Origin of the sequence: Alkalihalobacterium elongatum (assembly GCF_019024285.1) — a bacterium.
Lineage (GTDB): Bacteria > Bacillota > Bacilli > Bacillales > Bacillaceae_F > Alkalihalobacterium > Alkalihalobacterium elongatum.
The window spans coordinates 1-115,343 of record NZ_WMKZ01000007.1 but is presented as its reverse complement, the minus strand read 5'-3'; the positions used below and the strand labels follow the sequence as shown (position 1 = coordinate 115,343).

Below are 115,343 nucleotides of genomic sequence, written 5' to 3'. Positions count from 1 at the left end.
TAAAATTCAAAAAGTGAGTGGATATATTTTAATCATTCTTGGAATTTTACTTTTCACAGGAAAATTTGCTGCCATTGCAGCTTACTTAACTCGCTTTCAACTGTTCAATCTATAATTCATTTTGAAATAGAGGAATATTTCAATCGTTTCTCGAAGTATTATGTTAAGAAAGCCATTTTCTTAGTTTTGGGGTGATTGTCATGAAAGAACAACTTAACAAAGGGTTAGACGCCATTTATTCAGAAATGGTTGATATTAGAAGATACTTACATCAATATCCTGAGCTTTCATTTCAAGAAGAAAAAACACCAGCATACATTGCTGAATTTCATAAAAAGCTTGGACATGAAGTAAAAACAGGTGTAGGGGAAAGAGGAGTAGTTGCCACCCTCCGTGGCAGTAAGCCAGGAAAAACAATTGCTCTACGCGCTGACTTTGATGGTTTACCGATTCAAGATGAAAAAGATGTCCCTTATAAATCGAAAGTAGAGGGTGCTATGCATGCTTGTGGTCATGATGGACATACGGCAACTTTACTTGGGTTAGCAAAAGTGCTTAATAGTATGAAAGATGAGCTCTCTGGAACGATCGTATTTATACATCAACATGCGGAAGAGTATGCTCCAGGTGGGGCAATTGCAATGATTAAAGATGGTTGCCTAGATGGGGTTGATTATGTATTTGGAACTCATCTATGGGCGACTGAACCTTTAGGAAAAATCCAATATCGTAAGGGCCCGATTATGGCCGCTGCCGACCGCTTTGAAGTTGAAATTCATGGTCAAGGCGGACACGGTGCTATGCCTCATCTAACGAAAGATGCTGTAGTAATTGGTGCTCAACTTGTTACGAACTTACAACAGCTTATCAGTAGAAGAGTTGATCCATTAAAAGCAGCTGTTCTTTCTATCGGTTCGTTTCAAGCCCAAAATGCGTTTAACGTCATAGCAGACTCTGCCAAGCTGATTGGTACGGTACGAACATTTGATGAAGACGTACGTACGAAAATGGAACAAGAGATTAAAAGAATCATAGATGGTACAACTTTAGCCGCCGATGCTTCAGCCACTTATCACTATTTTAGAGGTTACCCAGCAGTCGTTAACCATGCTGTGGAAACCGAAGTTGTTGCAACAGTCGCTAATAAAGTCCCTGGCGTTTATGAGGTAGAAAACATGACTCCGCAAATGGGTGGTGAAGATTTTGCCTACTACCTGCAGCATGTGAAAGGTTCGTTCTTCTTTACAGGTGCTAGAAACCCAGAATGGAATATCGCTTATCCACATCATCATCCTAAATTTGATTTCGATGAGAGAGCGATGTTAATCGCTGCTAAAACACTAGGGCATGTTACATTACACTATCTTAATGAAGAGTAAAGCCTTTAATTAAAAAGCAGATCTATTTATTATTTCTTGAGCGTTTTCACTATTTAGTGAAAACGCTCTTTGACTATTAGTAAGAAAAAAAGCACCAAAACGCTAATATTTAGCGCTTTGGTGTGCTTTATTACCTTTTATAGCTTTAAGAGTCTCATCCGATATCCATTTTTTGCGGTTTCCCCTAGAACATCTAAAAAATGATAATTCGCTGCTGCTCCGACAATGGCCCCAAAGCCAGGAATTAATTGAAGCATTTTCACTAAGTCGATGTGATCACGATATTCGAGTTGAAACTCCTTCCAATTAATATTTTCTAAATACTGCTCTTCCGTTGGTATGGTTTGAGCATAGTCGTCCCAATTTGAAACAATTGCGTAAACTTCTTTTCGCTTTTCTTCACTAGAAAAAGCAAGCTGAAATAAATAGAGTATAAATAGACGTTCCCTAAAATCGTTTACATCGTAACCGTAACAACTTGCCGTTTCAAAAAGAAATTTCATTTTTATTCCTAACAGCAAGGGAAAATCGGCCATTCCTAATAAAATTCCTCCTGCTCCAGTACCTGCACCTTCTACTGCAGCTGCTTTTTTATACCTTTTTATCGCCTCGTCAACCTGAGACTCTCTTTCTTCAAAGCTCTTATTTTGCATTACCTTTACAGAAGTCGTATATTCTGATCCAATTAAGGTAGCATGGACCATGTTCTTAATACTAGTAGTTACGACATAATGAACTTTCTCAGGAATTATCTGGTTCACTTTATTTTGAATTCGTTTCGCTAAACGACCTGTCATCGACTGACGTTTCTCCATTTTCCTTTGCCAACTGCGGAGTTCATCTTTAACTCTAGCATCTGCTATCATTGATTAACCTCCTTTCCATACAAAACCTTTCTCACCTTACTCTCATCTTTCTATGCATCCAATGAAAACTATATGCGTATGAAAAAGCAAATCCGAGCGGTAATAAAATAAGTGATATCATCGTACCTTCTGCAAATATAGCTAACAATACGACAAGCAGCGTTGCTTTAACACATAGAAGAACAAAGATAAGTCTTAAAAAGGATTGTTGTCGATCTCTTGCATGAATTGGATATAAGTCGACCCAGATGGCTTTATAGAAATGTTTCCAAAGTGTAGATAATTGTAGTCCCGACATATAGAGAAATACAAAGTATAAAAGGTACCGGACCATTCCTTCTGGCAAGACTAATAAGACAATGGTACCTACAATTATCAGTCGAACATAAATACCAAAGTAATCGTTTGAACGGAAGAAAGCTCTTGTATACAAATAATCAAAGGTATATTTATGGTTGTATGGAATTCTTGCTAAAATTGATGTAGCCCATGTTCTCTTTTTGACAGAGCTTTTTAAACTAGGAACATCCGTAAACATATTTGCTACTCTGAAAAAATGAGTGAGCATCTTATTTTCAATGGACAGTAATTGCTCCCATTTTATACTATGTTTCGTTTGAAGTTTTCGATAGTAAATCAAATATATACCTATCATAATAACCGCTATTGGTAGTAAAAAGATTAAACCATTATCAATAAATAAGAAAAACGCAAACGTCCCATTAATAACTGCACGTAAGATAATATGAGAAACTCTTTCTTTTGTTGATGCCAGGCGCTGTTCTTCAAAATTACATAATAAGTTCCATACTTTTGCACTAACCAAAATGAGTAATACTAATAAGAAGTCCGAAAATGAACTGTTGATCCGCTCTGCAAATAACGGCGCTAGAATAAAGAATATAACTACGATCGTAAAGCTTTGTATTATACTAGAATAAACGATAGATGACCGAAAATATGGTTGTAAGCGACCTTCCATCGGCAATAGGAAAACTAAATCGCCTTCCTTAACAAATGTTCTTACGGCTCCTCTTGTGAGTAAAAGAACACTTACGATGACAAAAAACAAAACAGCTGGAAAAGTTTCAGGTAGCCAATCTAAAAAATGCCGATAATAATAACTACCTACTATAATTAATAAGTAGATCGTAAATAAAAAGCCACTATTTCCGATAAGACGTATGTACCGTATTGCTATTTCCCAATAACTTTTTAAGCGGCTACTCCATAACTGTTGAACATCGTTCATTGGCTTTCATCCTTTGTCGCCTCAATATAAATGTCATCGAGACTTCCGTTCGGCATGTTTAGCTTGTTTTGTAAATCTCTTAACGTTCCGTATAATATTACTCTTCCACGGTGAAGGATAATAAATCTGTCACAGTATTTCTCTGCTGTTGCTAATATATGTGTAGACATCAGGATACTAGCACCATTATCCTTCATTTCTACCATTAAATCTAAAAATGATTTTATACCAACAGGATCTAATCCTACAATTGGTTCGTCAACAATATAGACACTAGGGTTTACTAGAAATGCACACATAATCATAACTTTTTGTTTCATACCTTTAGAAAAATGAGAAGGGAACCACCGCTTCATTTTATCCATTTTAAATTCTTTTAATAAAGCCTCGCCTCTTTGTTGCAACGTATCTTCATCAACTCCATAAGCCATTGCAGTAAGCTCTAAATGTTCCCATAATGTTAATTCTTCATATAAAATAGGGATCTCTGGTATGTAGGCTAATGAAGCACGGTATTCATTTGGTTTCTCTATAAACGATTGTCCATCAATTGTAACTTTTCCCTTAATTGGTTCCATCAGGCCTAAAATATGCTTAATTGTCGTACTCTTACCAGCTCCATTTAAGCCAATTAACCCGACAATTTCTCCTGGGTGAACCTCGAAGTTCACATCATGTAAAACAGGTTTACTTGCATGGTAACCACCCGTTAAATTTTTTACATCTAATACTTTTCCCACGGCGTCTATCCCTTCCTTTGTTATTCCTGGTTAACAGTTCTAGCTAAATTCAATGTAGTAAAGTCTCCACTGAATGAAGTACCTATTACCTTATTGTACCAGATAATTGATGCTTAAACGATTAACATAATTGAATAAGAGGCTCCCCCCATTGAGTGCCAGTCAAATCGTAGTTTGAATGCGATGAAAAACATACAACATTAACCACTTAATAGACTTAATAGCACCTATGAGAGGTAGCCTCTTAAAATGAATGAGTTCTTAAGAAGTCGGCATTGGTGTATTTGTCGGCTCTGGAAACCCATCTTTATACAATTCATCGATAATATTCCTAATTTCTAACGGTGAAGCCCCTTCATCGTAGAATTTCATCGAATAATATGCAATTTCTAAACATACCCCACATCTTGCTCCATGATCATCCCATTGAACATACCCATTTTCAAAATGCTCATGGACGAAACAATCATAAGTATGACGGTGAGATACATAATCAGAACATCCACAGTAACAAGGAATGTACTCTAGTAGATCCTTATAATGAGGAACACGTTCGTATATATCAATAATATTTGTATGATAATGTTCGAGAAAGTCAGGAAGTTCATTAATAGAAGCTGTTGTTTCCCTTAAATCACCTTTAAAGTGTTCGACATGTCCTGCTTCATGACCTGTGTGCCCTGTAGTTTGTTCTTGTCCACAACCTACTAAAAAAGAAGCCAATAGTAGAAAGGATATTGCTATTATAGTAAAACGTTCCATCTCTTTCACCCCTACTTTCTGTTACAAAAAAATTATAACACAAACATATCAAGAGCAATTTGACAAAATAGTAAACCCAATTTGCAAACATTACCAAAAACTAAAATGAGGCTGACTATGTCAGCCTCATTTTATTAGTTAACTAGACGAGCACGCTCGCCCCAGAACTCTTTGCGAATTTCAACTTTTTGAATTTTACCAGACGCTGTTTTTGGTAAAGCATCAGTAAATGTGATCCCTTTTGGAGCTTTAAAGTTAGCAAGCTTCGTACGAGAAAATGCAATCAGTTCTTCTTCTGTAAGAGATGCTCCTTCACGAAGAACAACGACACCATGTGGCACTTCTCCCCACTTTTCATGCGGAACAGCGATTACTGCAGCTTCAAGTACCGCTGGGTGGTCATAAAGAACTCCTTCAACTTCAATGGAAGAAATATTTTCTCCTCCACTAATAATAACGTCTTTTTTGCGGTCACAGATTTCAATATACCCGTTTTCATCAACAGTTGCCATATCCCCTGTATGAAGCCAACCGTTACGGATCGTTTCTGATGTCGCTTCTGGATTTTTTAAATAACCTTCCATGACACCATTTGTACGTGTCACTATTTCCCCAATCGCCACGCCATCGTGTGGGATTTCATCTCCATTTTCATCTACTACCTTAACTTGTGTACCAATCATCGAGTATCCCGTTTTTGCTTTTAAACGGTACTGCTGATCTTTTGATAAATCACTAAGGTGAGAACGAATTCTAGAAACCGTAATTAGTGGAGAAGTTTCAGTCATACCATATACTTGAATAAATTCCCAACCAAGATCTTCTTCTACACGTCTTACAAATGCTGGCGGTGGTGCCGACCCAGCAATGACAACACGGACGTCATGATCAATCGTTGGCTTAGTCAGGTCATATTCTTCTAAGATCATATTTAACACAGTTGGTGCCATGTGCATAATAGAAATGTTATACTTTTGAACTTTTTCTAGGATCACCTTTGGATCTACTTTACGAAGCATTACTTGAGTTGCTCCATTAGCTGTATAGTAGAACGGAGAACCCCAGCCATTTACATGGAACATAGGTAAAATGTGAAGCAATTTATCTTCATCTGAAACCTTTAAATGGTGCTGAACACTTAAAGCGTGTAGGTAGTTAGCACGATGTGTTTGTAATACACCCTTTGGATTTCCAGTTGTTCCACTAGTATATAATAAGCTAGCAACATCAGTTTCTTCTAACTCAACTCGATCAAACGCTGTTGCTGGATACTGGTTTAACCACTCATCATAGCTTTCAGCATTTTCATAAGCCTTAGTTGCACCATGAATGATAATTTTCTTAACAGTATTCAACTCACTTAAAACTGGTTCAACTAAAGGAAAAAGTTCTTCATCAACAAATAAAACTTGGCTCTCACTATGATTTAAAATGAAGACATAGTCTTCAGGTTTTAATCTAGTATTTAAAGGTGTCATGATACCACCCGCTTGATACACTCCATAAAAACCTTCAAGCATTTCAATTGTATTAGGTGCTAAATATGCAACCTTATCGCCTTTTTCAATATTAAGCGCTTTCAAGCCATGTGAAAGTCGGTTCACTCTTTCATTTAATTGGTTATACGTTAATTCTCTAGTGTCATCAATGATTGCTAGTTTCTCTCCATAAAGACTAACAGCTCTGTCTAGGAATTGAGTTAAAACTAAAGGTACATGCATATCGTATTCCTCCCCTATTTGATGTCTTCTCCACACTTAATTTTTTTATTTTTTTATAATGTTCAAAATAATTATAACAAACCGCTCGGTCTGTGTCTATATTCTGTATGATAATTCTATTAAATTTTATCAACTGTCTTATAACACAGTAATTAACTTTGTTTACTTACTTTTTCGTATCTTCTAATGTTAGTATGTTGCATCGCCATCTATTAAACGTTATCCTTTACTTATAGTAAAAAGTACCAATAAATGAAAGTGGGGATAATAGTGAACAATTTTGATCCAAACTGTATTTTCTGTAAAATTGTACAGGGGGAAATTCCCGCCGCAAAAGTTTATGAAGATGAACACGTTTTAGCCTTTATGGACATTAGTCAAGTTACGAAAGGACACACTCTAGTCATCCCTAAGGTTCACCAAGAAAACATATTTGAACTAGATGAAGAAGTGGCATCACACCTTTTTTCTGTAGTTCCAAAGATTGCGAACTCTATCAAGAAACAATTTAACCCAGTCGGCTTAAACATTGTAAATAACAATGGTGAAGCAGCTGGACAAACTGTTTTCCATTACCATATCCACCTTATTCCTAGATACGGTGAAGGTGATGGCTTTGGCGCTGTATGGAAGGACCACAGTAGCCAGTATTCATTTGAACAACTACAAGAAATGGCTACCTCTATCGCATCAGGAATTAAATAAAGAAAAGCGAAAGGTGCCCGTTTAGCGGCGACAAGCGCTGGAGGGCCAGCAAAAGTGTCCGTTCTTTGGATACGTTGATGGACCGAAGCGACCTCGAGCCGATGGCACCTGCAGCTAGTGTAACCCTTGGTGTTATAACCAGACTAATAAAAAAGCTGGCACTACTGTAAGATGTATTTTATTTAGATTAGACAAACTTCACATGAAAAATAAACTTGGAATTCCACTAAAAAATGAGGCAAAGCTCCTCATTTTTTTGCTTTATATAAACACTTATTAATAAATAAGTACAAATTTATTAATAATTAAAAAAATAATAGAAACAAAAACCTACCCATGATAGTATAGGAGTATTATAATCATTAATGTTTTAAAGAGATAAAGGAGTGGTACTCTTGGAGAGAGCATACAATTTTAATGCAGGACCGTCTGCATTACCATTAGAAGTATTAAATAGAGCGCAGGAAGAACTTGTGAACTTCAAACAAACTGGCATGTCTGTAATGGAATTAAGCCATAGAAGTAAAGAATATGAAGAAGTTCACGAACAGGCTCAATCCCTGTTACGAGAGCTAATGCAAATTCCAAACAACTATGAAATTCTGTTTCTTCAAGGCGGAGCAAGCCTTCAGTTTGCTCAAATACCAATGAACTTCCTTAGGGAGGGGAAAATTGGTAATTATGTATTAACAGGCTCATGGTCGGAGAAAGCATTAAAAGAAGCGAAGTTAATTGGAGAAACCTTTATCGGAGCTTCTACTAAAGAGCAAGGATATAATTCTATACCACACGTTGAAGAAATAGCAATAAACAAAAACGATGCATACCTGCATGTAACATCGAACAATACCATCTACGGTACTCAGTGGCATAAATTCCCACAGTTCGAAAACATATCTTTAATAGCAGATATGTCCAGTGATATCCTATGCCGTCCAATCCAAGTAGAAAACTTTTCGTTAATTTATGCTGGTGCTCAAAAGAATTTAGGTCCATCTGGTGTTACTGTTGTTATTGTAAAAAAAGATTTACTTGAGAATTCTAGACAAGATATACCGACGATCTTACGCTACACTACTCATGCTGAAGCTAATTCACTTTATAATACTCCTCCTACTTTTGCGATCTATATGTTATCTAAAGTATTAGAGTGGGTAAAGGAACAAGGTGGAATTCAAGCAATCGAAAAACGAAACATTGAAAAAGCAAAATTAATATACGATGCTATCGACGAGAGTGAAGGTTTTTATCGTGGACATGCAGAAAAAAACAGCCGATCACTAATGAATATTACGTTTAACCTTCCTAGTGACGAATTAAACAAGAAATTTCTAGCTGAAGCAAAAGCAGCAGGATTTGTTGGTCTTAATGGCCATCGCTCAGTAGGTGGATGCAGGGCTTCAACTTATAATTCAGTCCCACTAGAGGCTTGTATGGCACTAAGACAATTTATGATTGAATTTAAAGATAATCACAATCAGTAATATAGAAAAATCACAAAGCACCTTCCATAAATTTGGAGGTGCTTTGTTAAAAATTTAAAGAAAGTTCATATATAACCATAAGCCTACACTTAAAGATAGAAACGATAGGACACCCATTCTCAAACTATACCGTTCCCACCTTTTCCTTTCGTTTTGATCTTTAGCACGCTTTACATTTGTAAATAGTGTATAGCAAGTACTAAAGAATAATAAAATAGCTAAAACAAAGAAAGCAAAAATTAATCCACTCATTGGGAAGCCTCCTTTTTTATTATCAGGCTCTTCAGAAAGGCTCTGTTAATATAACAGCCTTCGTATAAGTAAAAATTAAATTTTGTATTTTAACTATTATATGTTGGAAGATTGTATAATTTCCTAAATTAATATTTAAATTGGGAGGCATTGTTATGAAACTTAAATCATTATTGTATGGCGTAGTTGCTGGTGGTGCAATTGCAAGTATAACCACACTTCTTTTAACACCAAAGTCTGGAAAAGAGTTACAAAATTCACTTGTAAATACAGCCAATACAATTAAAAATAACTTAAATGAAACAAAAGAACATACCATCTCCCTTAAAAATCAGTTTTCTGATACTGCTAAAATTAGTAAGGAAGCAATTGATACTGTTTCTAAGGATGTAAAGATATCCATAGATGATTGGAAACAAGAGGTGGAACCAGCTTTAAAGCAGCTCCAAAAAGAAATAGATGACCTACAAGAGGCACTTCAAGGTAGCGGTAGAAGTAACTAAATTTACCATAAAAAATCAGTTGATTGAATAATCATTCACTAAATTATCGAAAATTTTGAAAAAAAATAAAATTTCTCTTTATTAATATACAATTTCTTGTCATAATATAAAGAAAATATAGTATAAAAATAATTTTAGTAATGGGGGAGAACAATGGACCATAACGTACCTTACTCTATCAAGCAGTCAATAATGTTTAGCCACAAGGTTGCTCAACTCAGTAAGGCTTTGTGGAAATCTGTTGAAAAGGATTGGCAATCTTGGATTAAACCTTTTGATTTAAACATCAATGAACACCATATCCTATGGATTGCTTATCATTTGGAGGGGGCTTCTATCTCTGATATTGCGAAATTCGGAGTTATGCATGTTTCAACAGCTTTCAACTTTTCTAAGAAACTTGAAGAACGCGGTTTACTAACTTTTTCAAAAAAAGAGAATGATAAAAGGAATACTTATGTATATTTAACACCTGCTGGCGAAGAATTACTTCTTAAGACATTAGAGTGTTACAATCCTGGAACATATAGTATTTATGGTGGGGCATTACCAATAAAAGACTTATACGGAAAATTTCCAGAGTTTTCAGAATTAATGAGTATTGTTCGTCATATTTACGGCCCAGATTTTATTGACATCTTTGAAAAAACACTCGACAAATTTGAAAATGAGTTTACTGATGAAGATGGGACATTAAAGCCTCAACAACCTGCTGAAACAAGATAAATGATCGCTTTTAACTATTATTCTTCTTGTATTCTTTTTTCAGCTTTTTGTAACACCTCAATTAAATCAGTATATAAACTTTGTGCTTTTAAAGCAGATAGTGTTTCAGATATTGGTAACTTTTCTGGTAACATTCCTACAAAATGTACGAGAAGTGGTGTATGATGAACAAAACCTAGTTCACACTGCTCCTCGTATTTTTTTTGCAATTCTTCACATAGAGTTAATACTTGTTCAACTTCCCTTTCTGATAAGTCTTTTTCAAGTGCAAGAGAAAAAAACGGAAACGAATTCTTGTCGATCATCTTTAGTAATAAACTATGTTGAAACTTCAATTTATTTAAATAATCCTCATCATACACCTTCATAACTTTCCCTCCTTTTTTCTTTACTTGTCGTAAAACAAAGAAAATTTATTTTTTTTGTCGTACCTATTGATTTTCTAGCAAAATAATCGTAAATTATTCAAATAGATTAAGGAGGTGCTATTCACCTTGTTTTGCTGGAAATCGGTCAATATAACTCGTGATTTCGGTCGTACACGACTTGCAATTGTTTCCATTACATCTGCAATTTTATTTTTTCTTATTTTCTATTTATTTTTAAGTTCTATCGTTAATACAACATCGGTCAATCAATATGGGGTTGTCCCCTTTATCGTTGGACTTTTCTTGGTCCCCGTCTTCCATAAAATATTACATTGTATACCTATTTGGTTATGCGGAAAAAAAGCAAAACTAATCATAAAGAAAATAGAACGGATACCAATACTTTACTGTTTTATTCCATATACAATTTCAAAAAGATTATGTATTACTTCTTCTTTATTTCCGCTAGTGGTTATAACTTTAGTGATGATTACAGGCTCTGTTCTCTCACCAGAACATCTTCCTTATTTCACTATTTATGCAACGGTTAATTTTGGACTCAGTGTATATGACATGATTTATGTTACTCATTTGATTAAAGCTCCAAAATCATCTCTTATTGAAGATCATTTTGATGGATTTCATATCCTATTAAATAAAGCAAGCTAACGCTGTTACATCTACAAAAGCAGATTATTATTTGAGGCTGACTCGCATATCTGAAAACGAATCAGCCTTTTCGTTATTCAACTTTCATTAACATTTCAATTTCGTTATTATACAGATCAAACCTTTGAAAATAAAACGAGATATTTTCCTCTCCCGTTATTCCAGACATGGATAGATGCACGAGTTGTTCATTTGGATAAACGTTAACGTAAGATGGAAACGAAATATGATCTAAAAGCGTTTGAAGGACTAAATGCTGTGGTAATTTAAAATTCCCCATTGAAATTGATGATATTTCGAGTAATAAATCACCATTAGATGCAACTTCTGGGAGCATATCCACCTGAATCCCAATTTCTCTTGACAATATCGGGATTATCGTTTTAAATTCGATTTGACTTTCTGATAAGTAAACATCATATCTTACAAGTTGATTAGATTGTTCATTTAGTTTAAGATCAATCAGTTGATTTAGCTCATCCCTCGTCGTTTTAATTGTAAAATTTGCTTCTGGCTTTGCTTCAGGAATGTTCGGGACCTCTTGCTTATCAATTGCTGGAAATAGTGTTAAAATAGAAATAAAGACTATTAATAAAATGATGATATTGAAACCAGCCAATACTAAAAAACTTACTTTCCAATTAATCGTCTTCTTCACACTACACCACCTTTAAATAAATGATATATTCTTTTCCTTTGACATAGGAACTTAAAGTGATTAACTATCTTTTTTGCTCATCTTTTGTTAAAGTAATTTTATAAGAATATGCTACGTTACGTCCATCTTATTTTTATTAAATATATTGGAGGCTCATTCATGCTTTTTATATTTGCTATATTTGCCTTATTTATTCTATTCATATTTAATTCTATGACGAATGCTTTATGTTTGCAAAAAGAAATTCCTGAAGAAAGACAACCCGTTGTCTTTCGTACAATAAATGTTCTCATAACGATTTTATTAACGTCTACCTATGTAAAAATTTTATTTACTTAGTATTGCACACATTTCAACGAAAAAAGGATGAGGCTATAAGCCTCATCCTTTTTATTATTTTCTATTAGTAACCATAACCCCAGCTAGCTCCGATAATTACTAACAAGATGAATAATACTACTAGCAACGCAAATCCACCGTGATATCCGTGTGACATAATACATCCTCCTTTAATTTAAGTTTCGAATTTGAATAGGTGTCAAGAAATTACTCATGCACCATTGCTTTTTACAGAAGTAAATGATTGAGGTTGTTAAGAAATGTTATTTCTTAATACCAAGATGCACCAACGATGATTAATAAGATGAACAACACAACAATTAACGCGAAGCCACCGTAATATGCGTGAGACATCTATAACACCTCCTCATTGCTTCGTTACCATATCCTATGCATTATCGACGACAACGTACTGGGCGATTGCACTAATTCCGTCAATTGTTTAGATACACTATTCATTTTTCCTTTTCTTTTTAGATTATGTTATAGTAAAGAGTGCGCAAGGAATAAGGCGAAAATCTTAATTGGTTGAGGAGTGGACAAGCATGATGAAAAAAGGTATTCTCGCACTTAGTTTATCTGGTGCGCTATTATTAGGAGCTTGTGCAAATGATGGAGTGCAAGGTGGAACTGTTGTTGAGGGAACTAATGTTACAGTAACTGAAGAAGAATTCCTCCAAGAATTAAAAGATAGACATGGTGATGAACTCCTTAGGGAACTTGTGGAAAAACAAATCCTAGATCAAGTTATTGCTAATGCTGATATTGATCAAGCAAAAGTTGAAGAAGAGGTTAATACTTTTAAAGCTGAATTCGGTGTAGAAACCGATGAAGAATTACTCGAAATACTCCAAATGCAATTTGGCCTACCTGTTGAGACAATTGACGAATTTAAAAATGAATTTATCATTTCAAGGCTTGCTATTCAAAACTTAATGACTCAAGACATCGACGACGCTAATATGGAAATTATTGATGAAGATCAAATTGAAGTAGAAGCTAGTCATATCTTAGTTGAAGACAAAGAAACTGCTGAAGAAGTTCTTGAAAGAGTTAATGCAGGAGAAGCTTTTCAGGACCTTGCAAAAGAGTATTCGAAAGACCCTGGTTCAGCTGCGAGAGGTGGAGAACTTGGTTTCTTCGGTAAAGGAAGAATGGTTCCAGAGTTTGAAGAAACTGCCTTCAACTTAGAAGTTGGTGAAGTAAGTGATCTCGTTGAAACAGAGTACGGATACCATATTATTAAAGTTACAGATAAACGTGTAATTGTAAAAACATACGATGAAGTAATGGAAGAACTCTACAATGAAGCAAATATTCAAGTGAATGATCCTCAATTTAAAGATCTTTTTTAATGGCTTTTTGCTCGAGTCTAATGTACTAACCTACTGATAATAATACTGACAGGTGAAGTTAAAAAACTTCACCTGTGTTTTTTATATTCGCATATACCTAGAACATCTTCCATTATATTGCATAGGTTATTTGTATAGTTAGGTTAACTACTATACAACGAAAGGATGATAGATATGTCAACATGTCAAACTCCTACTCCAGCATTCGGCGGATTTACTTTAATCGTCGTTTTATTCATTTTATTAATCATTGTCGGTGCAGCATACTGCTAACGCTAAATTATAAAGAAGAGCCATAAGTGGATTTCACTTATGGCTCTTCACTGTAACGCTTACGTTTTTCTCGATCTTCTTGAATACGTTCCATAAAAACTTGTCCTTCTTTTTCAATGAACTCATCGTCAAGTTTCTTATCTTCTAACGAATGCTTTACAAAATAATAAGCACTAATTAATATCCCTAATATAACAAAATACATCCACCACGGGTCAACATTCAGTAAAACCATCGATGAAAAGTCAAGTCCTGAAACAATAAAAAGTAAAAGACCGATACATACGAGGACTATCATTTGCATTTGCTTATTTTTCATTCAAATCTCCCTTCCTTTCACAGCTCTTTCTATTAATCTATGCTTGTCTTTTTTTTGTATGTCAAAATTACTGCATGAAAGGAATTTTTTTTAGAGATTATGAGATTTTAAATATCCAATGGTTTTTCATGAAATGTTGGTTTATATAATGAACGATTTTCTAAAGCTTGAATACGATCAGAGAACTCTCCAGGTTGGACTCGCTCTAATGCTCGATCCATCATATTCATCTTAGCATCGACATTATCAATCAGGTGTAGAATTTCTGCTTCACGAATAAGGGGTGGTTTTGGACTTCCCCACTCACCTTTACCATGATGACTTAGTACAAGGTGTTGAAGAATGAGTACTTCTTCTCCTTCTATCCCTAGTTCTTTTGCGGCTTCTCCTATCTCATTAACCATGATTGTAATATGACCGAGAAGCTTTCCTTCAACTGTGTACTTGGTATCAATTGGTCCTGACAATTCTCTCACCTTACCTAAATCATGCAAGATAATTCCCGCATACAATAAATCCGTATCTAGGCTAGGGTAAAGCGTAGCTATCGATTTCGCTAAATCTAACATGGAAACGACATGATAGGCCAGACCAGAAACAAACTCATGATGATTTTTTGTTGCAGCAGGCGATTCAATAAATGCTTCCTGGTGCTTTTTCAATAGATGTCTCGTTATCCGTTGAATATTAGCATTTCTCATATCAAAAATATATTGTGTAATCTTTTCTAGCATTTCATCAGGAGAGACTGGTGCAGATCGAATAAAATCTGCAACTTTTACGTTATCCATTGCTGTAGTGGGACGAATACTATTAATCTTTAATTGATTTTTTCCACGAAACTCAGAAAGTTCACCAATAATATGAACAATTTCTTTACTAATAAATGTAGCTTCATCTTCAGGAGAACATGACCATAGCTTCGCTTCAATTTCACCAGTGTTATCACTTAGAATTAGTGTTAGAAAAGGCTTACCGTTACTTGCGGTTCCTTTTGTTGCTGTTTTTATTAAAAAGTAACTATCTAAAGAATCCCCAGTTCGATAGTGGACAATTCCTTTACTCATAATTACACCACTTTCAACATTTTTCTTACTTTTAGTATAGCATAGAGTTCATTGACAATAGGTAACGATTTCTCTAGCTAAATAACGGCTTCTCGATTCTTCTTATGGAGCCAATAAATTGTTATCATAAATGCCATAAGCAACGTAACAGCGCCCAAACCATAAGGAAGCTGAATATTTACTTCAAATAGTACACCTGCTATTAAAGCTCCCACTACATTCCCTAGACTCATAAACGAATTATTTAAACCCATAACCATCCCTTGCTGTCCATCAGCTAACCGCGAGAGCGTCGTATTTAAAGCAGGGCGCAAAATAGAGTTCCCTAGAAAGAAGAAACATGTCGTAAGTAGAACTGTTGTAAAATCAAATGCTAGGGACATTAATATAAACCCAACTCCGCCTACTAATAAGGCAGCTAGAACGACTTTATCATCACCAAACTTTCTCGTTAGACGACCAACTAGAACACCTTGAGCAACAGCACCGACAATACCCACAAATACCATAATAGTTCCTACTTGGCTCGGTGAGTAATTAAATTGATGAAGTGCATATATTCCGAATATCGCTTGGAAATTGGCAAGCGCAAAACTCATCACAAAAACGAGGATCAACCAAAATCCAATCGGACTTTTAATTGCTTTACCCATTTCAGCAAATTGATTTTGTTTTGGCTCTTTTTGTTTGATTGTATTTTGTGATCTTTGCTCTGTAGAAAGAGATTCTGGTAATAAAAATAAAGAGAAAAGTCCTGCTAAACTTGCTGCAATTCCTGCAAATAGGAATGGAGTTGCTAAATTAATCTCTGCCAACCATCCTCCTATACCAGGACCAAAAACAAATCCTAATGCCATGGCTGCTCCTAACATTCCCATTCCTTGACCTCTCTTTTTGTCAGAAGTACTATCAGAAACATATGCCATAGCTGAAGGCATTATCGCCGAACCAAATGCTCCTGCAAGCATCCTCGATAGAAAGAGCATCCATAATTGTGTAGCAAAAGCAAAGATAAATTCAGCAATAGCAAATCCAAACATTCCTATTGCAATTAATGGCTTCCTACCTACTCGGTCCGAAAGTCTTCCCCAAAATGGCGCTAATAAAAATTGCATGAAAGAAAAAATAGCAATAAGAATCCCAAGTTCAATACTTGAGGCACCAAATTGCTCAATATAGTAGGGGAGAATTGGAATGACTAACCCAATCCCCATCATAATTACAAACATATTTAACATGAGCATAATTAGTGGCTTCTTACTTGCTCTTTCTTCTGATAATTGCTCCATTAGTAGATGACCTTCCTTCTTTATTCCTCTTTTTTTACTTTTATCTTTTTCTTCTTACTTTCTCCATCTTGCGGTAAAACGACAAAGAAACTTACACCTTCTTCTTTATTTTCAACTCCAGGGTAACCACCATGTAACTCCGCAATACTCTTTACAATGGCTAGCCCAAGTCCAAACTGTCCTTTATTTCCTTTATGGAACGGGGTAAAAATATTATGAATATCATTGGTAGGGATAGGATCACCATCATTTTCGACTGTCAGTCTCACTGATTGCTCACTTTTCTCTGCCTTAATATAAATTTTTTCGTTGGCATATCGAAGGGCATTTTCGATAAAATTCTCTAATAAAACTTGAATTTGTTCTTTGTCTCCTCTGAACTTAATTTCTGCTCCTGTAATAATAAAGGTTACGTCTTCACGCTGAATACGGAAACGTTCTTCTAGATGAAAGGCGATCGCACCAAACGTAATATCCTCTCGTATTGGATCCTCATCTTTCAAAGAATCTAGTTTTGTAAAATATAACATATCTTTTACACGACGTTCCATTCGATCTGCTTCTTCAAGGATTACATCCATTGTACTTTCAATATTTTCTTTTGGCAGAATTCCGTCTTTGACACTATGAGCATAGCTTTTTATAACCATAATTGGTGTTTTTAATTCATGTGAAGCATGTTGTATAAAAGTTTTTTGTGCTCGATCATAGCGCATTAAATTTTGTCTCATTCGTTCAAATTGATAGGATAACTTTTGAAAATCATTATCCCCTTTCCAAATAAACGGCTCCTGCCAATTTCTCTTAGCGATTTGTTCAAAATGATTTCCTAGAACTGTGAGTGGCTGTCTTAAATAATGATTTAAATATATAGCTGGTAATAAGCTCAATGCACTCGTTAGCAATAAAATATAAAGTAGCCTTTCCCAAAGTCTATTAACCATACGGTCACGGTACGTATCCCACATATATGAGATCTGATAGGCTTCCTCATTTGTCGTCTTTATTTTTGTAATAACATAAAATAAAGTGGCTCCATTATACGTTAACTCATACCTACCCCTAGTCGCTTCCTGTGCAAATGCATTTTCCCCCATTTCTTGGAGAACTTCGTGCGGCACAGAATCACCTCGACGTGTTCCATATTGATTAATGACAAATAAATGTCCTACCGACCTTTCAGCTTCTCGGCGTTCTATAAAATCAACTTCCGATTGTGGGGGTGTAAAATATTCACTATATGGATTGGCAAATCTCGCCTGTTCTTGCTCAATAATTCGGTACGTTTCTTCAGTTAATGTCCCTTTTAATGATATTGGATAGATTATAATAATTGAAAGGCCTACGAGAACAATTAATGAAATAAACGACAGCCAAATTCTTTGTGTTAAATTAACTCTGATCATGATGATAAAACTCGATACCCATAACCATATAAAGTTTCTAAATGTACTCGAGGCATCTTTTTACGAACACGCCTTACTACATCATCAACTGCCCGTTCAGATCCATAATAGTTTTCTCCCCATACATGCTCGATAATCTCTTCACGTGAAAATGCTTTTCCAACTTTACCTGTTAGTAGCAAAATTAAATCCATTTCTTTTGTTGTTAAATCCACGGGATCGGTTGGCCCAAGTTTATCAACAACTGTTCGACCAATAGGATCAATCAAGTAATCATTTAACTCTAGCTTTCGTTGTTCCGTTTGCACCGAACCATATACTCGAGCGAGCAATTTTTTAGCACGAATAATTAACTCTTGTGGTAAGAATGGTTTTGCTAAATAATCATCACTCCCCATCTCTAATCCTAAGACGCGATCCAAATCTTGATCACGAGCGGAAATAAAAATGACAGGAGTATCACCATGTTCTTTAATTGCCTTTAAAACTTGATAACCATCCGTTCCAGGTAACATTATATCTAAAATCCATAAATGTGGTTTTTCTTCAATTGCTTCGACTGCAGCGTCACCATTGTCAAATGTTTTTACAACCCAACCTTCTTTTTCAAGGTATGCCTTTAATACTTGTGAAAGGTTTTCTTCATCTTCTACTAAATGTACAATAAATTGACTCATACTCTTTATCCCTCCTAGGATTTTCAAGAAGTCGATTTCATTTCTAGTTACGTTACGATATGAAAAAATCCTACTATACATTCAGCAGGATTTTCTTGTACTAACTTTTTAAAAAGTGTCATCACGTACAAATCATATTTTATCAAATCTATTCCTTTTAATAAAGAAACATGACTATGACAATACCATCGTAGCTTCTTGATGAAATAGGTTTTTGATTTGCTCGTGACATGTAAAGAATAGAACTTGATGCTTTTTAGCTACTTCTTCTATTACATTCTTAGCACAATCCTTCCTTCCATCATCAAAATTGACCATAATATCATCTAGAATAATCGGCATAGGTGATTGTGCTTGGTACGCAAGGGCTAATGCTAGTCGGATAGATAAATATAACTGTTCACCTGTTCCTTGACTTAATTCGTCTGGAGAAAAGCGTACTCCATCAAATCGCTCAACGACAAAAGTATTCTCTGAAACTGGAGCAAATAAATTTACATATTCCCCGTTCGTCATTATGGAAAATAACTCTTTGGCTTTTTGAATAACCACTGGTTGTCTTTCTGTTTCATAAATCGATTTTGCTTTTTTCAAAATCAATTCACCCATTCTAAAAGATGCCCACTCCATAGCTTTAGCTTGAAATTCAGTTTTCTCCAATTCATACGTTTGAAGAAGCTGTGAATGGTTAGTTCCTGCCTCTATTTGTTCAATTTCATGATCCATTCGTCCAATCTGCTTTTGAAGTGCAGATTGTTGTTCTAATTTTTCAGCGAGCTGGATATTTAAGGCCTCTAACTCTTCTAGAATACTAACATTTGCCTTTTCTAATTTTGCTATTACAGCTTCTCTAGTAAAGTTATTAGTCGTTAGTTGAGCTTGCTGTGAACGAAGAAAGGACAATTCTTTTTCAAGTGCTTGTCTCTCAGTTGCCACTTTTGCAAAATAAAAGAATTCTTCTTCATCTTTGGCTGCAGCTTTACTCAACCAAGTCGAACGTTCTTCTCGCAAATACATGATTTTGTTTTTAAGTACATTTATCTCAATATTTAACTTCTTGATGCTTTCCTTTAACTCTATAAATTGTATCCTGACTTTTTCTTCATTTTCAATGACTTCGTTTATTTTATGAGTAAGTAATGCCAAGCTTACTCTTTCTTTAATTAACAACTCTTCGGCGAGATACTTCACTACGTCTTCAATTTGTTCAAGTCTTAGACAAATTTCTTGTTTTCTTTTTTTATAGTATCTTTGATCGTTTATCATTTGTTTTACTTCCACACTAAGGTCGAACAAACTTAATTGATGTTCACAGTTTCCATACCGACCAAATTGATAGGTTCTACACCATTCCAATAATTGATTATCAATGAGCTCAATTTCATTTTCACACGTTTCGAATGCGGCTAAAATTAAGCTATACCCTTTTTCTTCTTGTGACAATTGCTTTTGCCACATTTCTAATTGGTTTAATTTTGCCACATTTTCATTTAAGATACGCTCTATCTGCTCCATTTCTCTCTCTAGCTCATGAATAGATGGTAAATTCTCCAGCTTTTTTTCGTACTCTTGAATATTCTTTTTTACGAAAAGGTTACTCTCTTTTTTATTATTCTTCATATAAAACGTGAAAATAGCTGTTGCAAAGACTAGGATAGCTATTACCCATTGTTGTATGTAAACTAACCAGCCTCCAATTCCTAGTAATAGCAACACAATTAGGATAAAATAGTTCGAGTTTTCATTTTTATTTTCAGATCGCTCTGACTGAAGCTTCACCCATTGCATATTTTGTTCAATTTCTTTCCTTATCGTTCTCGAATCTTTTGCCTGAATTAACTTTTGCTCATAGCCTTCTTTTTCTTCGTTTGAAAGGCATTGACCTTTAATGTCTTTCATTTTTTCTTTTGTTTGCTGAAGTTGTAAAGACTTTGTTTTTAATTCAACTTCTAGCTGCTCTCTCTCATAAAGAGATTTCCTTTCTCTTTGTGCTAGTTGCTTTAACTCTTCCTTTGCTGTCAAACCAGTTTTTGTACGCAGAATAGTTTCAGCATCCCAATCACGACCTAACCTTTCCAATTGGTCTGTGATTAATTGGTTTATTTTACGCAGCTCCAATTCCACAGTCGTTAATTCCTCTTTTAACCTCTCATATTCATAAGAGTTTTCCTGTAGCATGAGTGCTTGTTCTTTAACCTGTTGAAAATTAGTTCTAAAAGATACTGTCTCTACTTGTTGCTGCTTCTCCCTCAAGTTTATTTCTAATTCAATTAATTGTTCTTTTAATGTCTGTTCTTTTGCTAAGCTATCCTTTACTGTGTCGATCGCACCTATTGGGAAATCTGTAATCACTGGGAGTTGATCGAGTTGTAAACTGATCCCTTTCTCTTGTGCATACAGTGGTTCAATCAGCTTAAGCTTCTCCTGTTGTTTAATTCTTTCCTTTAAGGAGTTTATTGTATTATTTACCCTTATGTATTGGTCTTCGAGATCTTTCCTCTGTAATAATAATTCATTATACTGTGTTAGTTGGTTTTCCGAGTGTTTTAGGCTTTTCTTTATGTCCTCTAATTGAAATAGTTTTTCATTAAGAATAGGCCTTTTTCCACTCGGCTTAAATAAATCTTGTTGGTTTTTCTCTAGTCGTTTTTCTAGCTCATTTAGTGAGCCTTTACCTAACATACTAGCTCCATGCAAATATTGATTTAATTCCTCTGTTTTCAATTGTTCAATTTTTTGTAAATCACTTGCACTAAATGAAAAGATACCTGTGAATAGTCGTTTATCCATTCCACCCAATAGGTGTTGTAACACTTCTTCTCCACCGACATTTCCATTTTCAAGAAAGACAATCGCCTTCCCACCATTCTTTCCTTTTTGTCTTTCTATCGTTACTTCCCCTAACTCCTTCACCTCTAAAGTTATTTTTCCGCCATACTTTGTACCATGCTTCGGTTCATAGTGGGCGCCTACTTGAGATTTAGTTGGAAATCCGAAGAGCATCGTTGTAATAAACGATTTTATTGTAGATTTACCTCTTTCATTTTCTCCATAGATTACTTGTAGCTCAGGAGACACGAGGTTAATTTGTGTGTCATAGAATTTTCCATATCCATAAATATGTAATTTTTCAATTCTCATTAACCCGACTCCTTTAATAGTTCTTTTAATAACAGGCTACATCCATCCTGCAGAAGCTTTTCAAACTCCTCCTCACTCAATGGTTCTAAGAACACCCTTGCTTTTCGATGGTTAAAAAGTTCTTTTAACTCTTCTTTTACTTCATCAAGTGGACTGTTAATCAATTGAGCTGTTACTCTCGTAATATCACCTAAAAAGTCTTCCTGTTGTTGTAATTGATGTATATCCCATTTGTTTATCGTATTATTCTCATATGAAGAGATCCAAACGAACGCCCCTTCATATTCCTGATCTTCGTTAATATAAGTAAGCCATTCTTCGACTTGATCCTTTTGTTCTAATAGCTCTCTGACTGGTCCTTCTCCAATAAAGTTCAGGTGTATCATATAGCTCCTGCTTAATGAGCGCTTTTCTTCGATAATCTGCTCACAATATGCTAAGAATTGCTCATCGGTTTGCATATCATTAATGGAAATTTCAAGCGTTTCCCAAATTAACGGAGCCGTACTGTGAAAGTAGACATTAATCCTATTCTCTTCTCCTATTTCTACAAGTAAGCAGCCTTTTTCCCCCGTTTCTTTTCGATGTCTACCTTGAATATTTCCCGGGTAAAAAATTGTTGGTTTTAGTTGAATCATCTGATGGATATGACCTAATGCCCAATAATCAAACTCTTTTTCTTCTAATTCCTTTGTATGAAATGGTGAATATGGATTATGACCAGTTAGCCCCTGTTCTTGACCATGTAGCATACCAATATGAAAGTCTGCTCCATCAATTTTTTCGAATAAATCAACTTTTCTATCAAATAACTCTCGCTCTGGATAACTAAATCCATATATGTGAGCAGAAACCCCTTCCTGGCTAACAAACCGCTTATACTCTAATTCACTTGAAAATAATTTCACATTTTCAGTCCAGTTAATCGAAACCCAGTCCCCACTTAGATGATCATGATTACCGTGAATGATATATACTTGGATGCTTTGTTTATCTAACCGGGCAAATTCCCTTCTTAAAAAAAGTTGCGCCTTTAAGCTTCTTTGATCGTGATCATACAAATCACCAGATATGAGTACAAAATCAACCTGTTGTTCTATAGCTAGATCAACTATTCGTATAAATGACTGGAATGAACTTTCATGTATTTGCTTAAGGATGGGTTCTGGGAGATGAGCTAAGCCTTTAAAAGGGCTGTCCAAATGCAAATCAGCAGTATGAATAAAACGTAACTGTTTCAATGTTTCACCGCCTAAGTAATACTTTTAATAGTTTTATTATAACAAAAAGTGAACGTGTGTTCTATGTTATTGCTAGTAATTCCACATTAATACATACCTATACTTATGTATATTTGGTGATTGTTTTACTCTTTCAAAAAATCCAAAGAAAAGAGGAGGTCTGGCCTCCCCGTTCACTAACTATATTCACCAAACAAATGGTAGTAATGAAATAGCAGTTAAAGCAGCTAAAGGTAACACTAATCGACGGAATGGGCTTGGATAAAATGGGTAAGGGTATGGATATGGAGCATAAGGATATCCAAATCCCCATTGCCTTTCATCATTCCTCATAAAGCCGTGACCATGATGTTGCGTGTCAGTCATTGGTACCGCTAAGTATACATGATCATTATCTACATGTTCAATAATGCCGTGATAGGTTTGATGATCGTTTGTTTGCACCATAACATGCTGATTCATGTATTGTTGACACAGCGATTGCATGTACTGTTTGTTATACATGTTTACGCCCCCCTCATGATTAATCCCTCTCATCATATTCAAAGTTGGGCTAATGGTTACAAAAAGATAGAGGATGACTACGAAAGGTCATCCTCTAAGGTTGTGTTATGCATTTAATTCAATATCTTTGGTTCTTCCATAAAGAAAATAGCTTTGTATGATCATAAATACATTACCAATTACCCAATAAAGCGCCAGCGCTGATGGCATTGCTAATGCTGCCATTAAAATCATCGCAGGCATAATATATATCGTAACTTGCATGTTTGCGGGTAATGTACGCATCGTGATTTTCCCTTGTATGAAAGTAGTGACAGCAGCAACAATCGGTAATATATAGAGAGGATCTGGACTTCCTAAGTTGAACCACAAAAAAGAGTGTCTTGCTATTTCTTCGGTTCTTATAATCGCAAAATAGAATGCCATTAAAATCGGCATTTGAATGAAGAGTGGTAAGCAGCCAGCCATAGGGTTTACCCCATGTTTTTGATAGATACTTAACATTTCCTTTTGAAATTTTTGTTGCTCCTTAGGGTCTTTCATGTCATACCGACTTTTTAATTCTTCCATTTCAGGTTTTATTGCTTGCATTGCTTTACTACTTCGGTTTTGTTTTAACGTAAGGGGTAAAATGACTAATCGAATGAAGATCGTAACTAAAATAATCGATAACCCGAAACTGCCATTAAATAATTGAGCTACAAAAGTTATTAGCCATGACAAGGGATACACAAAATAATGATTCCAAACCCCTGTAGATTCTGCTGTAATTGGTTGTGTTGATGCCCCACAACTAGTCAGTATTAGCATACAACCTATCAATAACAGAATAAGCATAAATTTATAAGTATTCTTTTGCATGAACATCCTCCTTATTATTGATTATTTGCTCAATAATAAGAAGGGAGTTACTTCATCGTCATTTTTGGAATTTCCGTCATGTAAGCTTGGTATCTTTCTCTTCAAGATTAAAAACGAAGGGACGATGAGTAATGGTGAAGTAACCTCTTGTACTTGGCTATCTATGTCATCACTTCGGACAAAATTCTTTTGTTGAAATTGCCAGCGTACAGCCTTGTGAGATAATGCAGCCGTAATGTACACCATTGAAACACCGAGTAAAAGCCAAATAACAGGAATATCAAACGTTATTTCAAACATCCTCATCGCCTCCTTTCATTTCTATTATTTTGCTAAATTATAACATCTAAAGAAGGAAACTCAAAATAACCATCAGAGGCAGAGTTTATTTGTTTGTTTCCTTTTTTGATAACTGTAATGCTCGTTTGAAATCTTTTAGTGATGAAGACTTTCCGTACATTAAAACACCCCCGCGGTAAACCCTTGCACCAATCCAAGCTAGAAGGACAATCGTTGCGAGGAGGACCCCAACCCCAAGTAATACTTCCCATAATGGTAGCGACAACATCCCTACTCGCAAAAACATGATCATTGGCGCAAAAAACGGAATAAATGAAGTTACTGTAACAATTTTAGCCTCTGGGTTGGCTAATCCAAACATGGCGATAAAGAACGCAGCTACAATTAAGAAAATCATAGGTGTAACCATCTGGTTTACGTCCTCAATACGACTTACTAAAGAGCCAAGCATAGCGGAAATTGTTGCATATAAGAAATAACCGAGTATGAAAAATAAAAATGCGTAACCGATCAAATGAAGCGGAATTCCTTGACCAACAATAAGCTCCCCTAGCTCTGGACCAAACGATTCAGTTGCCAAACGCTGTCGAAGAGAAAGGACACCCACTAAAAAAATAAGTACATATTGTGTTAGCCCAAGAAGTGCAATCCCAAATATTTTCCCAAACATTTGTTGAACAGGTGATGAACTTGAGATTAAAATTTCCATTACTCTTGAAGACTTTTCAATTGCAATTTCCGTAGCAATCATATTACCAAACATAAGCACCGAAAAATATATAATAAACAATAATATATAGACAAAAATTCTAGCTTGATTGAGTTCCATTTCTGTTTTTGCGGTTTCTGCGATGGCTATGCGTTCGAATTGAATGGGGGCATAAATACTAGCTACTTCCTCTGGGTTTAAATTTAAGCTCGATGTTACGATCTCTTCCTTTACTTGCTGAAGTGCTTGTTCTAATTGCCAAGGCAAAATTTGCTCAACGACAGTCAGTGCAAAATATCTCCCTTGTGGTAAACCTGTTTCTCCTATACCTAGTTCAATCAAACCCTCTACTTCCTCATCTATCACTAGAGTTTCTGCTTCAGCATAGGAACCACCAAAATCATTTAATTCTATAGTTGGATTTATTTGATTGACAGTTTGTTTGAATGAATCAAATAGTTGACCTGTCTCGTCTAATACAAGTACAACACTACCTTTGTCTTCGTCTTTATCAAAAACGGTAATAATTCGATCAAAATTCATAAAACCTAGGATAAAAACAAGTGTAATTGCTGTTGAAATAAGAAAAGACTTTGACTTAAGCTTCGAAAGGTACGTATGTAATAAGACGATAAAAAACTTATTCATAATGTGCACCTACTTTCTCAAGGAAAATATCATGTAACGACGGGTCTTCAATTTCAAACTTACGAACAAACCCTTTGGTTGCTAATAACTGAAATAGTTTATGTGCTGTTTCTTCAGATGATATTTGTACTAACGCTCCTTCTTTATTCTGTTTAACTTTAAGAACACCCTCAATACTTTCTAGAAAATCAAGGGCAAAATCAGCCCGTATAACGATATTCATCTTACCAAATGACCGCTTAACATCTCGTAAATTCCCACTGACTACAGGTGTTCCATTATGTAAAATAACTAGGTGTTCACATAATTCTTCAACATGCTCCATTCGATGACTGGAGAAAACAATCGTTGTTCCCAACTTGTTAAGATCGATTACAGCTTCTTTTAATAACTCAACATTAACAGGGTCAAGACCACTAAAGGGTTCATCTAAAATCAGTAATTGTGGTTTATGAATGACTGAAGCGATAAACTGAATTTTTTGCTGATTTCCTTTTGACAATTCTTCAACTTTTTTATTTTTATATTCAGGAACCTTGAACAGTTCTAACCACCTATTCATCTCTTTTAAAATCTCTGTTTTTTCCATTCCCCTTAGTCTACCTAAATAGATTAGTTGTTCTGACACTTTAAGCTTTGGATATAAACCTCTCTCTTCTGGTAAATAGCCGATTAATCCACTAGAATTATGGCTAATCTTTTGATTATTCCACGAAATAGTCCCTTCCGTTGGTTCTAATAGATTTAATATCATTCGAAAAGTGGTCGTCTTTCCAGCACCGTTCGCTCCTAACATACCAAACATTTGACCTTTTTCTATTGTTAAATTTAACTGATTAACCGCTGTAGCTTTACCAAACCTTTTAGTTAAATCCTTTATAACTAAACTCATTTTATACCTCCAATACTTATTTAGTTCATAGTACAAAAAGCTAGTTTTTTACTAAACCTTTAACTTAGTCAATACTTTATATACGTGCGATATTAGGTTTGGTTTCAACAATCGAGATTTTTGTAAACATGTTTTCCTTGAATATGAAAGCGATTGAATTTAAAATATTATTACAAGTCTTACAATATATTAGAGGTGGATAACCCATGGCAGATTATTATTTAACAGTATTTGATCAAACAGGTGAACAATTGCTAAATGAAACAATTCAAGCAGCAAATGATGAGGAAGCAAAAAAAATTGGTGAGCAGAAACTTGCGGAAACTAATTACAGTGAGTATCCTCACCGACTCTCAAGAGCTGGAAAACTTATTCTCTTTCACCGCTAGTCCATAAAAGAGGAAGCATCCGTTTACGTTAAAAAGAGACTGACTAAAATGTCAGTCTCTTTTTAATATAGGATAAGTAATAAAGGTTACTTCTCAATTTTTAGTTGCTTACGAAAAACTTCTCGTACCATATAAGCAACTCCATGCATGTCGTTTGAACGAGTGATCCAATCTGCTTGTTGTTGAACAGCCTTCGGTGAGTTCCCCATTGCTACTCCTAAACCTACTTGTGTAATTAAATCAATATCTTCTTCAGACGAACCAATGGCTACCATTTGATCTAGACCAATCCCTAAATCTCGTCCTAACCGTTGTAACCCTCTTACCTTTGAAACTCCTTCTGGAACAATACTAATACGTCCTTGTTTACCCTCTATAATATTTATGTTAGAAACTTGCTTTTCAATCTCTTCAATCGCTTCTAACTGCTGATCTTTATCTAAGAACTGAACTTGGATTTTTGGTGGGGAAACTGGATTATCTAATATATAATCACAAATAGAGTCAACAAATGTTATTGGATAAAATAGCGGATCTCCCATCCCTATCGTCATCTTGGCCATGAGTTGACTTTTGCTTTTCAGCTTATTACCGACCCCATAACGTTCATGTAATAGCCTTACATGACAAGAATAATTTTCAAGAATTTCCCCTATTTGAAAAACTTTATCTTCATGAATACGTCTTTCATATATAGGTTCATCCAATTCAGAAGCTAAGTATGCACCGTCATGAGTTATTAGACATGTATCAAGCTTTAAAGCTTTAGCAACCCTCTTAGCAGCTGGAAATGGTCGATCGGTCACTAATGTTATATATACTCCTTTATTTTTTACATATTCAATTGCATCTTTTGTTTGGCGGCTAAGGCGAGCATTAGAACGTAAAAGAACCCCATCAATATTTAGAGCTAATAGACGATAAGCCACAAAAATCCCCCTTCTCATTGTTTCTACTACGAACGTGACGAACGTTATAGTAAAGCCTATGAAAACGGGGGATAGAATAGAACTTTTTTAAATGGGTGCTATAAAACTTATTGTTCAGGATTTCCGTACAATTCTTCTAACGGCTCAGTAATGATACGGTTAATATCTGTAATAATAACGCTTAAACGTTGTTCTGCCTCCATCATTTTCGAAATGATCGGCTGCTGTTGAACAAGCTCAAACAGCTGTTGTGCTTTTTGTGCTTCCTCTTCAGTAATTTGCATTCCTTGCATTTGCTTTTGCTGTAACTCCATTTGCATTCTACGGAAGTTTTCAAGCATTTGGTTAGCAGCTTGATCTTTCTCAATTTCCTCGTGTAACTGTTTTAATAACTTAAATTCGTCACTCTCTTTAATTGTTTTTCCAAGTTCATGAGCTATATCGTAAATATTAGCCATCATAATTCCTCCTTCAAAGTAGTCTTCACCGACTCTACCATAATATGAGTTTAATTTCATCTCTCATGTCGATTTTTTTTAAGTTCTCAGGATATTCATAATATCACTTAGCCAAATTTTAAAGAAAAAGAACGATTATTCCTTGAATAAAGCCAATCATACCTCCAAGGAGTGCCCCCAAGTAGGTGATCATTTTAAACTCTCTTCTAGAAATAGAAAGGACCATTTCTTCTAAACGTTCAACAGCGAACCCTTGGACTTGTTCTTTTACAACGTCTTCTAAATTCAGTTTTTGAAGTAATCCTTCAAGTCGAGATACCAGCGCTCCACTAGCAATATCAACACCCCTTGGTACCCATTTTGAAACAATCATCTCAACATATGGGGTTGTCCATTTGTTCAAAGGTTGGTCAATCCACTCATATACAGGTACTTTCTTAATAACTGTTTTATTAAGAAGTGAGATTATTTCTTCTTTTTCAACTTTATTTAAATAAAAAGAAAGGGGTTTTTCTTTTAGTTTATCCCACTCTTTCGAAATAACCGTTTCAATCATTTTCTTTGCACTAGAGTCATTTAAGAATTTAATAACCTCGGGTTGTACTTTATCAACTAAACGATCATTTCCTAGAAACATTGACACCATATTACCCAAAGTACCTTTACCCATCAAGAAACGATCAATCATTTGACTTAAGCGGTCTTTCCCTTCTTCACTTTCAAAATAATCCTTCGCTTTAGTTAATATAAACTGTGTTAAAGTAGGAATCATTTCATCCAATTTATTTGTTAGTTTCACTGGTAAGACCTGGTCAATACGACGATGTCCATTTTCAACTCGAAACCTTTCAAAATGATCCCTTATCCACTGCTCTGTTCTAGTCTCAAGTGTTCCTTTCACATCCTCAATTCCAAAACGTTCGTCCAATATGTTATTCAAAGTGGTCTCGCTTTCTAGAAACGCTTTTACTTCTCCTTGTGCCCAAACCTTCACGTCACTAGTAAACTTTTCATCAAGTAACTTCCTTTGGATACCTTCTGGTGTAAGAAGATGCTTAACGACCATTTTACCCAATTGTTCAGCTAACTCATCTCTTCTTTTTGGAATTAATCCTGGAGTAAATGGAACCCTTTTTTTACCTATATACATTGGATTATAGGGTCTAAATAACATCTTAATAGCTAAAGAGTTCGTCACTCCTCCAATGGTTGCTCCAATAACGATCATGATTAAAACTAATACTACTTCCTTCACGTTTCCACTTGCCCCCTAAACTTATCTATTCACGTAATTTCGTTAAATTACATACAATACGCTATCAACAAATGCCTATAAAAACTGACACTATTATCCATCATATCGAAAAAATGAGAAAAAGGAAATGATTGAACCTTTTTTTAATAGGATATTATTGAGTGAAGGAGTGCTCCTAATGAAACAAACTTTTCAAATACAGAGAAGGTTTGATGATCAATCGATTATTCAGTTACCTGCATCTTATCTCAAATCTAATTCACTATATCCGAATACTTCCATTGAATTGGCGTTTGGGAGTAAAACGGCACATTGTCAACTTACAGAAAATACTGAGTGTGATCATACCGTTGTAGTCTCTGACAATGTATGGAGACAGTTAAATTTACCATTTGAAACCTCCATTCATCTTTTTTATCATAATAGGTGTTTATTGATCGGACCCCTTATTGGTATTTTTACAGCGGGCTTTACACCTTCTAAAAAGCTCCCATTAGGTCAAAGAACTTCACAGTATACAAAAATATTGAGATCACAGGAAGAAATAGGTGGTTTTTATTTCATTTTTGGTCACCACTTAATTGATTGGGAAAATGGTGAAATTAATGGGTATTTTTTAATCGATGGTAGTTGGACCTTACTAACTGTTCCGTTTCCAAATGTAATTTATAATCGAATCCCTAACCGCCGCACCGAAAACTTAGACATGATTCAAACGGCAAAAAAGAAATTTGAGACAGAATATGCTATTCCATACTTTAATCCCAATTTCTTTAATAAGCAGGAAATTCATGAACAATTATCTAAAAATGACACGGTTCTATCCTTTCTACCTGAAAGCTTAATCAAACCAAGTTCCCAACAACTTAAAGCACTATTAAGCAAATATAAGCACTTATACCTTAAACCTATTGAAGGAAGTCACGGTGATGAAATAAAGCAACTAATTAAACTTCCTGAAGAGCCTTATTATTATTGTCGCTTCCACGATGAAGATCAAATACGTTTAAGACGATATTCGAACATTACTCGTCTTCTACAACATGAGTATCCCAACGGGTTAGAAGATGTAATTGTTCAACAAGGAATTGATCTTTTAAAGCTTGGAAAACAACCAATGGATTTCAGAATTCATACGAATAAAAATATTGACGGACAATGGGAAATAACTGCAATGGCAGCAAAGAAAGCTGGCTGGCAAAGTGTGACGACACACATCCATCGCGGAGGAGAAGTAATATCTGTAGATGAACTAGTTTACGATGGACTTCTATCAAAGAAACGAGTCGATGAACTTAAACAAGTCTCACTGACAATTAGTCGTGCACTTGATTTTCAATTAGAAGGCTGTATTGGTGAAATTGGCTTTGATTTAGGAATTGATCGTAATGGAGAAATCTGGTTATTTGAAGCTAACTCAAAGCCTGGAAGGTTGATTTTTGAACAAGGAAAACTTAAAAGAGAAGATATCGTTTCTAGAGAACTTCCTTTAGAATATGCCATTTACCTTAGTAAAAAAGCATTTGAAGCCCCAGACCAGTTTATAATTCAATTAATTTCACACTAGTTATTTAAACGGCTTTTCCTAGCTTTCTGATATTTAATGCGTTAAAATAAAAAAAATTACGTTACTGACAAAAAGTGCAAACTAGAACTATACTTCATTTAATAACTGACATGAATAAATCCAGTTAACCTCATAGTAATTATGCATTCAGAAAGGAAGAACCGAAAGATGATTTCACATTTTCAGTGGAAAGAACTTCGTAATAATCTGGTACGACAAGAATGGGAATTTTCATTCTTTTATAAGGGTGAATATTTTCTTGGCGTATACTATAAAGATGGATCAATTAGTTGGGCGGAACCACCTCCAAAAGAGGAAGAGAAAAAGCAGTTAGAAATGCAAGTTCATGACCTTTTCCTTTACCATGTATATGAAGAACATTAAAATTTAAAGAAGCTAACTCTCGTTTAAAGCTCTTTTGTGGAATAGTGCATACATGGACTATTTCTCAAAAGCTTTACTATTGATGAGTTAGCTTTTTCTTGTTTTTAAACGGCTTTGTCAACTTGTATTGGTGCTCATTCCTTTTTTGTTCAGAGAGGCGTTTATAATGAACATTTCACAACAATGTACCTAAATAAACACCCTACACATAGCAAATATATTTCCTGTCCCTTAAAGTGTGATTTGAGGAATAATCTACGAAAAAAATCCAAAAGTTAATGGCAAAGGAGGGATAGTAGTTGAGTAATGATCAAAGGAAAGATAAATTGGAGAATGCGGATGTAGACCGTGAGAATTTCTTTATGGATGTTGACCGTATGATAAACGAAGGCCTCGGTGGTGGCACTGTTAGTTACAGAAATAACTCGGGCGAAATAGAAGAAGCACGAGATCTAGTTGAAGAAGAACCGCCACATCATCCAGAAGACGAAATAAAATAGAAGGGGCGATCGCCCTTTCTTTTTTTGATAAAATACACTATGGATACCAATTAGTTTTGGTCTGTAAAAATAATCCATAATGATACAAAAGGAGAAACATATGATTAAAGAACTTGAGCAGCGTTTTGGGTCTTCCTTTTACTCAAACTATAATCCATCATTGCCAAAAACTATAAAGTGGTACACTGCTCCTACAGGTGAAACCTTTGGGATCGACACAACGACTGCTAAAGGCGAAGAAATTGCTTTACTAGATATTATTTTAGAAAAGGCTCTTCTCCATCCTATCCGCTTAAATGAAAAAGAACAACAATGGTTAAATTACATAACTTATTCAGATGAAAACGAACCAGCATATGACACAGATTATTTCCGTTTTATTCACTTCTCTACAAGTCATGAGATTGAAAACACTTCTGAATTAAACGATATTTTTTTACAGAGCTTTGCTGACCATAAAATTACTATTATTTGGAAAAATAACCAAAATGGAGTTATTATAGAGTTCTTTAACGATGATCCTATCGAAACAGATGATTTTGAAGAGTTAAGTGCGGCTTTGACCGCTGACTTTTTTATCAATGTCTATTTTTTTATTGGAACGAAGCTTTCAAATATAGCTGTAGCAAGACAACAATATGACTGGGAAGAACAATGCTTCGCTGTTATGAAAGATTACTCTGCATCACAGCACGTTACTTACTATCATCAGGCAACCCCATATTTAATGCTTGAACACGTACCGATAGAGGAGCTTCAAAAGATAGCTAGTCATTTAATAAAAGAAGTAAAACTTGATAAGGAGCTTATTAAGACCATTCAGGTGTATTTTAAGAACAATTTAAATACAACACTAGCTGCAAAAGAATTATTTATGCATCGCAATACTCTGCAATATCGAATTGATAAGTTTATCGAAAAAACGGGGATTGATATTAAACATTTTGATCAAGCAGTTTCGGTATATCTAGCTCTTATCATTTATCAAACTCTCTAAAAAGTGCAATATGCACAAAGGGAGTTTGTTTCTTTGTTCACCTTGCCAATTGTTCATCCAAATGTAAGGTATTACAATAATATTATGAAATAACATCTTGGAGGTAAATTAAATGGCTGATATTAAATTAAATCACGTATATAAAATTTATGATGGTGATGTAACAGCAGTTACTGACTTTAACCTAGATATTAAAGATAAAGAATTTATCGTATTTGTTGGTCCATCAGGTTGTGGTAAATCAACTACTCTTAGAATGATTGCAGGACTTGAAGATATCTCAAAAGGTGATCTGTTCATAGGAGATAAGCGTGTGAATGATGTTGCTCCAAAAGATCGCGATATCGCAATGGTATTCCAAAACTATGCATTATACCCTCATATGAATGTTTATGATAATATGGCTTTTGGTTTAAAGCTACGAAAGTTTAAAAAAGAAGAAATTGACCGTCGTGTAAAAGAAGCTGCTAAAATTCTTGGTTTAGAAGAAATGCTCGACCGTAAACCAAAAGCAATGTCAGGTGGTCAACGTCAGCGTGTTGCACTTGGACGAGCTATCGTTCGAGACCCACAAGTTTTCTTAATGGATGAACCATTATCGAACTTAGATGCAAAACTTCGTGTACAAATGCGTGCTGAAATTACAAAGCTTCACCACCGTCTGCAAACAACTACAATTTATGTAACACATGACCAAACGGAAGCTATGACAATGGCAACACGTATTGTTATTATGAAGGACGGATTTATTCAACAGGTAGGATCACCGAAAGACGTATATGATAACCCCGAGAATGTGTTCGTAGGTGGATTTATTGGATCTCCTGCAATGAACTTCATTAATGGTCGTATTGAAGGTGAGTTCTTCAAATTAAATAATCTATCGGTTCGTATTCCTCTAGGTAAATTAAAAACATTAAAAGAGCAAGGCTTTATTGACAAGGAAGTTATCTTAGGGGTACGTCCTGAAGATATCCATGATGAACTGCTATTTATCGAATCTTCACCAGAAACAAAAGTAACAGCTAGTGTAGAAGTAGCTGAATTAACTGGTGCAGAAACTGTACTATACACAAAGATTGGCGATCAAGATGTTATTGCACGTATTGACTCTCGTACAGATATTCAAAACGGACAAAACATCGAACTTGCATTTGATATGAACAAAGTTCACTTCTTTAACCCTGAAACTGAAAAACGTATTCGTTAATCTATTGCTATACAAAAAGGACACCCGTCTTAAATCGGTGTCCTTTTTGTATGTTAAAATCTACTTCACTGAACGTTATGTTATGCACTTTGGCTTGTTTGATTGTTCACTTCAATCTTTTCTTCTGATTTTGATATAAATACTGCACATGCTGCATCACCCGTTATATTTACAGCAGTACGACACATATCAAGTAATCGATCAACTCCTAGTACAAGAGCAATGGCTTCAACAGGTAAGCCTACTGAAGTTAATACCATAGAAAGCATAATTAAACCTACTCCTGGCACTCCAGCTGTTCCGATACTTGCGAGCGTAGCAGTTAAAATTACAGTTAATAATGCCACAATCCCTAATTCAATACCATATATTTGTGCAATGAAAACCGTAGCAACCCCTTGCATTATAGCTGTTCCGTCCATATTTATGGTAGCCCCTAGAGGTTGAACGAAACCACTTACACTTTTTTTCACTTTCAAGTTCTTTTGCGCTGTTTCCATAGAAATAGGGAGAGTTGCAGAACTACTTGATGTACTAAAAGCAACAACCATAGCTGGAGCAAAGCCTTTGAAAAATTGAATTGGGTTCATTTTTCCAAGTAATGAAATGGCTGAACCGTAAGTAACCAATAGGTGTACAATTAATGCCAATAGTACAATGAGCATATATTTACCCATAGCGGCAATAGCATCAAGCCCTTGGCCACCAATGGCAATTGCAATTAAAGCAAATGCACCATAAGGAGCTAATTTCATAACAATATTAACTAGGTACATCATAATTTCATTACCTTGTTCAACAAGTTTTAATATTCCTGCTGTTTTTTCTCCTAATCTAGATAGAGCAAAGCCAATCAAAATAGAAAATGCAATAACTTGTAGCATATTCCCTTCTACCATCGATTGAAACGGATTATCAGGAACAATATTAAGCAGCGTCTCCATTACTGGAGGAGCTTCACTCGCTTCAAAAGTTGCACCATCTAACTGAAACTCACCCGAACCAGGCTGGAAAATAAAAGCCAAAGTCATGGCAATAATTAAGGCTATAGATGTTGAAATTAAAAAGAATCCAATCGTCTTAATTCCAATTCTCCCCAATGTTTTAGAGTCACTAATTCCAGCTGTACCAAGTACAAGTGAAAGAATCACGATAGGAACTACTAACATTTTTATTAGGTTAATAAACAATCCACCTAAAGGGTCTAATACGTAGGTTTTAGATATTTCAAAAGCACCAGGAATAACTAAGTTAAAGATAAGACCAACAATTATACCTAATACCATACCTAATAGAATTTTTTTGGTTAGAGACATTACATCCCCCTCCTTTGTCGTTTTTTGTCGTTGGAAGATTTTTTTATTATAACAAAGATGGAGAAGTCGTTAAATAATTATATTGTCATAGTAATAATTTACAAAAACAGTTTACTTTTCACTTAATCTAGGCTTGTTCCAAGTTAGGTGTTTAAACCATTAGACCGTTAATCCATCGCAAAAAAGTGTTACAGAACAACTTTAATAATAATATGCTTTTTATTTTTTTATATAACTAAAAAGACTAACTCAAGGAGTTAGCCTAATATAACGGAAAGTCAAGACATTCAAGTTTAACCTAGGACCTTCCGCTTTCCTTTTACCACTCACCCACGAGCATAATTGAGTTAGTGCCACAATTGGGGCATGATAGAGTGTGTGGACATTGATTGTTTTGTAAATCATTCGAAATTGTATTCGATTCCTTCATGCCATCAATTTCTAAGTAAGCACTATAATCATCAAAGTAATCCATTAATCTTCCTTTATCCTCTAGTGTACACCCACATCGATCACAAGCTGCTCTTATTACTTCTAAACCATTACAAATTGGGCAAATGTGGTCCATAGTATTAGCTCCTCGAAAGTCCATATCGTCTTACTAAGAAAACTCTAGCGCTAGAACTAAACATTATCTAAAACTATTTCTAATCTCCTTAAAAAGAAGAGATGGTTACCCACCTCTTCTTAAGCCACTTATATTATTGTTGTTGAAAACCACTCATTTGTTGCTCAGCCATTTGAACTAAGCGTTTTGTAATTTCTCCACCTACTGAACCGTTAGCACGAGAAGTAGCATCAGGACCAAGTTGAACACCAAACTCTTGAGCAATCTCATACTTCATTTGGTCTAGCGCTTGTTGTACACCAGGTACTACTAGTTGATTTGAGTTGTTGCTTCTGTTTGTTGGCATGTGTGTTCACCTCCTCTTTGTAAGCATAGTATGTTTCATTTGGACAAGTCTATGTACTAAGTTAATTAGTAAATTTAGGTAACTTATTGAGGAGTTGTAGTGGCAATTCATATGATGATATCCTTAGTCTCTTTTTTATCATCTTACTGATTTATACTCAAAAAAAGCTACTCATAAAGAGTAACTTTTTATATAAAAAAAATGTAATTGTGATGAATTAAGCTTCTTTTCCTAACTTATTAATTTCGGTGAGTGCTTGTGGATTTTCAAGTGATGAAAGATCACCGGCATCTTTATCTAAATATGCTGCCTTAATAGCTCTTCGCATGACTTTTGCATTTCGAGTCTTTGGTAAGTCCTGGACAAAATAAATAGCTTTAGGTTTTAAGGCTCTACCCATTTTTTCAGCAACGAGCTGAAGAAGCTCGTCTTTTAATTGATTAGGCTCGGATACTTGTTGATTTAGAACGGCAAAACAAACTGCAGCTTCGCCTTTCACCTCGTCAGGTATACCTATAGTACCAGCTTCAACAACATTTGGATGTTCCACTAAAACCGATTCAATTTCAGCTGGACCTAAACGTTTTCCGGCAACATTTAAAATATCATCAGATCGTCCTGTAATCGTCCAAAACCCTTCAGTATCTTTGATTACCCAATCACCATGAACCCAAATATCTTCCCACCGACTCCAATAAGCATCTTCAAAACGCTCTGGTTCTTTCCAAAACCCTTTAGTCATCCCAACCCATGGTTGTTTGATAACCAATTCGCCAACTTGATTTAAGACAGGGTTACCATCTTCATCAAATACATCGACATCCATACCTGGAAGAGGTGAATTAAAAGTTATTGGGCCAATAGGTCGCACTAACACATTTCCTAATATTCCCCCAGAGATTTCCGTGCCTCCAGAGTAGTTAAAGATAGGAATTTGCGATTGACCTACTTTTTCGAATAGCCATAGCCACGGTTCTGGGTTCCAAGGTTCCCCAGTTGATGCGATTACACGTAACGTACTTAAATCATGCTTTTGTGGCCACTCCTCACCATGCTTCATCATCGAACGGATAAGTGTTGGTGAGATACCTAAATGTGTTACTTGATGCTTGGAAACAACTTCCCATAAGCGATCAGGTTGAGGGAAATCTGGTGTTCCCTCGTATAATAAGATCGTAGCTCCATTCATTAAGCCACCGTAAACTAAAAACGGTCCCATCATCCAACCCATGTCTGTAAACCAAAATAAAGTATCTCCTCTTTTTACGTCCATACCAATTCCAGCATCAAACGCTGCTTTAATTGGGAAACCAGAGTGAGTATGTACAGCACCTTTTGGACGTCCTGTAGTTCCAGATGTATAGATAAGCATTAATGGATCTGCGCTATCCATATGAAGTGTTTCATTCAAAGGCTCTTGGCTTATTAGCTGTTTCCAATCAACATCTCTTGTTTCATTCCATGGGATTTCACGGTTCAGTCGTTTGAAAACAATTACCTTTTCTATAGAAGGAGACTTTTCTACAGCACGATCAGCTTCCTCTTTCATAGCAACAGGTTTGCCTCTTCTTAAAAAGCCATCAGCTGTTACAATCATTTTTGCTTCAGCTGCATTTAAACGTGTTGCTACTGCATCTGTTCCGTAACCTGAAAAAATAGGGGAATAAATAGCTCCAATCTTAGCCGCTGCCATCATTGCTATAACTGTTTCAGGCACCATTGGCATATAAATGGCAATAACATCACCTTTTTCTATACCTTGCTGCTTAAATCCATTCGCTACACGCGCAACTGCTTCAGCTAATTGTGTATAAGTATAAGTTTGGACTATTCCATCTTCACTTTCCCATACAATTGCGTTTGTATTAGCCATTTCTTGTTTTTCTGCCCAATTTTCAACCGTATTGTATGCGGTATTTAACTTTCCTCCAACAAACCACTTTGGCCATTTAACACCGTCTTCAAGACATAGTGTTTCTTTATATGGCTCGTACCAATCGATTTGTAGAGCTTGTTCTGCTTCCTTCCAAAACCAAGCAATGTCTTTAGTAGATGCATTCAAGAACTCTTCATAATTACTATATCCTAGCTGTTGCATCCATTGATAAAGACGCGTTGACTCCATTAGTTCTTTTGAGGGGTTCCACGCTATAGTCATGCTTTATCCTCCTTTTACATTCAATTAAAGAATTGTATTAAAAAAACGATTTTTCGGCTGACCAAATGCCAAGTGCCAGGCACCATCAATATAAAAATTCATTAATGGAACCAGGCACTTTAAGACAATTTCTATCTTACACTGGATATACAGGGTGCTTACGGTGAGTGAAAACAACGTATTTAGACATATACGCTTCAAAACGTTTTGATAACTCATCACGTAAAGAATTAGCTGGAACAATCCCATCAATGACCATTTCTGATGCTAATCGGTAAATGTCAATATCTTCCTTATACTCTTCACGTTTTTGAGCAACAAAATCTGGCCTCTCTTCTTCTGGTAGTTGGGCAATTTTATTTGCGTATACAGCATTAACCGCTGCTTCAGGACCCATTACGGCGATTTGAGCATTCGGAAGAGCTAAACAACAATCAGGTTCAAACGCTGGACCAGCCATTGCATATAAACCAGCTCCATATGCTTTTCTCACAACGATAGAGATTTTTGGTACAGTTGCTTCACTCATTGCAGAAATCATTTTTGCCCCATGGCGAATGATTCCAGCGCGTTCTACTTTCGTACCAATCATAAATCCAGGGATGTCAGCTAAGAATAATAGCGGAATGTTATAAGCATCACATAAGTTAATAAACTTTGCTGCTTTATCAGCGGAATCGTGGAATAGTACCCCACCCTTCATTCTCGGCTGGTTAGCAATAATCCCAACAGGTCTTCCATCTATTCTTGCTAAACCTGTAATTAACTCTTGTGCAAATAATTTCTTAATCTCAAAAAATGTTCCTTCGTCTATAATACGATTAATAAGATCCATCATATTAAACGGAGCATTTTGGTTTTGAGGAATAATTTCTTCTAAAGTTTTATCAAAAGCTTTTGGTGCAACTGGCTCTTTAACAGGTGCATCTTCTCCAAAATTAGTAGGGAAGTAAGCTAAGTATTGTCTTGCCTTTTCAATTGCTTCTTGTTCAGTTTTAGCTAAAATGTCACCACAACCAGAAACTGAGCAGTGCATTCTCGCTCCACCCATTTCTTCTAAAGTTACTTTCTCACCAATAACCATTTCGGCCATACGTGGTGAGCCTAAATACATGGAAGCATTTCCGTCAACCATAATCACGATATCACAGAAAGCAGGAATATAAGCCCCACCAGCTGCTGATGGTCCAAATAATAAACAAATTTGTGGAACACGCCCAGAAAGTTTTACTTGGTTATAAAAAATTCTCCCTGCACCACGACGCCCTGGAAACATTTCAACTTGGTCAGTAATACGAGCTCCTGCAGAGTCTACCAAATAAAGCATTGGGACATTTAACTTTTCTGCAGTTTCTTGAATGCGAATAATTTTTTCAACGGTTCTTGCACCCCAAGAGCCTGCTTTAATTGTTGAGTCATTCGCCATTACACAAACAGTCTCACCGTTGATCTTTCCAATTCCTGTAACAACTCCATCTGCAGGAAGTCCTTCAGCCATGCAATTAGCAAAAAATCCATCTTCGATATCCAGTCCTTCATCAAATAAAAGTTCGAGTCTCTCGCGAACAAATAATTTTCCTTTTTCAGCATTACTCTGATGGTATTTCTCCGCGCCGCCCTTTTTTATCGTTTCTATTCGGTCCTGTAATTCCTTTTCAAATGACATGCTAGATCGCCTCCTCAAAATGTTTCCTTATTCCCCAGTGTAATTAGGTGTACGCTTTTCTTTAAAAGCCGTTAACCCTTCAATCCTGTCTTTTGTTGGAATCGTTACTTCATATGCTTTTTGTTCAAGTGCTAATCCTGTTTGTAAATCTACTTCTAATCCTCTATCAATGGCATACTTTGCTTGTTGCAAGGCAATAGGACCATTCTTTGTAATTTGTGAGGTTATTTCACTAACTTTCTCGTCAATACTTTCTAGAGGAACTACATACTCAACCAAGCCAATTTTTTCTGCTTCATAAGCATCTACTCGTCTAGCAGTATAGATTAGTTCTTTTGCTTTACCTTTTCCAATAAGCCTTGGGAGACGTTGTGTCCCACCAGCCCCTGGAATTATAGCTAAAGAAGTTTCTGTTAGACCGACTTTAATATGATCCGCTGCAATTCGAATATCGCAAGCTAAGGCAAGTTCAAGTCCGCCGCCAAAGGCACTTCCATTTAAAGCACAAATAACTGGTTGCGGGAGTGATTCAATATCATTTATATTACCTCTGATAAGTGCCACTGTTCGTTTTACTTGAACAGGGTCCATTCCCGCACGTTCTTTTAAGTCAGCACCTGCACAAAAGACTTTCTCACCTGATGCTTTAATAACAACACAACGTACTTCAGGATTATATTTAATTTCTTGTATTGCTTCGTGTAACTCGTATAACATCTGAAGGGAAAGAGCATTAGCTGCTTCTGGACGATCGAGGGTAATGTGTGCTACACCTGTCTCGTCTATCGTCAACAATACTTTTTTATCCAATGTGAAATCCCCCTTATGATTAAGCTCTAGTTTGACAACTTGCTTTAGCTACTTGTAAATTTCGACTCGGTAGTGTTCGACCTACTTTTTCTTCAATCCATTGTGCTGCTTGTATTAGGCGGTCTTGTTCGACACCTGTTTTAATCTGCATTGCATTAAGCATATAAAGTAAATCTTCAGTAGCCACATTACCAGAAGCACCTGGAGCATAAGGACAACCTCCAAGTCCAGCTACCGCCGAATCAAACTTGGTAATGCCCATATCTAAAGAAGCTAATATGTTGGCTAGTGCTGTCCCTCTTGTGTCATGGAAGTGCATAGCCAGTCGATCTGCTGGAAACCTAGTCAATAGTTCATCTAACACACGTTGAACTTGCGCTGGGTTTCCAACCCCAATCGTATCCCCTAATGACAATTCATCAATCCCCATATCAAATAAGTGCTCTGACACTTTTATTACATCTTCGATTGAGACGTTTTGTTCATAAGGGCATCCAAAGACTGTGGAAACATACCCTCTCGTGGTTTTTCCATTAGCCTTTGCTTCTTGCACAACAGGACGAAGGACTTTGAATGTATCGTCAATTGTTTTATTAATATTTTTATGATTATGTGTTTCACTTGCAGACATAAACACTGATACTTCATCGATATTAGCTTCAAAAGCCCGTTGTAAGCCTTTTTCATTAGGAACTAGGGCTGCATAAGTAACTCCCTGTTTACGATTAATCCGTTTAGCTACATCTACAGCGTCTGCAAGTGCTGGAATCCACTTTGGATGGACAAAAGACGTAATTTCAATGTAAGAAAGTCCAGTGTCAGATAACATATTTATCCATTCAACTTTATCTTCAGTAGAAATAAACGCTTTTTCGTTTTGTAGCCCATCCCGTGGTCCAACTTCCTTCAACGTAATGTTATTAGGAAACTTCACTGATTTTCCTCCTTATTAAGAAAACACTTAATTTCGCCAAAGATAACGAAAATAATTTTCCCTTAAGTAGTAGAGCTTTAAGTTGAAGATATGTTCAGCCTTAAAAGGTACCATCTACTCTAGAACGATTAGAACTTCACCTTCATCAACGAAATCGCCTTCTTCTTTTAACACTTCTTTTACAGTTCCACTTTCTTCTGCAGCAACAGGAATTTCCATCTTCATTGACTCTAGGATCGCAATGTCTTGCCCTTCTTCTACTTGATCTCCAACTTGAACTAATAGTTTCCAAAGGTTACCTGCCATATTTGTAATTACTTGACTCATGATAATTCCCCCTAAGATTATTTTTTAATTGGTTTATTTTGTAGTTTTTCAGATACAAAGTTTGTTGTAACATCTCCAGCAATAAATGAAGGGTGTTCTGCAACTGTTTGTAGCATAGGAATATTTGTTTTAATTCCTTCTACTACATAACTTTTTAAAGCTTCTTGTAAGAATTCAATTGCTTCTGTTCGATCCTCACCTTTAACGATTAACTTGGCGATCATAGGATCATAGAATGGTGTAACAACTGAGTGTTCGCTCACTGCACATTCATTCCTAACAAATGGCTGTTCTGGTAATTGAAAAGCCGTAATTTTACCAGGGGAAGGGAAGAACGTTTTTGGATCTTCAGCATAAATCCTGACTTCTATCGCATGTCCTTGTTTTTGTACATCTTCTTGCTTTAATTCAAGCAGTTGACCAAAAGCGATTTTGAGTTGCTGTTCAACAAGATCAAGACCTGTGATTTCTTCTGTTACTGGATGTTCCACTTGCAATCTCGTATTCATTTCGAGGAAATAAAAGTTTTTATCTTCATCTACTAAAAACTCAATAGTTCCCGCATTTTCATACCCTATTGCTTTGGCTGCACGAACTGCTGCCTCGCCCATTTTCCTACGTGTTTCTTCATCTAAAAATGGAGAAGGAGCTTCCTCTACTACTTTTTGATGTCGTCTTTGAACGGAGCAATCTCTCTCCCATAAGTACAGTGTATTTCCAGATTGATCAGCTAATATTTGAATTTCGATGTGGCGAGGGTTTTCAACAAACTTTTCAACATACATTGCCCCATCACCGAAAAAGTCTGTTGCTCGTTTCTGATTTCCTTCAAATGCTTTTTGAATTTCTTCATCACTTCTAACAACCTGCATTCCAATACCACCACCACCAGCGGAGGCTTTTAGCATAACTGGGTAACCAATTTCATTAGCAATTTGTACAGCTTCATCTGCATCAGCTAATGGTCTAGTAATTCCTGGTACAACAGGCACCCCTGCTTGCTCCATTGCTTTTCTCGCTTCGATTTTACTTCCCATACTTGCAATAACGTCAGGTGACGGACCAATAAATGTAATACCTTCTTCCTTACATCTCTTTGCGAAGTTACTATTCTCAGAAAGTAAGCCATACCCTGGATGGATAGCATCCACTCCAGCTTCTTTAGCTTTTTCTAAGATAACCTCTAAATTTAGATAACTTTCATTAACTCTCGGTTTTCCAATTAAATAAGCCTCATCTGCATGTTTTACGTGTAATGACTCTGCATCTGCTTCAGAATAAACGGCTACTGTTTTAATTCCTAAACGTTGACACGTACGAATAATACGTAATGCAATTTCTCCACGGTTTGCGATTAATACTTTTTGAAACAATGACTTCACCTCTTTAATATATTTTTTAAATAAAGTGGGATATTGGAGAACGTTGTTTCGACAAGGTTCTCCAATATCTGATAACGCTTACAAAAAGTTAAACTTCTGCAGACTCGGTTAAATTAAATCGTTCCATAGCAACTTCTCGAAGTTTGAATTTTTGGATTTTTCCAGACGCAGTCATCGGATATTCTGAAACGAACTCGATATAGCGTGGAATTTTGTACCGAGAAATTTTTCCTTTGCAATAATTACGTATTTCGTCAGAAGTAGCAGATTCTCCTTCTTTTAATACAATCCATGCTGAAACTTCTTCGCCAAATTTCGGGTCTGGTACACCAACTACTTGTACGTCTAGCACTTTTGGATGTTGGTATAAGAATTCCTCAATTTCACGCGGGTACACATTTTCCCCACCACGAATAATCATATCTTTGAGACGACCCGTAATTCGACAATACCCTTCTTGGTCCATAACAGCTAAATCACCTGTGTGAAGCCAACCATCTTCCGTTAATGCTGCAGCAGTCGCTTCAGGATTCTTATAATATCCTTTCATAACATGGTAACCTCGTGTACAAAGCTCACCTTGAACTCCTCGAGGTACCTCGTTCTCTGTCCCAGGTTCAACAATCTTCACTTCGACATTTGGTAGAGCGCGGCCTACTGTTTCGACGCGTCTCTCTAGCGAATCATGGACACGCGTTTGAGTGATTACAGGTGAGGATTCTGTTTGTCCATAAGCTATCGTAATTTCAGAAGCTCCCATACGCTCAATTACAGCCTTCATAACTTCAATTGGACAATTTGAGCCTGCCATGATGCCCGTACGCAAGGATGATAAGTCATAGCTTTCAAATTCCTTATCATTTAATTCTGCTATAAACATTGTTGGTACACCATGTAACGCAGTACATTTCTCATCCTGAACAGCTTGCAGAACTTGTTTTGGATCAAACTCCTGAATAGGTATCATTGTCGCACCAACAGTTACGCAGGCCATTGTACCAAGGACGCATCCAAAACAATGGAAGAATGGAACTGGGATGCACATTCGATCTTCATTTGATAAATTCATACATTCTGCAATATTCATAGCATTGTTAACTAAGTTATTATGGGTTAGCATTACTCCTTTTGGGAACCCCGTTGTTCCAGAAGTATATTGCATATTAATTACATCGTCTGGATCAAGTGAAGCCATTCGTTCATTTAATTCTGCATCCGTAACTTGGTCACCCATCTCTAGAATATCTGACCATGTATACATTCCAGGCTTACGTTCATCACCTAGAAATACAATATTTTTCAAATGGGGCAGTTTTTTAGATTGTAATTTTCCTGGTTCTGATGTCTTCAATTCTGGAATAATTTCATAGAGCATATCGATATAAGAAGCCCCACGATATGAATCCATTAAAATTAACGTTGTAGAATCTGATTGTTTCAGTAGGTATTCAAGCTCAGCGGTGCGATAGTTCGTATTAACCGTAACTAATACAGCCCCCATCTTTCCTGTTGCAAATTGAGAAGTTAGCCACTCTGGCATATTTGTCGACCATATAGCAACATTCTGACCGCGCTCAATGCCAAGCTTCATAAGGCCCTTTGCAACTTGACGACATAACTCATCAAACTGTTGATACGTATAACGTAATCCCCGATCTGGATAAACGACAGCTTCATGAGTTGGTTGTTTTTCTGCTACCTCTTCTAGCAATCTACCAACAGTTATATCCATTAACTCCGCCAATTTGTTTTCCTCCTTTAATTACATAACTAGTATGATTTGACTTACGCTTTAACTCTAGCCTTTTCACCGCAACCTAAGTTACGAGCAATAACCATACGTTGTACTTCAGAAGTTCCTTCTCCAATTTCCATTAATTTAGCATCTCTTAACATTCTTTCCACTTCATATTCACGCATGTAACCGTAACCACCATGAATCTGGATTGCATGATTACAAACTCGAGTAGCCATTTCAGACGCAAACAATTTTGCATAAGCAGCTTCTATAGAAAATGGTTTTTCTTGATCTTTTAACCATGCTGCTTTAAGTACCATATTTCTTGCAAGCTCAATTTCCATAGCCATGTCTGCAAGTTTAAATTGGATTGCTTGGAAGTTGGAGATGGATTGACCAAATTGTTTTCTTTCCTTTGAATAAGCTAATGCTTTATCAAAAGCACCTTGAGCAATACCAACTGCTAATGCAGCAATTGAAATTCTTCCACCATCAAGTGTATATAAAAATTGCTTAAATCCTGCTTGAGGGTCACCTAAAAGGTTTTCAGTTGGAACACGTACATCTTCTAGAACTAATTCTGATGTATTTGATCCACGAACTCCCATTTTTTCGTAGTTACTATTAATTGTGAAGCCAGGTGTACCTGTTGGAACAATAATTGCAGAAATGATATTCTTACCTCTTGAATCCTTTCCTGTTACAGCTGTTACAATAACTGTTCTTGCAAATCCAGCATTAGTAATCCAGCATTTTTCACCATTAATAATGTAATCATTACCTTCAATTACTGCACGTGTTTGTGTACCGCCAGCATCTGATCCAGCATTTGGTTCTGTTAACCCGAACGAACCTAACGCTTGCCCTGAAGCAAGTGGAACTAGGTGGTCTTGTTTTTGCTTTTCAGTACCAAAATAATAAATTGGACTTGCACCTAAAGAAACAGCTGCTGCATAACTTAATCCTGTACTGCCGCATGCACGACCAATTTCCTCAACAGATAGAGCGTAAGAGATCGTGTCACCGCCAGATCCACCATATTGCTCTGGGAACGGGATACCAAGCATTCCTAGTTCACCCATCTTTTTGAACGTTTCAATTGGAAATTCAGCTGTTTTATCAACGTGTTCTGCCTTTGGAGCTACCTCATTTTGTGCAAAGTCTCTTACCATGTCACGGATCATTTGTTGTTCTTTCGTTAATTCAAAGTTCATAATTTTCTTCCTCCTAAGATTTAATAATATATTTTTTAATTTTTGCGACTGAGCGATTGTTCAATTTTTTTGAAAAAAAGAGATTGCTAGTCGCTTAAACTAGTTAACAGAATTAATCAACCTCTTAAATTTATTACCTCTTAATAAGGTAGTATCTCTCTCTGAAAAAAATACCTAATTTACACCCAACGTTTAATTTTTTTATACGATTTAACCTCACGGAAACTTTTCTTTCCTTCTTTGTTCATCCCCAAATAGGACTCGCGAACTCCTTCGTTGGAAAGCAATTGATCTACAGGACCTTCCATCACAATCCTTCCATTTTCCATGATGTATCCAAAGTCAGAGATCGAAAGGGCAACATTGGCATTTTGTTCAACTACTAGAATTGAAGTACCTTCTTCTTTGTTGATCTGTTTAATATTCTCGAAGATTTCTTTTACTAGAAGTGGTGCGATTCCTAGAGAAGGCTCATCAAGCAATAATATTTTGGGCTTTGCCATAATACCTCTTCCTATAGCAAGCATTTGTTGTTCCCCACCTGACAGAAGCCCAGATGCTCTATTCCTTAGAGTTTTTAACTTTGGAAAGTAATGATAAACTCTCTCTAGATCTTCCGAAATGTTTTTTCGGTCTTTTCTAGTATATGCACCTGCAAGTAAATTTTCTTCTACTGTAAGATGTTTAAAAACTCTCCTACCTTCAATGCATTGGAAAATTCCTTTTCTTACAATCCTATCGGGATCAGTCCCACTAATTTTTTCACCTTCAAATTCTATGTAGCCGTCGGTCACTTGGCCACCTTCATTTTTTAATAACCCTGAAATAGCCTTCAGGGTTGTAGATTTACCTGCTCCATTACTTCCTAAAAGAGCAACAATCTTCCCATCGGGTACCTCAAGTGACATTCCTTTAATGGCTAATATGATTTTGTTATAAACAACCTCTATATTGTTTAGACGGAGCATCGTTTACCCTCCCTATATAAAGACATAGAAACTAATAAATACTAAGCTAGTCGTTCTTTGGCTAACTGCCCACGCCTAGTTAAAATACAGAAAATAGGGAACACTTATAGAGCTACTAAAATACTTTTTTATGGAGAGGGTACTAAGCGGCAAGTACCCTCTTTCCATTTAATTAACGCATGTCACTAACACCAAAGTATTCAGTAATAATATCCCACTCACCGTTTTTAAGTTGCCCTAAACGAATTTGGTCTGTACCTGCATGATTATCAGGAGCGAATGATACATTTGCACCTAAACCACCTAGATCAAAGTTATCAATAGATTCAATTGCTGCTCGAATAGCTGGTCCTGTAACTTCCCCATCAGTTTCGGCAATTGCAATTCTTATTGCTTCTGCCATGATTGAAGCTGTTGCCCATCCTTGAACAAACTTTTGGTTAATATCTTCAACAGTTTTACCTTTTGACTCTAAGTATTCTACAATTGGTGCCATACCTGGAAGGTCTTCAGTTGGGAATGCATGTGTTACTACACCAATAAATCCATCTAAAGCGTCAACCCATTGTTGGTTATCACTTCCTTCAGGTACTAAACCTTCCCCTGCAGTCCAGTTTAAGCCCATAAACTGTGTATCCCATCCAAGTTGTTTCCCATCACGAACAACATTTCTTGTTTGGTTCCAAGTATAGTTAATGATTGCATAATCTGGAGCTTCATTATTTCTTGCCCATGATTGCAATGTCGTTTGTGGATCTGTATCACCAAGTTCAATCTGAATATCTGGAACAACCTCTACAACACCAGCTAAGTTTTCAGCCGCATAGTCCTTCATATCTTGTATCGGTGATTCACTAAATGGGTGACCAGCATGATACACGAGAGCTACAGTTGCTGGTGAACTTCCTTCATGATTTTCGCCAATCCATTCAAGCATCGCACGACCTTGATCTGAATAACTTGCTGCTACGAGGAAGTTAAACCCACTTTCATTCCCGGTATCTTTTAAATTTTCAGAATAAGAAGCGGAGAAAAATGGAATTTCATCGTTAATAATTTGTTGACGTAATGCTTCTGTATCCGCTGTCCCCCATCCTAGAACAGCTGCAACTTCATGACGGTCTCTTAATGATTGATAAACTTGTTGTGCTCGACTTGTATCATAAGCATAATCCTCACCAACAAAATCAATTTTATAGCCATCCACACCGCCATTTGAATTTAAGTATTCGAAGAAAGCCCTTTCACCTTCTGCATATGGTGCCCCTACATCTCCAGTTGCACCTGACTCATCGAAAATCCCTCCTAATTTAACTACTTTTCCAGAGTCCGTTGAGTCGTTTGATGTATCACTAGATGCTTCATTTCCCCCACATCCTGCAAGCAAACCTAATGCTAGTACAGATGTTGCAACAGTTGCCATCGTTTTTTTCCAATGACTTTTTTTCATTTAATTTCCCCCTTATTAGATACATCGTATATTGGATGAAGGCCCTTTATGTAGGACTTCGTAATCCCTAAGTATTTAGATACATTTTGAACCTTAATAAGAAAATGGCCATAATCTGAAATAATTTTTTATATTATTCCAAATGTGAACTAAGCCACCTGGTTCAAAGATTAAAAACAAAATAATTACTAATCCGAATACAAACTCACGGAACGATGAAAGAAGGTGATAAGCATTTGGCATATAGATGGTTAAAAATTCGACCATGTAACCCAATCCAACTGGAAGTAGTGTGATAAAAATAGCTCCTAATATTGCTCCAAATACACTACCTAGTCCGCCTACTAATATCATTGCTAAATATTGAATTGAAACTTCGATACTATAAAGTTCTACTGTAACTACCATCGTATAGTGAGCAAGTAGTGCACCTGCGATACCTACGATAAAAGAAGAGATTGCAAATGACATTACTTTGTAGCTAAACAAGTTTATTCCCATTATTTGTGCAGCGACATCCCGGTCTCTTACTGCAAGAAATGCACGACCTGTACGTGTACGGAATAGATTAAGAGCATAGATAGTTGTTAGCACCGCAATTGTTAAGCATAGAAAGTAATAACTATTATGACTAGAAAAAGTATATCCACCAATAGATGGGCGACTTAATACCATCCCCGCGCCACCACCAGTTAGACTAGTCCAACGACCAATGATCCAAAGAATGACTACTTGAGCAGCTAATGTCGCAATTGCTAAATATAAACCTTTTAGCCTTAATGATGGAATTCCGAAAAGCCCACCAATAACAGCTGTAACTAAACCAGCAAGAGGAAGTGCAATCCAAAAGCTCCACCCTAATGTCATAGTTAAGATGGCTGAGGTGTATCCACCTACCGCTAAGAAGGCACCAACCCCAACAGAAATTTGGCCAGTAAATCCAGTTAATATATTTAATCCAATTGCCCCAATGACTGCTATTGCACACAATGTAGCAAGACCAACAACATAATTAGAAGCTACTAGCGGAAACAAGAATAATAAGATTACGATAATCAACATTCTCAATTTCATCTGTGGAGTACGGAACAGTTCCATATCTCTACTATAACTAGTCTTATAGTTTCCACATTCCACAACAAATGGATTCCTCATATATTCACACCCTTTCTATTCCGCCTTTACCAAAGAGACCGTTTGGTTTAAGCATTAGTATAATCGTTACAATAATGAAAGGTATTACTTCTTTTAATCCTCCACCAAAAATAGGTTGTAAGTACCCAGCTGCTAAATTTTGTACGACCCCAATAATAAAGCCTCCTATTATAGCACCAGGGATACTATCTAATCCCCCTAAAATTACAACTGGCAGAACCGCAAGTCCAATCGTTGCCATGGAAGCGTTTACACCGTTAATATTTCCTAATAAAACACCACCAACTGCGGCAACTACTGCGGCAATACCCCATGTAATAGCATATACAGACTTTACGCTAATACCCATTGAAAGCGCAGCCATTTGATCATCTGCAACAGCTCGCATTGCAAGACCCATTTTTGAATATTTGAAGAAGAGTGTAAAAATGACTAGTAACACCATTACGATCACGAAAGACCATAAATATACTGGAGCGATGATGATTTCTCCTATTTGAATAGGAGTTGCTGGGAAGATAGATGGATATGACTTTGTTTGATGTCCCCAAATCATATGAACTAAACCACCTAGTAAACTAGCTAAACCGATAGTGGCCATTATGACTGAGATAACTGGAGCATTTATTAGAGGTCTTAGTACAACTCGTTCAATTGCCATTCCGAGGAGGGCATTGAACACTAGTGTGATTAATACTGCGATTATAAATGGAATTTTGTATACTGCGACTAGAGTAAGACAGATATATGAACCTATTAAGACGAGTTCGCCATTAGCTAAATTCAATGCATCACTTGCTTTATATATTAGAACAAACCCTAAAGCTACTAATGCATAAATACTTCCAACGACTATACCCGTTATGAGTAATTGCAAGAAAAAACTCATGTATTAAGCCACCTCCTGTGTCGTATCTAAATCAATAACTTCTAAGTTTGTATTTACATCACTTTGATTACCGTTATTGTATGTTAGAGTTACTTGGCCATTTGATGAGTATAATCCTTCGAGAAGCGACTCGTATTTATCTTCTAGATAGCTTCGCCGGACTTTTTGTGTACGTGTTAACTCACCTTCATCAGCATCAAGTTCTTTATTGAAGATGACTATTTTTTTAATTCGAGTTTCACTTTTAATATCCTTCATAATATTGGCAATTTCTTTTTCAATTAACTGAAGGACTTCTTTTTTAGTAGATAGGTCTGCAAATGTTGTATAAACAATTTGGTTTTTTTCAGCCCATCGCCCTACGTTTGCCATATCAATGTTTATCATAGACACTAAATATGGTTTATCTTTACCGTAGACAAGTGCCTCTTTAATAAAGCGGCTATACTTTAATTTGTTTTCAAAATAACTCGGTGCAATTGTTTCACCATTCTGAGTAGTAAACATACTACTAGCCTGATCTTTAATATAGAGATGACCATCATCTTCTAACTTACCTTGATCTCCTAATGAGACCCAACCATTGATACTTTCATGAAAATCTTTGTAATAGCCGACATATTGGCCTGGACTTTTAACAAGTACTTCATTGTTATCAGAAATTTTCACTTCCGTATGTGGTAAAGGTAAGCCGACACTCGTTTTATTAATATCTCCATCTCTTTGGACAAATGAAATACCACAAACTTCTGTTGCACCGTAGCAATGTTTCACGTTAACGCCTAGAGAGTGAAAGAAATGAATTGCTTCTTCTCCTAATGGAGCACCATTATTATAAGCCCGCTTAATTCTAGATAAGCCTAGATGATCTCGAATGGCACTGAATACTAGAAAGTCTCCCAAACCATACATAATCTTAGTAGATAAAGAGGCTGGTTTATTGTTTAATTTAGCATCTGCCATTTTCTCACCATATGGTTTAAAGAAGTTATAGACTTTTCTTTTAAACCAAGTAGCTCCATCAATTCTTAACTTAAATCTAGAAATGATATTTTCATAAGTTCTTGGTGGTGCAAAAATGGTATGTGGACCTATTTCTCTTAAGTCTGTGAGTACAGTTGTCGGCTGTTCAGGAAAATTAATAGAGACACCCTTACATAACGACATTGTTATACTCATTACCTGTTCACCAATCCAAGCCAATGGCAAAAATGATAAATAATCATCTTTTTCATTAACAGGATCCACTTCTGCCAGATTAAGTGCAGTTGAAATCAAATTACTATGCGTTAACATTACACCTTTTGGATCACCAGTTGATCCAGCTGTGTACGAGATGATAGCTACATCATTTCCGGACACTTGCTCAGATTTATGTTTAAAAAAATTCGGCTCTTTTTCGCCAAATCCTTCTCCAATTTTTTGTAAATCTTTAATATAGAGAAGTTTTTTATTACTATACTTCCTCATACTCTTATCGTTATAATAAACAATCTTTTGAACACTTGGGATTAATTCTTCAATTTCTAGTAACTTATCCACTTGCTCTTGATCTTCAGCAACAACGACTTTAGCATCACAATGATTTAAGTAATAAATTAATTCATCACCTGTTGCCTCTTGGTATATCCCAACGGCTATTGCACCTAAGCTTTGCGCTGCCAACTGTGAATAAAGCCACTGTGGTCGATTATCACCTAAAATTGCAACTTTATCACCTTTTTCGATACCTAATTCAGAAGCAAACCCTAAGCTTAAGCTACGGACATTTTCTAAATACTTAGACCATGTTATTTCATTCCAAATTCCAAGTTCTTTTTGCCTTAATGCCACTTGGTTGGCCATCTTTGTACCCCGTTCTATTAAAAGATGAGATAACGTTTTATCTATTGACATAGCTATAAGTGCCTCCTTCCTTAAATAGCTTCCTCACCAATATAAGCTTTAATAACTTCAGGGTTATTTTGTATTTCTTCTGGTGTACCAAAACCAATTTGTTTTCCAAAATCTAGTACAGCGATTGAGTCAGATAAGTCCATAACAACGCCTAGATCGTGTTCTATTAAAACGACTGTCATGTTTTTTAATTCATGCATATCTAAGATAAATCTAGACATATCTTCTTTTTCTGAAGAATTCATTCCTGCCATTGGTTCATCAAGTAGTATTAATTCTGGCTCTAATGCTAGTGCTCTTCCTACTTCAACTCTTTTTTGTAAACCGTAGGATAGTGTACCAACAGGTGTATGTCGGTAATCTTGCAATTGTAGGAAGTCAATTACCTCTTCTACAGCTCTTCGGTGCTTAACTTCTTCCTTTTCGGCCGATCCCCAATAAAGTCCACCCTTTACAAGACCTGATTTCATTAAAGTATGTCTACCTAACTTTAAATTATCAAGTACTGACATATGAGCAAAAAGGGCAATATTTTGGAAGGCTCTTGCAATTCCTAAAGTCGTTCTCTTATAAGGCTTCATATTAAGAATTTCTTGGCCTTTGAAACGAATTGAACCATTCGAAGGACGATATAATCCACTTATACAATTTAACATACTGGTTTTTCCAGCTCCATTAGGGCCTATGAGTGAAAAAATCTCACCTTCTTTTATATGGTAGCTAACATCGTTCAATGCTTTAACGCCACCAAATTGGAGTGAAACATTTTCAACCTCCAATATAGCTCCCATGCATTTTCCCCCTTTTCCTCATTAATTTGGTAATTTGTAAGCGCTATCATGATTATAAAGATGAGCATATGTTCATGTCAACATAAAAATTTAAAATTTTATGAAAATTCGAAAATGGAAATATTTATATATAGTTTGTGAAAATATTACAATAAAATTTTACAAACTATAAAATTATCCCAAATACTTAGGCTTAAATTATAAGTTTTTATACTCGCCATTATGACAGGCTGTTCACCTTATCCATTAAATAGGAAGCAAAAAAGATTTAGTAGAATAGAAATACCTTTCATCATTTGTAACATCAAAAAACTCATCTTACTTTTCCTCATTCACTATCCCTTTTAAAGCCTTCTCCCAACCTATTAATAATCTATTAAATTTTAGGCTATGTTAAAGCAGATAGTTGATTTTCGCTCCCATGTTGAAATGTTAATTTCACACACCTTTCAGGAACTAAAGGGTTGGAAAAGTTGCAACGTTCTTAACAGCACTTATTATATAAGTACTTTGTCAAACAGTGTCGAATTTTTCTAAATACTATGTTATATTAGTAACACTTGTTTTTATCTTTAATGGTTTAAAGGAGGAAATTTTTTTGAGGAATCACGTAACAAATCAACCTAGAGAACAATGGGCATCAAGACTTGGCTTCATTTTAGCCGCAATGGGTTCAGCCGTTGGGTTAGGGAATATATGGAGGTTCTCTTATGTAACTGGAGAAAATGGTGGAGCTGCCTTTTTAATCATTTATTTTCTTTGTATATTAATAATTGGTATTCCAATTATGATGGCAGAATTTACGATAGGTCGTAGAGCGCAAAGCGATGTAGTTGGATCATTTCAAACGATTGCACCTAACAAACCCTGGTTCATCGGTGGCTTTTTAGGTGTCGCATCTTCATTTATTATACTTTCTTTTTATGGTGTTATTGCAGGTTGGACATTATTTTATTTTATTAACTATATAACAGGTACATTATGGTCTGCTCCATCTGAAGGCTACGGTGCCTATTTTGAAAACTTTATAACACATCCAACACACCCAATCTTTTGGCAATTTATTTTCATGGTACTTACAATCGGTGTTGTACTAATTGGTGTAAAAAATGGAATTGAAAAAACAAATAAAATTTTAATGCCTGTGTTAGCTATTTTATTACTTATTTTAGCTGGTTATAGTTTAACACTAGGGGGAGCTAAGGAAGGGCTTGCCTTTTTATTTTCACCCGAATGGTCAGCTTTTAAGGATCCAGAAGTTTATTTAGCAGCCTTAGGTCAAGCATTTTTCTCGTTAAGCTTAGGAATGGGTGCACTTATAACTTATGGTAGCTATTTATCAAAGGAAGAAAAACTACCAGGTGCTGCCTATAGCGTCGCTTCACTAGATACGGTATTTGCAGTTATTGCTGGAATTATGATATTCCCAGCCGTTTTCGCCTTCGGAATTGAGCCAGGTTATGGTGCAGGACTTGCGTTTGTCACATTGCCTGATATATTTGATAGTATTGCTTTCGGCGGTATAGTTGGCTTGGCTTTCTTTTTCTTGTTAGCAGCTGCTGGACTTTCATCAGCTGTTTCATTACTCGAAGTTGCAGTTGCTTACTTTATTAGAAGATTTGGTTGGAGTCGTAAGTTCACTGCAATGGTAATTGGTACCCTAATCTTTTTAATTGGAATTCCTTCTTCTTTAGGTTTTGGGGCATGGTCACACCTTACCTTTTTTGACAGAAGTATTTTAGATAACATGGATTTTCTAGCTTCAAACATTTTCCTACCTCTAGGAGGATTAATAATTGCATTATTTGTTGGTTGGGGCTGGAACAAATCAGAAGCTATAAAAGAATCTGACTTCGGAAACTCATTCATCGGTCATCTTTGGATTTTTATTCTGCGATTTATCGCTCCTATTGGGATTTTACTCGTTTTCTTGAGTGCAATCGGTCTATTTGATTAGTTGACTTTAGAAAAGTACAAATAGTTTGAGCGATTATCGATAGTACCCATAAAAAAAGCGTGTGAAGGTTACTGACATACACGCTTTTTTTATTTATTCAAGTTGTAGGGTGACAGTAAAAGTTGTTGACTCTTCGTTTGAAATACATGAAATGGCACCATTATGTTTGTCCATAATTTTTTTACTCACATATAATCCAATACCTGTGCCCATTTTTTTTGTCGTGAAAAATGGTTCAAAAATGGTTTTTTGAACGTGTTCAGGGATGGCTGGTCCGTTATTCGTAACTGTAATTTCTATTTGTCTTTCTTCCGTTACATTCGAACTAATGATAATTTCTTTTCTCCCACTATTATCTTTAAGGGCATCAATAGAGTTCATAATTAAGTTGATAAAAACTTGACGTATTTCCTCTCGATATCCTTTAACTGTTTTTTCTGCCCCAATTTCAGTTTTAACTACTACATCACCGTCTGCAATACTAGGATATACAAACTCAATTATTTCTTCTATTAAGTTTTTCATATCAAAATCCTCTTTTTGTTGGTGTGAAGTAGTTTCTCTTCTTGACGCTACTAAAAATTGCGAAATTCGAAAGTTCAACTGTTCCAACTCATGTGTAATTATATCAATATATTTTATCTCTCTATCCTCTTCTTTTAATAGCTTTACAAAGCCCATTACTGCAGTTAATGGGTTACGGAATTCATGTACAAAGCTAGACGACATTTGGCCTAGTAATGTTAATCTGTCCTTATGCGATTGTTCGATAAACAGACTCTTATCTTGTAATTGTATATTTTTTAACTCAGTATATTTATATACAGCATGGTATATAAACTGATCAAAACAAAAATTAATTTTATTAATAATAGGCTGTACACTTTTTAGGGACAGATCCATATCTTCTAGTGATTGGAAAATAGTGGTTCTACCAATATTCACATTGTATATAAACTCACTAATATTAACGTCAGCTGTTACTCTTTCAATTGCTACTTTGTAGGCTAGATCTTTTACGATTTCATCTTGGTAAGGATTTCTCAAACAGTATATTAGGAGGTCAAACATTAATTTACCGTTACTCTCAACGTTAACTGAAAATGGATCAGCATCTGATATACGTACATTTTTTCTCCAGTAAGAAAGAAAGTTATTCGCATTTGCCTCTAAATATTGACAAAATTTTTCTTCTACCTCTACCATTCTTTTATTCCCCTTCGTAACTAATTGACTATCTATTTTACTTACTACTATACAAAAGAATTTATGATACGACAATTATTTTCAAAATAGTTAGTCAGTTTTATATAAATTAATTATATATTATGACAATCTAAACCAAACTTTAACTGTTATTTAAATTTAACCGCTGTTCCGTATACTAGAATTTCAGACGACCCTTCCATAATTGAAGATGTTGTATATCGTACATTCACAATCGCATCTGCACCTAGTGCTTCAGCTTCACGTATCATTTCCTTTTCAGCATAATTTCTAGCATCTATAAACATCTCTTCATACTCTTTCATTCGTCCTCCAACGATATTTCGTAACCCCCCCATAATATCCTTACCAATATGCCTAGCCTGTACAGTATTTCCTTTCACTACCCCTAAGGAGGTTTCTATCTCTTTACCTATAACCATCTCTGTATTTACAACTAACATAAATAGCCCACCTTTCCTACAAAGCCTAAAGAAAGCTGTCAAATAAGATTTCGACAACTTTCTTGTTAACCCTTCAATATTATCTTACGATTTCTTTTAATGAAGTATGCTCACTAATTACTTCTGTTAGTATTTTCATACCCGCTTCTAACTTTTCTGGAGTTGAATGAGTATAGTTTAACCTCAATGCATTCTTCTTTCCTTTACCTACATAAAAAGGAGCACCAGGTACATAAGCGACACCTCTATTAACTGCTACTTTCAGTAACTCGGTTGTATCAATGCTTTTATCCAATTCAATCCAGAAGAACATGCCTCCTTTTGGTACAACATAAGACATCCCAGGAAGGTTTGCTTTTTCTAACTCATGTAACATAATATTCATTCTTGAATGATAAACCTCGATTAAATTACTGATATGCCCATCTAAGTCAAAATTAGTACACAAATGATATAAAGCTTGCTGTGATAAAGAGTTAGAGTGCAAATCATTTGCCTGTTTTGCTTGAGACATAATTCTAATAATCTGATGCGGTCCAGCAATCCATCCTGTTCTTAATGCAGGTACAGCTGTCTTAGAAAATGTACTCGTATATAATACATGGGTTCCTTCTTTATCAAACGATGCAATCGGATAGTATGTTTCATCTTTATCAAATTGAATATCTCCATATGGATCATCTTCAAAAATAATCACATGATGTTTTTGTGCCAACCTTAAAACCATTTTTCTACGTTCATTCGACCATACTTTCCCTGCAGGATTCGAAAAAGTCGGTACAACATAAATACATTTCGGCTTATATTTTCTTATTTTCTTTACTAAGTCTCCTTCAAGCATTCCATGTTCATCGGACTCCACTGGGATAACTTTAGCCTCATAGGATTCAAATACCTGAAGTGCTGCTAAGTATGTTGGATTTTCTGTTAGGATAATATCTCCTGGATTAAAAGTGACTCTAGAAAATAAATCGATTGCCTGTTGAGAACCCGTTGTTAGTAGTATCTCTTCTGAATTATAACAAGTAATTTCCTTCCGTTTCATACGATCAATTAATAATTCACGAAGTGGTAGAAAACCCTCTGTTTCAATATATTGCAATGATTTTTTACCAGTTTTAAATGTTTCTTCAAAGGCTTCTTTAATACCTTCTAGCGGAAATAAATCATCATCAGGAAGACCGCCAGCAAACGAAATCACATTTCCTTTTGATACTACCTTTAAAATATCACGGACAGCAGAAGATTGAAGATGGCGTACTCGTTTGGCAAATGCATATTTCATGACATACACCCCTAATTTTTTCGGAATTTTTTTAATAAATATACCTTATTACAAAAGAAAGTCAATAAGTATAAGGAAAATTCAAATAACTTTCTATAATCTATTACAATTTTTTACTACTCTTAATTAACATAGGAAAAACCATCTTAGATATATTAGGAGAACTTACTAGAAGGATAAACTTGCAGAGATTTAGGGGAAATATAGTGATTTCATCGTTCACTTTTAAGGATCTTATCGAAATAGACTCATGGTAAAACATAAAAAACACACCCCAATTGTTAGATGTGTCTAACAATTGGGGTGCAGTTCCTTATCGGGAGCTGTCCTTTTAATAACTTCTCATATCAGAGGCAGCGTAATCGTAAACGTCGTACCTTGATTTTCCTTACTATTAACAAAAACTTTACCATTGTGATTTTCTATTATTCCAAAGGATATCATTAGTCCTAAACCAGTTCCGTTTTCTTTCGTGGAGAAAAATGGCCGCCCTATCGATGCTATCTTTTCTTCTGGAATTCCAATTCCTTCGTCTTTAATTCGTATAATAACATGTTCATTTTCAAGTTCAACCTCAAGAGAGATTTTACCACCAGTCGGCATAGCATCAATCGCATTCTTTATAAGATTGATAAATACTTGCTTTAATTGATTATCATCACAATATACTAATATTTTTTCTGCCTCGTAAGTAAAATTTGTTTGTACATTATGTATATTACATTGCGGTTGTAGTATAGCTATCACTTGATCTAGAACTGAAATAATATTTTTTTCACATAATGATGTCGCATTAGGTTTAGCTAAGAGTAATAACTCATTAAGGATTAATTCAATTCGATTAAATTCTTCATTCATAATTTTATAATATAATTGATTATCCGTTTCACCAGACTGAATTAGTTGTAGAAAACCTTTCAATGAGGTTAAAGGATTGCGTATTTCATGTGCTATCCCAGCAGCCATCTGGCCTACTAGAGAAAGTTTTTCAGATTTCTGGAGTATTTCCTTAGTTTTTTTAATTTCTGTAATATCACGAAATGTAATAACTGACCCTATATACTCTCCACCGCCACTGTCTAAGATGGGGTTTGTTGTATATTCAACATCAAAACTCGAACCATCTTTTCTCCAAAATATATCATTTGTCACATGGATCGTTTTACCTTCTTTAAGAGCTTTGAAAACAGGACAAGTGGAGACTGGTATTTGGTTTCCTTGCTTATTTGTATGATGAACTAGATCATGTAGATTACTCTTATCCAATTCTTCCTTTGCATAACCAACCATTTGTTCTGCTGCCTTATTCCAGAAAATCAGATTTGCATCTAAATCTATACCATAAATACCATCAGTAATAGAATCTAAGATTAATTGATGAATTTGATTTAGCTTATTGATTTCCTTCTCTTTTTCAATTTGTTTACTGATATCATATATATCTACAAGGTAATGAGAAGTGTGTTTATTCCCTTGGGTCATATTAAGTAGTGAAAAATGTAGTGCAACCCAAATTTCTTTACCGTTTTTATGTAAAATCCGCTGATCAATAATTATTTTTCCTTCTATACTAGGTGGGTTATCGTTAAATAAATAACTAGTCTTAGAAATATCTTCGACGTGAGTTAATTGAGGTAGATTTACCTTCTGTAATTCTTCTTTAGAATAACCTGAAATATTACATAAAGTTCTATTAACTAAATAAAACCTTCCATCTAACGTTACTATTGCTTTACCATTAGAGGCATACTCAAAGGCATTTTGATACATTGCCTGTTCTACTTGACTATTCGAAAGTTTAATCACATTAGTATCCTCCATATATTAATAAAATAATTTTACTCTTAGATGTTATTTATATTTTAGCTTATATTGATAATTTTTGTAAGATTTAATCAATAATGTCACAATATATTTTTCAGGTTCATTCAATTTCACTATTTTTTGTGTCTAGTATTCTTATTACTTCCTAAATAAAAAACGCTTAATATAAACATACAAATAAAGTTAAATAGGAAGGATGGCCACACATAAAAAAACCTGTACAAAAAGTACAGGTATACAAAAAATATTACTTATCCGTTGGGGCGGATATTTTCTTTATAAATATTTTCGATGCATTTTTTTCCCATCATACGTGAAGACAATCTTCTTTTCATTAATAACCGTTTCCATATGAGTAGACCTACCCCATAACTGCTGAATATATGGCATTACCTTTTCTAAATATCCGACATCTAGTTCAGTACCTTCATAATGGTGTGTAATGTACAATTCACCATTTTTCAAATAATCCCCGTCAGTTACTGTTAAATATGGAAAGCCTCCATTCACTCGAGATTGAACAAGTTGATCTCGGATTTTCTCCCATTCTTTATCCACAATCTTATAATCTGAACCTTGCTTTTGGAATAGAAATAAATCTTCCCTATTGACAAGGTCCTTTGTAAGATAGTTACGAATAAAAGAAATATCTGATTCAATTTCTCTTACTTCATAAATTTTTTCTCTTCCACTTCCAGGTTTAACACCTTGGCGTTCCTTCATTTCCTTAGTTGGGTTATTATATCTTTCTTCAATATCTTCAAATATTTTCAATCCTAAATAATATGGATTAATGCTCGTCTTTGAAGGTTGGACAACACCAGAGTTTAATTTTGCATACTCAATAGCCTCATCAGTTGTTAGGGAGAGTTCTCGCATAATTCTAATATGCCAATAAGAAGCCCATCCTTCGTTCATTATTTTAGTTTCAAGCTGCGGCCAGAAATAAAGCATTTCTTCACGCATCATTGTTAAAATGTCCCTTTGCCACGGTTCAAGTTCACGACTATACTCTTCAATAAATAACAATAAATCTTTTTCTGGCTTAGGAGGGAACTTCTTTTTCTTTTTCTTTTTTGGTTCGACAGGTTTAGTGTCGCCTAAATTCCATAAATCATCATATGGTGAATTAGCTTTAGGAGTATCGTCTTCTTCTTCTCCCTCCATTGACCAAGCTAGTTTTGAACGTAATATACTTGGATCAATATGCTCTTGAATCGCTAAAATCGCATCTAAAAATTTTTCAACTTCTTCTCGTCCGTGGATCATCTCATATCGATAAATACGTTCTGCTGTCGCACTCATACTTTCTACCATGTCTCTTCTCGTGTTTGAGAAACGGACATTGTTTTTAAAAAAATCACAATGTGCCAAGACGTGGGCTACAATCAACTTATTTTGAATGAGTGTGTTGGAATTAAGCAAAAATGCATAACATGGATCAGAATTAATAACCAACTCATAAATCTTGCTTAAACCTAAATCATATTGCAATTTCATTTTATGAAACTGCTTTCCAAAACTCCAATGAGAAAATCTTGTTGGCATTCCATAGGCACCGAACGTATAAATTATATCTGCGGGACAAACTTCATAGCGCATCGGAAAGAAATCCAATCCAAAACCTTGAGCAATTTCGGTAATTTCATCAATTGCATATTCTAACTCTTTTTGTTCATGCGGTAGCATAGTCGACCCTCCTCTAGTCTTCCGTTATAACAATTTATGAAAAAAAGGGTCAAATAATGAGAAAGAATTAAATAAACTATAGAATTAATAATTTGTGGTGCCGTCATTTATGCAGGAGAACAGCATTGTACATCACAGCATTGTTGTTCATTCGTTGTCTTTCTTTTAATGCTAATCAAGCTAAATAATCGTTTAATAATTGTATTGTGGGGTTTCCTATTATGCTGACTGACTCGATTAGCTGCAGTGTAAGTTTGCTTAATATCTTCTCGCTTATACTCTATGATCGCTCGGTATCCATATTCATATATCATGTTTTTCCCTCCAATTAAATACAACATTGGTTACTGTCTTTTTCCTGTTCAGTATCTTCCCATGTAAAAAAGAATTCCCATTCATGCCCATCTGGATCATTAACCCAGAATTTATCCTGCTTTGCATAACAACAAACAGTATTTATTTCATCTCTTGTATCATTTCCTTGCTCTATCAATCGTTCTTTGTGCTTTAGGATCTCTTCTGGTCGCTCTACTTGAATACCAAAGTGATTAATGTGATTTCCTTCAACTGTTGGTCGTACATTTAGAGTAAAATTTAAGGATAAATGAGGAATTAAAAACTTCGCATAGTTTTCTTTTACTTTAACTGGTTCTGCCTCAAAAAGTTTTGAGTAAAATTTAACAGAATTACTTAAGTTTGTTACGTTTAAACCAACATGAATATTCATATATAACTCTCCCTTCATCAAAAAAAATTGATATTTAAATCAAAAAAAATTGATTTATTAATGATCAAGACTGACTAACATTTAGTCAGCCTCTGAACAAACAGCACAGTTCTTCGGAAAGAAGATGGTTTACCTGCTCATCATTTAACATATAGTAACTCCAAGTACCTTTCGCTTCCTTTTTAATTAATCCAGCACTTAAAAGAATTTTTAAGTGATACGAAATTTTTGATTGCGGCATTTGAAAAATTTCACATAAATCACAAACACACACTTTACCACGTTGCGTTAATTCATACATAATTTCAAGACGTTTTTTATCGGCTAACGCTTTAAACTTAGACTCATACTCTACAAAAGTTTTTTCTAAGTTAACGTCTAATAGTGGAATTTCCTTCATTGCTTTCACCACCAATTATTGTCATCTTGTTATTCATATTGTAAACCGTTCAATTACTTTTGACAACTATTAAATCAATTTTTTTTGATATAAGTTTTCGACATTTTTCTGGAACGTGTTTCCATACTCATTTTTATTATCCTCCTTTACTAATCAACCATTCACTTAACATCTCCTGATAAATAAAAGGGGTGGATTAAGCGTCCACCCCATTACACTGCTTTAAATTACGATTGTTCAACAAGGATTTTGATTTTGCTCATTAACTCTTGTTTTAACTCACCCAACCAAGCTTGACTTTCTTGAAGTGATGGTCTTTTCACACTAAAGTAAAACTTAATTTTAGGTTCAGTACCAGATGGACGCATACAAATCCAAGATCCATCTTCCAATGTGTACTTCAATACATTAGACACTGGCAATGTTAATGCTTCCTTACGATTTTCTACTAAGAAGCTTCTTTCTTGTGTGTGGTAGTCTTCAGCAACAGTTACTTTCTTTCCCGCAATTTCATTGAGTGGGTTTTCTCTGAAATGTGCAAGAATAGATTGAATTTGTTCCACCCCTGCTTTTCCTTTAAGTGTTAATGATTCTAACCCCTCTTGGTAATACCCATATTTAGAAAACACTTCCATTAGCCCCTCATATAAAGTCATTCCACGAGATTTATAGTAAGTAGCCATTTCAGCAGCCAATAAACAAGCTTGCACAGCATCTTTATCACGAACAAAGTCGCCAATTAGGTACCCGTAACTTTCTTCATAACCAAATACAAAAGTCTTAGCACCTGTCTCTTCATATTCTTTCATTTTCTCACCGATGAATTTAAATCCTGTTAATGTATCAACTGCTTCGAGTCCATATTTCTCTGCAATGACTCTACCTAATTCAGATGTAACGATCGTTTTTAAAACTACACCGTTTGCAGGAATTTTTCCTTGCTCTTTTCTTTGCGAAAGAATGTATTCAAGCATTAATGCACCTGTTTGGTTTCCTGTTAAGACAACATATTCACCTTGTGTATTTCTGGCTGCAATCCCTACGCGGTCTGCATCAGGGTCTGTAGCAATTAAAACATCTGCATCATGTTCATTCCCATATTTAATTGCAATTTCAAAAGCTGCATGCTCTTCAGGATTAGGTGATTTTACCGTAGAAAAATTGGGATCAGGTAGCTCCTGCTCTTTTACAACAATAACATTATTAAAACCACTTGTTTCTAAGACACGGCGAACTGGTATATTAGCCGTACCATGCAGTGGTGTAAACACAATGTTTACATTTTTTCCTTTTTCAACGACCATCTCTGGATTAACGATAATTGTTTGAAGCTCACTATTATATGCTAAGTCGATTTCTTCGCCAATCACTTTTAAAAGTTGTGCTGCTTTTAACTCATTTTCATCCTCTACTTTTATCAATAGTTCATCTTCAACCTCATTAACCTTTTCAATAAGAGTATTCGCTGGACCTGGAGGAAGTTGGCAACCATCTGGACCATATACTTTATAACCGTTATATTCAGGAGGGTTATGACTCGCCGTAATTACAATTCCCCCAAATGCTTTTAAAGATCGAACCGCAAATGATAATTCAGGAGTCGGTCGTAAATCACCGAATAAATAAGTTTGAATTCCATGTTTTCCAAGTGTTAATGCCGCCTCTTTTGCAAATTCAGGTGATTTATGTCTGCAGTCATAAGCAATAACAACACCTTGCTTCTTTGCCTCTTCTCCAAACTCTGAAATATATCGAGCAAAGCCCTCTGATGCTTTACGAATTGTATATGTATTCATACGGTTAGGTCCAGGACCAATTTCTCCTCGCATTCCACCTGTACCGAACTCTAATCCTTTATAAAAACAATCTTCTAAACGGACCTCGTCATCTTTTATATTCTCTAGCGCTTCTTTTAAATCCGCTTCTAATCCATCATAATTTACCCATCTACTATAAGCTTCTTTCCAGACCATAGTCTCCTCCTTGTCCTCTATATGAGCCACACCATTAAGTTTTATTAGTAAACTCTTATTTATTTCCCTAAATACTTTATCATTCCTGCAATCATCTTGCTAATTTTATGTAAAAAATAAAGACATATACTAGTGGTTTTCTATTTACGATATAAAAGTTATATAAAAATTAACGCTCTGTTAAGCAGTTAATTTTTAAGTTTTATTGGACTCAATATAGAGATGGAGATGCGCTTTCATTAAACATTCCGCACGATGTATTTAAAAATCAACACCAGCTTAACAGCACAAAAAAGACCTAAAGAACAAGATCTTTAAGTCTTAAAGAAGTCAGGACTATTATTAGCACTTAAGGCTATAACTATTCCCATAAGGACTTTCTTGAAGTCGTTACTGAAACCGCTCCTGCTTTTAATGCCTGTTCAACTTCCTTTTTATCCCTTATAAGTCCACCTGCGATAATCGGAACTTTAGTTTCCTCATATACTTCCGTTATAATATGTGGCATAACACCAGGAAGCACCTCAATAAAATCTGGTTTTGTCACTTCTAATAATTTATAACTCGTTTCTAATGCAATACTATCTAACAAAAACAACCTTTGAATGGCGAGTAATCGACTTTTTTTAGCTGTTAATACTACATTTTTTCTAGTTGAAATTAACCCTGCTGGTCGAATATCTTGGCATAAAAATTGTGCTGCATATTCATCATTTTTAAGTCCCTGTACTAAATCGGCATGTAGAAGCAATTTTTTGTTATTATTCTTTGCTAAACGATTAAGACTCCTTAACTGACCTATATGACTATTCAATAAAATAATGTATGTATATTGACTATCTAGTAGTTGCTCATATTGTTTTATGTCCCTTGCAGCTGGCAATATTCTTTGTCCGTTAAAGCTTTTCATTTCAATGACCATCCCTCCTCATTACGTCATTTAAACAGTAGTTAAACTACTTGTCAATAACGAATGAAACAGTTAATCTATCTGTCGCTGTATATTTGGAGGAAGTGGCTGTTCTAGGTGAAAATGATCTTTCGGATCACGAAAGTCATTTGACATCACTCTTCCTTGGGATTGAAGTAAGAACTGGTTAATATACGTTTTACCACTTCGTTTTGCCTCTAACCATCCAATCCAAGTACCACCCATTGATAATAGAATTTCGGCTTCGTATAAGCCGTTTTCTACATGATGCATAGGTTTTTTAATATAATGAACCATCTCTGGCATGTCTAAGATTACTTTTACATTAGCATCTTTTATAGGATTTCCCTCTTCATCATATAAGAAAATATGAAGGTCATTGGTTGTACCAGCAGTAAGAACATTATCAGTTCCAACAACTTCCATCTGCCATTCTGTAACCAGGTTTTCACGTACAAAGAGGGCATAACTAAGTAACCCTGTAATAATTAAAAAAGACAAAGCTATAAAAATTGTCATAACAGATCTTCTTACAACGACTTCTTCTAAATTCACCACTGCTCATCCTTTCTCTCATCACAGCTTTTCCAATGAAAGAATGAATTAAACTAATAAAAGTAAAAGCCAACATTTTATCACTTGATTGCATAAATTTTTAGCTGTTAAGTTCTAATGATAGTTTCTTCCTGTTCAGCTCATGAAAAGTAAGCAACACAACCAAAAAAGAAGACTGTCCGAATAATTTTTATTCGAACAGCCATCATATTTTTTACACTTTTTTCTTGTTTAACCTACACTATATACGTGAAGTCATTTGTCCTCATTTAATTGTTTATTAAGGTTTTATTTAAAATATCACGTTATTTTCCATCTAATTTATAATTAATTTCATAAATATCTTTTCTTCGATCTCTTAATTGAGTAACACTACCACTTCGACGGTGGCGACGTAATATTTCAAGGTCAACATCCCCTACAACAACAGTATCTATGTTAGGATGACATTCACCAACTATCGCATCACGCGGAAACTCAAAGTCAGACGGTGTAAAAATACCAGACTGTGCATATTGAATATCCATATTTTCTACATGAGGTAAGTTTCCTACTGTCCCTGAAATAACAGTATATACTTCATTTTCAATCGCACGGGCCTGCGCGCAATAGCGAACTCTTAAATACCCTTGACGTTCATCCGTACAGAATGGAGTAAAGATAATATTTGCTCCTTTATCTACAGCAATTCTCCCAAGCTCTGGAAACTCAACATCATAACAAATTTGAATGGAGATTTTCCCACAGTCCGTGTCAAACACTCTAATTTCATCACCTGGACTGATCCCCCACCACTTACGTTCATTAGGGGTGATATGGATTTTATATTGCTTTTCAATCGTTCCATCTCTTCTAAATAAGTAAGCAATATTATATATTTTATTTTCTTCTTCAACAAAATGAGAGCCACCGATAATATTGACATTGTATTTTACAGCTAAGTTTGTAAACAGTTTAATGTAATCTTCTGTGTATTCCGTTAAACGACGGATCGCCTGGCTTGGGCTTTTTTCAGGAAGGAACGACAATAGTTGAGTCGTAAATATTTCAGGGAAAACAGCAAAGTCAGAGCCATAGCCTGCAGCTACATCCGTATAGTATTCACATTGAGTAGCAAACTCTTCAAAGGAGTCAATTCTCTTCATCATATATTGTATAGTCGTTATCCGAACTGGAAACGACGTTCTAAAATGCCTTTTACTTTTCGGCTGAAAATCAATGTTATTCCATTCCATTAATGTAGCGTATCTCATTGATGCTTTATCATCTTGTAAATAATTTGGATTTATTCGTTTTAAAGTAAATCCATTCATCACTTGAAATGTTAACACTGGATCATAAATATTATGTAGCATTACCTGTTCAACATACTCACGAGGTGTGTATTGCTTTGCATATTTATAGTAATTAGGAATTCTTCCACCAATAATCATGCTTTTTAAATTAAGGGCTCGAGCTAATTCTTTCCTCGCTTCATACAACCGCTTTCCAATCTTCATCCTCCGATAATCAGGGTGCACCATTACTTCAATACCGTATAAATTATAACCATCTGGGTTATGGTTCGTGATATAACCTTTATCAGTAATTTCATCCCACGTATGTTGATCATCATATTCATCAAAATTAATAACTAAACTAGAGCATGATCCGATAATTTTGCCATCATATTCTACAACAAACTGGCCTTCAGGAAAAATACGAATGTGACTCTCAAGGTGAGTGATCTCCCAAGGCTCCATGTTAGGGAAACAAAGTTTTTGTAATGCAATTATTTCATCAAAATCTGCTCTCTTTATATTTCTAATTTCTATCTTTTTCTCAAACTTCGATACATCTATTTTCGTCATAACTTCAACTCCTTCGACCAAAGCACTATATTAAAGAGTGTACCCTTTCTTAAGTTGTTTCAACAACCTATTCCCTATTATAGGATTAATAAAACAAAACTAAAGACAAGACAAAAAACAGAGGGAATAATTCCTCTGCTTATGATCTTATTTATTCAGTTACTGAGATATGAACTTCGATTGGACCAATTCGAGTATCTAACGGAATGGTTATAAATGTTTTACTTGAGTGATATTTAGATATTCCTTCATTAACAATAGGAGGTGTAACATCAATAATACATTCTTCTTTAGAAAGTTCCGTCGCTGTTGTTCCTGCTACCCAGTTTCCAAACTCTTGTACAGCACTCCAACTTAGATCGTCTAGTTTTTCTATTTCAATTCCGCCCATCATGACTCCAACAATAGCTTTTGCAGTGTGTTCGGAAAATGAACAAATAATTTGTCCGTTAAGTTGACCGTTTATCCCTAATATAACCGACACATGATTAGAAGGAATGGGGCTATTCCCTGCGGAAGGCTTTAGGGGTGTTACTTTTATTCCAAAATGGCTTTCCAAAATCGTTTCGGTTGCACGACAAATCGCATTCACATGTTTAACATTCATTTTAGCCCCCATCTACTATTTATTAGTTTGTTTTTTCTATGCTCGTAGATTATCGTAATAAAACATTAAGCAAATATGAAAGCAGTCTTTTATTAAAGGTTTCATAAAGTGTTTCACTGAAATCCCTTGTCTAAAATTGCTAACTACTTTCTATTTTAATATAAACCAACAACGACTTTCTACCCATATCTATTATTCTATTAATAATCCTTTAGAACTATTAATTCTACTTAAAACGACAAAAATCCTTTTCTTTTGATACTTTCTTTAAAAACCTTCTAACCCCTTCCCCAGTTAGGTCTCCAAACCTTTGAGAACTTTGTTAGATTTTGTAACATAAATTTTATTTTGTTTTTGTAAATCTAAAAGGGTTTCTATTCAAAATGTAGAAACCTTAACCTAAGAATTTTATTTTAGAAAGGTCGTAGGTTCCTCTTGCAAACAGAAAAGCTAAGTGAATATGATCTCTATTTATTTCATCAAGGCAACCTTTTTTATAGCTACAAAACTCTTGGAGCCCATCTTTGTGAAAAAGATGGAAAAAAAGGAGTCCGATTTGCAGTTTGGGCCCCAAATGCAAAAGCTGTAAACATTGTTGGGAATTTTAATAATTGGAATGGGACAAACCACTCAATGCATAAAATAAGCGAGTCAGGAATTTGGTGGTGTTTTATTCCAGATATACAAGAAGGAACAATTTACAAATTCGAAATTCACTCGAAAAATGGAAGAGTATTATTAAAATCTGATCCTTATGCCTTCTACTCCGAACTCCGTCCACAAACTGCTTCCATCGTAACAGATTTAAATGATTATACGTGGGGAGATGAGTTATGGGAGAAAGAAAAAAAATTGAAAAATCCACTTAATGAACCACTGCTCATCTACGAGGTTCACCTTGGTTCGTGGAAACGTAAAAGTGATGGTGAATATTATACATATCGAGAACTTGCTGCTACATTAATTGATTATGTGAAAACGATGGGTTATACCCATATTGAAATTCTCCCAATAACTGAACACCCTTATGATCGTTCTTGGGGATACCAAACAACAGGCTTTTTTTCAGTAACAAGCCGATTTGGCACTCCTAAAGATTTCATGTATTTCGTTGATCAATGCCATCAAAACGGAATTGGAGTTTTACTAGATTGGGTCCCTAGTCATTTTTGTAAAGATGATCATGGCCTCCGTTTATTTGATGGTGAACCCATATATGAATATGCTGATGAACGAAAAGCTGAGAAAAAGAGCTGGGGAACGTTGTCCTTTGACTTTGGCCGTTCAGAAGTTAACAGTTTTCTAATTTCAAATGCATTTTATTGGCTTGAAATGTTTCACATTGATGGCCTTAGAGTAGATGCAGTTTCTAGCATGCTTTATTTAAACTTTGATAGAACAAATGAAGACAAGATATTCAACGAATATGGTGGCGATGAAAACATAGAAGCTATTCAATTTCTTCGTAAATTAAACGAATCCATTTTTAAAACCTTTCCAAATACTTATATGATGGCAGAAGAATCCTCATCTTGGCCGTTAGTAAGTGCACCGACATACCTTGGTGGATTAGGTTTTAACTATAAATGGAATATGGGCTGGATGAATGACATGCTCCGATATATGGAAATGGAGCCTATTCATCGTAAATGGCACCATCAATTAATTACCTTTTCCTTTTTTTATGCTTTCTCAGAGAATTTTATCCTCCCCTTATCACACGATGAAGTCGTTCATGGTAAGAAATCTTTACTAAGTAAAATGCCAGGAGATTATTGGCAGAAGTTTGCTAACCTCCGTGTTTTTCTAGGCTATATGATGACACACCCAGGCAAGAAACTACTATTTATGGGCAGTGAGTTTGCCCAGTTTGATGAATGGAAAGATCTTGAGGAATTAGATTGGGAACTGCTAGATTATCCTTCGCACAAAAACTTTTCTCACTATATGAAATCACTAAACACATTTTATAAATCTGAAAGATCATTATGGGAGCTAGATCATAACTCCGATGGCTTTGAATGGATTGATCCACATGATTATGAACAAAGCATTGTCAGCTTCATAAGAAAAAGTAAAAATTCTAACGATTTTGTTATCGTAGTTTGTAATTTCACTCCTATCGTTCGTTATGACTACCATATTGGAGTTCCTAAAAATGGGACTTATACTGAAGTATTTAATAGCGATAGACAAGTATTTGGTGGCTCTAACCAAATTATAGCTGAACCACTAACTAGTGAGAAAGTAACTTGGCATAACCAACCATATCGTTTAACCATTAAAGTTCCCCCACTAGCAATGCTAGTTTTAAAGTTAACAGATAGTTGAAATAGAAAGAGAGCGAGGCGATCATATGAAACAAAAGAAAGAATGTGTCGGAATGTTGTTAGCAGGAGGAGAAGGCAAAAGATTAGGACTCTTGACTAAGAAAATTGCTAAACCCGCAGTATACTTTGGTGGGAAATATCGAATTATTGACTTTACACTAAGTAATTGTACGAATTCTGGTATAGATACCGTCGGTGTTTTAACTCAATATGAGCCGTTAGCATTAAATACACATTTAGGAATTGGGAGCCCCTGGGACTTAGATCGTCGAAATGGTGGACTAAGTGCCTTACCTCCTTATATAGAAAAAAGTGGTGGGTCTTGGTATAAAGGAACAGCTGACGCTATCTTTCAAAATATAAATTTTATTGAACAATACGACCCAGAATATGTTCTTATTATTTCGGGTGACCACATTTATAAAATGAACTATGCTGCTATGCTAGATTTCCATAAGAAAAATAATGCAGATGCAACTATTTCGGTAATTGAAGTTCCTTGGGAGGAAGCAAGTCGCTTCGGAATTATGAATACAAACGAAAACTATATTATTAATGAATTTGAAGAAAAGCCAGAAAACCCAAAAAATAATTTAGCTTCTATGGGAATTTATATCTTCAATTGGAAGGTTTTAAGATCATACTTAATTGAAGATTCAACTCAACCTTATTCTAGTAACGACTTTGGAAAGGATATTATTCCAAAGATGCTGGCTGATGATAAAAATCTAGTTGCCTTCCCGTTTAGAGGGTATTGGAAGGATGTTGGAACTGTTAGTAGCTTTTGGGAAGCTAACATGGACTTGTTGAGGGATTCACCATCCTTACAGCTAAATGATCCAAATTGGAAAATTTATTCAGTCAATCCAAATCAACCTCCTCAATATATTGCTCCTACTGCATTAATTGAGTGTTCTATGATAAACGAGGGTTGCTTAATTTATGGTACGGTCAACCGTTCTATTCTTTTTCATGGAGTTGAAGTGCAAGAAAATAGTCTAATTAAAGACTCTGTCATTATGCCAAATGTTACAGTTGGAAAAAATGTAACTATAGAAAGAGCGATTATTAATGAAGGCACATATATTCCTGATAATATTGTCATTAAGCCAAGTACACCTAAAGATATTGTTGTAATAGATAAAGAAACTGTTCTTTCAGACATTGCAGTTGTTAACGGTTAAGAGATTTTGTTCGGATGTTAGTAGAGAGGGGTATTATAAATGGATTCTATGATGGGTGTAATTAACTTAGATAGTGAGTTAGATTTATTAAATGAGTTAACATACTTTCGTTGCGGTGCTGCTGTTCCATTTGGGGGAAGATACCGTTTAATCGATTTTGTTTTATCAAACATGGTCAATGCTAAAATTAGTGACACTGCTGTCTTTACAAGAAGAAAATATCGTTCACTTATGGACCATCTAGGTACAGGTGCAGCTTGGGATTTAGACCGTAAGCGTGGAGGACTGTTTATTCTCCCTCCTGATTGGAATGATCCTTCTGATATATCTCAAGGGGACCTTCAGCATTTTCATAACAACCGTGATTTTTTCGATAGAGGTATCTCGCAATATGTGTTAATAACGGGTAGTCAAAACGTGTGTAATATTGATTATAACCATGCATTTAAGTATCATTTAGAAACAGGTGCTGATGTAACTGTTATTTACAAACCTGTACCAAACCTTGAAGAAGAGCATAAACAGTGTCATAAAGTGGAAATGGATGAAACTGGAAGAGTCACTGCTATTACCAATGACCATTTTAACCATTATGTATCTTTAGATATGATGATCATTCATAAAAAGTTACTTATGGACATTGTTGACCATTGTATTGCTCGCCGAATGGATAATTTTTTTAGAGATGGGATTATTCAGAACCTAGATCAGCTAAAAGTAATGGGGTACTCCTACCATGGATATTTAGCGGTTATCAATTCTATTGAGAGTTACTATAAACATAGCATGTCTCTTCTTAACCCTAAAGTTTATCGAAACTTGTTCTTTAATGAAAATTTAATATTAACAAAGGTCAAAGATGAACCCCCTGCTAAATACATAAAGGGTTCCTCCGTAAAAAATTCGTTAATCGCAAACGGCTGCGTAATTGAAGGTACTGTAGAAAATAGTATTTTATTCCGTGGTGTTCACGTAGAAAAAGGGACAGTGATTAAAAATTCAATTGTTATGCAACGTTGTGATATAAAAGAAGATAGTCTAATTGAGAATGTCATACTAGATAAGGATGTAGTTTTATCACCAGAACGAACCCTTGTTGGATGTAGCGAACAACCATATGTTGTTGCAAAGCGTAAAGTAATATAAAGTGAAACTTAAATCTAAAAAGTCATCGTTCGATAATAAAATAGAAAGATGGTAGTGGCCTTCGGCATTCCCGTAACATAAGGTTTTAGCCGAAGGTCTACTATGTACAAAAATTATTCCTAATTATCGAACAATATTTATCAAGTTTAATGAGGAGGACAAAAAGATCCGAGAAGTTCGAGGCAGTGTAGCTACGAGTAGCGCAGCGTATGTTTTTTATACGTAAGGAACGCAGGAGCAAACCAACGAGCTTCCACAGGATGTGGTGACTTCGACGTTCCCACAGGACGTGGGGTTTTTAGTCGAAGTACTGCTGCCGAAAGAGATTTTTCCTGGACTCATTAAACTCCACCTATAAGGAGCTGGAGAAATTGAACGTACTATTCATTGCATCAGAATGCACACCATTTATCAAGACAGGAGGATTAGCCGATGTTATCGGTTCTCTTCCCTCCTCTCTAAAAAATACCGGTGTGAATGTATCTATTATGCTACCGAATTATAGTGATATACCAGAAGAATATAAAGACCAAATGACGCTGATTAAAACACTAACCGTACATGTTGGTTGGAGAAAGCAGTATTGTGGTTTATTACAATTGGTTCATAAGGGTATTACTTATTACTTTATTGATAATGAATACTACTTTAAACGTAAAGGTTTATACGGACACTATGATGATGGTGAACGCTTCGCTTTCTTTAACCATGCGGTTATTGATTGTTTACCTTATTTAGACGAAAAACCACAAGTTTTACATTGTCATGATTGGCAAACAGGATTAATACCTGCCTATATTAAAACAATGTATACATACCGACCTTTTTATCGCGAATTAAAGACTGTCTTCACAATCCATAACCTTATGTATCAAGGAATTTACTCTGCAAGTATATTTCACGATCTTCTTAACTTTAGTGATGAACATTTTTTTGGTATTGAATATAACGGATGTATAAATTTCATGAAAGCAGGTTTATTCCACTCTGATGTGTTAACAACCGTAAGTGAGACATATTCGAAAGAAATTCAATATCCATATTTCGGTGAGAAATTAGAGGATATGCTCATTTATCGAAAAGACGATTTACATGGGATTGTTAACGGGGTAGATTACGATGAATATAACCCTGAAACAGATCCTTATATTTACAAAAACTATAGTCAATCACCTATTGAGAAAATGGTAAATAAACGCCTCCTTCAGGAAGAATTAGGGCTTCCTAAAGTAGATGAAGTACCAATGGTTGCTATTGTTAGTCGTTTTGTAGAACAAAAAGGCTTTCCACTAATTCGTCATGTATTAGATGAATTACTTTCGTTAGACATCCAACTCGTTATTTTAGGTACAGGTGATGTCGAGTTTGAGCATGCGTTTGAAGAAGCTGCTTACCGGTTCCCAAATAAAGTCTCTACCAATATTAAATTTAGTGAACCGTTAGCTAGAAAAATTTACGCGGCTTCGGATTTATTTTTGATGCCTTCTCGCTTTGAACCTTGTGGTATTGGTCAACTTATTGCCTTGAGATATGAAAGTGTCCCTATTGTTAGGGAAACAGGCGGTCTTAAAGATACCATACAACCATACGATGAGTTTTCATACAGTGGTAATGGATTCAGTTTTACTAATTACAATGCTCATGACATGTTATATACAATTAAACGCGCGATTAGTTTTTATAATGATAAGGAGCATTGGTCGCAGTTATTAAAAAATGTTTATCAATCCAATTACTCATGGGAACAATCAGCCAAACGTTATACAGATTTGTATAAGAAAACCTTAAAGGTTTAAGGGAGTGGGATTATGTTTTCAAATAAAGAGTCATTTAAAGTTGCTTTTATTGAGAATTTAGAGACAAGATTTGGAAAGGTCTTAGAGGATGCTACTCCTATTGAAATCTATCAAACCATCGGTACTCTAGTGAAAGAGAAGATCAATAAAAGCTGGCTTATTACAAATAAGCGTTATTTGAAAAATGGAGAAAAACAAGTTTATTATTTTTCAATGGAGTTTTTATTAGGACGTTTATTAGAAAGTAATTTACTCAATACTGGAACTTTAACAATCGTAAAAGATGCACTCTTGGAATTAGGTATTAACCCTGAAGAAATTTTTGAACAGGAACATGATGCTGGTCTTGGGAATGGTGGTTTAGGGCGACTAGCAGCTTGTTTTTTAGATTCTCTCGCTTCTCTAGAGCTCCCTGGACATGGCTGTGGGATTCGTTATAAATATGGTTTATTTCAACAAAAGTTAATTGATGGACACCAAGTGGAGCTTCCAGATTATTGGTTAGAGGAGGACTATGTTTGGGAAGTTCGACGAGCTGATAAGGCAATTAAAGTTCGTTTTGGTGGAAAGGTACACACTGAAATGATTGATGGGCATTTATCTTTCTTTCATACTGACTATGAGACCGTAATGGCTGTTCCTTATGATGTCCCAATTGTCGGGTACGAAAATCAAACAGTAAATACTTTACGCTTATGGAGTGCTGAATCTACCACAAACGACTTCAATTTCCATTCTTCTAACCGAAATGATTATTATAAGTATTTAGAGTATAAACGGTCCATTGAATCCATTTCAGAATTCCTCTACCCCGATGATTCTTTTTTTGAAGGAAAATTACTACGCCTTAAGCAACAATACTTTCTTGTATCAGCTGGGGTTCAAAGTATCATAAGAATGTTTAAAGAAAAGTATAATAATGATTTGAGACAACTTCCAGACAAGATTACAATGCAAATCAACGACACACATCCGAGCTTAGTTATCCCAGAATTAATGAGAATTTTGATGGACGAGGAAGGTTTTGGCTGGGATGAAGCGTGGGCTATTACAACCAAAACTGTAGCTTATACAAATCATACAACTTTAAGTGAAGCACTAGAAAAATGGCCTGTTTCTCTAGTACAACAACTAATACCAAGAATTTATATGATCATTGAGGAAATTAATGAACGTTTTTGCCAGATGCTATGGTTTGACTTTCCAGAACTTCGTGAAAAAATTCCACAGATGGCAATTATCGCTTATGAACAAGTCCACATGGCCCATTTAGCTATAGTTGGTAGCTTTAGCGTCAATGGAGTTGCTAGAATTCATACTGACATATTAAAAGCTAAAGAAATGAAAGATTTTTACACTGTCTATCCTTCCAAGTATAATAACAAGACGAACGGAATTACTCACAGACGTTGGTTAATGAATGCTAACCCACAATTAGCTGAACTCGTTACCGACACAATTGGAAAGAGATGGATCACTCAACCGAAAGAGCTTATTGGCTTACTAAAATATGCTTCTGATCCTGCATTTCAAGAAAAAATTAGTTATGTAAAACAAAAAAACAAAAGCAATCTTGCTAAAGTAATAAAAGATAGTTGCAATATTGTTGTTGACGAAAACTCAATCTTTGATGTACAAATCAAACGACTACATGGGTATAAGCGCCAACTAATGAATATTTTTCATATTATTCATTTATACAATGTGCTAAGAGAAAACCCAAACATTGATATTACGCCACGTACTTTTATCTTTGGAGCAAAAGCTGCACCTAGCTATCATTTTGCAAAAGAAGTTATCAATCTAATTGTCACTGCTGCTAATAGAATTAATAACGACCCAACCATAAAAAATAAGATAAAGGTTGTCTTTCTCGAGAACTATAGTGTATCTCTTGCAGAAAAAATCATCCCTGCAGCCGATGTCAGTCAACAAATTTCAACTGCAAGTAAAGAAGCTTCTGGAACAGGCAATATGAAATTAATGATGAATGGCGCTTTAACTCTTGGGACATTAGACGGTGCTAACGTAGAGATAAAAGAGATGGTTGGTGACGAAAATATCTTCATCTTTGGCTTAACAGCACAAGAAGTGTTAAATTATTATCAATTTGGTGGATATAATGCTAGATATATTTATAACTCTGACCATCGTATTCGTACGATACTCGACCAACTAGTAAATGGCTATTTTAATAAAGATGAATATGAATTTAAAGATATCTATTATAATATCCTTTCAAACAACGATGAATTTTTTGTCTTGAAAGATTTTGATAGTTATCTTGAAGCTCAAGAGATGGTCGATCAAAATTACCGAAATCGGAGTAATTGGTTAAAGAAAAGTATTACGAATATCGCCCATTCTGGAAAATTCTCTAGTGACCGGACGATATCTGAATATGCCAGTGAAATTTGGCGTCTTAGCCCTGTCAAAGTATAAACAATAGTTTATAATAACTCCCCTAACTCAAACGTTCATTTGAGTTAGAGGAGTTTTGCCTGTTTTCGTATACTTTGTTGCTATCGGAATATTTATATAAAAAGTTCTTCAAATAAAAATTACCAGGAATTACATATTGAAATCTTATGTCTTTAGTCTCAAATCCAAATTATTTTTTACAGGTACATCGCCCTCTTCCCCAACTAAATTCCTCGTTCATTTTCCCTGTGATAAAAAGATTATGACACTACTATTCTACCCTTTTGTCAAAATTGTATTCCAAAATGTGAAAAATTGTCGAATAATATACGAGGTTATTTAAAATATTCGATTTTGTTAGATAGTTTGATTGTTATGGGGAGAGATTACATTGTCTGATTACAAAGTGATTACTAAAACTCGTAAAGAAAGAATATTAGCAGAAAAACAAAAGACCACAAAAATAAAAAAAGATAAGGTGATACGTTACGCTTTTGCAGGAGCTCTCGTTACAAGCGCTTTATTAAATCTTAGTAGTGTAACAGAAAAGGCTTTAGCTCGTTCATCGGATTATACAGTACAGTATGGTGATACTCTTTACTCACTCGCTAAAAAATATCAACTTACTGTTGATGAGATTATCCATGCAAATGATTTATCGTCTGATTTCATTAGGGCTGGCCAAAAATTAACTCTTCCTATGAATGCTAATCAAAATGCTAAAACCACCTCCCAGACAGAAAAAACAAAGTTACAAATGTCAGAGAATCTCTTAAGTTATAAAGTAAATTATGGAGATACTCTTTATTCAATTGCAAAAAAATATCAACTTACCATACAAGAAATTAAGGTCATCAATAATTTGGCTTCTAATCTCATAAAAGTCGATCAAATACTCGTTATACCCAATCGATTCGAGAATACAAATCAACAACAAAATGCAACAAACCAAGTAAAAAAGCATAAAAATACTGATGTGGGCCAAGTCAACAGTGCAACATATACAGTTGTAGCAGGAGATACTCTTTGGAGCATTGCGCAGCGATTTAATTCATCTGTAGCAACACTCAAAAAAAATAATCATCTAAAAAATGATGTAATTCTTATAGATCAGCAGTTAGTCATCAAGAAGGAAGGATTAATAAAAAGTTCTGCTACCATTGTTGGCATCGTTGACAATATTTCTATTGAAATACTTATTGGGGACAAACATAAAGTTATACAAATTCCCTATGGTACTGCGAACATATACGATAAACTAATTGGTCAAGAGATTAACTTAATCTATTATCATAATAATCGTCCTCAACTTGTTTCCATAGAAAGATAAAGTGAATATCAATCTCAAATTTTAAGGGCTAACGAGTCTCTTTACATAGAGAAGCGTTAGCCCTTAAACTTATTTTATTCATCTTTTAATTGTAAAGCAATGTGCGGATAATCAGTAAATATGGCTGTCACTTTACTTTGAAATGCCTTTTTCAACATCTGCTTATCATTAATTGTATAAGGTCTAACTAAAACCCCAGCCTCCATAAGTGGTTTAACCTCATGTTCCAACATTAAAGGGAAAAAGTAATGAAACCCTTTTGTCCCAATCGTTTGTATATAAGATAAAGGTTGATACATACCAGAGACGACAATAACCGCTGTTTCTAACATCGGAACTTCCTTTTGTATTTTTGCTATTAATACATGGTCAAAAGAAGAGATAATTACTTGCTCAATCATATTATAACGATCAATTAACAGTTTAACAGCCTCCCATAGCTCCTCTCGCTCCCATGCAGGCCCTTTCAACTCTATATTCAGCTTAAGAGTCTCTTCCTTCGCCCAGACCAACACTTCCTCTAACGTCGGGACTTTTTCTACTCGAAACTGCTCACTATACCATGTGCCAGCACTATAAGATCTTATTTGGTCCAGTGTGTGCTCACGTACCATTCCTCTACCTTCGGTTGTGCGATCCAATGTTACATCATGAATTACGATAGGTACATTATCTTTTGTCAGTTGTACATCCAATTCAATTCCATCTATAGGTAGCTTTGCCGCTGCTTTAAAAGCAATCATTGTATTTTCAGGATAAAGTCCAGATAATCCTCGATGTGCAAACACCTCTGTCATTTATAACACCTCTTTCTAAAAATTAGCTATCCAAGCCCTTAATGACTGGCCCAAAATAGATTTAAGTTATATGAATATGTAATCTATAGCCCATACTATATAAATAAATACATTAAACTACTTGAATTATATTTACCTTTAAACTAATTCACGACCTTTTATTTCATAATAAAGATCTTTAATTTCTGGGAATACATATGTCGGTTTTTGTTTTACACCGTCTAAATCAAATACAGTATGTCCACTTGTAAGTAAAATTGTATCTATACCAATAGCTTGGCCTATTGCAATATCGCTTGTTAATGAAGCACCAATCATTACAGCACGACCATGTTGATTATGAACTTTTCTTAATAACACTTGTTGCATCCATATAGATGGTTTTCCAATTATGTCTTTTTTCACGTTCGTCATAGACTGCTCACTCATATACACTCTTGCAATGGAACCTGAATCTAATAAAGTTCTATTTGTGGTTGAACATAATAAGTCTGGGTTTAAAATTACAAGCTTTGCACCACGCTGTAATAAAAAGAAACTTTGCTGTAATTGCTCGTATTCCATATTATTAGACAGTGCTAATAATACGTAAACTTCTCCCTTTGTTTTTTCTGATGAAGTCTCTATAATATGACTTCCTTTTTTTCGCAACTCATCTTTTATTAATTCAGAACCTACTATAAAAATACTTACTGATCTTGTTTTATCCCCAAAATATTCTTGAATCGCATGTATAGGTGTTATCAATTGATTTAGAGCTACTTTTAAACCAAGTGATTCCAATTGTTTTTTTATTTTAGCGCCTGAACGCTCTAGTTGGTTAGTTAAATAAAATACCTTTTTGTTTTGTTTTTTTAATAAGTTCATCACTTCATATGTATATGGGGTAATTAAGTTCCTATTCGTTAACAAACCATCTAAATGAAAGAAATATATTTTATAATCTTTCATAAATTCCTCCTAAGAGTAGTACAATTTAGCTTATCAAACCAGCTTAAAACACAATATATTAAGTAAAAGATAGCAAACGATTATTAAGGACATGTTAATAAAATATTAAAAAAATACACCATTTATTAACATTAATGTTAATTAGCTCTTTCCTCAAATATGAAGAACCAAGCTATCGTTTGGTATCAGATGAGCCATAAGTCAACGTATATCAACTAAAGCTTTAACACAGCTAAAATGAAAAAAGAGGAAAAACCTAGATGGTTTTTCCTCTTCCTTTCTATAATTAAACATTTTTTGGGGAAAACATTTTAATTATGCAGTAACTCCAGTAATTGCTTGCTCAACTGGTACATATGACATATCTAAAGCTTTAGCTACAGCTTCATATGTGATTGCACCATTTGCAGCATTAACACCAAGTTTTAATGCTGTATTATCAGTGATCGCTTTTAGTACACCTTTATTAGCGATTTGTAATGCATAAGGAACTGTAACATTTGTTAAACCAATCGTTGATGTACGTGGAACAGCACCTGGCATATTAGCAACTGCGTAATGAACCACACCATGCTTAACATATGTTGGGTTATCGTGAGTTGTAATTTGATCAACAGTTTCGATTATACCACCTTGGTCAATTGCAACATCAACGACTACTGAACCTGCTGACATAGATTGGATCATTGCTTCAGTGACGAGCTTTGGTGCTTTCGCTCCAGGGATAAGAACAGCTCCAATCACTAAGTCACTTTCCTTAACTGCTTCAGCAATATTTAATGGGTTAGAAATTAATGTTTGAATTGAATTCCCAAAGATATCATCGAGTTGGCGTAAACGTTCAGGACTTAAGTCGATAATCGTTACTTCGGCTCCTAAACCAATAGCAATTTTTGCAGCATTTGTACCAACAACTCCGCCACCAATAATCGTAACTTTTCCTCGTTTTACACCTGGAATTCCTGATAGTAAAATTCCTTTTCCACCTTTAGGTTTTTCAAGGAATTGAGCACCAATCTGTGCTGCCATACGTCCTGCTACCTCACTCATAGGAGTTAGTAATGGAAGCGTACGATTTACTTCAACTGTTTCATATGCAATAGCAGTAACCTCTTTTTCTACTAATGCTTTTGCTAAGCTCGGTTCAGCTGCTAAATGTAAATACGTAAATAAAATTAATCCTTTACGGAAGTATTCATACTCTGATGGAAGTGGCTCTTTAACTTTCATCACCATTTCCGCTTGGCCCCAAACATCTTTGGCAGAAGCAATAATTTGCGCACCCGCTGCAATATAATCTTCGTTAGCAAATCCGCTCCCAACTCCTGCTTGGTCTTCGATTATTACTTGATGACCTGCGTTAGTTAGTGTCAAAACACCAGCTGGTGTTAGTGCTACACGGTTTTCATTATTTTTTATCTCTTTAGGGACGCCGATAATCATTGGACATGCCTCCTATAATCTAATTACTTTAATTACAGTATATAGATTATAAAGCTATTCGACTTTGTGAAACTTCTAAAAAAAAAGCAAGCGCCTTTGTGTTTTTTTACAAAGTTACTTGCCCATCCATCTTCTAATTTTAAATTCTAAATATAAATCCAATTTTACTTTAGGGTCCTTAAGCTTGATCCCTGTTAATTCAACAATTCTTTTCATGCGATAATTTAACGTATTTGGATGTACATGTAGTTCTTTTGATGCTTCATTCACATTCCCATCTGTATTCAAGAATACTTCTAATGTTTCTAGTAAATTCGTTTGGTTTTTTTCATCATAGTCAGCTAAAAACGAAATAGGAAAACAATCTATTTTATCTTCTGATTTTCTCTCAATCATAATATCAAGGTATTTAAAAACACCTAACTCCCAGTAACCATAGGTTGAAGTCAATTCATTAGCATACGTATCTTTTAAGTCCATGACAGTTAACGCTTCACGGTACGCCTTATCTATACGCTCTATTTTTGTATATAACTGACTGCAACCACCTATCACTTTAGCAGGGTCCTCTGTTTTACCATTGAAAGAAGCAATAATATCTTCCATCACTTGCGGTAACTTCTTCAGTGTAATTCGATGATTTTTAGGTGAAAGCAAAATCGTAAAATCAAATTGATCAATATGGTAAAAGACCATATCTAAATCGTTATTTGCATGAAGGTACGTGATAAATTGTTGTTCTTGTCTAGCCGTAATTCTAGTTGAAAAGCGGAATGCGGCAATTGAATAACGTTCTGGGATCTCAACTTGGAGCTTATTAAACCCAGCAATGATGTCTTCTTTCTGTTGGTAGCTATTATTTAATAACCTCCAAAAGAAACGCTGTTGTCCCTCTGTTTCTTTGCGCTGTTGTAAACGGTGTTTCAATAAAAACACCCGAAGTGTTTGTGCTGCTACTGCAAGTAAATCAAAGCCATTAGAATTTATCGTATTTTCCATTTCAATAACCCAAATATACCCGAGTACATCATCTTTTTGCTTTATTGAGATCGCAACCCGATCCCCTAAACCTATATCTTCAATTGCTTTTATTCGAATCGGTTGACTGCTTTCGTTTAATTTTTGAATTATCCCTTGTTTCCACAAGCGCTGGGTTACTTTAAATGGAACCTGGCGACTTATAATCGTCTCGAGCCTTGCTGGGTCCGTATGAATATCGTGTTTACTATAAGTAATTAATCTATGTGTTTCGTCCTCTAGCGTCACAGGACAGTTAAGGAGTTCACTAATTTTATCTACTACTTCCTGTAAGCTACTAAACGGCACCTTTAATTCATTTGTTTTCGAGTTATTATCACTCATTTTTTATCCCCTTGTTTCTCCGTCTTCACTATTCTTATTGTACCGAATTTTTCATCTAGTTAATAGAAAAACCCTTTCACTCAATCAGTAAATAAAATAGTTAAATCTTACAATAATTGTTAGTTAGAAGGCGTCTATCATTCCTATTTTTGTAACCTTGGCGATAACAACCTAAAAATCCTACTTTTGCACTTTATTAACAGTAAAAACATCTTTATCCATGAAATATATACTAGTAGTTTTTTGGAAAATAAATTTTCTTACAATACTTTTATCATACTCATTATAAATTTAAAGTATTGAATACGTGAACGTAAAACAAACAGTCCTAGACCTAATCTACTATAAAATTTCGGTTGTCGAAATAACAAGAAAGTTAAACATAGTGAACAAATAAAAATACAGATATAATCTGAAATGTAATTAAATTCTATTAATTTGGAGGTCGTTATTATTGAACAAAAAGAAAATTTTTATTAATACTACATTAGCCGGAATTCTTACATTCTCTGCATTTTCGCCAGTAGTTTTTGCCCATGATGCACTTGAAGAGGGTGTTTCAAAAGAAGCTTATGTATTCGATCAAGAATCCATTCAAACTTTAGGTTACTCAGTCAACGGACAGAAAAACCTTTCTTTTTTGAGAGAAGCTGCTGCGGTACAATTAAATGAAAACAATGGTGTCCAAAATAATATGGCTGATGTTTATGCTCATAAAGGTTTTGCTTACACAGGAACTCACACTGCAAACGGAGGTAATGGAGGAGTAAGAGTTTTTGATCTAAAAGACCCTTCAAACCCAGTTGAAGTATCAGTGTTTGCAGATGAAATTCCAAATACTTGGCAAGAAAAAGTAATCGTTAAGTCTGTTAATACTCCACACTTTAAAGGAGATCTAGCTGCAGTAAGTCTTCAGCAAACTTCTAGAAATAATGCTAATAGACCTAACAGCTACGGTGGGGTTTTACTATATGATGTAACTGACCCTTACAATCCAGAACGATTAGGATTTTATCAATTAGATCGAAAAATTACCGGGACGCATGAGTTATACTTAACAACGCAAGGAAATCGTGCACTTGTGTTAGCTTCAAATCCTTATGCTGATTATTACACTAATGGGGAACAAAAAGACTTCCAAATTATCGATGTATCAAACCCTTCTGACCCAGAGTTACTATGGCAATGGGATCCAAGAGAGTTAGAACAAATTCCTGATAACTTTAATGGCTACCATTGGCATGCTCCAGATGGTCACACACGTCCTGTGTTTAACCATAGTGTTATTACTGATAATAACGCCCAATATGCTTATGTTTCCATGTGGGATTTAGGAACGGTTATTTTTGACATTAAAGATCCAGAAAACCCTGTATACTTAGGAAATACATCTTATCGACCAGATCAAAAAGGGGCGGCTCACTCTGCAGCGTTAGCTAAAGGCGGTAACATTTTAATAGAAACGCGTGAAGTAGCAAATCCTGTAGGTGCCGGCTATGAAAGTGCATATGGATATACTCGTATCTTTGATATTAAAGATAAGACAAATCCTATTCTATTAAGTGAGTTTACTACAGAATTAACATTTGATATTCCAGATCCAGCTGTATCAACCTTCGCAAAGACTGTTCATGATCCTAAAGTTCATGGTAACACTTTATACTTATCTTATTATTCTGGAGGAGTAGTTGGAGTTGATATAACAGATCCAAGCAACCCTAAAAAAATAGCTCAATATGTTCCTGATCAAGGAAATGTTTGGGGAGTGTTCGTGGACAGAAACTATGTATTGGCATCTGACATGGGGCAAGGACTAAAAGTTCTTCTTAAAAACAATGGCAATAGTCATGGTAGAAACTAAACCGAGTCTTTAATACTGCAAACGGAGTGCCACCGCACTCCGTTTGGTTTGTATTATAATACCGTATGAAAGCTATTTACCTCGGGCATTTACAAATCGTAAACTTATTCAAAAGTACCCTTCACAAGTATATTATCTTCCCACATCATTGTTTGACCTAAAGCAATTACAGATTCAATATCATACGTCTCTTGATTGAGGAAAACGATGTCTGCATCTCTTCCTACTTCTATATACCCTTTCTTTGTAAACTTCAGAATATCAGCAGGGTTTGCTGTTATTACTTTGATCGCCTTTTCAAGATCTATTTTTTCATTTACAATCGCATCTTTTACCTCTTTATATAAAGATGTCACTCGACCAACTTGTAAACCGATAAACACACCATTTTCATCAAACTCTGGTAAACTTGCTTGTCCATCCGAAGTAAAAGTAATATGCTCCAAAGGCACTCCAGCGTCTAACATTTCTCTTAATCCTTCACTACACTTTACTTGCCCTTTAGTCACTTTCTTCTCAATACTAGATGTTGTAAAGTCAACATATCCACCACGTTTAGCATAGTTAATACCAGCCTCAAATAACTTGCGATTTCGATTAATATGTGTGGGTAAAAACTGTCGCACTGGAATATCTGTCTTTTCTACCACTTCTTCTATTAAAGAAAGCTTCGAATCGCTGTCCCCTATATGAACATTAACAATTCCAGCTTTACCTGATAGCATGCCAGCCACTCTCGCTTGAGAAGCTATTTTAGCTAATTCCTCATATGTAGGTTGTGAGGAACGATGATCAGCTATCGCAATTTCTCCTGCACCAATGATTTCTTCTACTAAAATAATATCTTCCTCAACACTGCCTGTAAGTGTTTTTACTGGAACTTGATAGGAACCCGTTTGGATGTAGCAAGTAATCCCTTCTTCTTTTAGAGCTTTCGCTTTTGCAACAAGGCTTGGCATTGTTCTAGTTGTCCCGTCTGTACCAATGACACCAACTAAAGTTGTAATTCCCCCTTTAATAGCATCAGAAAGTTGCAGTTCTGGAGTACGTGTTCGGTAGCTCCCTTCACCACCACCTCCCATAATATGAACATGGTTATCAATAAAACCTGGAACAACGAGCTTACCTTCAGCATCCAACACTTCTACATATGGTAGTCCTTCTATATTAATTTCTTCTTCAATCGCCCCAATGCGTCGGTCAACAATTAAGATATCTTTTTTACCTTGGTAATCAGGGCTAAATATTGTGCCATTTTTTATTAGTTTAATCATCTGTAACACCCTTTCTTTTGCGAATACGAGTATGTAAATAAACTAGTTTCTATTTTGCAATATTATTCTTTATTTTACAAATATTAATCCGTTCAAAAGCTTCTCGATAAAGCGTGAAGAAAACAATCTTTTGCTAATTATTATTTCTAATAATTAAAAAGCCGACCAGGGCAGTACTTGTGTTAAATGCAGAAACAAACACTTAAGCTTCAAAGTAGCTGCCCTATATCGGCTCTCATAACTATGGTTTTATCTAGAAAACTTTAATTAAGTTGTTTTAAAAACAGAACGAACTCGGTCTAACGCCCAATCTAATTCTTCTTGCGTGATCACAAGAGGCGGGGCGAAACGGATAACATTTTCATGGGTTTCTTTACAAAGTAACCCTAATTCTTTTAGCTTCTCACAGTAAGGCCTTGCTGGAACATTTAATTCAATTCCGATAAATAATCCTCTTCCCCTTACTTCGTTAATATTGGGATGCTCTATGTTTCGAAGCTCACTTAAAAGATAATCACCTAGCTTTGCAGATCTTTCCACTAGGTTTTCTTTTTCAAGCACTTCTAGCGACGCAACTGCAGTTGCACATGCTAATGGATTTCCACCAAATGTTGAACCGTGGGACCCTGGATTAAAAACTCCTAACACTTGTTCATTACCTGCAACTGCTGAAATAGGCATTACACCACCGCCCAGTGCCTTTCCTAATATATACATGTCAGGGTCTACGTTCTCCCAGTCACAAGCAAACCATTTACCCGTTCTCCCTAATCCCGTTTGAATTTCATCAGCTATAAATAACACGTTCTCTTGTTTACACAATTCATAAGCTTTGGCTAAATATCCTTTAGGTGGAATATTAATTCCTGCTTCTCCTTGGATCGGTTCTAAAATAAATGCCGCTGTATTTTTAGAAATAGCATTTTTAAATGCCTCTAGGTCACCGTACGGAACTACTTTTATCCCTGGAAGCATTGGACCAAAGCCACGTTTATATTCATCACTAGAAGACATCGAAACGGCTGTCATCGTGCGCCCATGAAAATTATCTTCACAGACGATAATCTCTGCTTGGTTTTCCTCTACCCCTTTGACATCATATGCCCAACGCCTTGCTGCTTTTACTGCTGTTTCTACAGCCTCAGCTCCTGTATTCATCGGTAGTACCATATCTTTTCGTGTTAGTGCTGTTACTTTTTCATAAAAATCGCCTAGTTTATCATTATGAAAAGCACGTGACGTAAGCGTAATTCGATCTGCTTGGTCTTTTAATGCTTGTATAATTTTCGGATGGCGATGTCCTTGGTTTAGGGCAGAGTACGCACTTAACATATCCATAAAGCGATTTCCTTCAGGATCTTCAACCCAAACTCCTTCACCTTTAGCAATGACAATCGGAAGAGGATGATAATTTTTAGCACCGTACTTTTCTGTCTTTTCAATAATTTTCGTTGTAATATTCAATTTAAATTCCTCCTATTCTTTTCTCTATTCTAATTCGTTTATTGCAAGTATTATGCCAACATTTTCAGAAAGCATTGTAAACGTAGAGTTGTTGAAATACGTTAATTGGGCTCTGCTGTGTGAAATGTTAATTTCTCAAGCCTTTCAGAACGTAAAGTGGCTTTATAGAGTAAGTTTTCCTTTTAAAATGTAAGTACCAAACAATATTTTTGCACATTGTTTCAATTATTATTTTTTCATGCAAAAATTATTTGCTAGTAGATTAGTAATCTTCTATACTTTAAATACTATGAGGAGGCTGGTTATATATGGAGAAGAATACTTCTAACATAGATCGTGAATCATTAATAAAATTATTGACCACAGTCATTCAAGAATTAGATGTGGGTATTCATGTCGTAAATAAAAATGGAGAAACGATCTTATATAACAATAAGATGTCAACCATTGAATCTATGAATGCTAAGGACGTAATTGGAAAAAACATTCGTGAAGTATTCGAGTTTCCTAATGAACAAACGAGTACATTACTTCAAGCATTAGAAGAAAAGCAAACAACAAAAAATGTGAAGCAACAGTATTTTAATAATAAAGGCGAAGAAATAATTACTATTAATCATACGTTTCCGTTTGTTGACAATGATAAACTAGAAGGTGCTTTTGAAATTGCAAAAGATGTTACAAAGATAGAAAAGCTTATTCGACAAAATAGACAAAATCATAATACACGCTATTCTTTTGATAGTATCATCGGTACAAGTTCAGCAATTAAAGAAGTAATAGAAAACGCTAAGAGGGTTACACGAACACCTTCTTCAGTTTTAATTACTGGAGAGACTGGAACGGGGAAAGAGATTTTTGCTCAAAGTATCCACAATGGTAGTGAGCGGGCACATAAACCTTTCATTTCTCAAAACTGTGCTGCTCTTCCTGATAGCTTAATTGAAGGACTATTATTTGGTACAAAACGAGGCGCGTTTACAGGCGCAGCTGATCATCCAGGTTTGTTTGAACAAGCCGAAGGTGGCACGTTGTTACTAGATGAAATTAACTCTTTAAACCCTAACCTTCAAGCGAAATTATTAAGAGCTATCCAAGAAAAAACAATCAGAAGAGTTGGCGATACGAAAGACCTCGAGATTGACGTGCGAATAATCTCAACCATTAATGAGGATCCTATCAGTGCTATTTCGGAAGGCCGTTTACGTAAGGATCTATATTACCGTTTGAGCGTTGTTTCCTTATTTATTCCACCGCTACGAGAAAGGCTCGAGGATATTAAACCTTTAATGAGACACTTCATCGAATTATACAATTATAAATTTCAGATGAATGTAAAAGGTGTCGCTAACGACATACTACATCATTTGTATAATTACGATTGGCCAGGTAACGTACGAGAATTAGAACACATTGTTGAAGCTGCCATGAATTTAATGATGGATGAAGAAGAGATTACAATGACGTATCTTCCACGGATTATCCAACAGAGAATTCTTTCTACAAAGGAGGATCAAGTTGGCTTAGAGCCTCTCCAGCCTAAAGTTGTAAAGCAAAATCCTAAAATGCCTTTAAAAGCATACTTAGAAAAAATGGAAGAGCAGTACGTGAAGTCTGCATTATCTTCTCATGATGGAAACATCTCACGAGCAGCGAATGCCTTAGGTTTAAGCAGACAAAACTTACAATATCGGATTAGAAAAATTAAAAACCAACAAAACGCCCCATTAAAAAACTAAGAAGTAGATAGACCATAAGCAGACCATTTACTTTGTTCCTTCTATAGAATTGCGGTTGTTAACATAAGCTATTGGACCGATATTCCCAAAACGGTCCAATAGCAACAAGTTTTTGAAAAAATGCCTATTACAAAAACAGCCTCAATTTATAACACATTTACTTTGAAAAAAAGCCTCTTAAAGCAAAAGAAACATTTTGTGGGCGTTCAGCTAATCTTCTCATGAAGTAACCATACCAGTCTTTACCGTATGGTACATAAATCCTCATTGTATATCCTTCTTTTGCAATTTGCTCCTGTAATTCTGTTCGAAATCCAAAGAGCATTTGAAACTCAAATTGACTTCTAGGGATTTTTTCTTGTTCACAAAACTCCTTAACCTTTTGAATGATTTGATGATCATGTGTGGCAATTGCTGTATAACTCCCCGACCGCAAATGTAGCTTGATCATTTTTAAAAAGTTGGTGTCAATTTCTTCTTTCTTTTGATATGCAAATTCAGGTGGTTCTCTATAAGCACCTTTAACAAGACGTAAATTTACATCTTTTAAATTTTCAACATCATCTAAAGCACGATACAAATAGGCTTGGATGGCAGTTCCTACTAATCCATCATATTCTTTTCTTAAGTTTTCTAACAGGTCGATGGTTGATTGGCAATGAGAATAGTCTTCCATATCTATTCGAACAAATATAGTATGTTCTTTTGCAGACGCTAAAATTTTTTTCATGTTTTCATAACAGAGCTGCGGGTCAACATCTAAACCGAGTTGAGTAAGTTTTAATGAGAGATTACAATTAACACCTGTTTTATTAATTGCTTTTAACGTGCGAATACAATATTCAGTAGATTCTGTAGCCTCCTCTTTTGTTTTGACAAACTCGCCTAAATGATCAACCGTACAAACTAGACCTTTTTTGTTAAGCTCATCTACCACTTTCATTGCTTTGGAAATCGTTTCTCCAGCAACTACTTGCGAAGCCCCTAACTTAAGGCCCCATTTTCTTGCTCCACGATTTAGTAACTGATTTTTAGATAGGAACAAAAAGAAGTTTCTAAGTATTACATGCACCATATGCAAAACCCCTTACTTCCGTTGTCCAACACAATTGTAGAAAGCATTATGCCTATATATTTCATACTTATTTCACACAAAGCTCCATTATGTATTTGAACTATAGAAGACAGGGGTTTATCGATAACTTTGATTATGTTTTTTTATAATCGTTACCCTCACAGTAAAAACAGTGTCACATCAACTTTATTTTTTTATATGTGGACTCATCACAAATGACATAAAGTTTTGCATTGTCTGGGACCTCATCTTGAAGACGACGAATAATGCTAAAATCATTGCTTTCCGACAATAAATTAGCTCCTATATTCTTCAATGCCTCAAACGCATCATTGTAGGTCTTCCAGTTTGGTTTTTTTTCGATTTCCCAAACATTATCTCCGTATTCTCTACTTAATAATTGCATAAACACTTTCGTGGATCCTTTATGCAATGCCGATTTTGCCATTAAATCAGAAAAAGCCTCACTAGATAGCACAAACTCATCTACACAGGCATGCTTAAAAGTTGGGATATGACTTTCTCTTACAATTTCAACGATTGTATAAATGTCCTTTTTCTTCTTACTCGCTAAGTGCTCTATAGAAGAAGCAATTAACAGTGACCTTCCATCAATGGACAATGGATCATTAATTGTATCTGGGGCAAAAATTAGAACAGAATCCGCTTTAGTTATATTGGCTTTCTCAAGTGTATCAGGGTCAGTCGCATCACCATGTATAAAGTGAATTTGATCTTTGTCATAGGGCGTGACATGATGAAGGTCAACAATAAGGATATTAGCGTCTTCTTTAGCTAGCAAAAGCTCGTCAATTGTTTTTTTGGCCTTTTGTGACCAGCCAATGATGACGTAATGGCCACTTCCTTTATAGCGCAATTTCCCTTCCTCCTTAAGCTTGCGATAAACCCCTATCCCTTCGACCATTTTTCCGATAAACACACCAATTAATGTTATTCCAAACAGATATAAAAAAAGAGCAAACCACTTTCCTGCTACTGTCTGTGGAACAAAATCACCATAACCTGTCGTTGTTATAGTCGTCATAACATACCAGAAACCTAAAAATAAAGTAGGAAAAGTATCTGGTTCTAAATAATGAACTATAAAGGAGCTTAGAACAATGAAAATAATAGTCCCTACAACTAGTGTTAGGTTCTTAATCTTCACAACTATTTTCATTAAGTCGAAGATGAATAACACGCACTCCCTCACTCCTATCTATGGGGTGCCAGGCACCTTTAACACTGTGCTATGTTAAAGGTGCCTGGCACCGATGCTTTACCGTTGCTTTTACAGGTTTTCGTTTTGTTGTTTTATTTCTTCTCCTGCTATGCCTTGATTAGCTTCTTCTTGTTCTTTATGTTCATTAACTGAATCGCCAGCATAGTATGGATTTGTATTTTGCGGTGAATAGCTACTAACATCTGAACGAATTGTATACTCCTCATTTTCTGGTGCATTCGTTAAAGTTGGTTTATCTTCAGCGATATTCTTTCTTTTCATATAGGGACACCTCCAAAGTCTGTGAACGTTATTACTTCATGTATAATGCCAATATTTTACCGTTAACAAATCCTTCACTTCTTTACTCAACGATCTGTTTCAAAGAGTAATTCTTATTACTTATACTTTCTAAATCACTCCCGAAATATGTATTATCGTTATAGCTGCCTAAACAACAGAAGAGACCAACTTAATTAAGTCAGCCTCTTTAGAAATTATATTTTAAGCAATTTGGTTTTCAAAAATACCTTGTAAATACGTTGATACTTTCATTGCGTTTTCATTTAGATGTTCATTTATAGGTAATCCATACCGTGACAATGTTACAAATAAAAAGTAAGCGATAAACTCTGGGTACTGAACGTTACTATTTTCTGCCATAAATGCAAGTGAACCTGTTAATGATAGTGACGGGGTTCCATTCACATCAATAACATATACCCTACCATCTTCACCTTCTCGTAAATCTAACCGAATAAGATCACGTGCTCCAAGTGCTTGAAACACTTGCATAGCTGTATCTTTTATTTTTGCACCAACAGGAGACGTTGCTGGAATAATCTCGAATTCACTTCTTGATTGATGTTCAACCGCTTTTACTTCTTGACTTCGAACATTAAATGCCTCTGGGAAAGCAACTACAGGAAGAACATTCGGTACCCCATTACCTATGACACCGACTGTGTACTCTCGACCTGGCAAATACGTTTCCGCAAGTATCGGTTGATCTCCAATCATATCCCTTAATTGCTCTATTTTTGATATTAAATCGCTGCGATTTCTCACAATGGACTGCTCATCAATGCCTATGCTGCAGCCACCACCACAAGGCTTAAGGAACATCGGGTATCCAACAACATATTCCACACGATCAATATTTTCAATATCTTCTTGTCTTTCACTAAAAACAAAGAATCGAGGAATAGCGACCTCTTTTTGACCTAGCTTTTCATACGTAATATCCTTATTACGGCATGATTGCATCGTTTCAACATCGGAATGTGAGTACGGTACTTCAAGATTTTCAAGTACTTCTCGAATACTTAACGCACCTGATCCATCATATAAGGTTTCTGGTTGATCTAGGAAACCTTCCGCAATTACAAAAGCTAAATTAGGTTCATGCAAATTTATCGCTTCTGCTAATTGCTCTTTACTAAATAGATTAAGAGGAATTACTTCCATTTGATAAGACTGAAAAATTGCTGTGAGTCGCTGTACGGTTTTAGTAGAAGCACATTCTTTAAATGCTTCTGTTCTTTCCTCATCAGGTACCCAATTATAGACGAATAAAATTCTTAACGCCGTCAATTCCTATTCCCCATTCCAACAGTTAATTATGATGTAAACAAGAAAATTATACTTAGATGGATGACTAGAAGCAATATGAAAATTTTTAGCTAAGCATATTTTTTTTAGGAAAAATGATTGACAATTTTTCTTTAAGGACTTTACATCTAAAAGCTTTTACTAAAACGCTTTCCGCCCCATGTTGAAGGACCAAATCAACTTTTCAATCTTACCCTTTCCTCACTACATTCGCCTTCCCGTCACCAAATTAAATATGACTAATATCAATGCTATAACAATCAGCACATGTATGATACCACCAGCTATTTCAAAAGAAAAACCTAATAACCATAACAGGATAAGAATACCTATTAACATCCAAAACATATAATCACCTCTTATACTTTTGGTGTTAATCACATACCCGAATGTTCTAACCCTAATCGTAATTTAGAAAAAACTAGACTTTTTACTTACTAATAGCGCTCATACCTTACTACTTTAACTAATGGTTCCCGTAGAAATAATCCTAATCTCTACATGTGTAGTTATATCTGTTTGTTTAAAGATTTCACTCCATTTTTCCTTATCCCATTCTCTAGGAGCCTTTATACGAAAATGCTCTCCAAACCCTGCTGGGTCAACGCCCAATTCTTGAAACTGTTTTACGGTCTTAATCACTCTTTCTTCTAGACGGTTACTAATCTTATTTTCTAATTCTCTTCTTTCCTCTAAATTTGCTAAGTCTCTGGCACCATCATAATCAACGATGCTTCCTCGTATATAAAAATGGAGAAATAACTCTGGTTCACTTAAATCATCATTGGCTTCTATACCAAACTTTGTAGCTACAAACTTTAATATCGCCATCTCCTCTTTATCACCTTTGTTTACTCCAGGAATCATGACAGAGATATCAGGTAAATTCCTTCTTCTTTTCATCGCTTGAACTAATTTAGCTTCTTCTGGATCTAACGTAGCAATCATTTTATCTCCACTAAAAAGAGCAACCTTCGTTATTTTTAGCGAATTTTCATTGACCAATTCAAGGTAAGGTGTAGAAGGATCAGCAACTTCATCGGTTTGTTTATTAATAAAATAATGGATCGTTGTAAATGGACTAAACGCAGTCATTACCCTCGGTTTTAATAACTCATTTAAATACACGTTAATTTCTGGTTTATCTTTGTAGTCTCTTTTAATTATATCTTCTGTTGATCCTTTTACGACTGCGATAAATATGTTAGTACCAACTTGGGGATCTCGATACAAATTTTCAAGTGCCTTCCACACCCCTACTTTTCTTGCATATTCCTCGCTAAATAAAATAACTCTTAATTGAAGTGGAGATAACACTTTTTCTGTTAAAGTTGATATATCCATTACCGATTGATGGGGCATTCGCACAATTGTCGAATAGCTTTGGACTTGCTCTTTTGCATCATGTTGGGGTTGGGGTAAGGTCACAACGACCTTTACTCTTTCATCATCAACATAATCAAACCCCATTACACCTATCATCCCTAAATCCTCAATCACTGGTTTCTGTATATTTGGATCATCGCAACCAAGTAATAATCCGATTAGTAGTAATAAGACACCTCTAGAAACAAGTTTCATAAAGGAACCCCTTTCTCCTTATCCTTTTTAAAACTATGTAGGATAAGCAAAACAACTGGTAAAATATGTATCCCGTACCCGTAGTAAACTAACCATTTTTCAAATATTTTGATTTGTAAATAAAATGGAATAGGACCGTTAAACAAAATTAGCCCAACGACAGCACAAATGTATAAATGCCATGTTCGGTTTTTATGGTTAGATAACAATGAATCTATCCCTTTTTTTCCTACCCATAAATAGGCAGAAGCTGTAGATAGAGCTAAGAAGGTCCAAAGGGACGTTCCAAACGTTTCGATCCGCTCTAGAAATGCTAGCTGAACAGCTTGAAATAAGTTCAGAACAGGAAATAATAAATTACTTAATTGCCAAGACGAAAAGTAAACGACACTAGCCAACGAAACAGCAAAATAAAAAAATACGGCAATCCATATACCAATGGAAACATGTAAGAATGCTTTTTCTTGATTAATAATATAGGGATAATAAAATAGAATAAGTCCAAAGCCAAACATGGCTGGTGCCCCATTATGAAGAGCGTGTAGCCATGCTAGTCCACTGACCTCAAAGGTGGGTACTGCATGCAGCCAATTCCCAGACTGAAGCGCCCACTTGAGATAATAAATTAACCAGGCTGTAAAAAAGAACGAAAACATACAGAAGCGAGCAATGGACTTGATACCACCCATTACAATACATATTAATACAGCAAAAAATACGATTGCTATCCAAGTTATCGTATATTCAGGTAATGTTACGGTTTGAACGAGTCTTAAATACCTTTGACTAACGGAAGCTAATGCGATTACCGCATAACTAAAAACAAAAAAATTCAACACTTTTCCAAATAAACTCCCAAGTAATTTCTCATTAATCTTAAATAAAGTATCGTTTGGGTATTGCTTACATAAGTAAATGATCGGAATAAGGGCCAAATTTGATAATAATCCGAGTATAATCGGCAACAGCCATAAATTATATCCTGCTTGACTCATATCATTTGGTAACGAGAATAGTGACACCCCTACCATCGTATTTTGAGTTAGAAAAACGACATGATAAGCATTTAACTTTTTAAATTTACCTGTATCCATACATCTACTCCTCATCTAATGGACGAACGAGATCTTTCTTCGCCCTAGATATTCCAGGCCTCTGCATAAAAAAGTTTCCTGGTGCACGTAGAATACTGTTCAATAAATCAGACCACTTTCTTGGAACTCCGGGTGTAATAAAGGGGGAACCAAGAGAAGTTAAATTAGATAAATGATTGAATAGCCAAGCTAACGTAAGCATCTGACCAAACATTCCAAGAGCACCTGCTGCAAAAATAAATAAATACCGAATAAATCGAATCGCGTTACTCATCATGAAATTCGGTGGAATAAATGAAAGTAGAGCAGAGATAGCAACTAATACAATTAAGATATTACTAGCCAGTCCTGCTTCCACTGCTGCCGTTCCTATAACTATCCCACCAACGATACCAATTGTCTGTCCAATTTTTGTCGGCATTCGTGCACCAGCCTCACGGAGAACTTCGATGACTAACTCAATAACGAGGACTTCTATGACTGGTGGAAACGGCACTTGTGATCTCGATTCTGCTAATAAAGTTAATAACTGCTGTGGCAACATCTCAGGATGAAAAGTTAACACCGATACATACGAGGAGGTTAGTAGTATCGATATAAAAAAACCTGCTAGCCTTAAAGTTCGTAGTAAGGTTGCTGTAGTCCACCGGTTATAATAATCTTCTGGAGTAACAAATAACTCAAAAAATGTCGCTGGTAATATGGCTGCTTCTGGACTTCCATTCATCATGACGATAACTTTTCCATTCAACAATTCATTAATAACATTATCTGTACGAACTGTAATTCCAAACTGTGGAAAGGGAGAGAATGGCTTGTCCTCAAGCGCTTGCTTAAGAACGGGCATACCAATAAATCCGTGATACTCTATGTTTTTTAAACGGTTTAAAACACGTTTTACATTTTCATCATTTGCAATATTACCTAAATACAATACACTCACCGTATTTTTCGTTTCCGTTCCTAATAATAATGACTTCGATTTTAAATAAGGTGAACGAATTCTTCGCTTAATTAATGAAATATTGGTTTGTAAACTTTCCACAAATGAATCTTGAGGTCCTAGAACCGTTGTTTCGTTTTCTGGTGCTGTAATCGATCGTTCTGGCACATTAAACGTATCAATCTTTATAACAAGGTGGTCTCGTTCAAATATGAGTACTGTAAATCCACTCAAAATATCGTGGAGGAGCTTAGGTAATTCATTATGTTCAACAGTTTCTAGGTTTTTAAAAATCTCAGTAGGTTGTTGACCTATCTGTGCTTCATTGATTGGATTAAATACCACTTGATGTAATAACGTTGTATCTACAATTGTATCTAGATAAATAATAGTCGCTTTTTGATTTCCTACCTGAATCTCTTTCAATACGAGATCATCTACGTCCTGAAAGCTGAAAGAAATGGCATCAATGGTAATTGGCTGCTTCATTTCTGGGTTAGAATAAATTTTATCCTTTGGTTGAGTTCCAGCTGACTGTTTAACTTTTTGTAAATACCATTTCCAAAACAATCGCGACAAACTCCTTTGTATTAAAGGTTTTTGTTATTAGTCCCCATAGAAATGTCCCATTATGTAGGGAATTGGAAAATCCTTCGAAAACAGAAATATTCACACACTTTCCATTATTTGAAATTTTAATTTTCCCAATACATTTACTAATGATTAGTTAGGCTTTATCTATACCAATATTCTTCTTACCATCTCTTTTTTACTTATTCCCTTTCATAACTGAACGATTGGCTGATCATACTATCTTTGTACGAAAAACAAAGGGGGATTTTGAATGGGCATCTTAAGCGGAAATCAAAAAGAAGAGCCTCTACACTATGGGGAAGTTTCTAGTTTATGGGCATATTTAGCGGGAGTTAATTCACATATTGCAGAATATCAGACACTCTATAATCATACAGGTGATGATGATCTTCGGAAATTTATTGAAGATAAAATTAACAGTGCAATGAAGCCACAAGCACAAGAAATTGAAACGGTTTTAAAAGATAATGGAATCGCTATTCCTCCAGCACCTCCTGAACGTGCAAAAGCAAATATTGAAGATATACCTGCTGGAGCGAGGTTTAACGATCCAGAAATCGCTAACGCAATCAGTATGAATATTGCCGCAGGTCTTGTAGCGCTAAGTAAAATTATGGGGCAAAGTACTCGTGAAGACGTTGCTATGATGGCAGGCAAGTATCATGTTGAAAAGGCCCAATACGGGCTTCGAATGCTTAAAATGCAAAAGGAAAAAGGCTGGCTCATTGTCCCACCGTTACACACAAAAGTACCTGAGCTTGTATAGTATTGAATTATATAAAACTCTTGTGCCAAAATAGGCACAAGAGTTTATTGTTATTGATTTAATTTTTCGGTAATTTGCCTTAAAACATTCGGCCACCACTCGACTTCCCCCGTTCCACTTCCATGTCGAACAATAACTGTATTAAATCGAGGGGAAATATAAATAATTTGTCCAAACTTACCTATCGCATAAACATCTATATCTTCTTCATCATTTTTTACGCTGTACCACATGTAACCATATTGAGTTCCTTTCCCTTCCAAAAATGAGCCTATGTAATCTTCACTACTAATTTTCTCTTTTGAAATGGATTTAGATAACCATTCTTTACTATTAATCTCTTGTCCATTCCATGTCCCATTATGAAGAACAAGGCTACCTATTTTAGCAAAATCTATAGCACGTGCATTAATTCCACTTTCCATTTTTTCGAAATAGCTCTCTTGGCTATCTATACTCCATGTGGCACCAAACTCAGTTCCTAGTTTAGACCAAAGTTTTATTTCCATAAATTCTGAAACTGACACACCTGTGGATCGTTCTAAAATAATACCAAGCAATAATGGATGATAATTATTGTAGTGAAAATTTTCACCCCTAGTACTGTCAACTTCTGTATGCAACAAGGCTAACCTTCTTAAATTAGGCATATAGTATGTTTTGGCATCATCGCCTATCCATGCCATTCCTTCTCTATATTTGATTGGTGACCGCATAGTTAATAGATCTTCAATTGTAATAGCTGCGAACTCTGTTCCTTGAAATTCTTCAATATAATTTGAAATTGACTCATTTGAACTTTTAATATACCCTTCATCAATGGCTATGCCGATTAAGAGGGAAACAATAGATTTAGCTGCAGAAAATGAAGTATTAATAGAATCTCTTTCATGACCATTAAAGTAATTCTCATAGATCAATTCATCTTCGGTAACAACAATAAAGGCTGTAGTTTCATTTTCTTCTAAAAGCCCTTCTAATTCTTTTTGCACTGGTTTACCATTGGCTTGATATGTAATAAGCTCAGTCCCTAATGCGCTATTATTTGTTCTTTTATAAAAGTAAGTTTCTTCACTTTTTTTTATTGGCTTTGCATCGAAGACAAGATAGTCTTTAATATCTGACTCTCTATAAAGCATAATTCTCATCATATATTCAGGCGAATAGACAATTGCAGAAACAGATAATACGGTAAATACAAAAACAGCTACACCACTCAATATCAGCAACACGAGCCTCTTTACTCTCTTCACCCTATTCCCTCTCCATCATTATTTAATTTTTATTTATTATATAGTTAAGTTAGAAAATATTGGTATACCTATTTGATAAATATATGCAAAAAGAAAAAAGAAGTTGACTCATAGTGTGGCCAACTTCTTTTAAAACCTAATGTTCAAACCCTTTATCCATTTCTTCAAATACTTCTTCTAATGAAGAAAATCCTCTCATATCGCCTTCATCGGTTTCTATAACCCACTCTTGTTTTTCTGGTCTAAGAAGACCTTCATCATTGATTACATATGGCGTGTGTGTCATAAAAACTTCACCATCTTTACGAATCGTGTACCCTATGTAATAATGATTGCCTTCACCTTGTTCCTCGAAAATGCCAATATCGTCAACATTATGCTTATCCATAATTTGCCTTAAAGATTCGTTCATTTCATTTAGTATCGTTTCTCTTGATAAGTAATCCATATCGTTCTCCTTTATCGTCTATCTTTTATATTCATAATATGGATTAACTTCTTCTTGTTTATCCATATGCATTTATTTCTATTGTTCGTGTAAATCTTATTTCAAGGCTATACTCGCATATACAACCATAGAGGTAAAACAACTAGCGGAATACATAGGAGAATAAGAAATACGACAAACCCTCGCTGTTCTTTATCGTCAAAAAGAGAACGAGCATACATGATCGTATAATAAGCACAAAAAAACGAAATTGGTATAAGTATCCACTCCATAATCTCAATCCTTAATCAATTCAATATTAGGCGGCCTTAGTTGTTTCCCGTATTCTCTAATTTGAACTTTTACATCTAGATTTACTTGCGCATTCGGGTAGGAATTCATCCAGTCATAATTCCAGTATTCTTGCAGAGTAAGGAAGTTTTTTCTCGCAATAAGCGACCAACGAAATGGATCCGCTTTAAATTGTTGCTGTGTTCTTTTTATAAACTCACCAGCTACCTCAAGATATTTCTCTTTAATATGTCTCTTGAGTAAATCTTGCTTTTCTAAATCTTGAATATAATCAATATGACTAGTGATTGTAAGAATTTCTAATATAATCGGTATTTCTACATCAACAATCGGATTTTGTTGTTGAGTATTTATACTGATCTTTGTTCGCTCTTCACTATAAACTCTCGCGGTAATATGTTTTCCTTCAGCGAGTGGATCATCATAAGTGACTACCATTGTACCTACCTCAATATAAGGTCGTAAAACAAGTGCAATCCTCGTTTCCTCACCAGTCAATGTTCCAATCATTTTTCCTTCTTTTATTACAGCCGAACCGATCGTCTGAACAGGATTTCCTCCTTCTTTCTCAATTTGTCCCGCTGTATACTCATCTTCCATTCCATTTTTTTCGGTTTCGACCTTTTCTGCCGTACTATACGTTGCTAAAAATAGTCCAGCATCTTCCTCAAGTCTGTGTAAATACTCATTTAAAGTCGAGTCTGGGATTAACCCCGTTTCTTCCCAGCGATCGGTCATAAGTTCAAAAAATTTATGCGGTCTCGTCTCTAATGTTGGATCATTTTTTCTCAAATAATCAGCAGCTTTTTCACGACATACAATAAAAGTTATTTTTCGATCAAATTCCCTCTCTCTCACAGCAGGCTTAATATAATCAACAAGTTCTTCTCCCCTCGCTATTTCTTCACTGACGACTAGTACCTTCATATGAGTAAAATTTGCTTCTCTTGAAACAAAGGAAACAAGCATATCTCGAGCAGAAATAAAGTCTGGGGCGTTTACCGTAATAATATCTGAAGCAGCCTCATCTGTTGCACCATTAGCAACTCCACTAGCTTCAGGATTCGCGATTTGATAAGTTATTTTCATCCCATAATCTTCACTTTTATCAATTCCAATCGCAATAATATAAGCTAACTCCTCTAAATCATGCCGATCCCAACACCCCATTAGCATGATGAAGATAATCAATATTATAAGAAGTGGCCATCGCTTAACCATTGAATCGTTCCTTTACTTTATATGTTATCCATAGAAGGATAGGCAGCACCGTTACAAAATACCAACTCAATTGAAGTAAAAATACATCTCTCAAAAAAAAAGTCGTTTCCGTTGGATTTTCTGGAATTAATCCAATTAACAAAGTAAGACAAGCGAATGGTAATAAGATTGGTTGAAAATCTTTTAACTGAAACATGGAACAGACGATAAATGCAGAAAGTAACAAATAGATAGAAAACCTAACTACTGAAGCCATAATCCAAAACCCTAAGAAGAACCCCTCATAGCTTGTGACAATAGTTCCTACCTCTAATACTTTTGTGAGTTGTTGAAACGGATATGCTACATGTGAGATTTGTGGGTAATCAAACATCATGACGAAATAGGCCATTGTTACTGTCATTTCCACCACGATAAACCCAACGGCAAGTAATGTAGCTGTCTTATAACTTTTATGGTCTCTAACCCAGGGGAAAAATAATGCAATTAAAATAAATTCAAAAAAAATTGTATGATAGGAAAACGATTCCTTTATTAAAACGTCCAACCCAGGTCCCGCTATTGGGAATAAAAATTCAATATGGATCTCATTAATAAGCAGCACAAATAACATAAACAAAACAATTTTAATATAAGGGAGAACGACCCAAGCCGTCCTTCCCACAGCTTCTATTCCAACTCTCGCAACAACGTAGCTGCTCCCTATTAACAAAAGGAAAACGATAAGGATGGGGGTTGTTGGAAAGAACATGGTACTAATAATGTCAGCTGTTGTCCGCTGATTTAATGCATTTGCAAAAACCATCGCTAAAAGAATAATGACACAAATGATAAATCCTATATACTTGCCTGTTACAATAAAAACAATATCAACTAAGTTTTTGTTTTTATATTCTTTCAAGAGTGACAAAATGAGTAAAGTTGGTACCAGTATGATAGCTCCTGCTACCAGAGGTAAAACCCAAGTCGCATTTTTTCCAGCTTCTAGCAGTAGCATAGGTGTACCATCTGACAATTTTATGCCTATTGAAATGGACATAATTGCAAAAAGTTCTCTTGTACCTACTTTTCCATCTGCTGGTTGAAGCATATCATTTCCCCCTCGGTTCGGTACCTCTAACTTTCTCTTTTGGGAATACATAAAATGGACGTAACCATTGTTTCCATACTGGTGGCCTTACAATCATATCCTTAGAGGATCGAGTATGCGGTGCCATTGGTGAGAAAAATGGGACTCCAAATGATTTAGCATTATTTGCATAAGCAATTGCAAAAACGAGAAAGATACCTATTCCAAAAAAACCCATTGTTGCAGCAAAGAATAATACGATAAAGCGTGTAATTCTTATAGTAAAATTCATACTTATATCTGGTATGGCAAACGAAGCTAAGCCCGTTATCGCAACAACTATTACAAGAATAGGGCTGATGATACCTGCTTCTACTGCGGCTTGTCCCAATATAAGTGCACCTACAATCCCAATTGTCGGTCCTATTGGTGTAGGTATTCGAATACCAGCTTCTCGAATTAATTCAAATGAGATTTCCATCATAATAACTTCGATAATCGCTGGAAATGGAACTCGTTCTCTTGTCGCTGCAATCGCTAATAATAAATCGGTTGGAAACATCTCAATATGATAATTAGATATCGCAATATATAGTGAAGGAACTAGTAACGCAATGAATAACGAAACCAAGCGAATCAGTCTTATAAAATTGCCAAAAGCCCATCTGTGATAATAATCTTCAGCTGTATGAAATAGCCCCCAAAATGTGATCGGTACGACTAAACAGGCTGGGGAATTATCCATTAATAAAACGATATGCCCTTCATTTAAAAAAGCACTAGCTCTATCGGGGCGTTCACTATACAAGGTTGAAGGTATTAGCGAGTAAGGTCTCTCCTCAATATGTTGTTCAAGTATAGCTAAACCTTGAACCGCATCAACATCGATTTGAGAAATTCGGTCACGGACATTCTCTAATAACTCTTCATTGACTAAAGAACCAATATACATAACAGAAACCGTTTGAAGCGCATGATTTCCAACTGTTAGCTCTTCCGTTACTAGGTCAACATTTTTTAGTTGCTTTCGAATGAGTGACCGATTGACAGAAGCCGATTCTGTAAAGGAATCCATCGGCCCTTTAATGACATTTTCTGTTTGAGGATGCTCTATGCCTCGATGTTCAAACGAAGTAGTCGCAATCGATATCGCGCTGTTTACCCCTTTTATAAACAGCAATGTTTGTCCGCCAATTAATGCTGTAAGGAACTCTTTTTGGTCCTTTACTACCTTCGCCTCTTTTGCGGATAACACACTTTCTATTAAAAAGGGTTCCAACTCTTCTGTCGGTTCATAGACGAGCTGTATCTCTTGTAAAGGTTTAATAATATGAAGCTGTACTGCATCATAATCGACCATACCATTAACAAAAAACAACGTTGCATCTACATATATGTCTCTTAACCTTATGTTCCTACATGTCAGATCTGTGTTTTCTGGATAGGAAAAAGCGTTTTTAATGAAAGTAACATTTTTCTCATAGTAATTTTCGTCTTGAAGACTTCTGTCTTTTACTTCTTGGTTGCGTCTTTTAATTCTTCTCTTCAAGGAAAATACCCCCATTATTCCGCTGTATTACTACTATTTCCAAAAGGAGGATAATCATGTACAAAGGATTTTCCAACCAATAAAAAAACCTCCATTATTATGGAGGTACTACATTTCACCTACTGGCCTATCGGAAAAGATAGCTTTATTAATGAACATTGCATGGCTTCTTCAGTTAACTCTGGTGCAAATTTGCTTAATTGTTTTATAAAATAACATGTTTCTGGAAAATGATGTTCAAAAAAGCGTAATGTTGTTCGAGTTAATACTTCTGTTCCTTTATACATTTCAACGACTTGTCTAATAAACTCATTAGTTTCTAATGTTGCTTCTCCTACTTCTCGAGCTAATCGATCTAAACGGGGCAACCCATGCGGCATGACTTTTAAAAAGCCTTTAATATGAAAGTTTTGCAATATAAATCCTCTAAACACTGTAATGTAGAGATCGGCTTGACTAGTAAGTCCTACTTCTATTGGATCCAATATATTTCTTAGAAGTACTAAATGACCCACTTGATCTTCTAACCATAGATCCAGGAGATCAATAAGCGGAAGTGGAGGGTAATCTTGGCCTTGAACATAATAAGTGAGAATACGTAAATATTCTCGGTTTTCACTTAGAGTCCCATTTAAATAGGTCGGGGTTAAGTTAAGGTTTATTTGATTTTGGAGACGTAAATACTGCATATAGCTTTCAAATTGGTAGTATCTGTTAGTTATCTCGTGAGCCAACCTTGAAAATTCTATCATTTCAGGTGAAGAGACTGACAAACGTTGATCCAATTGTTGAAGACGATTAAGTATTTCTGCAAACGCTTGAATATAGTCATTAGCGAGCTGAACCCACTGCCCCTCACTAGGAGACAAGTGATCTCTAACAAAATAAGCATGATCTTGTAAAATCTCTAGCCAAAAAAGATGTTCTTCCCACGGATTAATTAATGTTGGATTTGACAAAAATTCTTCCCCCCTCATACATCGCTTTTCTCCAAAATATATGTAATAAGACCAGAAAAATGAGAGGAATTTGTACAAATCTGCAACAAAAAAGTGTCAGCCCCGTTATAGTAATACAAAATATCAGTAATATCTACGTATCACTTTATTAGGGTAGACACTTTATAATTATCGCTTAACGACGTCCCGTATGGATTGAAGAATAATCACGGTTTAAATAAAAGAAAAATCTGTATCTTCGTTTAATGAAGTAATGAATTCTCTTAACAGATCTTTTGTTGCCAACAGGTCAGCCATATCGATTACTTCTACTGGTGAGTGGGCATATCGTGATGGTATTGACAATACACCTGTTGGGATTCCCTTATTGGCTAAGCTTACTGCACCACCATCTGTTCCTATACCGGGAAAGACTTCATGTTGAAAATTGATGTTTCGTTCATTTGCAAGGTTAAGTAACTTCTCTTTGACGGTTGGATGTGCGATTAAGCTAAAATCGATTACCTTAATCCCTGTCCCACCACCTAAATGAAGTGTTTGATCCATCGTTTCTTCTGGCGTATCGCTAACAGCTGTCGTATCAACAGCAATCGCTACATCAGCTTCTACATTTCTTGCCGCAACTTGAGCACCCCTAAGCCCTACTTCCTCTTGAACAGTAAAAATAGCGATCACTTCACCTGCAAAGCTTACACCCTGAAGCTCTCGTAATGTTTCGATAATTACTGCACAACCTGCTCGATCATCAAAGCCTTTACCAACTAATCTTCCTGTTTGCTCATTTCCTAAATACTCCATTGACGGTGACCACGTAATTGGATTTCCAATCTCTACTCCTAATTGCTCTGCTGCTTCTTTAGAAGATGCACCTATATCAATGTATAACTGACGATGATTACGAACTTTCTTTGGGTCATCAAATTTGGCAAAATGAGCAGAAATCGTACCAATAACTCCAGTAAGTAATCCTGTCTTTGTTCGAACTTGTACTTTTTGAGCAAGGAGTATTCTGTCATCATGTCCGCCCAATTTTTCGAAACGGATTAAGCCATTTTCCTCAATTTTTTTTACGATGAACCCAATCTCATCCATATGAGCAGTTATTATCGTTTTTGGACCAAGTGTACTTCCTTTTTTACGCGCAATTACATTACCGAGACCATCAACTGTTACCTCATCAACCAACTCCTTTACTGTATCTTTAATCCACTTTGTAATTGGTTGTTCGTACCCACAAGGTCCATGTAAAGAAGTAATTGTTTTCAGTAATTCATACATAAAAAAACCTCACCTTAAAATTATTTAGTAACTCGAACTATAATTATATCACATTACCCATTTCATTTTTCGAAACGTTATGTATAATATAATATACGTATCGTTTGTTATATCATACTAACAACAGGTTGGTGTTTAAATGAAGGCTATTATAATCGGGGTCCTTTCTTCGTTCTTTTTTGCATTTACATTTATACTTAATCGCTCAATGGAACTTTCAGGAGGAAATTGGATTTGGAGTGCGTCACTACGTTTTCTTTTCATGTTACCTTTCTTCTTATTAATTGTTTATTTTAGAAGCAATTTAAAACCATTATTTTTAGAAATGAAGCAAAATATTTGGATATGGGTTTTGTGGAGTTTTGTCGGGTTTGTTCTTTTCTATGCCCCGATTACTTTTGCAGCAGCATATGGTCCTAGTTGGCTAATTGCTGGAACATGGCAGTTTACCATTATCGCAGGTTTACTTCTAACTCCTTTGTTTACTACAACAGTACTAACAGATCACGGTCTAAAAAAAGTCAGAAATAAAATACCGAAAAAAGCTTTAATGATTTCTTCTATTATCTTTATAGGAATTTTATTTATACAAAGTACACAATTTCAGCATTCTAGTTTAGACATTTTATTGTTTGGCTTCTTTCCTGTTATAATTGCAACTTTTGCTTACCCTTTAGGAAACCGAAAAATGATGGAAGTGTGTGATAACCGATTAGACACTTTTCAGCGAATACTCGGGATGACCATAGCTAGCACACCGTTTTGGTTACTGTTAGCAGTTTATGGCTTATTTACTGTTGGCCCCCCAAGTATCATTCAAGTACAGCAAACTTTTATCGTAGCTATTTGTTCTGGTGTTATGGCAACCTCTTTGTTCTTTTTTGCCACCGATCTAGTGAAAAATTCCCCTGAAAAGCTTGGTGCAGTAGAGGCAACACAGTCAACCCAAGTAATTTTCGTTATGTTAGGTGATATGTTGTTGTTAGCTTCACCTGTTCCACATTATTTAGCTTTACTAGGAGTATTAATGATTATGACTGGTATGGCTTTACACAGCTTCCTATCTAATAAAAAGAAGCCAAAATTACAAAAAGCGGTATGAAAAATAAAAACGTCCCTCCTTCTTAGTACATATACTTAAGAAGGAGGCTTAAAAAATGTTAAATCCATTAAAAAAACTGGTTAGCATACCTTTCAATGTATTGGCTCTTACTTCTCATAAACTAAAAAAATATAAGTATGAGTCAAAAGCAAAATATAATTGGGGAAAAGTGGAGATACCCAAGGAACTCCTTGAACATTTAAACTTAAAACTACAGCAATTGCCAACTCAAAAAGTCACACATGTGCCCCATGCTAATAATCTTTTTATCGTAAATGAGATTAAGAACAGAACAAGTGAACTTAACAAAAACAACATCACGCGAACAAAAGCTTACCTTGAATTCTTTAAAAAACATCCAGAGGTTCATTGGGCTTTACTTGCACATCTCGTTTCCAGAAATGGTGGATGGAATATGACAGACTTAAAGGGGAGCTTATTACGAAATTTCTTATCACAGAAGCAGCAAAAAGACTTTTTCATGTTTCTAGAAAGAGCTAATTCACTTATCTTCCATGATGCTTACCCACAGTTATTATTATATGAAAAAGGAAAACAACTAAATAAAAATTTTTTTCATTTATTACCTCACTTTAATGTTTCTTTGTTCATGCAACCTGTATGGGAACTTTTTATATCAGAAGAAAACTCTCAATTTCTTACTATCTCTCTAATTATCAATGAACAACAATACATTGAAAAACGTGTAATACAAAACACTTTTTTTCAAGAGAATGTTCTAAACACTTTACTTTTTCAAGCCCAGGAGTTCTTACAATTTACTCAAGTTCTTTTTCCTTTTCACTATCAAAACGACAATATCAGATTAGCAGGTTTTTCAGTTCATCACTTTTCAGATATATCAGAGAGAATCGAAATTGGAAAGCGTCTTTATTCAATTTTATTTGGAATTGATAACCTCTCAAAAGATATTACATTTTTTGCGAACTCTATAAAGCACACTGGCTCAAGAAGTGACTTTTGGCCACATGTTTTTTCTAAAGAGGATATCATTGGCCGCTCACTTTCAAACGTGATTTGTACCACTAAAGAAGCTGGAATCTATAGCCCTCCTCTATTAACAGCATGGAATAACGTTGAGCATAGCTTTTTAGATGATAGCGATTGGTATAAATACAACCCCAAAATCTTAAAATATTTTGCAGCGATCACTACACCCACTCATTTCGATATCACCCATGAATATTGTCTCAAGCTACAAAAGATGCAAGTTGCATCTACCGTATTAAAGGAATAGTTCTGTTCATGGGACTATTCCTTTAGCTCTTTCATTCACTAAACCCCATAAGTAAAAGGCTTGAATTGGGATATTAGCGCCAGTTATATCAGATAAATAGCTCGAAAAATAAAAAAATAGACAAGTTCTCCCCTACTCAATGCATATAGTCTATTAAGCAATAATTTAAAGGGGGCGCATGCATGTTAATTATCATTAAAAAGAAGTGGTTTTTTCTAGCTATTGCCGTACTATTTATTGGATTTAGTTGGTATATTTTTAATTCTAGAGCAGTAACCGAAGCAGGATCACAATCAGTAGAGGAAAAGGAATTTGAAATTCACATGGTTACTAGTGAAATTAAATCCAAAACGGAAGACGGGAAAGAAATCGAATCTTACCGTTGGGATCCTGGAACGATCTATATTCCAAAAGATGAGAAAGTTAAGCTTACGATTTATGGGGTAAATGGAAAGGAACATCCCTTTATTATCGAAGGAACTGATGTAAAAGGAACAGTAAAAAAAGGCGAGGAAACGATTCTGAATTTACATTTTACTGAAAAAGGTGTTTATCGACTCATTTGTACTGCACACTCACATATTGATCAAAATGGACCGATGATAGCTTATATAATTGTTGATTAAATATGTACTAGGCTGACTCAATTATGTTCTATAGAAACTAGAAACTAAATGCAGTCAGCCTATTTTTTAAATCCATTAATACTTTTAGTGAATATATGAATATAACTCCTCTACATTTTGATCAGTACCGTAATGGGTTACATGATAAAGAATTCCATCACTTTCATTACCATTAATATAATAATCCAGATCATGCATGATGCGGTGAGCTAAAATAATTCCTTCTACGTCTTGATCATTTATTGCCTTTTCAATACAAGCAATAACGTTTAATATATCTTGCTCGATATGTTGATCTGCAATATCTTCTAACAAAGGCTTTGTATTATCTACTAGAAATTGCAATTCTTTATTTTTATTTTCCCATGAAAAATCTCGGTAACCTTGCCAACCAACAGCAACATTAAGCGTTTTATGTGATTCGGAAATAACCTCCCTTACCCTATCCATCTCTATTTCAATAGCACTGTCATCATTTGATTGCTTATTTGTATCCTCTATAGTCGAGGCTCCTTCACCTGAAGTAGAAACACCCTCTACATTCGCTTCCGTTACATTTAATGTGCTTTCTTTACTTTGTTGATAGATAACCCCTGTTAAGGCACCAACAATAATGAACAAGACTACAGCGATGCCCCCATAGCCAAAGGTTTTTCTAGACATCCAATCACTCCCTTTATTTCTACTTGTCTTATCAATATAAAGGGAATCTAGTATCACAAACAAGAAAAGAAAATCGTACTATAACGGTCTATTTAAACAATAATTGGCAAAGTCTACTCTTTCTTTTTTGCATCTGACAATTCGAATGACACCATAGTTCAAAATCAGTGATAATATTCCAATATTTTCATTATAATGTCGAAAGGTTTTCACCATTCTCTCTTTTTCTATATATATTTTCCTACTATTTTTAATTATAATTTTTATAACATTAAAAAACTATTAAATGAGGAAAAGGGGGATTGGGATGAGAAATTTAGTCATTATATTCATTATGCTTTTCGGTTTGTTTTCCTGGAGCCATATAACAGAAGCTAATAGCAATAATCAACTCATTATCATTAATAAAGCAACAAACCAACTAGCTTTCTATAATGATGGAAAGCGTATTCGAACATTTAGTGTAGCTACAGGTAGAGAACGTTCTCTTACACCCGAAGGAAAATTTAAAATTGTAAATAAAATTGTAAATCGTCCTTATTATAAGAGTAATATACCAGGGGGAGATCCTAGGAATCCACTTGGTGATCGCTGGTTGGGAATAAATGCTAGAGGTACATACGGAACTACATACGCCATACACGGTAATAATAATCCTAGCTCAATTGGAACCTATGCAAGTGCAGGCTGTATTCGAATGCATAACGAAGAAGTTCGCTGGTTATTTAATCAAGTAAAAGTGAATACCCCTGTTATTATTACACACTCTAAAAATTCTTTTGATAGCATCGCTAAGAGTAATGGTTATTCACTTGAGAGTAAGCTAAGAAATGTTACAGTTAACAAAACTTCCCCGCAACCTGCTAATACAACGGTAACACTTACAGCTAATACATCAGCTGGTACTAATCCAGTGTATAGATTTTCTGTTCATGACGGTAAAAAATGGACAACAATCCGAAACTATTCTTCTTCTAAGACAGCAAAATGGAAGCCTACTAAACCAGGTTCCTACAAACTTAAGGTCGAAGTAAGAAATAAAAGTTCAAGGAAAAACTTTGAAGATCAAAGGGTTATAAATTATACGGTTTTCCAACGTGCATCAATTAAATCGGTTAATACGAATAAGACAAGTCCACAGCCATCTAATACTTCTGTAAGAGTGACAGCGTCTTCTAATAGTAATAAAAATAACTTATTCAAATTCTCTGTTTATGATGGAAACAAGTGGAGAACAGTTCAGAAGTATTCTTCGAATAACAAGCTGACATGGAAACCAACAAAATCCGGAAGCTATAAAATAAAAGTCGAAGTAAAACATAGACTTTCTAAAAACAAACGTGACCATGAAAGGACAATAAATTATAGAGTTTATGCACCAGCTAGAATAAACTCATTGAAGGCTGATAAATCATTAACACAGCCAATTAACACAAATATTATTTTGACCACTTCAACAAATAGTAGTTCAAACAATCTGATTCAATATCGTGTTCATGACGGTGAACGGTGGAGAACAGTACAGAGTTACTCATCTGATAGAAAGTTAAATTGGAAACCGACAAAACCAGGAACATATAAAGTAAAAGCCCGTGTTAAACACAAGTCATCGAACAAGACATTTGATCAAGAGAGAACATTGCAGTTTACGATCTATGAACCTGCAGTGATAAAATCATTCTCTACAGATCAATCTACACCAAGTGAAATCGATACAAATATTATCTTGGCAGCCGATACTACTAAACAAGGTGATCATCTCTTTAGATTTTCTGTTCATGACGGTACCAAATGGTCGACTTTACAAAGTTATAGTTCAACGAAACAAGTCAACTGGAAACCTTCTAAAGCTGGAAATTACAAACTAAGAGTAGACGTCAAAGATAAACATTCTAATAAGAGCTTTGATCAAAGAAAAGAGATGAATTATGTCATTTCTCATCCAATTAAAGATATTGTCATTGGTGACGGTGGTGTCCTAACTACTAATTCAGATACACTTATAAAAGCTATTACTTCAGAAATTATTGGATTAGAATACAAGTTTGAAGTATATGAAAACGATCAATGGAATATCTTACAAAATTACTCCTCCTCAGATCGTATCAATTGGAATACACCAGAACAGCCAGGAAAATATACAGTGAAAGTTAGTATCAAAACCAAAAATTCAAATACAGAACACTTCCTCGAAAAAGAAGTTACTGTAGTTGACTAAACAATGACAAGGCCTGTATCCACTTTGATACAGGCCTTGTCATTGTGTTAACTCTTATTTTTGTCAATCTACTATAGTTAAACTTTACAAAAAATTATAAAGTTTTGATAAAATACCCAATTATAGTCTATATACTTCATTGACTTCTGTAAAACCTTGGTGTTATATTGAAATTGTGGAATAATTCCAAAAAAACAGATCAAAAGGGCTGATAGAAATGGTTGATAATAATCAAGACATCATAGATTTTCTTTCTACAGCAGACGACGTTAAAGAAGCAATTATTAACCTAGACCCTAATACTTACTTGGCCAGAATCTCTTTAGAATACGCAATAAATAATAGTATGACTGATTTACTAGATCAACTTATAGAGAAGTTATCATTATCCGAAGACAAAGAAAGTCAATTATGGGCAGAAGTTTATCGGATCGACCAAGAAGTAGTGAAAGGGAATATGAGCTTAATAGAAGCAACAAATAGGTTAACTTATATTAATTGCCAAACTAAAGAACTGAATGCACTTCGCAAGATTTTTCAATTATACAACTATCACGATTTAAAATATTTTGAAATGGTTTCTACACTAAGTGAATTAGTGAGAGCAGAAGTTGAAGAACTTGAAACAAATTACTTTAAAAAATCACTAATCTCAAGACTTGGTTTAGTGATGCAAGCTGTCCATCTTCACTTAAAGAATTTAGATGAGTGTAGAAGTTATGGGAAAATGGTATTAGAGCATGCCGTAACAGAAAAGGCTAAAGGTGTCGCTTTACGAAATATAGGAAATTCTTACACCTTCTCTAATCTCGACCTTGCAGTTATGCACTTTAAACAATCAAAAGAATATTTTCAGAAATTAGGTCAACATAGAGCATTAACTAAGTCGCAAAGAAGCTTAAACTTTGCTTATTGTTACTGGAATAAGCCAGAACTTTTTAGTAGAACTTCTCCTTATAATGCCCCTGATGAGATACATGGGTATATCTACTATCTAATTAAAGTTAATGAATTCCATGAAGCTGAAAGATTATTAGAAAGTGTTAAAACAGAAATATCCAATGACTTTCAATTAGGCTTTCACTACTACTATCATGGTCTTATAAAGCCAAATGAAGATTACTTTGTAGAATCTGTTAAACAGTTTAAAAAAGCAGGTGACTACTATTATAGAAGCCTACCTTTAATCGAATTAAAGAAGCTAGGTGTAAACAAAATAATCTTAGAAGCTCTAAGTTTATAATAATTAAAATATTTTTTTAAAAGGAGAAATCAATTATGAAAAAGATTATCGCTGTATTATTAGTATTAACTGCTTTCACTGCAACACTTCCACTTGAAGAAAATGCAAACCCTAGTACTAGCCCTAGAATTGAAAGTGTAGATTTTTTAGCATAAGTATTTGTATAGTATAGAAAAACCAATAACTATCAAAAAAGAGTTTAGATAACCTAAAAAAAACAAAGGGGTTTTCCCTTAACGGGTTTACTTCAGAGGTGCAAACAAGCCATTAACACGCAAAATCACGTGCGGTTTCACAGCAGAAATCACAT

General features: G+C 35.3%; 109 protein-coding genes (1 of these 109 running past the window's edge). 31 read left to right on the top strand and 78 right to left on the bottom strand.

Going from position 1 to position 115,343, the window contains the following annotated elements; genetic code table 11:
* Both GKP30_RS10525 and GKP30_RS10520 read left to right on the top strand, forming a co-directional pair.
* Positions 1–115: the 3' portion of a cytochrome c biogenesis CcdA family protein gene (locus GKP30_RS10525; protein ID WP_216829396.1), read on the top strand. 602 nt of this gene lie to the left of the window's left edge; 115 of the gene's 717 nt are visible here — the last part of the coding sequence; its start codon lies beyond the left edge, outside the window; it ends in the stop codon at positions 113–115.
* 85 nt (positions 116–200) lie between these two features.
* Positions 201–1,379: a M20 family metallopeptidase gene (locus GKP30_RS10520; RefSeq protein ID WP_216829395.1), complete on the top strand. Its 1,179-nt coding sequence runs from the start codon at positions 201–203 to the stop codon at positions 1,377–1,379.
* A 137-nt stretch (positions 1,380–1,516) separates the two neighbouring features.
* Here the strand turns inward: GKP30_RS10520 and GKP30_RS10515 are convergent, their stop codons facing one another.
* The 5 genes from GKP30_RS10515 to GKP30_RS10495 form a co-directional block, all read right to left on the bottom strand.
* Positions 1,517–2,245, bottom strand: a complete 729-nt coding sequence (locus tag GKP30_RS10515) for an EcsC family protein (protein ID WP_216829394.1) — start codon at positions 2,243–2,245, stop codon at positions 1,517–1,519.
* Positions 2,246–2,276: 31 nt separating this feature from the next.
* Positions 2,277–3,497, bottom strand: a complete 1,221-nt coding sequence (locus tag GKP30_RS10510; protein WP_216829393.1) for an ABC transporter permease — start codon at positions 3,495–3,497, stop codon at positions 2,277–2,279.
* Positions 3,494–4,237 carry an ABC transporter ATP-binding protein gene (locus GKP30_RS10505; protein WP_216829392.1) on the bottom strand — a complete coding sequence of 248 codons (744 nt, stop codon included), beginning with the start codon at positions 4,235–4,237 and terminating at the stop codon, positions 3,494–3,496. The genes GKP30_RS10510 and GKP30_RS10505 overlap by 4 nt, the downstream gene beginning before the upstream one ends.
* Positions 4,238–4,498: 261 nt before the next feature.
* Positions 4,499–4,999, bottom strand: a complete 501-nt coding sequence (locus GKP30_RS10500) for a PCYCGC domain-containing protein (protein WP_216829391.1) — start codon at positions 4,997–4,999, stop codon at positions 4,499–4,501.
* A 134-nt stretch (positions 5,000–5,133) separates the two neighbouring features.
* On the bottom strand, positions 5,134–6,720 hold the full coding sequence (locus GKP30_RS10495) for a long-chain-fatty-acid--CoA ligase (protein ID WP_216829390.1): 1,587 nt from the start codon (positions 6,718–6,720) through the stop codon (positions 5,134–5,136).
* A gap of 270 nt (positions 6,721–6,990) precedes the next feature.
* On the opposite strand from GKP30_RS10495, the gene GKP30_RS10490 reads away from it, so the two are divergent.
* Both GKP30_RS10490 and serC read left to right on the top strand, forming a co-directional pair.
* Positions 6,991–7,425, top strand: a complete 435-nt coding sequence (locus tag GKP30_RS10490) for an HIT family protein (protein WP_216829389.1) — start codon at positions 6,991–6,993, stop codon at positions 7,423–7,425.
* A 395-nt stretch (positions 7,426–7,820) separates the two neighbouring features.
* Positions 7,821–8,909, top strand: a complete 1,089-nt coding sequence (serC, locus tag GKP30_RS10485; protein ID WP_216829388.1) for a 3-phosphoserine/phosphohydroxythreonine transaminase — start codon at positions 7,821–7,823, stop codon at positions 8,907–8,909.
* 54 nt (positions 8,910–8,963) lie between these two features.
* Here the strand turns inward: serC and GKP30_RS10480 are convergent, their stop codons facing one another.
* Positions 8,964–9,161, bottom strand: a complete 198-nt coding sequence (locus GKP30_RS10480) for a hypothetical protein (protein WP_216829387.1) — start codon at positions 9,159–9,161, stop codon at positions 8,964–8,966.
* A gap of 155 nt (positions 9,162–9,316) precedes the next feature.
* Between GKP30_RS10480 and GKP30_RS10475 the strand changes: the two genes are divergently transcribed.
* The gene (locus GKP30_RS10475; protein ID WP_216829386.1) at positions 9,317–9,664 is read left to right on the top strand and encodes a YtxH domain-containing protein; all 348 of its coding nucleotides are present in this window, start codon (positions 9,317–9,319) and stop codon (positions 9,662–9,664) included.
* A gap of 153 nt (positions 9,665–9,817) precedes the next feature.
* Entirely contained in the window at positions 9,818–10,390 is a 573-nt protein-coding gene (locus tag GKP30_RS10470; RefSeq protein WP_216829385.1) for an HTH-type transcriptional regulator Hpr, read from the top strand.
* Between the two features lie 17 nt (positions 10,391–10,407).
* Here the strand turns inward: GKP30_RS10470 and GKP30_RS10465 are convergent, their stop codons facing one another.
* Positions 10,408–10,758, bottom strand: a complete 351-nt coding sequence (locus GKP30_RS10465) for a DUF1878 family protein (protein ID WP_216829384.1) — start codon at positions 10,756–10,758, stop codon at positions 10,408–10,410.
* 126 nt (positions 10,759–10,884) lie between these two features.
* Here GKP30_RS10465 and GKP30_RS10460 point away from each other — a divergent pair, with 126 nt between their 5' ends.
* Positions 10,885–11,427 carry a DUF3267 domain-containing protein gene (locus GKP30_RS10460; RefSeq protein WP_216829383.1) on the top strand — a complete coding sequence of 181 codons (543 nt, stop codon included), beginning with the start codon at positions 10,885–10,887 and terminating at the stop codon, positions 11,425–11,427.
* Between the two features lie 73 nt (positions 11,428–11,500).
* On the opposite strand, the gene GKP30_RS10455 is transcribed toward GKP30_RS10460, so the two are convergent.
* On the bottom strand, positions 11,501–12,085 hold the full coding sequence (locus GKP30_RS10455; protein WP_216829382.1) for a YpmS family protein: 585 nt from the start codon (positions 12,083–12,085) through the stop codon (positions 11,501–11,503).
* Between the two features lie 159 nt (positions 12,086–12,244).
* Between GKP30_RS10455 and GKP30_RS10450 the strand changes: the two genes are divergently transcribed.
* Positions 12,245–12,424 (top strand): hypothetical protein, encoded by a 180-nt coding sequence (locus GKP30_RS10450; protein WP_216829381.1) that lies wholly within the window; start codon positions 12,245–12,247, stop codon positions 12,422–12,424.
* A 64-nt stretch (positions 12,425–12,488) separates the two neighbouring features.
* Here the strand turns inward: GKP30_RS10450 and GKP30_RS10445 are convergent, their stop codons facing one another.
* Together GKP30_RS10445 and GKP30_RS10440 are read right to left on the bottom strand one after the other, a co-directional pair.
* On the bottom strand, positions 12,489–12,581 hold the full coding sequence (locus GKP30_RS10445) for a YjcZ family sporulation protein (RefSeq protein ID WP_216829380.1): 93 nt from the start codon (positions 12,579–12,581) through the stop codon (positions 12,489–12,491).
* A 113-nt stretch (positions 12,582–12,694) separates the two neighbouring features.
* Positions 12,695–12,778 (bottom strand): YjcZ family sporulation protein, encoded by an 84-nt coding sequence (locus GKP30_RS10440; RefSeq protein WP_075387556.1) that lies wholly within the window; start codon positions 12,776–12,778, stop codon positions 12,695–12,697.
* A gap of 191 nt (positions 12,779–12,969) precedes the next feature.
* Between GKP30_RS10440 and GKP30_RS10435 the strand changes: the two genes are divergently transcribed.
* Complete coding sequence (locus tag GKP30_RS10435; protein WP_216829379.1) at positions 12,970–13,779, top strand: peptidylprolyl isomerase; 810 nt, start codon at positions 12,970–12,972, stop codon at positions 13,777–13,779.
* A 174-nt stretch (positions 13,780–13,953) separates the two neighbouring features.
* A complete protein-coding gene (locus GKP30_RS10430; RefSeq protein WP_216829378.1) occupies positions 13,954–14,052 on the top strand; it encodes a YjcZ family sporulation protein in 99 nt (32 codons plus the stop codon).
* Between the two features lie 37 nt (positions 14,053–14,089).
* On the opposite strand, the gene GKP30_RS10425 is transcribed toward GKP30_RS10430, so the two are convergent.
* The 12 genes from GKP30_RS10425 to GKP30_RS10370 form a co-directional block, all read right to left on the bottom strand.
* The gene (locus GKP30_RS10425; RefSeq protein ID WP_216829377.1) at positions 14,090–14,371 is read right to left on the bottom strand and encodes a sporulation YhaL family protein; all 282 of its coding nucleotides are present in this window, start codon (positions 14,369–14,371) and stop codon (positions 14,090–14,092) included.
* A gap of 107 nt (positions 14,372–14,478) precedes the next feature.
* Positions 14,479–15,438 carry a 3'-5' exoribonuclease YhaM gene (gene yhaM / locus GKP30_RS10420; protein ID WP_216829376.1) on the bottom strand — a complete coding sequence of 320 codons (960 nt, stop codon included), beginning with the start codon at positions 15,436–15,438 and terminating at the stop codon, positions 14,479–14,481.
* Positions 15,439–15,515: 77 nt separating this feature from the next.
* Positions 15,516–16,727: an MFS transporter gene (locus GKP30_RS10415; protein WP_216829375.1), complete on the bottom strand. Its 1,212-nt coding sequence runs from the start codon at positions 16,725–16,727 to the stop codon at positions 15,516–15,518.
* A gap of 20 nt (positions 16,728–16,747) precedes the next feature.
* Complete coding sequence (locus GKP30_RS10410) at positions 16,748–18,133, bottom strand: sensor histidine kinase (protein ID WP_216829374.1); 1,386 nt, start codon at positions 18,131–18,133, stop codon at positions 16,748–16,750.
* Positions 18,130–18,810 carry a response regulator transcription factor gene (locus GKP30_RS10405; protein WP_216829373.1) on the bottom strand — a complete coding sequence of 227 codons (681 nt, stop codon included), beginning with the start codon at positions 18,808–18,810 and terminating at the stop codon, positions 18,130–18,132. The genes GKP30_RS10410 and GKP30_RS10405 overlap by 4 nt, the downstream gene beginning before the upstream one ends.
* A gap of 174 nt (positions 18,811–18,984) precedes the next feature.
* On the bottom strand, positions 18,985–21,951 hold the full coding sequence (locus GKP30_RS10400; RefSeq protein ID WP_216829372.1) for an ATP-binding protein: 2,967 nt from the start codon (positions 21,949–21,951) through the stop codon (positions 18,985–18,987).
* Positions 21,951–23,192, bottom strand: coding sequence for a metallophosphoesterase family protein (locus GKP30_RS10395; protein WP_216829371.1), 1,242 nt, complete (start codon positions 23,190–23,192; stop codon positions 21,951–21,953). Before GKP30_RS10395 ends, GKP30_RS10400 begins: the two co-directional genes overlap by 1 nt.
* A gap of 186 nt (positions 23,193–23,378) precedes the next feature.
* On the bottom strand, positions 23,379–23,696 hold the full coding sequence (locus GKP30_RS10390; RefSeq protein ID WP_236035013.1) for a hypothetical protein: 318 nt from the start codon (positions 23,694–23,696) through the stop codon (positions 23,379–23,381).
* Positions 23,697–23,801: 105 nt separating this feature from the next.
* The gene (gene yidC / locus GKP30_RS10385) at positions 23,802–24,557 is read right to left on the bottom strand and encodes a membrane protein insertase YidC (RefSeq protein ID WP_216829370.1); all 756 of its coding nucleotides are present in this window, start codon (positions 24,555–24,557) and stop codon (positions 23,802–23,804) included.
* A gap of 21 nt (positions 24,558–24,578) precedes the next feature.
* On the bottom strand, positions 24,579–24,857 hold the full coding sequence (locus GKP30_RS10380) for a hypothetical protein (protein WP_216829369.1): 279 nt from the start codon (positions 24,855–24,857) through the stop codon (positions 24,579–24,581).
* Between the two features lie 85 nt (positions 24,858–24,942).
* Positions 24,943–26,214 carry an ABC transporter permease gene (locus GKP30_RS10375; RefSeq protein WP_216829368.1) on the bottom strand — a complete coding sequence of 424 codons (1,272 nt, stop codon included), beginning with the start codon at positions 26,212–26,214 and terminating at the stop codon, positions 24,943–24,945.
* Positions 26,207–27,106 carry an ABC transporter ATP-binding protein gene (locus GKP30_RS10370; protein ID WP_216829367.1) on the bottom strand — a complete coding sequence of 300 codons (900 nt, stop codon included), beginning with the start codon at positions 27,104–27,106 and terminating at the stop codon, positions 26,207–26,209. Before GKP30_RS10370 ends, GKP30_RS10375 begins: the two co-directional genes overlap by 8 nt.
* Positions 27,107–27,312: 206 nt before the next feature.
* On the opposite strand from GKP30_RS10370, the gene GKP30_RS10365 reads away from it, so the two are divergent.
* Positions 27,313–27,495, top strand: a complete 183-nt coding sequence (locus GKP30_RS10365) for a YhzD family protein (RefSeq protein ID WP_216829366.1) — start codon at positions 27,313–27,315, stop codon at positions 27,493–27,495.
* A gap of 86 nt (positions 27,496–27,581) precedes the next feature.
* Here GKP30_RS10365 and GKP30_RS10360 read toward each other — a convergent pair whose 3' ends face one another.
* The 3 genes from GKP30_RS10360 to GKP30_RS10350 all read right to left on the bottom strand — a co-directional run bounded on the left by GKP30_RS10360 (position 27,582) and on the right by GKP30_RS10350 (position 30,137).
* Complete coding sequence (locus GKP30_RS10360; RefSeq protein WP_216829365.1) at positions 27,582–28,424, bottom strand: HAD family hydrolase; 843 nt, start codon at positions 28,422–28,424, stop codon at positions 27,582–27,584.
* A 107-nt stretch (positions 28,425–28,531) separates the two neighbouring features.
* Entirely contained in the window at positions 28,532–28,882 is a 351-nt protein-coding gene (locus tag GKP30_RS10355) for a YlbF family regulator (RefSeq protein ID WP_216829364.1), read from the bottom strand.
* A gap of 118 nt (positions 28,883–29,000) precedes the next feature.
* Positions 29,001–30,137 carry a DUF445 domain-containing protein gene (locus GKP30_RS10350; protein WP_328703140.1) on the bottom strand — a complete coding sequence of 379 codons (1,137 nt, stop codon included), beginning with the start codon at positions 30,135–30,137 and terminating at the stop codon, positions 29,001–29,003.
* 178 nt (positions 30,138–30,315) lie between these two features.
* Between GKP30_RS10350 and GKP30_RS10345 the strand changes: the two genes are divergently transcribed.
* The 5 genes from GKP30_RS10345 (at position 30,316) to GKP30_RS10325 (ending at position 34,795) form a co-directional block, all read left to right on the top strand.
* Complete coding sequence (locus GKP30_RS10345) at positions 30,316–31,704, top strand: YheC/YheD family endospore coat-associated protein (protein ID WP_216829363.1); 1,389 nt, start codon at positions 30,316–30,318, stop codon at positions 31,702–31,704.
* A 168-nt stretch (positions 31,705–31,872) separates the two neighbouring features.
* On the top strand, positions 31,873–32,088 hold the full coding sequence (locus GKP30_RS10340; protein ID WP_216829362.1) for a DUF5342 family protein: 216 nt from the start codon (positions 31,873–31,875) through the stop codon (positions 32,086–32,088).
* Positions 32,089–32,387: 299 nt separating this feature from the next.
* Positions 32,388–32,588: a hypothetical protein gene (locus GKP30_RS10335; RefSeq protein ID WP_216829361.1), complete on the top strand. Its 201-nt coding sequence runs from the start codon at positions 32,388–32,390 to the stop codon at positions 32,586–32,588.
* 100 nt (positions 32,589–32,688) lie between these two features.
* The gene (locus GKP30_RS10330; protein WP_216829360.1) at positions 32,689–33,585 is read left to right on the top strand and encodes a PucR family transcriptional regulator; all 897 of its coding nucleotides are present in this window, start codon (positions 32,689–32,691) and stop codon (positions 33,583–33,585) included.
* 112 nt (positions 33,586–33,697) lie between these two features.
* Complete coding sequence (locus GKP30_RS10325) at positions 33,698–34,795, top strand: ABC transporter ATP-binding protein (RefSeq protein ID WP_216829359.1); 1,098 nt, start codon at positions 33,698–33,700, stop codon at positions 34,793–34,795.
* Positions 34,796–34,875: 80 nt separating this feature from the next.
* Here GKP30_RS10325 and GKP30_RS10320 read toward each other — a convergent pair whose 3' ends face one another.
* The 17 genes from GKP30_RS10320 to GKP30_RS10240 all read right to left on the bottom strand — a co-directional run bounded on the left by GKP30_RS10320 (position 34,876) and on the right by GKP30_RS10240 (position 54,403).
* Positions 34,876–36,111 (bottom strand): dicarboxylate/amino acid:cation symporter, encoded by a 1,236-nt coding sequence (locus tag GKP30_RS10320; RefSeq protein WP_216829358.1) that lies wholly within the window; start codon positions 36,109–36,111, stop codon positions 34,876–34,878.
* A 319-nt stretch (positions 36,112–36,430) separates the two neighbouring features.
* Positions 36,431–36,679 (bottom strand): hypothetical protein, encoded by a 249-nt coding sequence (locus tag GKP30_RS10315; protein ID WP_216829357.1) that lies wholly within the window; start codon positions 36,677–36,679, stop codon positions 36,431–36,433.
* 133 nt (positions 36,680–36,812) lie between these two features.
* Positions 36,813–37,025, bottom strand: a complete 213-nt coding sequence (locus GKP30_RS10310) for an alpha/beta-type small acid-soluble spore protein (protein WP_075387538.1) — start codon at positions 37,023–37,025, stop codon at positions 36,813–36,815.
* 217 nt (positions 37,026–37,242) lie between these two features.
* The gene (locus tag GKP30_RS10305) at positions 37,243–39,183 is read right to left on the bottom strand and encodes an AMP-binding protein (protein WP_216829356.1); all 1,941 of its coding nucleotides are present in this window, start codon (positions 39,181–39,183) and stop codon (positions 37,243–37,245) included.
* 136 nt (positions 39,184–39,319) lie between these two features.
* Positions 39,320–40,849 carry an acyl-CoA carboxylase subunit beta gene (locus tag GKP30_RS10300; RefSeq protein ID WP_216829355.1) on the bottom strand — a complete coding sequence of 510 codons (1,530 nt, stop codon included), beginning with the start codon at positions 40,847–40,849 and terminating at the stop codon, positions 39,320–39,322.
* Positions 40,850–40,876: 27 nt separating this feature from the next.
* Positions 40,877–41,659 carry an enoyl-CoA hydratase gene (locus GKP30_RS10295; RefSeq protein WP_216829354.1) on the bottom strand — a complete coding sequence of 261 codons (783 nt, stop codon included), beginning with the start codon at positions 41,657–41,659 and terminating at the stop codon, positions 40,877–40,879.
* 19 nt (positions 41,660–41,678) lie between these two features.
* Positions 41,679–42,593, bottom strand: a complete 915-nt coding sequence (locus tag GKP30_RS10290; protein ID WP_216829353.1) for a hydroxymethylglutaryl-CoA lyase — start codon at positions 42,591–42,593, stop codon at positions 41,679–41,681.
* A gap of 114 nt (positions 42,594–42,707) precedes the next feature.
* Positions 42,708–42,920 carry an acetyl-CoA carboxylase biotin carboxyl carrier protein subunit gene (locus GKP30_RS10285; protein ID WP_216829352.1) on the bottom strand — a complete coding sequence of 71 codons (213 nt, stop codon included), beginning with the start codon at positions 42,918–42,920 and terminating at the stop codon, positions 42,708–42,710.
* Between the two features lie 17 nt (positions 42,921–42,937).
* Positions 42,938–44,293, bottom strand: a complete 1,356-nt coding sequence (gene accC, locus GKP30_RS10280) for an acetyl-CoA carboxylase biotin carboxylase subunit (protein WP_216829351.1) — start codon at positions 44,291–44,293, stop codon at positions 42,938–42,940.
* A 97-nt stretch (positions 44,294–44,390) separates the two neighbouring features.
* On the bottom strand, positions 44,391–46,046 hold the full coding sequence (locus tag GKP30_RS10275; protein WP_268884684.1) for an AMP-binding protein: 1,656 nt from the start codon (positions 46,044–46,046) through the stop codon (positions 44,391–44,393).
* Positions 46,047–46,087: 41 nt separating this feature from the next.
* The gene (locus tag GKP30_RS10270) at positions 46,088–47,254 is read right to left on the bottom strand and encodes an acyl-CoA dehydrogenase family protein (RefSeq protein ID WP_216829350.1); all 1,167 of its coding nucleotides are present in this window, start codon (positions 47,252–47,254) and stop codon (positions 46,088–46,090) included.
* 179 nt (positions 47,255–47,433) lie between these two features.
* Positions 47,434–48,222, bottom strand: a complete 789-nt coding sequence (locus GKP30_RS10265) for an ABC transporter ATP-binding protein (protein ID WP_216829349.1) — start codon at positions 48,220–48,222, stop codon at positions 47,434–47,436.
* A 172-nt stretch (positions 48,223–48,394) separates the two neighbouring features.
* Positions 48,395–49,672, bottom strand: coding sequence for an ABC transporter substrate-binding protein (locus GKP30_RS10260; protein WP_216829348.1), 1,278 nt, complete (start codon positions 49,670–49,672; stop codon positions 48,395–48,397).
* Positions 49,673–49,765: 93 nt separating this feature from the next.
* Positions 49,766–50,827: a branched-chain amino acid ABC transporter permease gene (locus tag GKP30_RS10255; RefSeq protein ID WP_216829347.1), complete on the bottom strand. Its 1,062-nt coding sequence runs from the start codon at positions 50,825–50,827 to the stop codon at positions 49,766–49,768.
* A 4-nt stretch (positions 50,828–50,831) separates the two neighbouring features.
* Positions 50,832–51,716 carry a branched-chain amino acid ABC transporter permease gene (locus tag GKP30_RS10250; protein WP_216829346.1) on the bottom strand — a complete coding sequence of 295 codons (885 nt, stop codon included), beginning with the start codon at positions 51,714–51,716 and terminating at the stop codon, positions 50,832–50,834.
* A gap of 3 nt (positions 51,717–51,719) precedes the next feature.
* Positions 51,720–53,612, bottom strand: coding sequence for an AMP-binding protein (locus GKP30_RS10245; protein WP_216829345.1), 1,893 nt, complete (start codon positions 53,610–53,612; stop codon positions 51,720–51,722).
* 20 nt (positions 53,613–53,632) lie between these two features.
* Positions 53,633–54,403, bottom strand: coding sequence for an ABC transporter ATP-binding protein (locus GKP30_RS10240; RefSeq protein WP_216829344.1), 771 nt, complete (start codon positions 54,401–54,403; stop codon positions 53,633–53,635).
* A gap of 598 nt (positions 54,404–55,001) precedes the next feature.
* Here GKP30_RS10240 and GKP30_RS10235 point away from each other — a divergent pair.
* Positions 55,002–56,360 carry a sodium-dependent transporter gene (locus GKP30_RS10235; RefSeq protein WP_268884683.1) on the top strand — a complete coding sequence of 453 codons (1,359 nt, stop codon included), beginning with the start codon at positions 55,002–55,004 and terminating at the stop codon, positions 56,358–56,360.
* 93 nt (positions 56,361–56,453) lie between these two features.
* Here GKP30_RS10235 and GKP30_RS10230 read toward each other — a convergent pair whose 3' ends face one another.
* From GKP30_RS10230 to GKP30_RS10170, 13 genes are all read right to left on the bottom strand, one after another.
* A complete protein-coding gene (locus tag GKP30_RS10230) occupies positions 56,454–57,566 on the bottom strand; it encodes a histidine kinase N-terminal domain-containing protein (protein ID WP_216829343.1) in 1,113 nt (370 codons plus the stop codon).
* Between the two features lie 149 nt (positions 57,567–57,715).
* On the bottom strand, positions 57,716–58,030 hold the full coding sequence (locus GKP30_RS10225; protein ID WP_216829342.1) for a YbjQ family protein: 315 nt from the start codon (positions 58,028–58,030) through the stop codon (positions 57,716–57,718).
* A 79-nt stretch (positions 58,031–58,109) separates the two neighbouring features.
* On the bottom strand, positions 58,110–59,315 hold the full coding sequence (locus tag GKP30_RS10220) for an aminotransferase-like domain-containing protein (RefSeq protein ID WP_216829341.1): 1,206 nt from the start codon (positions 59,313–59,315) through the stop codon (positions 58,110–58,112).
* Between the two features lie 342 nt (positions 59,316–59,657).
* Positions 59,658–61,121, bottom strand: coding sequence for a PAS domain S-box protein (locus GKP30_RS10215; RefSeq protein WP_216829340.1), 1,464 nt, complete (start codon positions 61,119–61,121; stop codon positions 59,658–59,660).
* A gap of 294 nt (positions 61,122–61,415) precedes the next feature.
* On the bottom strand, positions 61,416–62,828 hold the full coding sequence (locus GKP30_RS10210) for a SpoVR family protein (protein WP_216829339.1): 1,413 nt from the start codon (positions 62,826–62,828) through the stop codon (positions 61,416–61,418).
* A gap of 107 nt (positions 62,829–62,935) precedes the next feature.
* Entirely contained in the window at positions 62,936–63,142 is a 207-nt protein-coding gene (locus GKP30_RS10205) for a hypothetical protein (RefSeq protein WP_216829338.1), read from the bottom strand.
* 14 nt (positions 63,143–63,156) lie between these two features.
* Complete coding sequence (locus tag GKP30_RS10200; RefSeq protein ID WP_216829337.1) at positions 63,157–63,555, bottom strand: ArsI/CadI family heavy metal resistance metalloenzyme; 399 nt, start codon at positions 63,553–63,555, stop codon at positions 63,157–63,159.
* Between the two features lie 85 nt (positions 63,556–63,640).
* Positions 63,641–63,955, bottom strand: coding sequence for an ArsR/SmtB family transcription factor (locus tag GKP30_RS10195; protein ID WP_216829336.1), 315 nt, complete (start codon positions 63,953–63,955; stop codon positions 63,641–63,643).
* Between the two features lie 227 nt (positions 63,956–64,182).
* Positions 64,183–65,928 carry a phospho-sugar mutase gene (locus tag GKP30_RS10190; protein ID WP_216829335.1) on the bottom strand — a complete coding sequence of 582 codons (1,746 nt, stop codon included), beginning with the start codon at positions 65,926–65,928 and terminating at the stop codon, positions 64,183–64,185.
* 361 nt (positions 65,929–66,289) lie between these two features.
* Entirely contained in the window at positions 66,290–66,850 is a 561-nt protein-coding gene (locus tag GKP30_RS10185; protein WP_328703139.1) for a glycerol-3-phosphate responsive antiterminator, read from the bottom strand.
* Positions 66,851–66,910: 60 nt separating this feature from the next.
* Positions 66,911–67,414, bottom strand: a complete 504-nt coding sequence (locus GKP30_RS10180; protein WP_216829334.1) for a FixH family protein — start codon at positions 67,412–67,414, stop codon at positions 66,911–66,913.
* 305 nt (positions 67,415–67,719) lie between these two features.
* Positions 67,720–69,264, bottom strand: a complete 1,545-nt coding sequence (locus GKP30_RS10175) for a bifunctional GNAT family N-acetyltransferase/carbon-nitrogen hydrolase family protein (protein WP_216829333.1) — start codon at positions 69,262–69,264, stop codon at positions 67,720–67,722.
* Between the two features lie 151 nt (positions 69,265–69,415).
* On the bottom strand, positions 69,416–69,871 hold the full coding sequence (locus GKP30_RS10170; protein ID WP_216829332.1) for a chemotaxis protein CheX: 456 nt from the start codon (positions 69,869–69,871) through the stop codon (positions 69,416–69,418).
* Between the two features lie 435 nt (positions 69,872–70,306).
* Between GKP30_RS10170 and glgB the strand changes: the two genes are divergently transcribed.
* The 6 genes from glgB to GKP30_RS10140 all read left to right on the top strand — a co-directional run bounded on the left by glgB (position 70,307) and on the right by GKP30_RS10140 (position 80,078).
* The gene (gene glgB, locus GKP30_RS10165; RefSeq protein WP_216829331.1) at positions 70,307–72,202 is read left to right on the top strand and encodes a 1,4-alpha-glucan branching protein GlgB; all 1,896 of its coding nucleotides are present in this window, start codon (positions 70,307–70,309) and stop codon (positions 72,200–72,202) included.
* A 25-nt stretch (positions 72,203–72,227) separates the two neighbouring features.
* A complete protein-coding gene (locus GKP30_RS10160) occupies positions 72,228–73,385 on the top strand; it encodes a glucose-1-phosphate adenylyltransferase (RefSeq protein WP_216829330.1) in 1,158 nt (385 codons plus the stop codon).
* Positions 73,386–73,424: 39 nt separating this feature from the next.
* Positions 73,425–74,531 carry a glucose-1-phosphate adenylyltransferase subunit GlgD gene (glgD, locus tag GKP30_RS10155; RefSeq protein WP_216829329.1) on the top strand — a complete coding sequence of 369 codons (1,107 nt, stop codon included), beginning with the start codon at positions 73,425–73,427 and terminating at the stop codon, positions 74,529–74,531.
* A 371-nt stretch (positions 74,532–74,902) separates the two neighbouring features.
* The gene (gene glgA, locus GKP30_RS10150) at positions 74,903–76,327 is read left to right on the top strand and encodes a glycogen synthase GlgA (protein ID WP_216829328.1); all 1,425 of its coding nucleotides are present in this window, start codon (positions 74,903–74,905) and stop codon (positions 76,325–76,327) included.
* A gap of 12 nt (positions 76,328–76,339) precedes the next feature.
* Positions 76,340–78,769 carry a glycogen/starch/alpha-glucan phosphorylase gene (locus GKP30_RS10145; RefSeq protein ID WP_216829327.1) on the top strand — a complete coding sequence of 810 codons (2,430 nt, stop codon included), beginning with the start codon at positions 76,340–76,342 and terminating at the stop codon, positions 78,767–78,769.
* Positions 78,770–79,139: 370 nt separating this feature from the next.
* The gene (locus GKP30_RS10140) at positions 79,140–80,078 is read left to right on the top strand and encodes a LysM peptidoglycan-binding domain-containing protein (RefSeq protein ID WP_216829326.1); all 939 of its coding nucleotides are present in this window, start codon (positions 79,140–79,142) and stop codon (positions 80,076–80,078) included.
* 74 nt (positions 80,079–80,152) lie between these two features.
* Here the strand turns inward: GKP30_RS10140 and GKP30_RS10135 are convergent, their stop codons facing one another.
* From GKP30_RS10135 to GKP30_RS10120, 4 genes are all read right to left on the bottom strand, one after another.
* The gene (locus GKP30_RS10135) at positions 80,153–80,875 is read right to left on the bottom strand and encodes a glycerophosphodiester phosphodiesterase (protein ID WP_216829325.1); all 723 of its coding nucleotides are present in this window, start codon (positions 80,873–80,875) and stop codon (positions 80,153–80,155) included.
* A 138-nt stretch (positions 80,876–81,013) separates the two neighbouring features.
* Positions 81,014–81,826, bottom strand: a complete 813-nt coding sequence (locus GKP30_RS10130; protein ID WP_216829324.1) for an HAD-IIA family hydrolase — start codon at positions 81,824–81,826, stop codon at positions 81,014–81,016.
* A gap of 315 nt (positions 81,827–82,141) precedes the next feature.
* Positions 82,142–83,269, bottom strand: coding sequence for an alanine dehydrogenase (gene ald, locus GKP30_RS10125; protein ID WP_216829323.1), 1,128 nt, complete (start codon positions 83,267–83,269; stop codon positions 82,142–82,144).
* A gap of 114 nt (positions 83,270–83,383) precedes the next feature.
* Positions 83,384–84,631, bottom strand: a complete 1,248-nt coding sequence (locus tag GKP30_RS10120; RefSeq protein ID WP_216829322.1) for a PucR family transcriptional regulator — start codon at positions 84,629–84,631, stop codon at positions 83,384–83,386.
* A 454-nt stretch (positions 84,632–85,085) separates the two neighbouring features.
* Here GKP30_RS10120 and GKP30_RS10115 point away from each other — a divergent pair, with 454 nt between their 5' ends.
* On the top strand, positions 85,086–86,492 hold the full coding sequence (locus tag GKP30_RS10115; protein ID WP_216829321.1) for an LVIVD repeat-containing protein: 1,407 nt from the start codon (positions 85,086–85,088) through the stop codon (positions 86,490–86,492).
* A gap of 104 nt (positions 86,493–86,596) precedes the next feature.
* Here the strand turns inward: GKP30_RS10115 and iadA are convergent, their stop codons facing one another.
* A complete protein-coding gene (gene iadA / locus GKP30_RS10110; RefSeq protein WP_216829320.1) occupies positions 86,597–87,766 on the bottom strand; it encodes a beta-aspartyl-peptidase in 1,170 nt (389 codons plus the stop codon).
* A gap of 267 nt (positions 87,767–88,033) precedes the next feature.
* A complete protein-coding gene (locus GKP30_RS10105) occupies positions 88,034–89,230 on the bottom strand; it encodes an ornithine--oxo-acid transaminase (protein WP_216829319.1) in 1,197 nt (398 codons plus the stop codon).
* A 308-nt stretch (positions 89,231–89,538) separates the two neighbouring features.
* On the opposite strand from GKP30_RS10105, the gene GKP30_RS10100 reads away from it, so the two are divergent.
* Positions 89,539–90,969 (top strand): sigma-54 interaction domain-containing protein, encoded by a 1,431-nt coding sequence (locus GKP30_RS10100; RefSeq protein WP_216829318.1) that lies wholly within the window; start codon positions 89,539–89,541, stop codon positions 90,967–90,969.
* A gap of 157 nt (positions 90,970–91,126) precedes the next feature.
* On the opposite strand, the gene GKP30_RS10095 is transcribed toward GKP30_RS10100, so the two are convergent.
* The 8 genes from GKP30_RS10095 to GKP30_RS10060 all read right to left on the bottom strand — a co-directional run bounded on the left by GKP30_RS10095 (position 91,127) and on the right by GKP30_RS10060 (position 99,065).
* Positions 91,127–92,044 (bottom strand): proline dehydrogenase family protein, encoded by a 918-nt coding sequence (locus GKP30_RS10095; protein ID WP_216829317.1) that lies wholly within the window; start codon positions 92,042–92,044, stop codon positions 91,127–91,129.
* A 175-nt stretch (positions 92,045–92,219) separates the two neighbouring features.
* Positions 92,220–93,245 (bottom strand): potassium channel family protein, encoded by a 1,026-nt coding sequence (locus GKP30_RS10090; RefSeq protein WP_216829316.1) that lies wholly within the window; start codon positions 93,243–93,245, stop codon positions 92,220–92,222.
* Positions 93,246–93,335: 90 nt separating this feature from the next.
* Complete coding sequence (locus GKP30_RS10085; RefSeq protein WP_216829429.1) at positions 93,336–93,548, bottom strand: hypothetical protein; 213 nt, start codon at positions 93,546–93,548, stop codon at positions 93,336–93,338.
* A gap of 222 nt (positions 93,549–93,770) precedes the next feature.
* A complete protein-coding gene (locus tag GKP30_RS10080) occupies positions 93,771–94,859 on the bottom strand; it encodes a D-alanine--D-alanine ligase family protein (protein WP_216829315.1) in 1,089 nt (362 codons plus the stop codon).
* 222 nt (positions 94,860–95,081) lie between these two features.
* Positions 95,082–95,216, bottom strand: a complete 135-nt coding sequence (locus GKP30_RS10075) for a lmo0937 family membrane protein (RefSeq protein ID WP_328703142.1) — start codon at positions 95,214–95,216, stop codon at positions 95,082–95,084.
* A 123-nt stretch (positions 95,217–95,339) separates the two neighbouring features.
* A complete protein-coding gene (locus tag GKP30_RS10070; RefSeq protein ID WP_216829313.1) occupies positions 95,340–96,458 on the bottom strand; it encodes a Ger(x)C family spore germination protein in 1,119 nt (372 codons plus the stop codon).
* Complete coding sequence (locus GKP30_RS10065; protein WP_216829312.1) at positions 96,455–97,552, bottom strand: GerAB/ArcD/ProY family transporter; 1,098 nt, start codon at positions 97,550–97,552, stop codon at positions 96,455–96,457. The genes GKP30_RS10070 and GKP30_RS10065 overlap by 4 nt, the downstream gene beginning before the upstream one ends.
* Positions 97,553–97,556: 4 nt before the next feature.
* Entirely contained in the window at positions 97,557–99,065 is a 1,509-nt protein-coding gene (locus GKP30_RS10060; protein WP_216829311.1) for a spore germination protein, read from the bottom strand.
* A gap of 274 nt (positions 99,066–99,339) precedes the next feature.
* On the opposite strand from GKP30_RS10060, the gene GKP30_RS10055 reads away from it, so the two are divergent.
* Positions 99,340–99,855, top strand: coding sequence for a DUF3231 family protein (locus GKP30_RS10055; RefSeq protein WP_216829310.1), 516 nt, complete (start codon positions 99,340–99,342; stop codon positions 99,853–99,855).
* A 50-nt stretch (positions 99,856–99,905) separates the two neighbouring features.
* Here the strand turns inward: GKP30_RS10055 and GKP30_RS10050 are convergent, their stop codons facing one another.
* The 8 genes from GKP30_RS10050 to GKP30_RS10015 form a co-directional block, all read right to left on the bottom strand.
* Positions 99,906–101,108 (bottom strand): serine hydrolase domain-containing protein, encoded by a 1,203-nt coding sequence (locus tag GKP30_RS10050; RefSeq protein ID WP_216829309.1) that lies wholly within the window; start codon positions 101,106–101,108, stop codon positions 99,906–99,908.
* 136 nt (positions 101,109–101,244) lie between these two features.
* The gene (locus GKP30_RS10045) at positions 101,245–101,556 is read right to left on the bottom strand and encodes a DUF5634 family protein (protein ID WP_216829308.1); all 312 of its coding nucleotides are present in this window, start codon (positions 101,554–101,556) and stop codon (positions 101,245–101,247) included.
* Between the two features lie 107 nt (positions 101,557–101,663).
* Complete coding sequence (locus GKP30_RS10040; RefSeq protein WP_216829307.1) at positions 101,664–101,828, bottom strand: hypothetical protein; 165 nt, start codon at positions 101,826–101,828, stop codon at positions 101,664–101,666.
* 4 nt (positions 101,829–101,832) lie between these two features.
* The gene (locus GKP30_RS10035) at positions 101,833–103,068 is read right to left on the bottom strand and encodes a Ger(x)C family spore germination protein (protein WP_216829306.1); all 1,236 of its coding nucleotides are present in this window, start codon (positions 103,066–103,068) and stop codon (positions 101,833–101,835) included.
* Positions 103,061–104,158, bottom strand: a complete 1,098-nt coding sequence (locus GKP30_RS10030; protein ID WP_216829305.1) for a GerAB/ArcD/ProY family transporter — start codon at positions 104,156–104,158, stop codon at positions 103,061–103,063. The genes GKP30_RS10035 and GKP30_RS10030 overlap by 8 nt, the downstream gene beginning before the upstream one ends.
* A 1-nt stretch (position 104,159) precedes the next feature.
* Positions 104,160–105,686: a spore germination protein gene (locus GKP30_RS10025; protein WP_236035010.1), complete on the bottom strand. Its 1,527-nt coding sequence runs from the start codon at positions 105,684–105,686 to the stop codon at positions 104,160–104,162.
* 119 nt (positions 105,687–105,805) lie between these two features.
* Complete coding sequence (locus GKP30_RS10020; protein WP_236035009.1) at positions 105,806–106,645, bottom strand: DUF2935 domain-containing protein; 840 nt, start codon at positions 106,643–106,645, stop codon at positions 105,806–105,808.
* Positions 106,646–106,858: 213 nt separating this feature from the next.
* Positions 106,859–107,923: a M42 family metallopeptidase gene (locus GKP30_RS10015; RefSeq protein WP_216829302.1), complete on the bottom strand. Its 1,065-nt coding sequence runs from the start codon at positions 107,921–107,923 to the stop codon at positions 106,859–106,861.
* A gap of 139 nt (positions 107,924–108,062) precedes the next feature.
* Between GKP30_RS10015 and GKP30_RS10010 the strand changes: the two genes are divergently transcribed.
* The 3 genes from GKP30_RS10010 (at position 108,063) to GKP30_RS10000 (ending at position 110,909) form a co-directional block, all read left to right on the top strand.
* On the top strand, positions 108,063–109,025 hold the full coding sequence (locus GKP30_RS10010) for a DMT family transporter (RefSeq protein ID WP_216829301.1): 963 nt from the start codon (positions 108,063–108,065) through the stop codon (positions 109,023–109,025).
* A 55-nt stretch (positions 109,026–109,080) separates the two neighbouring features.
* Complete coding sequence (locus GKP30_RS10005; protein ID WP_216829300.1) at positions 109,081–110,283, top strand: DUF2515 domain-containing protein; 1,203 nt, start codon at positions 109,081–109,083, stop codon at positions 110,281–110,283.
* Positions 110,284–110,465: 182 nt separating this feature from the next.
* On the top strand, positions 110,466–110,909 hold the full coding sequence (locus GKP30_RS10000) for a cupredoxin domain-containing protein (protein WP_216829299.1): 444 nt from the start codon (positions 110,466–110,468) through the stop codon (positions 110,907–110,909).
* Positions 110,910–110,993: 84 nt separating this feature from the next.
* Here the strand turns inward: GKP30_RS10000 and GKP30_RS09995 are convergent, their stop codons facing one another.
* Positions 110,994–111,572: a hypothetical protein gene (locus tag GKP30_RS09995; RefSeq protein WP_216829298.1), complete on the bottom strand. Its 579-nt coding sequence runs from the start codon at positions 111,570–111,572 to the stop codon at positions 110,994–110,996.
* Between the two features lie 307 nt (positions 111,573–111,879).
* Here GKP30_RS09995 and GKP30_RS23885 point away from each other — a divergent pair, with 307 nt between their 5' ends.
* The gene (locus tag GKP30_RS23885; protein WP_216829297.1) at positions 111,880–113,790 is read left to right on the top strand and encodes a triple tyrosine motif-containing protein; all 1,911 of its coding nucleotides are present in this window, start codon (positions 111,880–111,882) and stop codon (positions 113,788–113,790) included.
* A 217-nt stretch (positions 113,791–114,007) separates the two neighbouring features.
* Entirely contained in the window at positions 114,008–115,033 is a 1,026-nt protein-coding gene (locus GKP30_RS09985) for an AimR family lysis-lysogeny pheromone receptor (protein ID WP_216829296.1), read from the top strand.
* The last annotated feature ends 310 nt before the right edge of the window (positions 115,034–115,343 follow it).

Coding starts and splice junctions, on each gene's coding strand:
- GKP30_RS10520 (WP_216829395.1), top strand. CDS start 201: ATGAAAGAACAACTTAACAAAGGGTTAGACGCCATTTATTCAGAAATG.
- GKP30_RS10515 (WP_216829394.1), bottom strand. CDS start 2,245: ATGATAGCAGATGCTAGAGTTAAAGATGAACTCCGCAGTTGGCAAAGG.
- GKP30_RS10510 (WP_216829393.1), bottom strand. CDS start 3,497: ATGAACGATGTTCAACAGTTATGGAGTAGCCGCTTAAAAAGTTATTGG.
- GKP30_RS10500 (WP_216829391.1), bottom strand. CDS start 4,999: ATGGAACGTTTTACTATAATAGCAATATCCTTTCTACTATTGGCTTCT.
- GKP30_RS10495 (WP_216829390.1), bottom strand. CDS start 6,720: ATGCATGTACCTTTAGTTTTAACTCAATTCCTAGACAGAGCTGTTAGT.
- GKP30_RS10480 (WP_216829387.1), bottom strand. CDS start 9,161: ATGAGTGGATTAATTTTTGCTTTCTTTGTTTTAGCTATTTTATTATTC.
- GKP30_RS10475 (WP_216829386.1), top strand. CDS start 9,317: ATGAAACTTAAATCATTATTGTATGGCGTAGTTGCTGGTGGTGCAATT.
- GKP30_RS10470 (WP_216829385.1), top strand. CDS start 9,818: ATGGACCATAACGTACCTTACTCTATCAAGCAGTCAATAATGTTTAGC.
- GKP30_RS10465 (WP_216829384.1), bottom strand. CDS start 10,758: ATGAAGGTGTATGATGAGGATTATTTAAATAAATTGAAGTTTCAACAT.
- GKP30_RS10450 (WP_216829381.1), top strand. CDS start 12,245: ATGCTTTTTATATTTGCTATATTTGCCTTATTTATTCTATTCATATTT.
- GKP30_RS10445 (WP_216829380.1), bottom strand. CDS start 12,581: ATGTCACACGGATATCACGGTGGATTTGCGTTGCTAGTAGTATTATTC.
- GKP30_RS10440 (WP_075387556.1), bottom strand. CDS start 12,778: ATGTCTCACGCATATTACGGTGGCTTCGCGTTAATTGTTGTGTTGTTC.
- GKP30_RS10435 (WP_216829379.1), top strand. CDS start 12,970: ATGATGAAAAAAGGTATTCTCGCACTTAGTTTATCTGGTGCGCTATTA.
- GKP30_RS10430 (WP_216829378.1), top strand. CDS start 13,954: ATGTCAACATGTCAAACTCCTACTCCAGCATTCGGCGGATTTACTTTA.
- GKP30_RS10425 (WP_216829377.1), bottom strand. CDS start 14,371: ATGAAAAATAAGCAAATGCAAATGATAGTCCTCGTATGTATCGGTCTT.
- yhaM (WP_216829376.1), bottom strand. CDS start 15,438: ATGAGTAAAGGAATTGTCCACTATCGAACTGGGGATTCTTTAGATAGT.
- GKP30_RS10415 (WP_216829375.1), bottom strand. CDS start 16,727: ATGGAGCAATTATCAGAAGAAAGAGCAAGTAAGAAGCCACTAATTATG.
- GKP30_RS10410 (WP_216829374.1), bottom strand. CDS start 18,133: ATGATCAGAGTTAATTTAACACAAAGAATTTGGCTGTCGTTTATTTCA.
- GKP30_RS10405 (WP_216829373.1), bottom strand. CDS start 18,810: ATGAGTCAATTTATTGTACATTTAGTAGAAGATGAAGAAAACCTTTCA.
- GKP30_RS10400 (WP_216829372.1), bottom strand. CDS start 21,951: ATGAGAATTGAAAAATTACATATTTATGGATATGGAAAATTCTATGAC.
- GKP30_RS10390 (WP_236035013.1), bottom strand. CDS start 23,696: ATGTATAACAAACAGTACATGCAATCGCTGTGTCAACAATACATGAAT.
- yidC (WP_216829370.1), bottom strand. CDS start 24,557: ATGCAAAAGAATACTTATAAATTTATGCTTATTCTGTTATTGATAGGT.
- GKP30_RS10380 (WP_216829369.1), bottom strand. CDS start 24,857: ATGTTTGAAATAACGTTTGATATTCCTGTTATTTGGCTTTTACTCGGT.
- GKP30_RS10375 (WP_216829368.1), bottom strand. CDS start 26,214: ATGAATAAGTTTTTTATCGTCTTATTACATACGTACCTTTCGAAGCTT.
- GKP30_RS10370 (WP_216829367.1), bottom strand. CDS start 27,106: ATGAGTTTAGTTATAAAGGATTTAACTAAAAGGTTTGGTAAAGCTACA.
- GKP30_RS10365 (WP_216829366.1), top strand. CDS start 27,313: ATGGCAGATTATTATTTAACAGTATTTGATCAAACAGGTGAACAATTG.
- GKP30_RS10355 (WP_216829364.1), bottom strand. CDS start 28,882: ATGGCTAATATTTACGATATAGCTCATGAACTTGGAAAAACAATTAAA.
- GKP30_RS10345 (WP_216829363.1), top strand. CDS start 30,316: ATGAAACAAACTTTTCAAATACAGAGAAGGTTTGATGATCAATCGATT.
- GKP30_RS10340 (WP_216829362.1), top strand. CDS start 31,873: ATGATTTCACATTTTCAGTGGAAAGAACTTCGTAATAATCTGGTACGA.
- GKP30_RS10330 (WP_216829360.1), top strand. CDS start 32,689: ATGATTAAAGAACTTGAGCAGCGTTTTGGGTCTTCCTTTTACTCAAAC.
- GKP30_RS10325 (WP_216829359.1), top strand. CDS start 33,698: ATGGCTGATATTAAATTAAATCACGTATATAAAATTTATGATGGTGAT.
- GKP30_RS10320 (WP_216829358.1), bottom strand. CDS start 36,111: ATGTCTCTAACCAAAAAAATTCTATTAGGTATGGTATTAGGTATAATT.
- GKP30_RS10315 (WP_216829357.1), bottom strand. CDS start 36,679: ATGGACCACATTTGCCCAATTTGTAATGGTTTAGAAGTAATAAGAGCA.
- GKP30_RS10310 (WP_075387538.1), bottom strand. CDS start 37,025: ATGCCAACAAACAGAAGCAACAACTCAAATCAACTAGTAGTACCTGGT.
- GKP30_RS10305 (WP_216829356.1), bottom strand. CDS start 39,183: ATGACTATAGCGTGGAACCCCTCAAAAGAACTAATGGAGTCAACGCGT.
- GKP30_RS10300 (WP_216829355.1), bottom strand. CDS start 40,849: ATGTCATTTGAAAAGGAATTACAGGACCGAATAGAAACGATAAAAAAG.
- GKP30_RS10285 (WP_216829352.1), bottom strand. CDS start 42,920: ATGAGTCAAGTAATTACAAATATGGCAGGTAACCTTTGGAAACTATTA.
- GKP30_RS10270 (WP_216829350.1), bottom strand. CDS start 47,254: ATGAACTTTGAATTAACGAAAGAACAACAAATGATCCGTGACATGGTA.
- GKP30_RS10265 (WP_216829349.1), bottom strand. CDS start 48,222: ATGCTCCGTCTAAACAATATAGAGGTTGTTTATAACAAAATCATATTA.
- GKP30_RS10260 (WP_216829348.1), bottom strand. CDS start 49,672: ATGAAAAAAAGTCATTGGAAAAAAACGATGGCAACTGTTGCAACATCT.
- GKP30_RS10255 (WP_216829347.1), bottom strand. CDS start 50,827: ATGAGGAATCCATTTGTTGTGGAATGTGGAAACTATAAGACTAGTTAT.
- GKP30_RS10250 (WP_216829346.1), bottom strand. CDS start 51,716: ATGAGTTTTTTCTTGCAATTACTCATAACGGGTATAGTCGTTGGAAGT.
- GKP30_RS10245 (WP_216829345.1), bottom strand. CDS start 53,612: ATGTCAATAGATAAAACGTTATCTCATCTTTTAATAGAACGGGGTACA.
- GKP30_RS10240 (WP_216829344.1), bottom strand. CDS start 54,403: ATGGGAGCTATATTGGAGGTTGAAAATGTTTCACTCCAATTTGGTGGC.
- GKP30_RS10230 (WP_216829343.1), bottom strand. CDS start 57,566: ATGGTAGAGGTAGAAGAAAAATTTTGTCAATATTTAGAGGCAAATGCG.
- GKP30_RS10225 (WP_216829342.1), bottom strand. CDS start 58,030: ATGTTAGTTGTAAATACAGAGATGGTTATAGGTAAAGAGATAGAAACC.
- GKP30_RS10220 (WP_216829341.1), bottom strand. CDS start 59,315: ATGAAATATGCATTTGCCAAACGAGTACGCCATCTTCAATCTTCTGCT.
- GKP30_RS10210 (WP_216829339.1), bottom strand. CDS start 62,828: ATGCTACCGCATGAACAAAAAGAGTTAGAATATGCAATTGATGAAATT.
- GKP30_RS10205 (WP_216829338.1), bottom strand. CDS start 63,142: ATGATATATGAATATGGATACCGAGCGATCATAGAGTATAAGCGAGAA.
- GKP30_RS10200 (WP_216829337.1), bottom strand. CDS start 63,555: ATGAATATTCATGTTGGTTTAAACGTAACAAACTTAAGTAATTCTGTT.
- GKP30_RS10195 (WP_216829336.1), bottom strand. CDS start 63,955: ATGAAGGAAATTCCACTATTAGACGTTAACTTAGAAAAAACTTTTGTA.
- GKP30_RS10190 (WP_216829335.1), bottom strand. CDS start 65,928: ATGGTCTGGAAAGAAGCTTATAGTAGATGGGTAAATTATGATGGATTA.
- GKP30_RS10185 (WP_328703139.1), bottom strand. CDS start 66,850: ATGGTCATTGAAATGAAAAGCTTTAACGGACAAAGAATATTGCCAGCT.
- GKP30_RS10175 (WP_216829333.1), bottom strand. CDS start 69,264: ATGACGAAAATAGATGTATCGAAGTTTGAGAAAAAGATAGAAATTAGA.
- GKP30_RS10170 (WP_216829332.1), bottom strand. CDS start 69,871: ATGAATGTTAAACATGTGAATGCGATTTGTCGTGCAACCGAAACGATT.
- GKP30_RS10160 (WP_216829330.1), top strand. CDS start 72,228: ATGAAACAAAAGAAAGAATGTGTCGGAATGTTGTTAGCAGGAGGAGAA.
- glgD (WP_216829329.1), top strand. CDS start 73,425: ATGGATTCTATGATGGGTGTAATTAACTTAGATAGTGAGTTAGATTTA.
- GKP30_RS10145 (WP_216829327.1), top strand. CDS start 76,340: ATGTTTTCAAATAAAGAGTCATTTAAAGTTGCTTTTATTGAGAATTTA.
- GKP30_RS10135 (WP_216829325.1), bottom strand. CDS start 80,875: ATGACAGAGGTGTTTGCACATCGAGGATTATCTGGACTTTATCCTGAA.
- GKP30_RS10130 (WP_216829324.1), bottom strand. CDS start 81,826: ATGAAAGATTATAAAATATATTTCTTTCATTTAGATGGTTTGTTAACG.
- ald (WP_216829323.1), bottom strand. CDS start 83,269: ATGATTATCGGCGTCCCTAAAGAGATAAAAAATAATGAAAACCGTGTA.
- GKP30_RS10120 (WP_216829322.1), bottom strand. CDS start 84,631: ATGAGTGATAATAACTCGAAAACAAATGAATTAAAGGTGCCGTTTAGT.
- iadA (WP_216829320.1), bottom strand. CDS start 87,766: ATGATTAAACTAATAAAAAATGGCACAATATTTAGCCCTGATTACCAA.
- GKP30_RS10100 (WP_216829318.1), top strand. CDS start 89,539: ATGGAGAAGAATACTTCTAACATAGATCGTGAATCATTAATAAAATTA.
- GKP30_RS10095 (WP_216829317.1), bottom strand. CDS start 92,044: ATGGTGCATGTAATACTTAGAAACTTCTTTTTGTTCCTATCTAAAAAT.
- GKP30_RS10085 (WP_216829429.1), bottom strand. CDS start 93,548: ATGAAAAGAAAGAATATCGCTGAAGATAAACCAACTTTAACGAATGCA.
- GKP30_RS10075 (WP_328703142.1), bottom strand. CDS start 95,216: ATGTTAATAGGTATTCTTATCCTGTTATGGTTATTAGGTTTTTCTTTT.
- GKP30_RS10070 (WP_216829313.1), bottom strand. CDS start 96,458: ATGAAACTTGTTTCTAGAGGTGTCTTATTACTACTAATCGGATTATTA.
- GKP30_RS10065 (WP_216829312.1), bottom strand. CDS start 97,552: ATGGATACAGGTAAATTTAAAAAGTTAAATGCTTATCATGTCGTTTTT.
- GKP30_RS10055 (WP_216829310.1), top strand. CDS start 99,340: ATGGGCATCTTAAGCGGAAATCAAAAAGAAGAGCCTCTACACTATGGG.
- GKP30_RS10045 (WP_216829308.1), bottom strand. CDS start 101,556: ATGGATTACTTATCAAGAGAAACGATACTAAATGAAATGAACGAATCT.
- GKP30_RS10040 (WP_216829307.1), bottom strand. CDS start 101,828: ATGGAGTGGATACTTATACCAATTTCGTTTTTTTGTGCTTATTATACG.
- GKP30_RS10035 (WP_216829306.1), bottom strand. CDS start 103,068: ATGGTTAAGCGATGGCCACTTCTTATAATATTGATTATCTTCATCATG.
- GKP30_RS10030 (WP_216829305.1), bottom strand. CDS start 104,158: ATGCTTCAACCAGCAGATGGAAAAGTAGGTACAAGAGAACTTTTTGCA.
- GKP30_RS10015 (WP_216829302.1), bottom strand. CDS start 107,923: ATGTATGAATTACTGAAAACAATTACTTCTTTACATGGACCTTGTGGG.
- GKP30_RS10010 (WP_216829301.1), top strand. CDS start 108,063: ATGAAGGCTATTATAATCGGGGTCCTTTCTTCGTTCTTTTTTGCATTT.
- GKP30_RS10005 (WP_216829300.1), top strand. CDS start 109,081: ATGTTAAATCCATTAAAAAAACTGGTTAGCATACCTTTCAATGTATTG.
- GKP30_RS10000 (WP_216829299.1), top strand. CDS start 110,466: ATGTTAATTATCATTAAAAAGAAGTGGTTTTTTCTAGCTATTGCCGTA.
- GKP30_RS09995 (WP_216829298.1), bottom strand. CDS start 111,572: ATGTCTAGAAAAACCTTTGGCTATGGGGGCATCGCTGTAGTCTTGTTC.
- GKP30_RS23885 (WP_216829297.1), top strand. CDS start 111,880: ATGAGAAATTTAGTCATTATATTCATTATGCTTTTCGGTTTGTTTTCC.
- GKP30_RS09985 (WP_216829296.1), top strand. CDS start 114,008: ATGGTTGATAATAATCAAGACATCATAGATTTTCTTTCTACAGCAGAC.